Genomic DNA, 115343 nt, shown 5'->3' with positions numbered 1-115343 from the left:
TCGCAGCACAGAAGGCGGGAGCGGAGTGTGGTGCAGGCGCCACAGCCTCTCACCTGGTTAATGGTCACCTGGATATTCATCACCGCTTGCAGCAGTGCATCGCCGAGGTAACCGGGCGAGAAGCGGCGCTGATATTCTCGAGTGGCTACATGGCGAATATCGGCACTATTTGTGCCCTGCTGGGGCGAGCCGACAATATTGTTTCGGACAGGCTTAATCACGCCTCACTGATTGACGGTGCCCGTTTGAGTGGCGCCAACAGTCTGCGCTTTGCCCATAACGATCTCGCTGGCCTTGAACGCCAATTGCAGCGCGCTACTAGCCGGGGTGGCGCTACTTTAGTAGCGGTGGATGGCGTTTACAGCATGGATGGTGATTTGGCCCCTCTGGCTGAGATTGCCACTCTGTGTAAGCAATACAACGCCTGGTTAATGGTTGATGAGGCCCACGGCTTTGGCGTAATGGGTAGCGAAGCATACCCACTGGCGGGCAGCTGTGCCCTGGCGGGGCTGTCCCAGGAACAAGCCCCGGTTGTGATGGGTACCCTGGGGAAAGCGGTTGGCAATGCCGGTGCCTTTATTGCGGGCTCTCGGTCACTGATAGATTTCCTCACCCAGTTTGCGCGGCCCTATATCTATACCACCGGAATGACGCCAGCAGTGGCTGCCGGCGCCTTGGCTGCTATCGCATTGATTCGCGATGAGCCTCAGTTACAAGGGCGCTTGCGGGTAAATATCGCTTATTTCCGCCGGGGGGCACTACAGCTCGGTCTACCTCTTCAGGCGTCAGCCAGTGCGATACAGCCGCTGGTGTTGGGCTGTGAAAACACTGTGATGGCGGTTGCCAGAGAATTGCAGGAGCGCGGGTTCCTGGTGGGTGCCATTCGCCCGCCTACAGTGCCGCCGGGCACTGCGCGCTTGCGCATTACCCTGAGCGCGGCTCACCGGGCCGAGGATATTGATGAGCTACTAGGCGCGCTGCAGCAGATTTTGCAGGACGCAGGGGTACTGGATAAGTGACACGGGTTGAACACTTGGTTTTCCTGCATGGGTGGGGCGGGAGTGCAGACCTTTGGCGGCCGCTTATAGAATCCCTGGCGCGTCGTCCAGAAGTGCAACTCCACTGTATTGAGTTACCTGGATTTACTACACAAGGTGCTGAGGACTGGCCCCCACTAGAAGCTTTGCTGCAGAAGCTTTACCAGCAACTTCCCCCTCGCTGTATCCTGGTTGGCCACTCCCTCGGCGGTATGCTTGCTGTTCGCCTGGCTTCTATAGCGAAGCAGGACAAAGTTCTGGGGTTAATGACCATAGCTGCCAATGCCTGCTTTGTGGAGCGAGATGGCTGGCCGGGCATGGCCGAGAGCACTTTCAAGGCATTTTTCGATGCTTTTACATCATCTCCGGAGAGTACCTGGGAGCGATTTTGCTCACTACAGGCAAGGGGTGATAGCGCCATGCGCTCTTTGCTTAAAGACCTTAAGGCACAAAAACCTCAAATAAATAGTGATGCCTGGCGGGGAGCATTGTGCTGTCTGGCAGAGTTGGATAACCGCCAATACCTGGAACGTCTGTCCGTGCCCGCACGGCACCTGTTTGGTGACAGGGATGCCCTGGTTCCCATTGAGGCTGCTCGGTCCATTGAGGCGTGTGGGGGCACTATTAAAGTCATACCCGAGACGGGCCATTTACCCCATTGCACCAAGGCTGATATCGTCGCTGAATATCTATTCGAGTTTCTGGGGCCTATTGGCCCCCCCCCGGCTGAGCCGTTTGATAAGGCTGCGGTAGCTCGCTCTTTTACCCGGGCAGCACAGGGCTACGATGATTGCGCCCATCTGCAGCGGGCAGTCTGCCGGCAACTGTTGGCCCAAGCCGATGACAGCTGGGCACCCCGCACAATCCTCGATTTGGGCAGTGGCACCGGATTCGGTACTGAACTGTTGCGGCGGCATTTTCCTAAGGCGCAAATTATTGCCCTGGATCTGGCGGAGGGGATGCTGAAATTTGCCCGGACGCAAAGACCCGAAGCTGATGGTTACGTTGCGGCCGATGCCGAGCAGTTACCCCTGGCGGCGGGTAGTATTGATTTGGTGTTTTCAAGTATGGCGCTGCAATGGTGCTACCGCCTGCCGCAATTGTTTGCTGAGTTGCAGCGAATACTGGCCCCTGAAGGGCGGTGCCTGGTTGCCACCCTTGGCCCTAAAACCCTGGTGGAATTGAAACAGAGTTGGGCTCAAGTGGATGGGGGTGTACATGTCAATCAGTTCCTGCCCGCCGAGCAATGGCGTGAAGCGGCACTGCACAGTGACCTCAGCGGATTGGTTACGGATGAATTGCGCCTACTGCACTTTGATAGCCTGCGCCAGTTGATGCGGGAGCTTAAGGGAGTGGGTGCACACAATATTAACCGGGCGGCGGATAAAGGTATGACAGGTCGCCGCAAACTGCAGCACTTGTCCGTGGCCTATGAGAATAAGCGGGAAGAGCGTGGATTGCCGGTAACTTACGAGGTGATCTATATGAATCTCACCGCTTGCAGGGCAAAAAAATCCGGCTGACCTGCGCCTATCGCAACGCAGGGAGCCGGGTGCAAGATTGAAGAGATCAGGGGTAGATGTCGATAGGGATTGGCGTCTTCACCAGAGCCCAGATTTCGTCCATTTCGCGATTGGAGGCCACGGCGATACAGCCATCGGTCCAGTTGGTGCGGCGCAGGTGTTTTTCCATATAGGACCACTGGGGCTTGATACCGTGGATCATAATGTCACCGCCGGGACTGACCCCCATTTTGGCTGCCCGTGCACGGTCCTGCTTGTTGGGATAGGACACGTGGATTGAACGGTAAAAACGGCTGTTGGGATTCTTCCAGTCCAGTGTGTAGCGGCCTTCAGGGGTGCGCTCGTCCCCCTGGCGAACCTTGTGTCCCCTGGGGTTATCGCCAAAAGACACGGTATAGCTTTTCACGACACGGCCGTCCCGTATCAGCTGCATGAGTTTCTTGGACTTATAAACTACGACGTGGTCAACGGGATCAACTTTCGCTGAAGCAAAGATTGGCACCAGCAGGAGCAGGGCAAAGGTCAGGTATCGCATGGTCTTTAAGCAGTTCGGGTAGTTGTCGGTTATTTCGCAATGACACCGCATCCCTGCTGTCTGTCCCCTTTAAAAGGGGGTTATTGTGTGAGCGCAACCCCGTGCCTTCTTATCGATGTACGGCCTGATTTGTTCAAAATTTGCGCTACCGGGTTAATTTATCACCATCTGAGTGGCGTGAAAAGTCACGTTATGAAAAAAGTTAACTTTTATTGGAGGAGGGGGTTAGGCCTTGGCAAAAACCTATTTTATCGCCGGTACTGACACCGAGGTCGGCAAGACATATGTGAGCGCCGCACTGCTATCGGCAGCGGCGGAGGCAGGCTTGCAAACGGCGGCAGTGAAGCCTGTGGCATCTGGATGTGAGCACACGGATGATGGCCTGCGCAATGAAGATGCCCTTTTGCTCCAGGAAGCGATGACTCTGAAGCTGCCTTACCAGCAAGTAAACCCCTTTGCCCTGGAGCCCGCTATTGCTCCGCATATAGCGGCCGCAGAGGTGGGTAAGCAGTTAAATGTTGCGCGGATGGCTGGCGTCTGTCGGGGAGTGATGTCTGCAGGGGCCGACCTGGTTTTGATCGAAGGTGCTGGTGGCTGGCGCACCCCGTTGGGCCCAAGAAGCTTTCTGTCCCAGTTGCCCCGGGAACTAAACCTACCGGTCATACTCGTGGTGGGCATGCAACTTGGCTGTATCAACCATGCATTACTCACAGTAGAGGCAATCCGCCGTGATGGGCTTCCGTTAGTGGGTTGGGTAGCCAACTTTGTACGTGGTGAGGGTATGGCTCGCGCAGAGGAGAATCTGCATACCCTTAAGGCTCTACTGCCGGCTCCTCTTCTAGGCTCTCTTCCATTCGATAGCGCCGCGAACTATCGCAATGCTGCCCAGTACCTGGATATCGATGGGTTAATTGCCCAAGCCGATCACTGATGGGGCGGTAGGATAAGGAGAAGGCGCAAAATGCTGTCCTTACAAGGTGATATTACTAGGCCTGATTATATCTGATTTAAAAAGCTAGTTCGTAGGGCGATATCATTTTCCAGAAGTTGGGCGATATTTCGTGTGTCATCGATACCGGAATGCAGTCGCCCACTAAATGTAAGCCCCGATAGTTTAATAGCCTTGGCTAGGTTGACGCGGTGTCCTTTATTGTCAGCGAATATTTGCTTCACATTAATGTGAGGCAGGTACTGTAAGGGGTTTGCTATTTCCTTTCTGCCTGTTTCCATGCGCAATTGCCATGCATCAAAATTTCCCCAGCTGCCCCATGCGGCTAATTCATAGTTGGAAAGCCAATCTTTGAATTTATCCAGTACCCCGGGTAACAACGAGGCCTTATCAACCTGCTCCTGAGTAATACCCGTTAATTCGGTACAAAATAGTGTCAATTTCCTGTGAAGAAAGGGTTTTACGTATAGCTGCCTTTCATCTAATTGAACAAAAGCTTTTTGTGTCAAACTTCCCACTATCGCACCCAACTCTATGGTTTCGGCTTCTTCTGGAGGGAGGGGCGGCTCGTTATCACAAGTACATTCGAGATCAACCAAAAGGATACAGGTTTGATTCTTCATCGTTAATTGAGAAGCTTTTTGCAAGAATATTCATGACAATGTTTAATTTATAGTCTATGTAGTTATTCGGATAAAGCTGGCGTGATTTTCTCTAATTTTTCATTATTTCCTAACTCGGTTATTGCAGTTATTGGATTTGCGTTATTGATTTATTAAAGGGGGAAACAAAACGCGCACCAAAAATTTGTATCGTCCAGCAGTAAAAAGTAGATGGATATATTCTTATGGGGATATCTCTTTGATTGGGGTTGGGAAATTGACTACGAATGAGCATACAAATGGCTGGCAACCACCGATTCTTGAAGATCCCAGCAGATACTTGAAACTAGCAAATAATTCTTGGTTTAACTTGCTGGTAGATTTGCAAGACATACTTACTCGAGAGACAGCAATGTTCTGGCGAGGCCAGGGAATTGGAACCGTTCACTTACCTGTTACGACTGGTAGTATTTCGAGCCCAGTTGGGCTGGGCAGTGATTCAATTCCTGTGAGTATTCAATTAAATGGTCAGGAAACATATCTAGCCGACTCCATGCAGTTTCAGCTTGAGTTGTGTTGTCGAATGAAGCCTCGGGGCGCTTATTATCTAATGCCGTCATTTCGTGGGGAGGACTGGGACGCTACACATCTCTGTCAGTTTATGCACAGCGAGGTAGAAATTAGTGGCGACTTGGATGAGGCTATGTCTTTGGCTGAAGGATATATCCGTGTGCTTTGCGAAGCGATACTTAGGGAGCAAGCTGAGTCAATTACACGAGCAATCGGCAGCTTAAGTCACTTAGAGTCAGTGGCAAACGGAGATTTAACTTTTAATTCTGTTACTTTTGATGAAGCCGCCAAGCTTCTTCAGGACAAGCCGGAGTTTATCGATAAAACGGATTACGGGCGAAATCTTACTAGAGCGGGAGAGCGAGAGCTTATCAGAACTATTGGCCCCTTTGTTTGGGTTACCAAGTGGGACCATGGAATTGTTCCTTTTTATCAAGCCATGGATAAAAACGGCTATAGCGCATTAAATAGTGATCTCTTATTTGGATGTGGCGAAGTGGTTGGTTGTGGTGAGAGACATGTTGACGATCTGGCCGTTCTCACAGCTATGAAGGTACATGGGGTAAATCCAGAATCCTATAAGTGGTATACGAATATGAAGCGGGTTTACCCATTGAGAACGGCTGGATTTGGCATGGGTGTTGAGCGATTTTTGATGTGGGTGCTCCAACACGATGATATTCGGGATCTCCAGATATTACCTCGTAGAAATGGATTTGAATTGTCACCATGAGTTCTTTCGATAGGGACCCTTCAAGTTACAATATTTCTAATCAGGTAAGAATTAGCTCACTGGGATTAGCTGAAGATAGAGTACCTCAGCACTTACACCCCATACTTTCATTTATCAATTCATGGGCAAATCAACAAGATGCACCAGTGACTATAACTATAGGTGGAAGCATCGCATCTGGTGAAGCCGATGCTTTTAGTGATTTGGATATCACGGCAGTCTATGAGTCGACTAATCCACTCAATAGGGCCAGAGCTGAATTTGAGCAGATGTTCACCCGGTATTTTAATATTTGCGTGACATTCTCTGCTGTGCATGCGGGAATCCCAAATTTACTTGTTTTCTATACTCGACAAGATGACTGGATTGTAAAGTTAGATATAAGTTTTTTGTATTGTGCAGATCCTCCCTGCTGTATCCAAGAACCATTCATCGTCTTGCGTAAAGATATTCCTATCAACCAAAACACCATGCCTGATACGGAATCAATGTCAGTGCAGGATATTATTCCTCGTTATTGTGGATGGCTTTGGTATACATTTGCAAAAATTAAAAGAGGTGAGAGTCTGGCTGCTTGTGACTCTCTCGCCTTTACACGTAAACATGCCATTATCCCACTTATTCAACAGGCTACAGGTGTTAAATTACAGGGGGATCGGCGATTAGAGCAGCGATTGCCGACCGACTGGGTAGAACAACTTCATAACACTCACCCTCGTACTTTGAAGCCTGAGGATCTTTATTTGAGTCAAGCTAGCCTTCATCAAATTTTCCTGCGAGCGGTTAATGAAATAGGAAAGTCTGATTTGTTACTAGAGGAGCAAAAATATAATCAGCTTGTTGATGTGTTACGACGGCAGGGGCTAACCATTGACTGGCCTGAATAATGATGCAATGTCGGTAAACTTTGGGCGCTCTGGGCATAAGCCCAGAGAAACAATGTTCGAAATGAAAAGTTCACGCTATCAATATGAATAACAGGTTTTATCCTAAGTTAATACCGGGAAAGGCGATAGCAATATATTCACCCTCTTCAAATGTAGCAAGTGAATATCCTGACCGATTAATTCGGAGCGTCAAAGCCTTGGAGCGAACCTTGAATACAAAGGTTGTACTGCCGGAGCAGGTGTGCTTTTCAAGAGGATTTACGGCAGGGACTGCATTGGAGCGGGCTCAGGCGTTTGAGAGTTTATTACTCGATCACTCGATTGCGGGAATCATGTGTTCAATTGGAGGATTCAACTCAGCTGAAATATTAGAACACTTGAATCGAGATATTGTTTGCCGATACCCCAAAGTGTTAATTGGCAACAGCGATGCGACAGCCTTGATTTTAGGTATTTTTAGTTTGAGTGGATGGACTACTTATTTTGGCCCCACGCTGTTACCCCAGTTTGGCGAATACCCTCAGCCTTTTGCTTTTACGATCGAGAACCTTTTTTCTGCCATCGGTAATAATGAGACCTTGACAGAGCTAAGAGATCCTGCTGCATGGACTCGTGAATTTACTGACTGGGGTGAAAGTCCGCAACGGCGTCGTTTGATGGGAAAAGACAGTCACCGAATAGTTTATCGAGAAGGGCTGGGTGAGGGGATATTGTTTGGAGGGAATATAGAGACGCTAAATATGCTTGTGGGTACGCCATATCTTAATATCCCCTCAGATATTATTTTTTTCTGGGAGGCCCATGCTGAAGAAGCGCGACTAGAGAGGGTTCGTCGTGCCCTTACCCATCTGCGTCAATCAGGGATACTCTCTCACGTTAGAGGTATGCTTATTGGACGCTCTCCATATTGCACTGATATAGCCGGCGTCACGCTAAAAGATACGGTTCTTGAGGCTTGTGCGGATTTCGACTTTCCAATAGTGGCGAATCTAAGCTTTGGGCACACAGATCCCATGTTGACTTTGCCAATCGGTGTTTTGGCTAATGTTTGTGTAATGAAAGGTAGTGAGGCCCGTATCACAATTGTCTAACTTACTTTTATCAAAACAGGGATGCCCATGCGGTTATTGCTTGAGTACCCCGGGGGAGAGGTCGCAATTTATTGTCTGCCAAAATGATGTTGCGACCGCACTAATACCGATACGGCCGAGAATTAGGGGGAATGTGGTGGTGGTGCCTCACGTCTATCATACGGATTTTTCCACATTCAATCAGAGTGAGTTCCGCGATCTATTTAAGTGTGTCAGGGAGTCTACTTTTGCAGTAGAAAACCTCTATGATCCGGATGGCACCAATGTCTGGTGTGATTGGGGGGAAATTACGGGGCGATCCTATCTTCACTTAGTTTGGGAGATTGTCCCCAGGAGTGACAGGAAAGCGGGTAGAAAATATCGCTATACGGATATTTTTTCGTGTCCGCAATGGAGTTCGCCGGAGAGGGCGAAGGAAGCTGCACGTCTACGCGGTGCTCTCAATTGCTCGAAATAGCCCCTATTATAAAACGATCATAACTTGTATTGAGTTTGCTGTGCCTTATACGTTTCGAGTTCGAAGGCCGTGCCCGCTATGTACACTGATGCATTCGAATGTTCCGCTGGTAAAGGAGATGAAGCACGCTTGCCTGGCGGTAAATCCGAGGCAGCGCAGTAAAGGCGCATTGTTAGTAATCCCTTCTTTGCACACGAATCATTTTACCGCTTGTGACTCGGTAGTTTTATCAGATGTCAGCAATTTGATCCTAACGGGTGTTGATATTCTGCGAGAGGCATTTCAGCCAGATGGTATTCATACATTCTGCAATTCCGGAGTGTCCGCAGGCCAGTCTGAAGATCACATGCATGTGCAAATCATCCCGCGATATGCAGATGAGCCCTATTCATTTGTACCCAGTGATGAGATTCCACTATTAGCTGAGGATAAGTTAGCCGAACTCGTCAGCGTTCTACTGCGAAGGAGCGCCAATGTAGACTAGCAGCAGTTTTTTCAGCCGGCTCTAGTGAGCGGTACAGCACCCATTCAACAGATTGTTCCCACTCTTTAGAACTGAGTGCTTGTCAGGTTCCTCAAAGCCCGAGACTGTTGACATTAGGGCGCTTCGGCCCTAGATTCAAACGAGCGTTTGAAACACTTGAATGAGGACCGGGAGCATGGCCGACTATAAGGCGCCACTAAGGGAGATGAACTTCCTACTTCACGAGGTATTTGCTGCGGAAAAACTCTGGGCGGAATTGCCCGGGTTGGCTGGAGCGGTAGATCGTGAGACCGCAGATGCGATTCTCGAAGAGATGGCCAAGCTGGCTGCCAACACCCTGGATCCGATCAATCGCACTGGCGACGAAGAGGGTTGCCAGTGGAATGACGGTGTGGTGACCACGCCGAAAGGCTTTAAAGAAGCCTATGCCACCTTCTGTGAAGGTGGTTGGGGTGGACTGCTGGGCAACCCGGAATACGGCGGCATGGGTATGCCGAAAATGCTGGGCGCTCAGGTTGAGGAGATGATCAATGCTTCAAATATCTCTTTTGCACTCTACCCGGTTCTGACTAACGGCGCCTGCCTGGCAATTGATGCCCACGCCAGTGGTGCGCTGAAAGAAAAATACCTGCCCAAGATGTATGAGGGAACCTGGGCTGGTGCCATGGGCCTTACCGAGCCTCACGCCGGTACAGACCTGGGTATTATCCGCACCAAGGCCGAGCCCCGTGGCGATGGCAGCTTTAGCATTAGCGGCAGCAAGATCTTTATCACCGGCGGTGACCAGGATCTGTCCGAAAATATTATCCACCTGGTATTAGCAAAATTGCCGGACGCACCCAAGGGGCCGAGAGGCATTTCGCTGTTCTTGGTGCCCAAATACAAGGTGAACGAAGACAACAGCATCGGCGAACACAACGATGTGAACTGTGGCTCAATCGAGCACAAAATGGGTATCAAGGCCTCGGCTACCTGTGCGATGAACTTCGACGGCGCGCAGGGCTGGCTGGTCGGCGAGGAGAACAAAGGACTCGCGGCCATGTTTACCATGATGAACTACGAGCGTCTGGGTGTCGGTATCCAGGGCCTCGGCGCCTCAGATCGCTCCTATCAAAATGCTGTTGAATACGCTCGCGACCGTATCCAAAGCCGTTCTCCAGCGGGCGCCAAGCAGCCGGAGAAAGCCGCAGACCCCATCATTGTGCACCCGGATGTGCGCCGTATGCTGCTCACCCAAAAAGCCTTGGTGAACGGCGGCCGCGCTCTGTCCACTTACGTGGCCAAGTGGTTGGATATTTCCAAGTTCGGCGAGGGTGAAGAGAAAAAGAACGCGGAGAATATGGTTGCCTTGCTGACCCCGGTAGCCAAAGCCTTTACTACCGATATGGGATTGGATTGCACCATCCTCGGTCAGCAGGTCTTCGGTGGCCACGGTTATATCCGCGAATGGGGCCAGGAACAGTTGGTGCGCGATGTGCGTATTACCCAGATCTATGAAGGAACCAATGGTATCCAGGCTCTGGATCTGGTGGGCCGCAAGACTGTAGCCACTGGCGGTGCTCTATTCGAATTGTTTGCTGCAGATGTACAGGGCTTTATCGATGCCCAGATTGATCGAGAGGAAATGGCAGAGTTTATCCAGCCGCTTATCGCAGAGATGCAACGCCTGCGTGAAGCAACTGAGAATATGGTTGCCGCCACTCAGCAAGACCCCCACGCACCGGGTGCTGCCTCTGTAGAGTACCTGCACCTGTTCGGCTACGTCGCTTACGCCTTTATGTGGGCGAAAATTGTGTCTGCGGCGCTGCCGAAAGCGGAAGCGGATAGCTTCTACAGCGGCCAGATAAAGACAGCGCGCTTCTACTTTGCTCGCCTGTTGCCACGCACCCAGGCATTGGCCGGCAGTGTCAATGCAGGTAGCGCTAGCTTGATGGACTTGGAGGAAGAGCTGTTCTAACAGCTCCCTGCGAAAGTGTTAAAAAGCCCCGCTATGCGGGGCTTTTTTGTGGAGCTGTAGAAAGCTTTCTCCTAAACTCAGGGCACAAAAATAACGAGCGAAAGTGCCCATGTTAGATCCCTCCGAAAAGAAACTCTCCGATGAAGACCAAGCCAAGGTCGATAAATACCTGCAGTCCGGCATCAACAGTGTCGAACGCAAGCCTTTCCGCCCCTGGGTACTATTACTCGGCTTGTTAGCGTTATTGACCTTGCTATCGTTGCTGAGCCTGTATATCGCCCAGACAAAAGGTATCGTTTAGCGCGGCGTGGAGCTTCCCAAGTGCTGGAGTAGCTGCCATTCGTCACCGGAAACTGGCTGGATAGACAGGCGCCCCTGTTTTACCAGCACCATCTCAGCCAATTGGGGGATGCCCTTGATTTCTGCGAGGGGCACCGGCCGTTGGAACTCACTTCGCCAGCGAATATCCACGCAGTACCAGCGCGGTTTATCCTCGCTGGCCTTGGGGTCAAAGTACTTGCTTTCCGGGTCGAACTGGGCCGGATCGGGGTAGGCAGAGCGAACCACTACAGCGGTGCCCACAACTGCCGGCACCTTACAGGCACTGTGATAAAACAGCACGCCATCTCCTTCCTTCACCTTATCGCGCAAAAAATTGCGTGCCTGATAATTGCGGATACCATCCCAGCTACCGCAACCGCTGGATTCGGCAGCGAGGTCCTGGAGGCTGTATTCATCGGGCTCAGATTTAAATAACCAGTAGGTCATGCGGCAGTTTGTCTCTTTGCTGCGCCGGTTGGTGTTTCGCCGGCTTTCGACGCCATTTAGTATGAAGCTGCCGATTAGTGTCAAATCGGCGCATAGATTTTTACCCAATAAGCGGGAGATTATGGGAAGCAAAACACTTCAGTGGCTCTCACAGAAGCTGGCCAGTCGTCGCTCACAGTACTGGGCCCTGCAGCTCTCTGGTTGGGGGGGCTATACGCTGTTGACCTTTGTAGGCAGTTTTTTCTGGGTGAATGATCACTGGATTCACTCTGGCTACATCATAGTTGCCACTACAGCGGGGGTTGTTCTCAGCGAGAGCATGCGCTTGGGTTTTCACCGCTTGTGGAGTAAGCCTCCGGCACTGAGATTGCTAGGCTCTTTACTGCTGGTGGTAATGGCGGCAGTGATTTGGGCAGCAATTAAATTCGCCGGCTCCCTGTGGCTTTATGGTCACGACGGTGATGAGCACCCGGCACTCCTGGCTATCTACTGGTTCACCTATTCATTTCTGATCCTGATGACCTGGGCGGCGCTCTATTACGGCATCAAATATTACCGCTCCTCTCAGGCCCAGCAGGAGAAGGCGCTGCGGGCGGAATCAATGGCGCACCAGGCTCAATTGAAAATGCTGCGCTACCAGTTAAATCCGCACTTCCTGTTTAATACGCTCAACGCAATTTCTACTTTGATCCTCGATAATGACGGGCGTACGGCCAACAATATGGTGACGCGCCTGTCCCAATTCTTGCGCCACTCTCTGGATAATGACCCTATGCAGAAGGTCACCTTGGCGAAGGAAGTTGAGGCGCTGATGTTGTATCTGGACATTGAGAAGGTACGCTTCGCCGATCGTTTAGGGGTGAACCTGGATTTACAGGGGGAGTCGCCCCAGGCTCTGGTGCCGAGCCTGCTACTGCAACCGCTGGTTGAAAACGCGATCAAATACGGGATTTCACAGCTGGAGTGGGGCGGTGAGATTGGCATCAAGTCACGGGTTTTCGCCGGCGAATTGTTATTGGAGGTCAGCGATAACGGCCCCGGCATGTCGGAAGAGGAGCTGCGCCTGATTGGCAAAGGCTACGGAGTGGGTATTCGCAATACCTGTGAGCGCCTTAAGGCCCTTTATGGCGATGACCAGAGAGTGCGTTTCCGCAACCGCCCAGAAGGGGGCTTGTCGGTAAATATTCGTATTCCCTTTGAACAGGAATAAAGAGATGAGTGGAGTAGAGACCCTGAGGGCGATCGTTGTCGATGATGAACCCCTGGCTCGTCGCGGTTTGCGGCTGCGCCTGGAGCAGATGGCTAATATCGAGGTGGTTGCAGAGAGCGGCAATGGTCGCGATGCGTTAGACAAAATACTGGAGCTGAAGCCCGATGTAGCATTTGTGGATATCCAGATGCCTGGCGTAAACGGTTTGCAACTGGTTCAGTTGATTCCGGTGGACTCTCTACCTCATGTCGTTTTTGTCACGGCCTACGACCAGTATGCGGTAGAGGCTTTTGAAATCAATGCGGTGGACTACGTATTAAAACCCATCGAAGAAGAGCGCTTGGAGTTGGCTCTTACCCGAGTCAGGGAACAGAGAGCTAACGCTGATATCGCTAACCAACGAGAGCAATTACTTGAAGCTGTTGCCGATTTGACCAAGGAATCCCCTGAGGTGCTGGAGCAGAAGCTGGTTAGCGGGCAATTTGCCGGCAGTGCCTATCCGGACAAAATTGCAGTGAAAGATGCGGGCAAAATAACTTTGGTGCCCTCCAGTGAAATCGACTGGATCGATGCTGCCGGTGATTATATGTGCGTTCACGCTCGGGGTGAGACCCATGTGATGCGTATCACCATGAAAGAACTGGAGCAGCAGTTGGACCCGAAACTTTTCCAGCGCATACACCGTTCAACCATCGTCAATTTAAGTCGGGTAAGGGAAATACGTGCCCATATTAATGGCGAATACCATCTGGTGTTAGATAGCGGTGAATGTTTAAAAATGAGCCGCAGCTATAAAAATAAAGTCCAGCACTTCCTCTGATTCATAACTTTTATATGGCTCTCGGTTGAGGCAGCAAAGCAGCTGGGTTTTTCAGCTATAGCGCTGCCTCTAAATACATGGATTTCATTTTGTGAATTTGTATTTTATTTCCGGCGAATAAACGGGCTCTTCATGGCCTGATCGAATTTTCCTGGCAACTAGTCGCAATTGCCTTGTAAGGAATTCATATTCCGCTAGCCTTCAGTCCCAATAAAAAACTGGGGCTGAAGTAATGGCATTAACACGCGCCGCTTTAAAAAATCCCGCTGCTGCGGGGGTCGCAGTGGTTATGGCTGTTCTGCTTGGAGCTTTCCTCGCCAGCCAGCTGCCGGTTCAACTTTTCCCCGATATCGACAATCCTCGTATCGCTATCCAGGCAGGCTGGAGAGCGGCTGCACCGAAAGAGGTGGAGGCGGAAATTGTCGAGCCGATCGAATCCGTATTACAGGGCCTCACCGGTCTGGAAATGATGCAAGTCAACGCCGGTCGCGGTGGCGCCTGGGCAAATCTGGAATTTGCCATGGGCACCGATATGAACAAGGTGCTGATTGATGTTATCAGTCGTATGAGCAGCCTGCCGCCATTGCCCCGGGATGCGGAGCCACCGCGAGTAATGCTGGGTGGCTGGGGTGGCGATGCCACAGCACTGACCTATTTCTTTCTGCAAAAATTACCTGATAACCAGAATAACCTGGATGACTACGCTGGCCTGATCGAAGATGTACTGCGCCCGGAGTTGGAGTCGGTGCCCGGGGTTGCCAGTGTCCAGGCCCAGTCTGGGAGTGCGGCACAGGAAGAGTTACAGATTGTTTTTGATCCCTGGAAAGCAGCCGAACTGGGAGTAGAGTTGCCGGCGGTGAGTCGGCAGCTGGCGTCTGCCAGGGATGTCTCCGGCGGATTTACCGACGTGGGGCGGCGTCGCTATACCCTGCGCTTTGTCGGCGAGTATGAACCGAAAGACTTATCCGAATTAGTGTTGGAATGGCGCAATGGGCAGCCGGTGCGCCTGGGCGATATTGCCGAGGTCAAGGTGGGGCCTTCCGAGTCCCGCGGTGTCACCACGCAGAATGGCAACCCGGCAGTTTCTCTCCGTATTAACCGTACCAACAATGCTAATATGCTGGCTACTTTGGAGCGGGTTAAGCAAAAAGTTGCTGAGCTGAATGAAACTAAATTGAAAGCTGAGCAGCTTGTGCTGGTGCAATCATTCGATGCATCGGTGTTTGTTTACCGGGCTTTAAACTTGCTCGGCGGTAATATGATTTTAGGTATCGTATTAGCTGTCGGAGTGCTCTGGTGGTTTATGCGGCGCATGCGTGCGACCTTGATCGTTGCCGCAGCGATTCCAATTTCATTACTTTCGACCTTTGTGGTGCTGTCAGCTGCAGGCCGCAGCGTGAATGTAATTTCTCTGGCGGGACTGGCCTTTGCTACCGGTATGGTGCTCGATGCTGCGATAGTAGTGTTGGAAAATATTGTGCGCCTGAGAGAAAAAGGTCGGGGGGCAGAGGAGGCTGCGGAGCAGGGTGCGGGCCAGGTGTGGGGTGCACTGTTGGCCAGTACTGCGACAACCGTTGCGATATTCCTACCGGTATTTTTCCTTAACAGCGTCGAAGGGCAGGTCTTCGGTGACCTGGCCCTGACTATTGCTGTGGCTGTGGTGTTTTCCCTGTTGGTTGCGGTGGCCGTGGTTCCCCTGGCTGCGCGTCTGTGGCTACCCTCTATCTCTACTGAAGACCGCCTCTCCCGAGTGTGGGAAAAAATAACTGCGCGGGTAATGGCTTTGACGAGTACCAGGGCCCGCCGTTGGCAGGTGATCGGGGGGCTTTTATTAATGCCCATGGCTGCGACTTATTTATTCTTACCAAACCTGGATTATTTACCGCCGGTAAAAAGGGATGCAGTCGATGTGTGGATGAATTTCCCTGCATCCACTAATACCAAAACTTTAGAAACAGAAATCGTCAACGAGTTGGATAAGCGCATGGCACCCTACATGAGTGGTGAGCGCGAACCAGCCCTGAAGAACTACTACGTGATCACCTGGCCCAATGGCGGCACTATGGGAGTGCGGGTTAAGGATATGGATCAAGCCAAGGAGATGGAGAGAATCCTGCGGGAAGAAATCCTGGTGGATATTCCTGATTTCCAGGGATTCGCCGCGCGGGGTAATCTGTTTGGCCAATTCGGTGGTGACCGCAACATTGCTTTACATCTGCAATCCCGTGATGCCGAAGCATTGATGCGTGCGGCTGCCCTTGGGGTTGAGGTTGTTGAAGAGGTGATGCCGGGAACGCCGGTGCAGACCAACCCAGGCTTATCTTTATCAGAACCTGAATTGACAGTGCGCCCCAATGATCGCGCAATGCTGGAGCAGGGTTGGAATCGCCAGGATATGGGAGGACTGGTTCGAACGCTGGGCAATGGTCTCTATGTTGGCGAGTATTTTGACGGTGAAAAGCGCCTGGATATTATTTTTAAAGCGCAGCCCTGGAGTACTCCCGAACAACTGCAAAATACGCCGTTGGTAACGCCCCGTGGGGAAGTGGTGCCGCTCAGTCAGCTGGCCAGTGTGGAGCGGACTGTGGGGCCGGGCAGTTTGCGCCGGGTCGATGGTCGGCGCACTATTACACTGAATATAGTACCGCCGGAAGATGTGTCCCTCGAAGAGGTGCGCGCACAGCTGGAGGCGGATGTATTGCCGAAGATTCGCGAAGCTCTGCCCGCTGACGGGAGTATTTTGGTGGGAGGAAATGCCAGTGACCTGGATAAGGCGTTGGCCTCGCTTTCCAAGAATTTCCTGTTAGCGCTGCTAATTTTATTCCTGCTGATGAGCGCACTGTTCCGCTCCTTGCGGGATGCCTCTCTGGTACTGCTCACCGTGCCCCTGGCGACAGTGGGCGGCGTGTTGGCGCTACAAATTTTAAACTTGATCGATTTCCAGCCACTGGATCTGCTCACCATGATTGGCTTTGTGATATTGCTAGGCCTGGTGGTGAATAATGCTATTTTGCTGGTACACCAGACGCGAGCGGCAGAAATGGCGGGTAGCACTCGGGTGGACGCTGTAGAGCAGGCCCTGCGCCTGCGTTTGCGCCCTATTTTTATGAGTACCCTGACCAGTGTATTTGGCATGTTGCCACTATTGGTTGCTCCCGGTGAGGGCAGTGTTATTTACCGCGGCCTGGCCGCAGTGATTGTGGGCGGCATGGCAGTGAGCACGCTCTTTACCCTGGTTTTATTGCCGGCACTACTGCAAACCGGCAGCCTGCCACTACCCAAATTTACGGCTATGCGCGAAAGGTTTGCCCTGAGGAGTTCACAATGAAGAAATTGCTCGCAGGTATCGTTTTATCTCTGGGCGCCAGTGGCGTTTGGGCGCAGGGCGATCCTATTGCGGTATTGGTGGATCGGGCCCAAGTTCGGGAAATTGCTCCGAGCCAGTGGTCTGCAGGTGAGGTGGTGAGCCGACGAGATATCCTGGTTTCTTCTGAACTGGATGGTGTGTTGGAATTTGTCGCTGAACCCGGCAGCTTTATTAAAAAGGGTGAGCGCCTAGCCGAGTTGGACAGTACTCATTGGCGATTACAGCTGCGCAATAGTGACAGCCGTATTGCACAATTGCGTGCGCGGTTGACCTATATGGATGCTCAGTTAAATCGACTGAGTAAGTTGGCGGAAACCAATAGTACCTCCCGAGCCGCATTGGAAGAGCAACAGGCTGAGCGCGAGGCAATGGCTCAGGACCTGATTGCAGCTCAAATTGAGCGCGACCGACGGGCCTATGAATTATCTAAAACAGCCATTGATGCACCCTTTGATACTTTAGTGGTGAGCCGCGAATTACAGGCGGGAGAATATGTGCGCACCGGTTCGGAATTACTGCGAGCCCTGGATATGTCACAGATGGAAGTGGAGGCGGATATTCCCCTGACGGCCCTGCCGCTGATTCGCATCGGTGACACAGTGGCGCTGCGCAGTGATTCTGTCTCTCTGCCGGGAGAGGCTCGGGTGGATGATCAATTATTTAGCGGACGGGTACGCCAATTTGTGCCTGTGGCAAGCGATCGCTCCCGGCGAGTTAAGCTGATGGTAACTTTGCCACAGAGTGCGCCGGAGCAGTGGGACTGGATTGTCGGTATGCCGGTACAGGTCTCTGTGCCCATTGCGCAGGCGCAGGCCACCATGTCTGTGCCAAGGGATGCCTTGGTTTTAAGAAATGGCGATACCTTCGTATATCGAGTGGGCGAGGAGGATAAGGCTGAGCGATTATCTGTGCGTATCGGCAGTGGCGATGGTGAATGGGTGTCGGTAAGCGGTGATCTCACCAAGGGCGATCGTGTGATAGTGCGTGGTGCTGAGCGCTTGCAGCCTGGACAGGAAGTTAAAGTGCTGTCGGAAGTGGTGCGAGATAAAGAGCCATTACAGGCGGGCAGTGGCTAATTCCTGATTTTCCCTGAAGGCCTTCTGATCAAATACAGGGTGACTCGCTGCTTGTGATCGCCCTGGCCCTCCTGATCTTTCGCCAAGCAATGATGTTCCCTCCCCATCCAAACTATTTGTGGGTACATCAATTAAATAATAATCATTCTCATTGACTGACGTATATTTCTTCAAATATCATCCGCTCCGTTTATGGTGCCCCTGCACCGTTCACTGGTTTGGAATGAGGTTTTAGCCGATGAAAATTAACGGCTTAATGAAGAAAAAAGCGCTGTCAGCCTGGGTTGCTGCCGCCGTGCTCGCCCCGCTGGGAAGTTCTGCTTGGTCTGCTGAAACCATGGAAGAAGTCAGTGTCTACGGAGAGCAGGAGGAGACCAGTACTGCCTCTCGCCTAAGCCTATCTGTTTACGATACTCCGCAAACGGTAACAACTGTATCCCAGGCTCAAATCCAGGACTTTGCCCTACAGGATATTAATGAGCTGCTGAAATATACCCCTGGGGTAACCGTAGAGAACGTAGAGACGGATCGTACTTATTACACTGCTCGTGGCTTTGATATTGTGAACTTCCAATACGATGGTATCGGTGTTCCCTTTTCCTCTGGTTTATCCCATGGGCATCAAGACACAGCGATATTTGATCAGGTTGAAGTGGTGAAGGGCGCAGCAGCTCTGACCACAGGTCTGGCTAACCCCTCCGCGACGGTTAACTTTATCCGCAAGCGTCCGACAGAAGAGTTCAAGGCGGGTGTAGACCTGGTTGTCGGTGAAGAGGGACGTTTGCGCACCCAGGGAGATATCTCAGGTTCTATCAGCGATAACGTCCGAGGACGGTTGGTGGTTGCAGAGGATCAGGCTGACTCTTATCTTGACCGCTACGAAACTGACGGCAGTGTCTACTACGGTATTGTGGAAGTAGATTTGACTGATTTCACCATCCTGACCTTAGGCCACAGCCAAAATCGCAGTGAAGCCGATGGCAGCATGTCTGGTGCCCTGCCACTTTTCTATACCAATGGCAGCGCTACCGATTACGATGTTTCCACAAGTACGGCACCAGACTGGGCTTTCCGCAATGTAGACAGAATCCAGACTTTTGTTGAACTGAAGCAGGATCTTTCCGCAAACTGGTCCGTCACTGCATTACTGACCCAGAATGAAATCGATATGGATGTCAAGGAGATGTATGTCTACGGTACTCCAGACAGAGAGACCGAACTGGGTTTATATGGATATGCATTTGGCTACAAGTTGGATGAAAAGCAGAAGATTGCGGATGTATTCCTGTCAGGAACCTACAATTTGTTCGGCCGCGATCACGAATTGGTGGTGGGTGCCAACTATGCAGATATCGAACTAACCGGCCAGTCTTTCTACAGCTACTCCGACGGTTATCCGGTTCTTGGCAGTGACTGGGCTAATGGCACAACGGCGCGGCCAGACTTTGTCGATACCGATGCTTATTACACTGGCCACTACGACGATCAAGAGCACAAGTCTTTATACTTTGCTACTCGCCTGAACGTTACTGATAGCCTGTCCCTGTTGGCCGGTGCGCGCAAAATGGAAGTGGAACAATCCGGCTACAATTATGGTGTTGATGCTGACACTTCGGCGGATGAAACTGTTCCCTATGTAGGGGCCACTTTTGATTTGAACGATAGTTTCTCATTCTACGGTAGCTATACTGAAGTTTTTACCCCGCAGTCTTGGGTTAACCCTGAATTTAAACCACTGGGCGCCGCAGAGGGAGATAGTTCCGAGGTGGGGTTTAAGTACACCCTTGCGGGTGGACAAGCAACGGCTAGTGTTGGGCTATTTGAATCCAACCTGAATAATCTCGGTGAATACCTAGATAAGGTTGATGGAAAGAATGTTTACGAGAGTGGTGATTTCACTACAAAGGGCGTTGAGCTGGAGCTAATCGGTTCAATTACCGAGAATTTCAATGTTAGTTTTGGCCTTACTCACTTAAGTGAAGTAGTCAATAAAGACGGTGAGGAAGATCGCACTTATATTCCGCGCAACACCCTGAAGGTGGCCGTAGCTTACGATTTACCTCAAGTCCAAGGCTTGAAGTTCGGCGGCGGTATTAATTGGCAGGATGATATATACATTGAGCCTGTCGAGGGTGTTCGTGTAGAGCAGGATAGCTATGCGTTGCTCAGCGCCTTTGCCAAGTACGATATTTCTGATGCTTTAACGGTTGGCCTCAATATTGATAACCTGACCAACGAGAAATATATCAATAGCCTCTATTGGACCCAGGGCTATTACGGCGCTCCGCGTCAGGCACAGTTGAGTGTGAGCTGGCGCTACTAAGGCGCTTAGTTAACTCCGTTGCAGTTTAACCCGGTACTTGTGCCGGGTTTTCTGTTTTTTAGTTTTAGGTAAATGTTATGCGTCAAACCCTGGTTCTTTTACATCGTTACCTGGGGCTTGCTACTGCGGTCTTCCTGATAGTCACCGGGCTAACCGGCGCTATTATCTCCTGGGATCACGAACTGGATGAGTGGCTTAATCCCCACTTATATAAAACTACTTCCAGCGGCGAACCCTTAGCCTCTATCGAGTTGGCAGAACGGCTTGAAGAGTCCTTGCCACAAGTCCAAATATCCTATTTTGAATTGGTACAGGAGCCTGGGCACACCCAGTATTTCTGGGTAGAGCCTCGAATTGACCCGGCTACCGGTAAATTCTTTGCGGTGGATTACAACCAGGTATTTGTCGATCCGACCAATGGGGAAATTATTGGTAAGCGCGAGTGGGGACGTGTCTGGCCAATAACAACTGAAACCCTGATGTCGTTTTTGTACAAGCTGCATTACAGTTTTCATATACCCGAATTTTGGGGCACTGATCACTGGGGGATTTGGCTGCTGGGCGTTATTGCACTGGTATGGACAATCGATTGCTTTGTGGGGCTAGCGGTGACTTTACCTCGTCGCAAGAAATCCACCCGAAAGCCATCTCGGACTTGGTGGCAGCGATGGAAGCCCGCATGGATGATTAAGGCCGGCGCTGGGCGTGCCAGGCTCACATTTGATTTACATCGTGCGTTCAGTCTGTGGACCTGGACGCTGCTGCTGACAATTGCATTTACGGCCTTCTCACTGAATCTCTATCGAGAAGTGTTTTTTCCTCTGATGTCGCTGGTATCAGATGTGACTCCGTCGCCCTTGGAAGAGCGCACACCTAACGATCACAGCAATCCAATTACCCCGTCGTTGTCTTTTCGGGATATAGCCGCGATTGGAGAAAACCAAGCTGCGCAGATTGGCTGGCAACAACCGCTGAACTCCCTGTGGTATGCCCGGGAGTGGGGGATATATCGGGCTGAATTTTTTGATGTCAGCGCAGGGCATGGCGCCGGAGGTGTTGGTCACAAGGCTCTATTTTTTGATGGCCACAGCGGCGAATATCTCGGAGACTTTATTCCCTGGGAAGGGACGGCAGCAGACTTATTTGTACAGGCGCAATTCCCAGTGCATTCCGGTAGGATCCTCGGTCTCCCTGGTCGCATACTGATTTCAATTATGGGGGTGGTGATTGCGATGTTGAGTGTGACTGGAGTTTTAATCTGGTTACGTAAACGTCGTGTGGCAGTCAGTAGTCGGGTGGAGAGCAGGTCTCCCTTGCCGAGTACAGCTGTATAATTCTATTGGTTAGACCAGTGGTAACTGGAGCAATTTAATGGCGCTCTAGTTACCGCTTGGGATAGCCTTGGGGATGACTTGTTCGCACCATACCCTTAGCGGATTGCAATTTGCTGATGACATTAGCCATGCGATCCCTGCTTACCCTATTTCTTGTACTGTTCTGTTCTGTTTCGGAGTCTCAGGTTCGATCGGACCACCTGCCTCCCGGAGCTGAGCCTATCGAAGTGAATAACCAGACAGTTTTTTATAAAAATGGTTATTTCTACCGCAAAGGCCCCGACGCCTATACCCGGATTGAGCCGCCTCTGGGAGCTCGGGTCTCCCGAGTACCTTTTGGAACCCCCATTAACTTGGGTAACAAGCATTATATGCTTGCGGGTAATGGTACCTTTTTCTTATTAGACCCCAGGGACAATCAATATGTGGTGGTCACGCCCCCTCCCAATTGGCAGCATGTTAATCGTAATCCCCTGGCTCCGAAAAAGAAAATATACCCCCGAGCGTATCCGCCCCGCCATTTGCGGCACCGCTCAGAGGGTAAACGAGTCGATCGTAAGGATTGGGATATTTACTGTGAAGCCCGGGCGGCAAATTTGCTGCGCAGTACGGGTGAGCCTGGTAAAACAACCAGGCGGGCTATGCGTGAATATCGCAGGGTATACAGAAAATGTTTGCGTCAAAGTCGCCGCTTCAGGTAAATGCATGGGGCAGGGAAGTCCCTGGGCTACACTGAACAATATGGCCCAGTAGGCGCCTATTTTATTAGTGCCGGATTTTTTCACGGATAGAAGTATTTTATGCCGGGTGCCAGCCTTTTTATCCCTCGTTGTAGTGCCGGCAAAGAATTTTCTTTTCTTCACCTCGCCCTTTCATTTCTCCTTTTCTTTAGTGTCGCCTGTGTCTCTGTTTCCAGTGTCGCCCAGCTTCCCGGTAGTAAACCCAAGGAGTTTAAGCCGGAGGTTCCGGATTTTGCTGACCCCTCTGCAGATTGGTGGACTGGATGGACCAGTGCCTCTCCCGAAGAGCGACGAGAATGGCTTAGCTTGGTCACAAAGAGCTGGGAGGGGTGGAAAAAGGATTTGCCGGAGGATGAGGCCTTACAGGACGGTGCAGAAAAGATTAGCCAAAGTTTACAAGGGATCGCAATTACCTGGAAAAAACGAGAGGAGTACCTGAAAGTTCCTTTAATGCCGGATGTGGATTTTCCAGAAAACCCAACGGTATTGAACTGGGCCAAGGCTGATTCTGCCATCAGCCGTGGCCGACGTAGGTTGAAAGGCGTAGAACTGGAGGCTCGCCAACTTAAATCAACCCAGTCCCAGTCTCTATCTTTACTGCGTAAACAAGTGATTGTACTGCGGGATTCCAGTGGACGAGAGGAGGATGAGGCGGCGCAGGCCCTACTTTTAGCTCAAATAAATCACCTAAATATTATTGAGCAGCTGAGTACCGTTAATACTTTCTTGGGAACCTGGCGGGAAAAGATTAACAGCGCAGAAATTAAATTGCGGAGACTTCTGGATACCCTCGTCTACTCCAGTAAAGATGCAGAGGAAATAGATAAGGATATTGCCGCGAACGAAAAGAAAATCGAACGTATTTCTGCGACCCGTACCAGTATTCAAAGCACTACAGAACCCTCCACTGACCCCACCATCAATATGCAGAAAGACCTCACCCTGATGCAGCTTGAAGTGGACTTGTTGGAGGAGCAGCTGGAAAAACGCAAAAGTGAGTTGCTGCAATCCATCAATGAGGTCCTGAATGAAGAGGGCGAAGAGCGCCCCCTGATTATCAGTCGGGATTTATTGGAAAATGCCAACTCTGTGATTGAAAGTGCGTTGCGGGAGCTGGCAGTGCGCCAGCGTCAAGTGGTGGCCTGGCGCGAAGATGAAGAGAATGAAGACCTGAGTCGCTGGTGGTCTTACTTTGAGCGTATTGGCAGTGGCCTGGCCCGCGCCAATGACCTCGAGCAGGATATTCAGCGCTATGAAAAGGCCCAGCTGGAGGTTTACAAGGAGCGCCAGGGTTGGTGGGCAACAGTGCGCGAACGAGTGGCACTGGGCGCAAGACAAGCTTATAACCGCTGGCGTAAGTTGGCGGATTATCAGCTATTTACCGTTGCCCAGAATCCGATAACCCTGCGGTTGATCGCCAAGATGATCGTGGTCCTGGTGGGGGCCTGGCTATTGTCTGGACTCACCCAGGCCTTCCTGCGCCGGCTTGTACGCAGGGAGCATGCCAGTGAATCCTCCATGTACAATCTTGGGCGGGTGCTGCATTACATCTTTATTTCCGCGGCCCTGATTGTGGTGCTCAGCATGTTGGGCCTGGATACCTCCAAGTTGGCCCTGGTCGCTGGAGCCCTGTCGGTCGGTATTGGCTTTGGGCTTCAGGCGATCTTCTCGAATTTTATCTCCGGTTTGATTTTGCTGTTTGAGCGCCCTCTCAAAGTGGGTGATCTGGTGGAGCTGGAGTCGGGCGTATTTGGCCGCATCCGCGATATCAGCGTGCGCTCAACCCGTATTACCACGCGGGATAATGTGGATATCTTGGTGCCCAACACGGAGTTTGTTGCGGGCCGGGTTATTAACCACACACTGGATGATCCTGTGCGCCGTATTCACGTACCCTTTGGTGTGTCTTATGCCTCGGACCCAGACTTGGTGCGGGAAGCCGCTCTGGAAGCTGCCGCTCGAGTCAATATCACCCATACCGACTGGAAGCGAAAAACCGAGGTGTGGCTGATGGGGTTTGGGGATAATGCCCTCGACTTCAAGTTGGTGGTGTGGGTCAACAGCAATATGGTGACTTCCCTGGGAGACTCCTATGCCCTGTACAACTTGGAGTTGTTGCGGGAATTTCGCGATAAGGGTATTGAGGTACCTTTCCCTCAGAGAGATCTGCATCTGCGCAGTTGGGATGTTCCGGCGATCATTGGCCGTACCGCCAGGAAGTAAGTGAGGTCCGGCTGGCATGACACCTCCGGGATTTCATAGTATTTTCAGTCTACTGGCCTTTGTGTTGGTGCAAGTTCATTTACCGGTGTTACTGCGTTTTCTCTCAGGGCGCTGATGAAATCACAATAAGGGAAGCCCGTGCTGATCATCCCCATCCAAAACAAACCCGACTGGCGCCGGCCGCCATTAATGTGTTTTGCGTTGATTGCCCTTAACTTACTGATGTTTGTTTTCTATCAAGGGGGGGATGAAGCTCGCTGGCAGGAAGCTGAAGATTACTATTTTGAGAGCGACTTACCGGACCTCGAAGAGCAACGCTTTCTTGTGTATGTCAATGAAATGCACCCAGAGTGGAGAGCGCAGATGGGTGTGGAAGGGGAGGAGTTTTTTTACCGGGAATCCCTCGGTAACCCTGAATTCCACCACTGGTTGTTGCCGAAGCTCGAAGCAGAGGGTGAGACCGAATGGTTAAGACAGAGGCAGGAGTTTGCCCAACTGCGGGATAGGGTCAGTAGCAACGCACTGGGGCTGATACCGGCAGACCCGAGTATTGCTGGAGCCTTTGGCCATATGTTTCTACACGGAAGCTGGGATCACCTTATCGGCAATATGGTGTTTCTGCTGTTGTTTGGCTTGTCTGTTGAGTTGGCCCTGGGAGGGTTGTGGTTTATAGGGCTCTACCTGGTGGGAGGATTGGCGGCAGCAGGTCTGCATGTGCTGGTGGAATCCGGCAGCCATGTACCGATGGTGGGTGCCTCCGGTGCGGTCTCGGCAATTATGGGCATGTTCGTCGCGGTTTACGGTGTGCGCCGGCTACGTTTCTTTTACACCATTGGTTTTATGTTTGGCGAATTCAGTGCACCGGCGCTGCTGGTGTTACCGCTGTGGTTGGGTAAGGAGATTTTCGGTTATTTGTATGGAGATGCCAGCATTGCCTACTGGGCCCATACTGGTGGTTTACTTGCGGGTTTTGCCCTGACTTTGGCGGTGTTGTATTGGCGCCCGATGGTGGAACCTATGCCGGAGGAAGAGGAGGCCCCGTCCCCCCAAAGGGTAGCCTTGGCACGGATTGATCGTTTTTTAGAAGAGGGAAAAATCCTGGAAGCCACTGAAGCGGCAGCCTCAGCGGTGCGGCAATATCCACAGGCGTTGACACTGATTGAGCGCTATATAGAACTGACCTCAGCGGCGCCAGAGAGTGAAGGTTACCACCGGGCCAATCTCGCTTTATTTGCCCAGGCAGGAAATCTGGAGATCGATGGCCATACCCTGGCAAGTGGCTATCGCCGCTACTTGGCGGCAACAAAAAGTCCAAAGGCGCTCACCGGAAAGGCAAACTTACTGATGGCACGGCGTGCAGCGGAAGAAAAGGACTGGCCGTGGCTAGAGGAATTACTGCGCCACTTGAAACAGCAGCGAGTGAATCACCCCTTGATTCCCAAGCTGGGAATGGTCCTGGTCAATTACTATCGTCGCCTGGGTGAGGAAGGCCGCGCGCGCGAGGTGAAAGAGATGACCCAAGATATGGCTGCCTCAGGTTGAAGAACATAATTTGGTATGTCTTATAAATAATTAAGTAATGTATTGGGGGCAGAGTGAGTCGCTATATTTTGACCGGGACCGAAATTGCAGGGCTGGAGGGGGAGCGCAAGGTACATTTCCTCAATGCCAATGCGGTGCGTAAAAACAAGTCCCTGGGTGATCTTACCGGCATATCCGGCTTTGGTTTTCATATGATCGAAATCGAGCCAGGTTATGAATCCACAGAATTCCATTGTCACTATTTTGAAGACGAATGTGTTTATATCCTGGAGGGTAGGGCCGAGGTGCGTATTGGTGACGATCACCATCAGGTTTCTGCAGGGGATTTTATTGGCTACCCCGCTGGAGGCCCAGCTCATGTGATGCAGAATGTGGGGGAAATGACCTTGCGCTGCATAGTTGTAGGCCAGCGATTGCAACATGATGTTGCCGACTACCCAGAAAAAAATCAGCGGATCTACCGAAATAGTGGTTTACCTTGGGAGTTGGTGAACCGCGATGATATTGACCACCCGAAGTAGTTTTAGCCTGTAGAAAAAGAATGGATTTTTAGCATATGCCTGAAAAGATTCGGGTCTTTTATAATTCCGCTTGTCCAGTTTGTAACGCAGGAATTTCAGCACAAAAGAAAAAATCCGTCACCTGCCAAGTGGATTGGGAGGATGTTCATATTGATGAAGATAAAGCCAAGGAACTGAATACAGATTTAGAGTTCGTCCGTGAGCGGCTGCATGTATTGGATGCGGATGGAAATCTGAAAGTGGGCTACGAGGCTTTTATTACGATTTGGGAGAACTCTCCCAAGGAGCAATGGAAGGCTAGGGTGTCGAAGCTAGCCGGCCTTAGGTGGTTTTTGAATAAAGGTTACAACGTTTTTGCGCGAGGTTTGTATCTATGGAATCGGGCGCTAAAGCATTGGTAGCGAATGTCGGGCTAGGTTTAGGGAAGCCACCATAGATGGCTACCCATATTTTGCTATTTAGTGAATTTCGGCAGTACTGTTAAGTACTTTCCACAGGGTATCGATTTCAGAACGCAAAGCACTCTCTGGAAATTTCTGTCGGACAAAGTGCAGTAGTTTTTTTGCTAAGTCTTCTCTACCCAATCCATCCATATACACTTGTGCCAATAACAGATAGGCAGCATCGAGTTGTGGAAAGGCCTCTTTATGTAAATTATTGAGCAGCTGTGCTGCCAATTGGTACTTATGCTGTTGGTATAGCACCTTGGCTAGTGCATGGCGTATCTCGGGCTTAGCCACAAGCGGGCTGGGCTCTGTGGCCATATACAGTTCAGCTGCCTTATGTGGGCGATTTATCTGTACAAATTTTTCTAATAGATGTGGCCCCAGCTCCTGAAGGGCTTTTTTATCATCAGTAGCAAGTAAAAGGCGGTAGTAGCGCTCATTAAGAGTTTCGTCGTTAGGGAAGCGGCGCAACCCTTCAACCAAAGCCTGGCGAGCGCCCTTGAAGTCCCCTTCGCGTAAAAATATTTGCGCTTCAGCCCGAGCGCGCTTACACAGGAATTCATTTTCCTCTAAGTAATTTTCATCATCTTCTTGTATTGAGGCTATTCCCAGTTTTTGCTGTCGAGTTAAGCAGATATACCCCATCACAGCACTTGAGACGATGGAAAAGTAAGAGACAATGGCTGCTGTGGTCGGGAAAATTGCCCAAGCCGGCAGTTTATCGCTGACCACGGCCATTAGTATATTGGGTGCGAAAGAAATGATATTGGTAATAATTAACAGCAACCAATATGGCCAGCCAATGATTAGGGTAAATTCCAATAATTTGAGTGGGTTGATTGCGGACCTCAAACTATGGGTAAGCGCTAAGGCAATCATTGCAGCCGGCGCTAAAAATGACAGGGCGGCCGCATAAATCATTATGACATTGAGGCTTCCAGTAAATTGTACAAGCTTGTAGCCAACAAAACCGGCGATCAATGTCATTCCAATGACTTTCAGAAATAACATTGCACCATTGCCATCAAGTGCATCTGCCAGTGGGGGGGCTTCCAGTTGGCCTCCTGCGAGTCTTTCGATGACCAAGAGATTGTAGCGGGATACAACAGCTACAATGGCTACCAAAGCGACAAGAGCCAGAAGACCCATTGACGTTATTGCCATACTGCCCGCTGCTGCAACAGCCATGATTGTTAGAGGGCCAGGCTTAAAAGCATAGAGAAAGTAAAATAGCCCCATTTGCCAAAAAGGCTTGGCGTTGTTACTGGCTCCAATATATTCCAGGCTATCGCGGCAGAGCGGGCATTCGGGACCCTGCCCATGGTAATTGGTACTCGAACCCGGAATACACTCGCCACAGAACTGACGGTTGCAGGGCTGGCACTGCCAGGATGCAGTCTTGCTAGTGTGATAGTGGCAGGAATCAGCCATTTATTCTTCCCTAACGAATTTCTCTACTTAATAGTTATTTTGTCTTGGTTCACAGTTTATCTGTCGACTCGGTGGCGGTGCAATCATCAAGTATTTTTAATGTCCTGTTAGAATGCAGGAGAAATACCGATAAAATTGGTACACAAGTTTCAAAATAGGTGTTGTATGACAAAGGCTATGCATATTCATTTGGTTGAGGGCTTTGCGCCGGAACCCTGGGGAGAATCAGCACTGCTGAGCTTTGATGGTAGCGCTGCCAATATTCATATTAGCGCTGCGAAAGGCGCTGTGTTGGTTGCAGCGCAGCGAGCTGCCCGAAAGCTCGATGGTATGGGGGTCAACGATGTTGTCCTCAAAGGAGAAAGCTGGAGTATTGAAAGCCGCTGGGCATTTTGGGCAGGTTTTTTTAACCCGCGTAAATCCAACAAAATTGACTGGGGGACTGATGACAGCGCCGAGTTAAAAGAACTCGCCGCCCGTGAAAATGCCAGTCGCTGGGTTCGTGAAATTACTAATGGTACTCCTGATGATGTGTCTCCGCGTGTATTGGCGGAGAGCGCTGCAGAAATGCTGCAAAAGCTGGCTCCCAGTGCGGTAACTTACCGTATAGTTGCCGGGGATGACCTGCTGCGTGAAGGGTTTGTCGGTATCCATAACGTTGGGCGTGGTAGTGTACGTGAGCCCGTGATGTTACAAGTGGACTTCAACCCGACGGGTGATGACCAGGCGCCGGTTGATATGTGTTTGGTGGGTAAAGGAATTACTTTTGACTCCGGCGGCTACAGCATTAAGCCGTCCAACAACATGGCCACAATGAAATCCGATATGGGTGGCGCGGCCATGGTAACTGGAGGCTTGGCTCTTGCAATAGCCAGAGGTCTCAACAAGCGGGTTAAACTTTATCTCTGCTGCGCAGAAAATCTGATCTCCGGTCATGCCTTTAAATTGGGCGATATTATTAAATATAAAAACGGAGTGAGTGTAGAAATACTGAATACCGATGCTGAAGGGCGCCTGGTGCTGGCTGATGGTTTAATTGCAGCTTCGGAAGAAGAGCCTCGCTGGTTATTAGATGCCGCTACTCTGACCGGTGCAGCAAAGATGGCTGTAGGTCGGGATTTCAACTCTGTCTTTAGTTTTGAAGATGAAGCAGCCCAAAAGGTATTGTCTGCAGCTTCTGAGGAAAATGAAAAGGCGTGGAGACTGCCTTTAGAGCCTTTCCACCTTGAGCAAACCCCGTCCAACTTTGCCGATATCGCCAATGTTGGTATTGAGGGAAGTCCTGGTGCATCTACGGCAGCCTCCTTCCTGGCTCGCTTTGTACGGGATGAAGGTCGCAATTGGGTGCATATGGACCTTTCCGGCTCTTACCAGCCCAGTGGCAATGATCAGTGGGCGCCAGGTGCTAAAGGGCACGGCCTGCGTACAATTGCACGCTTCCTTTTGGATAATTAGCAACCGGCAATTTATGCCAAATTTCCTTCGAAACGCGCCTAATAGTCGGCGCGTTTCTTTTACCTCTCTCTTAATACCTATAAGTCATAAAAAAATTGTACTCCAGCTGATATTCGGGATATTAGTAGAGTTCTGCTAATTGAGGTATTTCGGTTCTGGTTCGTTAGCAGATACTTGGGCCTGGAAGCTTTTGCCAGGTGAATAAGATAATCAGTGATTCGGTGAGCGGTAATGAGCACTGCAACCTCTACAAATAATTCGGATTATAATCCAAACCATTGTGCCAATTGTCATGCAGAGCTATTGGGGCCCCATTGCTATGCCTGTGGTCAGCCGGTTAAAGGCATGGTTCGTCATTTCTCCTCAGTAATTGGAGACTTTTTTGATACCCTGCTTGCTTTTGATTCCCGCACATGGAAAACAATACCCTCTCTGTTTTTTAGACCTGGATTTTTAACCGCTGAGTATTTCTCTGGTAGACGGGTCCGTTATGTCAGCCCTGTACGCTTATTTATCTTTCTATGTATCACCAGCTTCTTTGTAACCCAGATAAATAGTGATTGGGCTATTAATTTTGGAAATGTAGACGTTGAGTCAGTCGATGTTGAAAAAGCGAGCCAAGGTTATAACGACGCCATCGAAGATATTCGAAAAGGCAAAGAAAAGCACGTTAACAATAGTTATGCTGTCGCTGTTTTGGAAGATGTTGAGAAAAATCTGATTAGCGGACAAGAGAAGCTTACCGGTGATTTGCATAAACTCAATGAAGATTTAAGTGAAATTGATGGAGGCCAGAATGGATCGGAAAACCTTTCTAAAGAGGAACTGGCCTCAGGATTGAATGAGACTATTAGTGAGTTAGATAGAGAGTTTCTTCAAGTTGATTGGCTTCCCAAACCATTAGAATATTGGGTTAACAGTAAAGTAGAGAGCGCCCATAAAAATGTAGAAAGGGTGACCGATGATCCAAATCGTTTCAAAAAAGCATTCTTGGGAGCTCTTCCGTCAACTCTTATAGTCATACTGCCAATATTTGCCATGATGCTGTGGGTGCTTTACGTCTTTAAACGCAGACTTTATATGGAGCACCTGATTGTAGCGTTACACAGCCAGGCTTTTATCTGCCTGAGTATTCTGATTGGCAACCTGTTTTATAGTATAAGTAGTCAACTGGAAGGGTACGCATTTATATCCTCATCTTTTAACAGCTTGATGGCACTATTAATTCTTTGGGTTCCTGTATATCTTTTTTGGATGCAAAAGCGTGTATATCAGCAGGGTTGGATCATGACCCTGTTTAAGTATTCTTTTTTGGGTTTAGCCTATCTAGTTTTATTATCTGTTGGTGCGGCTCTTACTGTATTTTGGAGTTTGGCAGAGTTATAAGGATATATCCTAATAGGATTCCAACCATTAAACGCATAAGCGTTTAATGGTTGGTGTTGGTGAAACTGTGCTGTTTAGATGTTAAGTTATTCAAGCTAAAGAGTTCGGTCGCAGCACCATCTATATTCAGAATATTGTATTGTAAATTTTTATATCCGTAATTCAGTTCAGAAATTGGACTTTCGGATTACTTGTGGTAAGTAGTTAAAGGGAATGTCGAAGGAAGTAGGTCTTGAGTAGTACGACATCAATAGCAAGTGTTTGTAATGAAGATAATAAGTGCGCAAACTGCTGTACACAGTTGTTAGGTCCCCATTGTTATGCTTGTGGTCAGCCCGTTAAAGGTATGGTGCGGCATTTTTCATCTGTAATCGGTGATTTCTTAGATACCTTGTTGGCGTTTGACTCCAGAACATGGAAAACCATACCTGCACTATTCTTCCGACCAGGGTTTTTAACAACAGAGTATTTTTCTGGTCGTCGTGTTCGATATGTAAGCCCTGTACGGCTATTTATTTTTCTCTGTATCACCAGTCTTTTTGTAACTCGTTTGAGTGGAGACTGGACAATCAATTTTATGGATGCTGATGCTTCAAATGAAGGACCTCAGTTAGAAGCGTCGGGTGTCGACCTCCTTTTGCAGGCGGATCGGCCAGTACATACTAAAATTCCTGAACAAAAAGGCCTGCTAGGAGAAATTAAGAAGGCTGAAATAAGTCTTATCGAAGCTAAAGAGGAGGTTGAAGAGGGTATTAAAAGAGGTATTAAAAATGAGGTTGTTAAAGGCAGTGATAAGGGGCGAATAATTTCTCAAGAGGACTCGGAGCCGGTTTGGCAGTCATCAGCCAATGATCCAGATAATAAATTGATAAGAATGGATATCAAAGGCCTGCCAAAGCCCATGCAAGACTGGATGGATGCCAAGACTGAAAATGCCAACCAGAATATTAAGCAAGTTACTGAAAATCCAAATCGGTTCAAGAAAGTATTTCTTAAGACGCTTCCTTATGCACTGTTAATCATGTTGCCAATGTTTGCCATGATGTTATGGGTGCTCTATATCTTTAAGCGTCGATTATATATGGAGCACTTAATTGTAGCTTTACATAGTCATGCTTTTATATTTCTAAGTATCCTGATTGGAAATATCTTATACGTGCTAAGTGTTAACATGGCTGGGTATACTCCTATAACATTAGCTTTAGAGACCCTGATAACCTTATTGATTTTTTGGGTTCTGGTTTATCTCCTTTGGATGCAAAAGCGTATATATAGGCAAGGCTGGTTTGTAACCTTTTGTAAATATTCAGTATTGGGGATGGCTTACTTGTGTCTATTATCAATTGGAGCGGTTTTTGCCATCGTTTGGAGCTTGGCTGGATTGTAATAACGGTTTTAGCGATATAAATTGATGGACATTTAAAGTTTACAGTTATATATAATCGGAAGATATAGTGGGTATTAAAAGTCGAAAGGAAGCCTCGGTAGAGAGGCAAGATTATTGCTCTAACTGTAATACAATTTTATTGGGGCATTTCTGTTATGGCTGTGGACAGTCAGCAGAAGGTATTGTGAGACGCTTATCAAGTGTGATTAGAGACTTTCTAAATACCCTTGTGGCATTTGATTCACGCTTGTGGAGAACACTGCCGGCTTTACTGTTATCCCCAGGATTTTTAACGATAGAATATTTATCTGGAAGGCGAGCACGATATGTAAGCCCGGTAAAGCTGTTTATCTTTCTTTGCGTAAGTGCCTTTTTTCTGATTCGTATTAGTAGTGATTGGAGTATTGCTCAAGAGCAGTCTATCCGTACTAGTGAGAATGTTGCCGCAAAAATGGTTCCGTCATCCACAGGTGATACAGAAAAACAATTTGACTGGGATCTGCCCGGTGGCAGGAAATTGAAAGTTCGTGGAGCAGAAAATAAGCAAGAAGTATGGTCGATATCTTTTAATCGAGTACTCTCAATTATTGAAGAAAAAGTCTATGCCGTAGAAATTATGCCGCAGTCATGGCGTCATTGGTTTGATATCGAATTCAAAAAGGCGAGAAGTAATATTGAGCGAGTGTCGGAAAACCCTACAATCTTTGCCAAGGCTTTCTTCGGATCTCTTCCTACAATGCTGTTACTTATGCTGCCAATATACTCAGGTATATTGTGGCTACTTTATGCATGTAGAGAAAAATTGTATATGGAACATGTTATTGTATCGCTCCATAGCCATGCATATGTGAGCCTAACGTTGTTGCTAGGAACTGCTATTTTTCTCTTGCAAGAATTTGTTGAGCCTTTGTTCTGGATGGAAATTTTATGTTATGGGGTTTTGCTGCTGCTTTTCCTTTGGATGCCAATAAATTTACTAGTGATGCAAAAGAATATCTATAAAGAGGGGTGGGTCTCGACCTGTATTAAATACTCGGCTTTAAATTTTGTTTATCTGCCACTAATTATACTATGTACGGTAATGGCCGCATTTTATAGTTTGGCTGAATTATAAATTTCTGGTTATTCCAATTTGTGATTCTTGATCCAGCTGCGTAATTTTGTTATTTATAATTGTATGATAGATGGATTTCTATTCTAATTGTTATTAGAAATACTCGGTTTTAAGGTGTTTGTTTTTTGTTTTCATTCAATAGAAAGCAAAATTAATGCCCGCCATAATTTTACTGTCTCCATAGATATTCATTAAGCACAGTTTACAATCGCTCTGCCCATAAATTCAGTCTAAGTTACATGAATCCGGATGGGTAAATTTATAGGTGTATTCACTTAAATGGAGGGCGTTATGTTTAAATCTATATTGCGTGTAGTTATCTTAGGGATTTTAGCTTCTAGCAGTTATGCAGATCCAATTCAAGATTTAAGTATGCAAAACTATGAAGCGGGTTGGTTTCCAAATTATTGGCAGGGGCAGGGTCCACTGACATGTCGTCGGACTTGTGCAATTTGGGTTGGAGGGGTGCCTGAGTCAGAGGCTGCTACTGACCTGATAGATGATTTTGAATCTACCAGTGTTTGTAAGGTAACTCGCGACCCTGAAATAATCGAGAAACCTGTCAATGACCCATCATCTCACTGGCTCTATGGCAATCAGTTTGACGATAAGTCGGTTTGCTATGTCGGAACTCCTTATGGTGTCAAAGAAGATGATCACTATATGTGTCTGTGTGTATGTAATAAACCTGACCTGATAGTGAGCCAAATCTATGATCCGATCTGGAATCCTGGAACCGGGCAATCCATTATCGTGGTCGATATCACTAATATAGGTGCTCTGGCAGCGCCAATCAGCCAGACTCGCCTTTTAGATATTGATACACTAGCCAACGATGTACAGGCGACGCCTGCAATTCCAGCAGGTGGCACTGTAAGTATTGTATTTACTTTGGGTTACTGGGTTTTTGATCCGGATGCGGTTTTAGAGGTAACTGCTGACTTTACCAATCTCGTCGATGAGTGTAACGAAAATAACAATACACTGACTTATGCCGAGCAAGGGTAGTAGTAGATAGGGGGAGAGCTCCCGGAACTAAGCCGTAGGGAGCTTTGAGATACTAAATAATATCAGCTCGAAAGAAACACATTAATAACCTGGCAGCTTTCTTTATCCACCGCAGCATTAGGCTGTTCATTACCGACTGTTTGCTCCCCTGGTATTTTAGGTAGCACGAGGTACATTCGTGGATAGTCTCGGACTATATAATCTTTTTTATCTGCACTCAGCCAAGGGTATTCAGCGGCGATGGCTGTTACTCCATGGAGTAAAGCGATACCATCTGTGCAACTATTAGGAGTAGTAGCTGTGGTGAGCATGGCAAAAGCTAATGAAGAGAAGTTCATAATCTCTGCTATCCCAATGGGTCTTCAGACTGACGTTATGTTTATTCTGGGGACAGTATAGCTGAGCTTGATTATGAGCAACAGATAGCTCTATAAAAGCGGCCAGCCGAAGCTGGCCATCTTCTGCACTATGCGTGCTCTACAGAGGTTTCTTCGACTTTCTCCCAGAGGCGTGTCTCTGTCGGACTAATTAATTTGGACAAAAGATTCGGGGCAACAGAGGTTAGCCCAATAAAACCAACTATCGCACGGAAAATAAATGAGTCAAGCCAGTAGATAAGGCCTATTAACAGTATTGCTATCACAAGTGACGGTAGAGTGGCTTGCAAACGAGACCGCTGAATATGCTGATAATCCATTGTCTCAGGTAGTTGTTTCTCGATACGTTCTAATGCGTGCGCTTTTACTGTTTGATTTAAGAACTCAACAGAATGGGTCTTATCCCCGTGCTTGATAGTTATTACATCTGAATTGTGGTCACTGCTAAGTGAACTTATTTCATTGAGAGGGATTCGTGCTGCGGTATCAGGTTTACACAAATGATATATTTCTTCAGGGGATTTCCCCGCTTGATAGGCGGATTGAGCAGTTAAAGCCTGTTTTTTCGGGATATCAAAATAGACGAGTTCATCTCCTTCTAAGGCGACGAGGTAGTTATCATCAATATCAAGCCAGGACGTCTCAGTATAAAAGCCCTCGGGTAGTGCTTTTTTTGATTCCCTTACAAACAAGAAGCTTAAAATCCAATATAAGACGAGGCAGATACCTATAGTGATAGGTGCTGCTTGAATCAGGTTTCCTACAGGTGTGTTACTTTCGACATCTCTTTGAGCATTCTGCGCCAATACATGACCGTAGATGTCGCCCTCTGGAAACCATACTTCGATAGGTTGACCTTGTTCATATTGACTATAAATTCCTTTTGAAACCTCTGAGGAGGATTCAAAGTCCTCATCTTCATAGTTAAACTGGTAGTCAATATAGTAATTTGTACGATAGCGCTTTTTACCTTTGCGGCCCCGGTACTCTTCTTCCTCCTCTCTTAACGCTACTACTTCAGCATCTAGAGCTTGATGATTTTCGACCCAACTTAATGATTCATTGTTGGCACGAGAATAATAGTTTGACAGAAAGTAAGTCAGAATAAGGAAAACTAAAATACATACTGTACGCACCATTGATTTTCTTTTTTGTCCGGGGGACTTCTGTAACGCCATTTAATACATCCTTACTGTATTTCTTGTGCTTTAGGTATTGGTACTTTTGGAGTAATAAGTTGTTTTTTTATAGATTGGGAACTTGGTGTGGGTGCAAAATATAACTGCAGTTTGTTTGGTGAATAAAACTGAAGGTTAACTCTAAATTAATTTTTATTACTTGACCGGCATCATGGTTGGTTCATTTGCATATTGAGTATTTTCTTAAAAATTATTTTTTATTAAGTAAAACTTCCTACTTAGGATAAGAGCTGACCAATTTGGTACAAATGATTTAGATAATACGAACCTTACAAATATTGAACAGCTGAATGGTAGAGTTTTAATTGCTGTGGGATTTGGACTGACTAGCTGATCTTCTGCAAGCCTTATGAGATTGGCTGGTTCAGTTTCATGGAGGTAGTTCTATGTTGAGCTAGTTCAGGTGAAGTACCAATGTCGTTTTGTGTCGTAAATGTGTCATAGCAGACGCGCCCACTGGAGTACAATTCCCTGTGTGGAGGAGATGCTATGACCAAGAAGATAGGTTTTTTTGTTGCAGATGGATTCCAGGCGTTAGACCTTTTTGGGCCCTTGGATGCCTTTATGGAGACTAATAGTTTCGTTAGTGAGGCCTATACAAGTCGTTTGATAGGTTTAACCAATGCATCAGTTAAAACCGCGTACGGCCAAGCCCTATCAGTGGATTTTGATATTTACCAGGATAGGGAAATTGATTACCTGGTCATTACTGGCGGTACTGGGATGCGGCAGCTGCGCTTAAGTCCTAAGCAGGTAAATGCGCTGCGTGCAATCGCAGACAAAGCAGAGCGTGTCTTGAGTATCTGTACAGGTGCATTCTTACTAGCAGATATATTTCCGGAACAAAAGCACCGTATTACTACTCACTGGCGGCATTGCCGGCAGCTTGCCGAGCAAGCAGTCAATTATCAGGTTGAGCAGGACCCTTTGTTTATTGAAAGCGGAAAACTGTGGTCTTCAGCGGGAATTCTATCTGGAGTCGACTTGGCCCTGGAAGTGATTCGCCAGGATTATGGCAATACTATTGCGGCCAGTGTGGCTAAAGACCTGGTGGTTTATCTGCAACGCAGGGGAGGGCAGTCCCAGTACTCTGATCTGCTTAAAGTGCAATACAGTGACAGTATGAGGCTCAATCCTCTATTGGAGTGGCTGTCGGAGAATTACCAGAAATCAATCAGCGTTTCCGATATGGCGGAGCGTATTTCTGTTAGCGATCGCCAGTTAACTCGCTTGTTCAAGCAACATCTTAATAGCACCCCCGGACATTATCTAAACCAACTCCGTTTAAACCGGGCGCGGGATTTAATCACCTGTGAATCAGCAAGTCTTGTTCAGGTGGCTCGGCAGGTAGGGTTTGCAAGCTATGATAGCTTTCGCCGGGCTTTTTATGGCCAATTTGGTGTGTCCCCCTCATATTTCAGTAGGAATCGTTAATCCGCGCTCTCACAAGTGTCTTAGCTTTAAGAGTGCGGCGAGATTGAGAGCTATTCCATTACCACTCGACGCAGATCTTGCCAAAGTGCGACCCGCTGGCCTGGTACTCAAATGCTGCAGCCAGTTCCTCCATAGGGTAAGTCTTATCAATCACTGGCTGTATCTGGTTGGCTTCCAATGCGGTGACATATTCCCGTTGATCCCTACGGCTTCCAACGATCAAGCCCTGTAACCGGGCCTGCTTGGCCATCAACAGTGCAGTGGGTACTTCTCCCGAGCGGCCCGTTAAAACACCAATTAATGAAATATGGCCGCCAACTCTGACTGAATGGATCGATTGCTCTAGTGTACCGGGGCCACCGAGCTCAATAATATGGTCCGCACCTTTGCCTTCCGTAAGCTCCATAACCTTTTTTGACCACTGTGTATGGGTGCGATAGTTGACGCCATGATCGGCGCCTAATTTTTTAGCGCGCTTAAGTTTCTCGTCGGAAGAAGAAGTTACAATAACTTTGGCCCCCAGTATTTTGGCAATCTGAATTACCGTAATAGATACTCCGCCAGTGCCTAGAGTCAATATTGTGTCGCCAGGTTTTACCTTGCCGTCTACTACCAATGCCCGCCAAGCAGTAAGGCCTGCGGTAGTAATGGTTGCCGCCTGAGCGTGGCTCCAGCCCTTTGGGGCAAGGGTAAAAGCGCTCTGATCGCGCACAACAAACTCAGCGGCCATCCCATCGATACCGTCACCAGGCGTATTGGAAAAGTTACCTACGGAAGCCATAGGCGTACCTGCTGGCCACTGTGGGAAAAAGCACGACACAACAGAATCGCCGACCTGAAAATCGGTAACATCCTCACCAACTGCATCCACGATACCGCCGCCATCAGACATCAGAATGCGGCCGTCTTCTGTGGGAATACCGCCGTTGGCAACCAAAAGATCGTGGAAGTTGAGGGAGGAGGCTTTAATTGCAACACGGATTTGGCCTGGGCCGGGTGCTCCCGGGTCAGCGATGTCGCTAACCGAAATATTTTCTAGTCCGCCTGGTGTTTTTAGCGCTATTACTTTCATTATTTCTTCCCTATGTGTTGAGTGATAGTTCCCTATACCCAAGTGTATGGAAGTTAATCATCGAGTTTAACAGACCTAAATTGATGTCTATGAATGAGGTCATTAAGCTGCGATGGCAATTATCTATGTCAATCACTTCCGCGATTCATAAGTCTTAGATAGACTGGGGTTAATTGTAGTGGCATATACGTAGGTAACCAGCTACCAGGCGTAATAAGCACATTTATATCTCTTAAGTATCCAAAACCGAGGTCTATCAATGTATCAAATTGACAGGAATACTAATCGACTCGAGCCACTTAAGTTGAAAAAGTTTTCTGATTTAGGCTTCCGTGAACGCGAACATCTGCAAGAGTGGTTAGTAGCCAATCCCGAAGTACTGGGTGAGGAATTGCTTATTATTCAAAAATAATTTGATGGTTTTAATGAGACTCGTGAACGCTTAGACCTGCTTGCCCTGGATAAACATGGTCATTTAGTAATTATTGAAAATAAACTCGATGATTCTGGACGTGATGTAGTATGGCAAGCACTAAAGTACGCATCCTACTGCGCCAGCCTAACAAAAAGTCAGATCATAGAAATCTATCAGCGTTTTCTTGATAAAAGAGATTGCGAGCAGAATCAAAGTGCGCGGGAACGATTAGTGGAATTCTTTGCTGATAGGGATTTCGATGAGCTGATTTTGAACCCTGATGCTGAGCAGCGCATCATTCTTGTTGCTGCGCATTTTCGTCGTGAAGTAACTTCTACCGCACACTGGTTGATGCGTCATAACCTGCGTCTTCAGTGTATTAAGGCTGTGCCTTACGCGAAAGGAGATCAATTATTCCTGAGTCTAGAGCAGATATTACCAATGAAAGAGGTCGAGGAATATGTGATCGGCCTGGCAGAAAAGAAGCAGGAAGAGCAGACCAATGCTCGTGAGCTAGCTCAGCGCCACCATACACGGCGAGAGTTCTGGAAGCAGTTCATTGAAATTATGCGTGAAAGTGACTGTAGTTTATTTGATAATGCAAATGCCGTGACTCAGAACAGTCTCCGAGGGCGATCTGGTTTGACTAAGGTGACTTATCAAGTTGTATTGAATCAAGACTCTATCCGGGCTGAATTTGTCATAGGACGTTCAGAGCGTGATGAAAATAAATATTTGTTTGATTCTTTGTTTTCTAAAAAGAATAAAATTGAGTCGCGCTTTGGTGATACTTTGGTGTGGGACCGCCTGGATAGTTATATCGGCTCCAGGGTATTTACAGAAATTTCAGCAAATGGCCACAATAAAGAAGAATGGCCGACGTTGAACAGTTGGTTATGCCAGAAAATTACAAGTTTGGAAGAAGCATTTTCTCCGGAGATTGGGCATTGCAGAGAGCTTCTGACTACAATGCAAAATAATCTGTCACAATTTAATGAAATATTAGAGTGAAACATGGCGGACTTATACTCCTTAAGACGTGCATAAATTTTTAAGCTTATTGCCTCCATTAAACTTGGTTTATGAGTTCAAAAGTCAGTTTCATCTGAGATAAATATATTAAGACCTCACTGTATGTAACTTTGGGATGCAAAAAGTGAGCACTCATTTCCAAGATTAGGAGTGGATGTTACTACACCAGAAAAGAAGCTGATCTTTCGCAGCTTATCGGCAAAACTTTAAATATATATATTTTTTAACGAGTAAAGTTGCTCGAGCAACGATAAATCACGTATTTTTGATGCGAAATGGGATTGGTGCCCAGTGGTTTGATTTTTTCACTAGGTCTTAAGCAAAAATCACAACGTATTGTGAATATAAGAAGGTGGTGGGCCCTCCGGGACTCGAACCCAGGACCTGCCGATTATGAGTCGGATGCTCTAACCAACTGAGCTAAGGGCCCACACATTGCTTGCGAGGATCGTTGCAAGCGGTTGGGAAAAGTACAAGATTTTCCCTTGCAAATCAATGCCTTTGTTAGCACTCAAAGCCGATATGGGCAAATTCTAGAAATCTTCTTTCCCTATTGCTCAAGCTTTCGCCAACAACTGATCTTTATGGAATAGATGCTCGCCTTGAGAGAGCTGCCAAACAGCTTAATTGGTTCGAGTGTCTTAACTAGAAGCTTCAATTGGTACGAGTGTCTTGTTTATACGAAATGGAGGCTAAAACTCCATACTAAAGTATTTAAATCGGCAGTTTGGGGATAAGAATACAGCACCAAACCAGGAATGCAGCGAAGAGGGCGACGGCCACGGCGGCGGAGCCTGTGTCTTTGGCAATCTTGGCCAGCGGGTGTTTCTCGGGGCCGATGCGGTCCACGGTCGCTTCAATAGCACTGTTGATAAGTTCGATTGGGAGGACAAACATCACGGCTGCAATCAATATGGCGCGCTCAGTAGGTGTCTCCCCGGCCCAGAGTGCGAGAGGCACCATTAGGCAGGCGGCAATCACTTCCTGGCGAAAAGCTTCCTCATTGCGCCACGCAGCGACGAGCCCCTGACTGGAGTAGCTAGTGGCAGCCAGGAGGCGAGCAACCCCCTTCTTGCCGGGCTTGTTGGCAAGCTCTTCAGATTTTTCCTGCTTATTCGCCATTTCTTTTTGCATGCTTATCTCCTGCTTTCACTAAGCCTGCGCGGGGAGGTCATCTTTATGTCACAAAAAAAAGCCCGGTTGAACCGGGCTTTAGTCTAGCGCTTACTCGTCGAGGAAGCTGCGTAAATGCTCCGACCTGGAGGGGTGTCGCAGTTTGCGCAATGCTTTCGCTTCGATCTGACGGATACGCTCGCGGGTTACGTCAAACTGTTTGCCCACCTCTTCCAGAGTGTGGTCGGTATTCATATCAATACCGAAACGCATACGCAGTACCTTGGCTTCACGGGCGGTGAGGCCGGAGAGTACGGAGCGGGTAGCGTCGTGCAGGCCAGTTTGAGTGGCGGTATCCACCGGCGAGGATTGATTTTGATCCTCGATAAAGTCACCCAGGTGGGAGTCTTCGTCGTCGCCGATAGGCGTCTCCATGGAGATCGGCTCTTTGGCGATCTTGAGGACTTTGCGCACCTTGTCTTCCGGCATTTCCATGCGCTCGCCCAGTTCTTCCGGAGTGGGCTCACGACCCATTTCCTGCAGCATCTGGCGGCTGATACGGTTGAGCTTATTAATAGTCTCAATCATATGTACCGGAATACGGATGGTACGGGCCTGGTCCGCAATAGAGCGGGTAATGGCCTGGCGAATCCACCAGGTGGCATAAGTGGAGAACTTGTAACCGCGGCGGTATTCGAACTTATCCACAGCCTTCATCAAGCCGATGTTGCCCTCCTGGATCAGGTCCAGGAATTGCAGGCCGCGGTTGGTGTACTTCTTGGCGATAGAGATAACCAGACGCAGGTTGGCTTCGACCATCTCTTTCTTGGCGCGGCGTGAACGGGCCTCACCAATGGACATGCGGCGGTTGATCTCTTTGATCTGGCCTACGTCCAGCTTAGCGCGCTCCTGGAACTGAGCCAGTTTGCGCTGGGCGCGAACAACTTCGTCTACGACGTGGCGCAGGGCATCGGAGTAATCGCGCTTTTTCTTGATGATTGCGGGAATCCAATCATCATTGGTCTCGTTGCCGGGGAATTCCTTGATAAAGGTCTTGCGCGGCATGCGGGCGCGTTTGATACACATGGCCATAACCACGCGCTCTTGCTCGCGCACGCTGTCGAGTACGTAGCGAACTTCGCCGTACAGCGGGTCGAACTGGCGGGGAGCCAGTTTAAAGAAGCGGAATACATCGCCAACGGCTTCGAGGGCTTGGCCAGCTTCTTTGGAATCGCGACCGTGGGCGGCGATGGCTTCGTCGGCAGCTTTTTGTGCGGCGACCAGCGCGTTCATGCGCTCGGCGAGCTCTTCGGGGTCGATACCGCCGGTAGCTTCCTCTTCCTCGTCGCTGCTGTCGTCATCGCTGTCGTCGTCTTCGGCGTCGTCATCGGAATCTGATGACTCCGGCGCGCTGGCAGCGGCGGCGGCTTGGCCGGCCTGGGCTCCGGGCGGTACCTCGTCGGCGGGGTCGAGCCAACCGGAGATAATATCGGGGATGCGGCGCTCTTCTTTTTCGATCAGAGCGTACTCATCGATGATCTGCTGCACTGCACCCGGCCAGTAGGCCAGGGCGGCCATCAGTTCGCGCAGGCCCTCTTCGATACGCTTGGCAATGGCGATCTCGCCTTCGCGCGTGAGCAGCTCTACGGTGCCCATTTCGCGCATATACATGCGTACTGGATCGGTGGTTCGGCCTACGTCGGACTCTACGGCTGCCAGGGCAGCGGCAGCTTCGGCTGCGGCGATTTCATCAGCGGAGCTGTCGCCTTCAGCCATCAACAACTCTTCGGCATCCGGTGCGGTTTCAAACACCTTGATGCCCATGTCGTTGATCATGCCAATAATGTCTTCCACCTGATCGGGATCGGAAATATCTTCCGGTAGGTGGTCATTTACCTCGGCATAGGTCAGATAGCCCTGCTCTTTACCGCGGGCGATCAGTTCCTTAATGCGGGACTGTTGCTGGGTTTTGTCGGTCATGCACAACCCTGAATTCTGGGAATGAAAATACGGGACAAAGACGCGGGATTATAGCGTATTTGCACTAGCAATAACCACTCTAGCTGTCAAGTAACGGCGTAGGTGCGATGTTTAGGGTGCTGGGGTTCCCGATCCCGCCCGGCGGGGGTGAGTGAATATAGTGCTGAGCCCGCAGTTTTCAAGGGGTTGGCGCTTATTAATTCTGCTTTTTTCGCCAATTGGCTAATAGGGCCAGTTGTTCTTCGGGGCTCAACTGGGCGCTGTTCTTGAGTTGATCGAGTAAATCGCGGTTGCGCTGTTTGTCCGCAGCTTGTTTCAGGCGCAGCAGACAGTCGTTAAATTCGGTGTGCGGATCGTATTCCAGGTTGCTGTCATCCTGGGCGAGTTGCCGCGCGACCGATACCAGTGGAGAAATAGCGAGCTTGGCCAGGGTATCGCAAGATTCTGCGCTGTGATGCGCACGCCAGTGGCCGATCAATTGATAGAAATTTAATTGGGGGCGACTTTTGTACAGTTCTACCAGCTGGATAAACAATGCCAGGTCTTCATTGCCCTCGATGGGGAATTGCTGTGGATTTTCGATTTGTTCTGCCAGCTCTGGGTGGTGCAACAGTAGGGCGATCAGCATGCGCTCCGGTGGCAGGAGATATTGGCTCTGGCGGCGCGGACTGTTGTAACTCGGTGCTGCACTTTCACTGAAGTTGTTGTCGCGCTGCCAGGGTTCCGGCGGTGTGCGGTGCTCCAGCTCCTCGTGAGGGGAGGGTGCTTGGCTTGGCTCTCCCGGTGCAGCTGTAGGTTGCGGGTGGGGCTGTTGCGGCGTGCGAGCTTTTTCTGTGCGGATAACCTCTTGCAGGGTTTCCTTGTCGAGCCCGGTGCGCGAGGCCAGTTGTTGGAACATCAGCTGGCGGTAGACGCCATCGGGCAGCAGGTCCAGCAGGGGGGCGGCGAGCTTGGACAGGCGCGCGCGGCCGTCCATGGTCTGCAGGTTGATATCTTCGCTCAGCAGGTCGAAGAGAAAATCTTCCAGCGGTAGGGATTGCTCCTTGATCAACTGCTGGAAACGTTCACCGCCCAGTTGGCGTACCAGGGTGTCCGGGTCCTCGCCTTCCGGCAGCAGCAGGAAGCGCAGGCTGCGTCCGTCCTGCATCTGCGGCAGGGCCGACTCCAGAGCGCGGCGGGCGGCGGCGCGGCCGGCGCGGTCGCCGTCGAAGCAAAACAGCAGTTCCGAGGTGTGGCGGAAGGCGAGTTGAATATGGTCTTCGCCACAAGCGGTGCCCAGGGTGGCGACGGCGCAGCGGATATCGAACTGGGCCAGGGCCACCACATCCATATAGCCTTCAACCACAATCAGGCGCTCTAAATTGCGGTTGGCCTGGCGCGCTTCCCACAGGCCGTAAAGTTCGCGGCTCTTGTGGAAAATCGGGGTTTCCGGGGAGTTCAGGTACTTGGGTTTGTCGTCGCCCAGTACCCGCCCGCCAAAGGCGATGGCGCGCCCGCGCTGGTCGCGGATCGGGAAAATAATACGGTTGCGGAAGCGGTCGTAGTGATGGCGCGCGTTGGGCTTGGTGTTGCCATCACTGTCCTGGCGACGAATGGCCAGGCCTGCCAATTCCAGTTGATCGGCTTTCTCGGGGGTATCGGCTAATGCATTGAGCAGGTTGTCCCAGCCCGGGGGCGCAAGGCCGATACCAAAGTCCCGGGCAATCTCACCGGAGAGGCCGCGATTGCGCAAGTAGGCCACGGCATTGCCTGCGGCGGGGTGGTTGCGCAGTTGTTCACGGTAGTAGTCGGCGGCTTTCTCTGTGAGCTGGTAGAGAGATTGACTCTCCCGCTGGCGCTTTTCTTGCCCCGGTGCCAGTTGTTCCCTGGGAACTTCCAGTCCACGGGTGGCCGCGAGTTTTTCCACCGCTTCTGGGAACGGCAGGCGGTCGTACTCCATAAGGAAGCCGATGGCATTGCCATTGGCGCCGCAGCCGAAGCAGTAATAAAACTGCTTGTCCGCACTCACGGTAAACGATGGGGTTTTCTCGTCGTGGAAGGGGCAGCAGGCAGAGTAGTTTTTGCCGGTTTTACGCAGCTTGACCCGGCTGTCCACCAGCTCGACGATATCTGCCCTTGCGAGCAGATCGTCGATAAAGTGCTGGGGTATCTTGCCGGCCATGGGGATTCGCTCAGCTTAGGCCAGTTGGGCCTTCACCAGTTTGCTCACCGCGCCCATATCTGCACGGCCCTGCACCTGGGGTTTAACCTGGGCGATGACTTTGCCCATATCCGCCATGCTGTTGGCACCGGTGTCTTTGACGGCGGAGGCAACGATATCGGTGATCTCAGCTTCGCTCAGCTGCTTCGGCAGGAATTCCTGGATAACTTCAATTTCAGTCTGCTCTACTGCTGCCAGTTCAGCCCGGCCAGCTTTCTCGTACTGGGTAATGGAGTCGCGGCGCTGCTTGGTCATTTTGTCCAGCAGGGCGAGGATGCGGGCGTCATCCAGGTCGATGCGCTCGTCGACTTCAACGCGTTTGATCTCGGCGTTGATCAGGCGCAGGGTGGCCAGGCGCTCTTTGTCTCGCGCTTTCATTGCGTCTTTAGTGGCTTGAGTCAGGGTTTCCTTGAGAGTGCTCATAGTGAGTGTTCCGAGATTGTTGGCAATGAATTTTGGATCAGGGGCTTAGGATAGCTTGTCTGCTGGGCGGGGGAAATGTGTTAGCCCAAACGAAAAACGGCGCGCGAGTATGGCTCGCACGCCGTTCTTTATAGTCCGCTACGGGCTAAGCCCGTCCGGCCGCCTCGCTGCGACAGGCTTATGCAGCCTGCGGCTCTTAGTAGAGACGCTGGAACTTGCGGTTTTCGCGCTGAAGCTTTTTAGCGTGACGCTTTACAGCGGCAGCAGCTTTGCGCTTACGAACAGCGGTGGGCTTCTCGTAGAACTCGCGACGACGTACTTCAGACAGTACGCCTGCTTTTTCACAGGAGCGCTTGAAACGGCGCAGGGCGATATCGAAAGGTTCGTTGTCTTTGATTCGTACAGAGGGCATTAGGATACCTGTTAAAATTCGTTTCTCTCGGCCATTCCGGCAATGCTCTCGCAGTTGCATCCGGTGGCCGGTTCACAGCGAGGGCGCAAATTCTAAACACTCCTATACGGGATCGCAACCCCATTTTCCAGTATGATAACCACCCCTCGAAGTAGTCACGAGAATGAGATCAAGTGCGCGTCCTTGGTATAGAAACTTCCTGCGATGAAACTGGCGTCGCTATTTACGATTCTGAGTCCGGTTTGCTCAGCCATGCCCTGTTCAGTCAAGTGGACCTGCATGCCGATTATGGCGGTGTAGTCCCCGAGCTGGCGAGCCGTGATCATGTGCGCAAACTCTTGCCGCTGATTCGCCAGGTAATGAAGAAGGCCGATACCAGCCCTTCAGACCTCAATGGCATCGCCTATACCGCGGGTCCCGGTCTGGTGGGAGCGCTGATGGTCGGGGCCTGCGCGGCCCGTGCACTGGCCTATGGCTGGGATATCCCGGCGGTGGCGGTGCACCATATGGAAGGCCACCTGCTGGCCCCAATGCTGGAGGATAATCCGCCTGCCTTTCCTTTTGTGGCCCTGCTGGTTTCCGGCGGACACACCCAGCTGGTAGAGGTGCGGGGGCTCGGCGATTACGAACTGATGGGTGAATCCCTGGATGATGCCGCCGGCGAGGCCTTTGATAAGGCCGCCAAAATGCTCGACCTGGATTATCCCGGTGGCCCGCGTTTGGCTGCCCTGGCGGAGAAAGGAGACCCCAAACGTTTTACTTTCCCGCGTCCTATGACGGATCGACCGGGGTTGGATTTCAGTTTTTCAGGCCTTAAAACCTTCACCCTGACGACGGTGCGCAAGCACGCCCTGGAGGATGGTTTGCCGGACGAGCAGACTTGCGCAGATATTGCTGCGGCTTTCCAGGAGGCGGTAGTGGACACCCTGGTGATTAAATGTCGTCGCGCCATTAAGGCTTCTGGCTATAAAACCCTGGTAATTGCCGGTGGAGTTTCCGCAAATAAATTATTGCGCGAGCGTTTGGAAACGAGCCTGAGAAAGGATAACGCCAGCGTCTACTATCCCCGTCATGAATTCTGTACTGATAACGGCGCCATGATCGCCTATGCCGGTAGTTTGCGTTTAAAGGCCGGAGAGCAGACGAGCCTTGCGGTGGATGTGCGCCCGCGCTGGCCTATGACAGAATTGCCCAAGACCGAACTTTAAAAATCCCAGGGCTAGCCTGGCAGTAAAAAGAAAAGAGCCGATAGATGGATATTGTTTATATACGGGATTTAAAGGTGAATACCATTATTGGTATTTACGATTGGGAGCGGGAAGTGCGCCAGACGGTGAGCCTCGATCTGGAGATGGCTTTCGACATCAGTGAGGCGGCGCGTACAGACAATATCGAGCACACACTTAACTATAAAGCGGTGGCCAAGCGCTTGATCGCTTTTATTGAAAGCAGTGAGTTCCTGCTGGTGGAAACCATGGCAGAGCAGGCTGCGGCAATTGTCAGGGAAGAGTTTTCTGTAAGCTGGCTGCGACTGCGTTTGTCCAAGCCGGGTGCGGTCAGGGGGTCCAGGGATGTGGGTGTCATTATTGAGCGCGGCGAGAGGCCGGCAAAAGGTGCAGCAGCGATGTCTGCGGGAGTGTAAACGTGGCTCAGGTGTATCTCAGCCTCGGCAGTAATATCAATCGTGCGCAATATATCCGCGCAGCGCTGGATGCCCTGACCGGACGGTTTGGCGAATTACAGGTGTCCCGGGTCTTCGAAAGTGAAGCGGTGGGTTTCCAGGGCGATAACTTTTACAACCTGGTGGTTGGGCTGCAAACTGACCTGCCGGTAGGACAACTGGCCCTGTGTCTGCGCGGTATTGAAGATGCCAATGGCCGCCTGCGCTCCGGGCCCAAGTTCAGTGCACGAACCCTGGATATTGATATTCTCACCTATGATCACCTGACCGGAACTGTCGACGGGGTAAAGTTGCCTCGAGGTGAGATTGTAAAAAATGCCTTTGTTTTACAGCCTCTGGCAGAGATTGCTCCAGAAGTATTGCATCCGGTCGAGCAGAAAACTTACCGTCAGCTGTGGAATGAGTACGACCAGGCTTCACAAAAATTGTGGCCGGTAGAATTTATTTGGCCGTGATTCCAAGAATTTTTTAAAAAATGCAGATAAAAAAGCAGCCCTTTGAGGCTGCTTTTTTTAGGAATAACTAACTCAGGCTCATCAGCGCTTCTTTGGTGAACGGAGTGATTTCCTCCGCGCGATCTTCACGCACCTTGGCGAACCAGTGTGGGTCTTGTAATAGCGCGCGGCCAACGGCAATCAGGTCGAACTCCTGGTTGTCCATACGGCGGGTCAGTTCGCCTAAATCGGTAGGATTGGCAGTGCCACCCATGCCCTGGTTATTGCCGCCGATAAAATCATCGTCAAGGCCGACACTGCCGACAGAAATTACCGGTTTTCCCGTCAATTCCTTGGTCCAGCCTGCCAGGTTGAGATCAGAACCCTCAAATTCTGGCACCCAGAAGCGTCTTGTAGAAGCGTGGAAAATATCAACGCCGGCTTCAACCAGCGGTGTCAGGAAGCGTTTCAGTTCTTCCGGGTTTTGCGCCAACTTGGCTTCGTAATCCTGCTGCTTCCATTGGGAGTAGCGCAGCACTATGGTAAAGTCTTCGCCTACGGCTTCACGTACCGCTTTGATAATTTCCACTGCAAAGCGGGTGCGATTTTCGATGGAGCCACCGTACTCGTCATCGCGTTGGTTGGTACCTTCCCAGAAAAACTGGTCGATCAGGTAGCCGTGGGCGCCGTGGATCTCTACGCCGTCAAACCCAACTTCCTTGGCTGCTTTGGCCGCGTCCGCAAAAGCTTGTACAACTTCCCGAATGTCCTCTTTGCTCATCGCCTGGCCATTGGGCTTGCCGGGTTTGAACAGGCCTGAGGGGGAGTAGCCGGGCACTGATTTATCCGGGCCTATGCCCTCTTTGCGCACGGAGCCTACGTGCCATAATTGCGGGATAATCTGGCCACCGGCAGCATGCACTTCATCGACCACTTTTTTCCAGCCAGCCAGGGCGTCATCGCCGTAGATTGCTGGTACATTCTCGTAGCCGTTGGCGCCTTTGTGATTAACGAAGGTGCCTTCGGTAATAATTAGTCCCACTTCGCCCTCGGCGCGGCGGCGGTAATAGCCGGCCACTTGATCATTGGGGGCGTAGCCCGGTGACATAGTGCGGGTCATGGGAGCCATCGCAACCCGGTTGCGCAGTTTTAGGGATTTATGCTCGAAAGGACGCAGCAGGCTGTCCAGGGAACCACTCATATTTCTCTCCTGAATGTCTCGATTCAACACTGGGACTCACTGGTCCCGCTCGGTCACAATTAAAACGGTTGCGTTATAAGACCTTATTTTAAAGTTGAGTTCAATATCTGGTTTCGTATTGCAACTCTTTTGCCGGTATACTGGCTAGGGAGCCTCTGAATAACTCCGTGATGCCTCTGCGGGCCATGAAGGCTGCAGATGTTAGGCGCAGCTCGCCGCGAATGGCTCAGTCCTTTGCAAGAGCTGCAACGCAGCAGCTGTGGCCTTCAAGGCCCGCCCTTCGGGGCTTGCAGAGCGATTCACACTCCGCGTTGCGACTTCTTGAAAGGTCTAGACATTCCTGCGAAGCCGCGCCTTGATTGTGAACCGCTCTGCATGCCAGAGGTATCACGGAGTTATTTAGAGGCTCCCTATATGTCACGTAAACGCTTTGATGATCTTGATTGCTCCCTGGCTTGCGCCCTGAATGAGGTGGGGGACTGGTGGTCCCTGCTGATAATTAAGCAGGCGATGCTGGGTACCCGCCGTTTTGTGGATTTCCAAAGAAACCTGGGAATTGCCAAAAATATCCTTGTGGATCGGTTATCACGTCTGGTGGATAACGAGGTGTTGGTACGCTTTGATGCGGGTGAACACGGTACTCGCTACGAGTACCGCTTAACCGAAAAAGGCCGGGACCTGTTTACGGTGGTAATCGCCCTGCGCCAGTGGAATCTGCGCTGGAATGGCAATAAAGATGGGATGCACCTGGTCGATAAAAACAGTGGTGAGCCTATCTCCGAAGTGGCTGTACAGAATGCCCAGGGACAAAAACTCAGTATTCGCGATGTATTATTTGTGGATGAAAATGGCCAGCCCCTAGAGCAGGCTGGCTAGTTGGCTTTTTGAGGGACTCTATCAATCCTGGCTCTTGGACAGCAGTCTGATTATGTCCAGAGCCCTGCCCGGCTCCCAACGCATAACAGAGACAACGCCGTGCATGGCCAGTAGGCGCTGGTCTATTTCCCCTTTCTCCTGAAGCTTGTGTAATTTCTCTGTGGCCTCGGTAAAGCCGCGCTGCTCATAAGTGAGTAGTAATTTGACGGTCTGCTCCGCCGGAGTGATTTGGCGTGGAACAGGGGTATACCCCATCGCGCTTACCATACTCTCAGCCGCCAGCCAGGTGGACCAGGGGTTTTGCCCGGTAATAAGCTGGCCATCCACACTGACTTGTTCCAGGTAAGTGGGCCCAGCCTGAAAAAACGCGCCTTGCTCACGTAAGCGATCCTCAAGCAGGAATGGAAATCGTTGCTCGGCGTCAGGAATAAGAAAAAGCTCCTCTTCGTTAGTAAAAGCACTAATCTGCCGATCAGCGATTAAGGGCTCGCCATTATCCAGGGTGACATTGGCAAGGGCTGCTGGCCCGTGGCATACCGCTCCGATAATTTTGCCGCTGCTATAGATTTCCCGCACCAGGGACTGGATATAGGGATTGTCGGGGAAATCGAACATGGTACCTTTACCTCCGACAAAAAATACTGCCTGATAATCCTCTGCTGATACCCGATCGATAGGAATACTGTTTTTGACCTTTTGTTGTGCCTCCGGGTCATTGAGAAAGGCATAGTCGAAAGGCCCCAGATCATCTTTATCGATTACCGCTGGCGGTTTGCCGCCTTTGGGACTGGCAATATCGACAATAAATCCGTTGGCTGAAAAGATGTAATAGGGGCGTGCCAGTTCAGTTAATTCATAACCCGTGGCCTTGCCACTATCTCCCATCGTTTCAGTACTGGTGACAACAGCTAAGATTTTTCCTCGACTTTCTCTGGGTAATTGTTGTAAATACGGCAGGTCACTTACTGTCGTAGTGGAAAAGTCCTGCTCTTGGGGTGGAATTAGGCCCTTAATCCAAATAATAAAACCAAAAAATACGGACAAAGTCAGTGCCAGGGAAATAACAATTTTCTTCAACATATTAATCTCCAAAATTGCAGTAGCAGACGGAAAGTCTTCTAGTGAGTTCGTAGGAGAATAAGGGATGGAAGGTGAAATTCAGGTGAGATTGCAATTGCTATTTAGGAAGAAAGAAAAAGCTGCGCTCAAGATCGTATAAGGTATGGATGCTGATTCACTGTGCATCTCGAGCGCATACGGTAAAAATTTGAATCTTAGAACGCTACTGTGTAAAAGATAGAGAGCACTGATAAATATTTTTTTTACATTGGATAGAGATGGTCCAATTTAAGGCTTCACAGATTCTCTTGGCCAGGAAAAGGCCTTGACCAATGCCGTCACTGCCTTCCCTCTTTTGGCCGGGTAAGAGGGAGGTTTCTAGATCTAATTGGTTGTCTGTGGCGTTCTCAAAAAAGAGTGTGTCCCCCTTATAGGTAATAACCAATTCAGGGCTGGTAGCATGCTGTAATGCATTGCTGATCAAGTTGTCGAAGAGCAGACTTACCAGATGTCGATTGGCCAGGACTCTGACTTTGTGCCCTAACTTTAAATCAACATTAAAATACTTTTGTACAATTAACTGGTGTTGAGCTAAAAGACGTTCCTCTAGTAAAGCGCACAATGGGATATCTTCCGACTGTAGAGACTCAGAGCGGGCGAGGGCTAATAGTGTCTTAACGGTTTTTTCCATACCGGTAACAGTTTCTAATAGCTCATTTTTCTCAGCTAAAGTCATTTCCCGATTTTGACTGAGAGCCAGTGTGCTTTTCAGAATGGTTAGCCCGGTGCGCAACTCATGGCTTGTATCCCGGGTAAACTCAGTTTCCCTGCGCAAAGTTAGCTTGAGCTGGTTAAGTGTGTCTTGCAATGTACTTGCGAGATAACCGATTTCATCTTGTTCATTGTTATAGGGCAGGGAAATTTGAGAATCGCAGTTTCTCTGCTGCTGAACTGCTTTAGCAAGGGTTACTACAGGCGCGATGGTTTTACGGGAAATACGATAAGCACAGTAGAGGGCTAAGAGTAGGGTCAAGATACAGGCGCTGGCAAAGAGCCAGAGAAGTTTTGAAGATTGTCGCGTAACAGTGAGCAATTCACTGACTTCAGCTACGAGAACGGCGGAATGGTTGTCCGGAAAATATACTCTGCGTAAATGGAAGTGATGTTCAGTGTCACTAAACCACTCAGCCTTTTCTGCATAGCTTGGTAGGGCTGTGCGCAGTTCGGCCGGAATTATTTTGCTTTCAGTGTATAGCGTTAAATAGGGTAGGCGTGGCTCTGGGGTCGTATTAGTCAGTCTTGCCTGCTGTTCGAGGTAGCGGACTTCTCCGGCCAATAAGTTATCGAGTAAATGGTCTTCAACTACATAGGCCACCATCATACAAATGGCAAAAAACACCAAGCATAGCAGCAGGGTAAAACTGCCAAAAATAGCGAAGACCTTCCTCTGTAAATTACTGGTTTCGCGCATTGGGAGTTTCCAACTGATAACCGAGATTGGTGATGGTTTTTAACATAGGGGCCTGGAAAGGCTTATCCAGTGTTTGGCGAAGACTATAAATGTGGGATTTTAAGGCGTCTGTTTCTGGAGGTTCATCACCCCAAATATGGTGGATTATTGCCGAGCGGCTTACTGGTGCTGGCGACGCCTGGGCGAGCATAGTGAGAATGCGAAAACCGATAGTTGTCAGGGGCAGAGGTTGTTTATCCCGGTAGGCCGTTTGCTGGCGCTGGTTTATCTGTAAATCACCGACCTTAATTTCTTCACTGGTATGCAGCTGGTGTCTACGTGCCAGGGCGCGGCATCTCAATATCAGTTCCCTTGGTTCGAAGGGCTTACATAAGTAGTCATCGGCACCGATACCAAATCCGCGTTCTTTATCTGCGAGAGCATCTCGGGCAGTTAACATCAGAATTGGCATATTAACTGGCGCTTGTGCCTTGATCTTTTCGCAGACCTCCAAGCCGTCCATATCCGGCAGGCCCAGGTCGAGAATAATCAGGTCGAAGATTTGTTCCAGGGCCAGCTGTAAGCCCTGGCGGCCCCGCTGGGCATAATCTATCTGCCAGCCCTCAGCGTGCAGGAATTCGGCAAGCTGGCGGGCGATAGTGGGGTTATCTTCAATCAACAATATCTTCAGTGAGCGCACCGGCAAATCTCTTGTGGCAGAGGAAGTTACAAAGCATTCTGACAGAGTGCCGGTGAAATTGAAGTGAAGCCCCGTTGTTGGACTGTTTTAGATATTGAGGTTGCGGCCGCCGTCAACAGCAATAACCTGGCCGTTGATATAGGGGGCGTCACAGACCAGGAAGCGCACGGTTTTGGCGATATCGCTGGGGTCACCGGTTCGGGCCAAAGGAATGCGATGGGTGATTTGTGCTTTCTTGGCTTCGTTAGTTGCCTCTTGCTCTGGCCAAAGAATGGCACCGGGGGCGACTGCATTGACCCGGACCTGGGGAGACAGCTCCAGAGCGAGGCTTTTTGACAGCATTACCAGCCCAGCCTTGGCGGCGCAGTAAATAGTGTGCTCGGGCATCGGGCGCTCGGCGTGAATATCCGCCATATTAACAACGCAACCCTGTTGTTGGCTGAGTGTTTCTTTCAGGGCCTGAGTGAGAAAGAAGGGGGCTTTGAGGTTACTGCCTACCAGCCGATCCCAGTCCTCCTCGGTCGCCTTCCCCACAGGCGTGGGGTGAAATGCTGAGGCATTGTTGATCAAAACATCAATACCGCCCCAGGCCTCTTGCGCGCGCTGGGCCAGATTGGAACAGGCTTCGGCGCTATTCAATTCACTGTGCAACGCTATGGCAGAGTTGGAGCGAAGTTGGTTCAGCTCGTTTGCCAGGGCCTTGGCAGTATCAGCCGAGTTGCGATAGTGAATAACAACTCTGTGATCTCTATGTAGCTCCTCAGCAATAGCACGACCCAGGCGTGCAGCGGCACCGGTAATCAACACATTACGCAATGTAGTCATCCTTTACTTTGGCGATTGCCTTGATGCGCTCCCGGTCCAGTGCTTGCCCCAGTTTCGCACCCTGGTAGCCCTGTTTAATCAACCCCTCGGCAGTTACTGCTGCTGCCCCATCTCGAGCGGCGCGTAAAAAGGCTACCTGTGGATAATCTCGATTCTCCAGCCCCTCACGACCTCGGGCATCTGCCTCACAGGCGCGAAGAAAGTTTTCAAATCGCTCGGGACGTCGCAAGGCATCCAGACTGCGGATCATTTTCATAATGGTCTGTGGGCGCAATTCGAAGGCTCTGTGGCAGTGCAGGTGATATTCGCAGACCCCGACAGCTAGTGCAGTCAGGTCTTTTGGGGTACGCCAGCGCTCACAGACGGCCTTTACAAGAGGTACGCCTGCTGCCTCGTGGCCGTGGTGGCTGGGAAGAATTTCCTCGGGAGTCAGTCCTTTGCCCAGGTCGTGTAGCAGTACTGCAAAACGCAAGGGGAGCTCTGCCGGTGCGGCGCGCAGGGCTAGTAGTACGTGTTCTCCAGTGTCCACTTCGGGGTGGTGTTTGGGCGGTTGGGGAACACCAAACAAATTCTCTAATTCTGGTAACAGTACCGAGAGGGCACCGCAGTCTCGCAGTACTCGAATAAATATATCGGGGTCTGGCTCGGTAAGTGCCCGGCTTACCTCTTTCCAGACCCTCTCGGCCACCAGATATTCCACTTCACCCGCTTCTACCATCTGGCGCATGAGTATCATGGTCTCAGGGGCAACGCTAAAGCCAAGGTGATGGTAGCGGGCGGCAAAGCGGGCCACTCGCAGTACTCTTAGGGGGTCTTCTGCAAAAGCAGGGGAAACATGGCGCAAAAGCCGAGCTCCAAGATCTTCCTGCCCACCGTAGGGGTCAATTAGATTGCCGTTGATGTCTTCTGCAATGGCATTAATAGTGAGATCTCGCCTCAGAAGATCCTCTTCCAGGGTGATATTGGCATCGGCATTAACGGTAAATCCGCCATAGCCGTGTCCGCTCTTTCTTTCGGTGCGAGCGAGCGCGTATTCTTCACCGGTCTCAGGGTGTAGGAATACTGGAAAATCTTTGCCGACAGGGCTGTATCCGAGGTCCTGCATTCTATCTGCATCTGCCCCAACCACTACCCAGTCACGCTCGGTGACTGGACGATTCAAAAGTTTGTCGCGCACTGCGCCGCCAACAAGGTAGATCTTCAAAGCATTTGCTCCAGAGCTGGAGGGACCTGTGATCTGATAGGTGATTGTACTGCCATAAGTCCATTTGTTCCGGCGTTGTTCCAGGTTTGTCTGCTGGACGGAGGGTGAGGGGTGGGGATGTAAGAAGCTTCGGCAAGATAAAAAAAAGGCCCCAAAAAAACAAGGGGGCCCAGGGTCTTAGGGTATTCGCTTAGCAAACATTTCTTCGCCAACTATGGGGGCTCTGACTTAACAACCACTCCACTGGAAGGGATCCCGTGACAAGTCCCAAGTCACGAATCTAGCGCCATTCTAAGGAACCTGTCTTACCTGTCAACTATATCTATTAGTATTTTTTGAGGGGGTTGTTCCGCTGTTCGTTAATAAATTACATGGACCGAATTTCGGGCTGGGTTTGCAGCATTAAACAGCATAATTTATAGGGGCGGTTCAGCTGGACAGGATAATTTCACGTGTAACTCTGTGGGGCAGAGGATACTTTCGGGAAGTTGACTGTTCTTCTTTTTAATCGCAGTTGTTGGGGAGAATAAAGATGAGCGAATTACATGTGCTAACCACCGGGGAAGCAGCCAGGTACTGCGGTGTTAACTTCCGAACGGTGATTCGCTGGATTGAGCGTGGCCAGCTCAAGGCATACAAACTTCCAGGGCGCGGTGACCACCGTATCTGTGTTGAGGATTTCGTGGGCTTCCTGCGGGATAACTCAATGCCAGTTCCAAACGACTTGGCAGTTCCCAGTCGAAAAGTGCTCTTGTTAACGACTGATCCTGAGCTGACTTCAAGTGGACGCCAGGCGCTTCAACAGATGGGGTGTGAGGTTGAAGTAGCCAGTGATAGTTTTTCCGCCGGTATCATGATGGCGAGTGCCAAGCCGGCGTTGTTAGTGGTTGACACTGGGTTGCTTGGGGAGAGTGGGTTTCAGGTGCTGGACTACCTCAGATCCCGCAGTGAGTATTCGAACTTGAGCATTCTAGTTGTACCTTCTGATGATGATGGAGAGAAAGCCCGTTGGCTGGATGCTGGAGCTGATGCCCTTTTAACTCACCGCTCTGAGCACGGTGAACTTTCTGCAAAGGCCAAGCTTTTGTTGGAAGCTGATGCCTAAGTAGCGTGATCCGCTAGAAGGCATTATTTCCCCATTCTGTGCGGGGCTGGTATTTCAACAGTTCCCGTGCTGAAACCTAAATGGGTTTTGGTATTAGCATGGACTCCTCTTCACCCTCCGGTCGGTCCCGACCTTGCTCCGGGCAGTGACAACTGGCCGTTATTTGATCCCCGTTCAAACTGTTCAGGTGAACATCGAAGCCCCATAGCCGGTGAAGATGCCTTAGCACCTCTGTTGTATCTTTACCGAGAGGTCGGCGGCGGTGCTGCGTATGGTGCAGGGTCAGTGAACGGTCACCACGGGTATCTACTGAATATACTTGGATATTCGGTTCCCGATTGCCCAGGTTGTACTGTCCCGCAAGGTTCTCCCTTAACTGGCGATAACCGCTCTCATCGTGAATTGCGCTGACAATGATATCGTTCTCTTTATCGTTGTCGCTGATACAAAATAGTTTCATGTCTCGCATAACCTTGGGAGACAGGAATTGTAAAATAAAACTTTCATCTTTGAAGTCGCGCATGGCGAACTGAAGGGTTTCACGCCAATTACTTCCAGCAATGTCTGGGAACCAGCGGCGATCCTCTTCAGTGGGGCTTTCACAGATACGCCGTAAGTCAGTAAAAATACTGAAGCCCAGGGTATAGGGATTGATACCGCTGTAGTGAGGGCTGTCAAAAGAGGGTTGGTAGATAACATTGGTGTGGCTTTGTAGAAACTCCATCATAAAGCCTTCAGTCACCCGCCCGCGCTTGTACAGCTCGGTTAAGAGAGTGTAGTGCCAGAAGGTAGCCCAGCCCTCATTCATTACTTGGGTTTGCCGCTGTGGATAAAAGTATTGGGCCAGCTTACGTACAATGCGCACCAGTTCCCGTTGCCAGTTTTCCAGTAGAGGGGCATTTTTCTCAACAAAGTACAGGATATTCTCCTGAGGCTCTTCGGGGAAGCGTTTCTCCTTTGTCTCCTCTATACCGTCACCGAGTTTTGGGATGGTCCTCCATAAATCATTGAGCTGTCTTTGGCGGTACTCTTCTCGCTCTTGCTGTTGGCGTTCTTCTTCAATAGCCGAGATTGGGTAAGGGCGTTTATAGCGATCTACACCGTAATTCATTAGGGCATGACAGGAGTCGAGAATGGCCTCGACTTCATCAAGCCCATAGCGCTCTTCACAGCGGGAAATATAATTTTTGGCAAAGATCAGATAGTCAATAATACTGCTGGCATCTGTCCAGGAGCGAAACAGGTAATTCCCTTTAAAGAAAGAGTTGTGCCCATAGGAGGCGTGAGCAATCACCAAAGCCTGCATTGTCATGGTATTTTCTTCCATGAGGTAAGCGATGCAGGGATTAGAATTAATCACTATTTCATAAGCCAGCCCCATCAATCCGCGCTGGTAATTATTTTCCACGCTGATAAATTGCTTGCCAAAAGACCAGTGGTGATAACCCACTGGCATTCCTACCGAGGAGTAGGCATCCATCATCTGCTCGGAGCAGATAACTTCAATCTGATTTGGGTAGGTATCTAACCCAAATTCTTCTGCCAGTGCGCCGATGGCGCGATCATATTCCTGAATTAATTCAAAAGTCCATTCTGAGCTTGTTGATATGGGCTGACGCGACTCAGATTCAGGTGCTTCAGCGCCACTGGCAAATTTGTCGAGCATCAGGCAGTCACCTTTTGGCGGAACAGTTGTCGGAACACCGGATAAATATCCTGTACATCGACAATCTGCTCCATAGCAAAGTGATCAGGGAATAAAGTGCGGACACTTTCATACTCTTCCCACAGGGCCTGGTGATCTCTGGGAGTGATTTCCACATAAGAGTAATACTGCACATGGGGCATAATATCGTCGATAAGGATTCGGTGGCAGGTACTGGAGTCATCGTTCCAGTTATCACCATCTGAGGCCTGGGCTCCATAGATATTCCATTCGCTGGCGGGGTAGCGATCTCTTATAATACGTCGCATTAATTTGAGCGCGCTTGAGACAATGGTGCCGCCAGTTTCCCGTGAATAGAAAAACTCCTCTTCATCAACTTCTTTGGCGCTAGTGTGGTGTCGAATAAAAACGACTTCTGTATATTCATAACTGCGCTGTAGGAACAAATATAAAAGTAAGAAGAAGCGTTTGGCCATATCCTTTGTGGCTTGGTTCATCGAGCCGGATACATCCATCAGGCAAAACATCACTGCCCTAGATCGAGGTTTTGGTTGTCGAATCAGCAGGTTATATTTCAGGTCGAAATCATCGAGGAAAGGGACTCGATTGATACGGCTGCGAAGTTCGGCGATTTGGTTTTTAAGAGCCTCAATTTTGCGCTGGTCTCGCAGAGCAGTATCTTTGTTTTCTTCTTGGGATAGGTCTTCCTCTAAATTGCGCAGGTTTCTTCGCTTATTACTGGTCAAGGCGATGCGTCTTGCATGGGCAGCCCTGAGTGAGCGGATCACATTGAGACGACCTGGAGTTCCTTCATTACTAATTCCGGCACGTACTATTTGAAAAGACTCGTTGCCGGCCAGGCGTTGCTTGATCATATTGGGCAGCTGGAGCCCCTCAAACATAAAGTCCAGAAACTCTTCTTGTGATATCTGGAAGACAAATTCATCAACCCCTTCCCCGCTATCACTGGCACCACCACCATTTCCATCACCGCCTCGCTGACCTTGACGAGGGATACGATCACCAGCAGTAAATTGCTTGTTTCCGGGTAGAATTCGCTCTACGTGCCCACCGCTACCGTGAGAAAATAAGGGTTCGCTGATATCCCGAGTAGGGATACTGATTTGCTCTCCCTTATCCATGTCCATAATAGAGCGGCTATTCATGGCGTCGCCGACAGCTTTCTTAATGTGAGCTTTGTAGCGCCTTAAGAATCGCTGCCGATTAACGGTACTCTTTTTCTTTCCATTCAAGCGGCGGTCGATGATATAGCTCATATTTCTGCCTTTGTTCTGAATAAAGCTCACAGGCATCCATCGCCATAAATCTATTCAGAATATTTCCTGCTGAATCCACCAAACACAATTGTTGGTATCTTCACTATAGCGAGCCATTGAGGGTCCCGATGAGATGCTGTGAAATCACTCAAGTGCTCACTAAAAGTTAATGATCTAATCAGTATCCGGATTTGGCTTCCTCGTATTTTTCCAGTGACCTTAATAGAGGAAAACCTTACTACTGAGATTTTCTCACTCGTAGATACCATTCGGATAACAGTCTAACCTGCTTCTCGGTATAGCCCCGTTCAACCATACGCGCAACGAAGTCTGCATGCTTGCGTTTATCATCTGCTGAGGCCTTGGTATTAAAGGATATAACTGGCAGAAGATCTTCCGTATTGGAGAACATTTTTTTCTCGATAACGGCACGTAGTTTCTCGTAAGATCTCCAGTCGGGATTTTTTCCTTGATTGTTAGCCCTGGCGCGGAGAACAAAATTGACTATTTCATTGCGGAAATCTTTTGGATTGGAAATTCCTGCAGGTTTTTCTGTCTTTTCAAGCTCTTCATTAAGGGCGCCGCGATCCAGTATTTCACCGGTTTCGGGATCGCGATATTCCTGGTCCTGTATCCAAAAATCAGCGTAAGTGACATAGCGATCAAACAAGTTTTGGCCGTATTCAGCGTAGGATTCCAGGTAAGCTGTTTGGATTTCCTTACCGATAAATTCTACGTATCTTGGAGCTAAATATTCCTTGATAAACCCGAGGTAAGTCTCTTGCACTTCTGGTGGAAATTGCTCCTGCTCTATTTGTTGTTCCAGAACATAGAGTAGGTGGACTGGATTTGCCGCCACCTCAGTAGCATCGAAATTAAAAACTTTTGAGAGGATCTTAAAGGAGAAACGGGTGGATAGTCCGTTCATGCCTTCGTCTACCCCTGCATTATCCCTGTACTCCTGAATGGTTTTTGCTTTGGGGTCGGTATCCTTTAGGTTTTCACCATCATAGATACGCATCTTTGAATAAAGGCTGGAGTTCTCAGGGTTTTTAACTCTCGATAATACAGAGAATTGCGCCAACATCCGCAGGGTGTCTGGTGCACAGGGCGCTTTTGACAAGGAGCTATTTTCTAGCAGTTTCTGATAGATTCGTATTTCTTCCTGCACTCTTACACAGTAGGGCACCTTGACGATATAAATACGATCCAGGAAAGCCTCATTGTTGCGATTATTGCGGAAGGATTGCCATTCTGATTCATTGGAATGAGCGAGGATTGTACCGTTGAACGGAATTGACCCCAATCCCTCTGTACTGTTGTAATTTCCTTCTTGTGTTGCAGTTAGTAGGGGGTGAAGCACCTTGATAGGCGCTTTGAACATCTCGACAAACTCCATCAGTCCCTGGTTGGCCCTGCATAAACTACCAGAAAAGCTATAGGCGTCAGGGTCATTCTGGGGGAAATCCTCAAGCTTACGAATGTCGATTTTGCCAACTAGTGATGAAATATCCTGGTTATTTTCATCACCGGGCTCTGTTTTTGAGATGGCAACTTGATCGAGAATAGAAGGACGAATTTTTACGACACGGAATTTACTGATGTCCCCTTTAAATTCATGCAATCGCTTAACAGACCAGGGAGACATAATAGTGTTAACGTATCGACGTGCAATTCCGTAGTCCTCTTCAAGGATGCGGCCATCCTCAGTAGGAGAGAAAAGGCTCAAGGGAGATTCAAATACTGGCGATCCCTTAATTGCATAGATGGGCACCTGCTCCATCAAGGCTTTTAGCCGCTCTGCAAGGGATGACTTTCCGCCACCAACAGGACCTAGCAAGTACAGGATTTGCTTCTTCTCTTCCAGACCCTGTGCGGCATGTCGGAAGAAAGAGACAATTTGCTCTATGGCTTCCTCCATACCATAGAATTCACTGAAGGCCTTGTATCGCTTAATAACCTTATTACAGAAAATACGTGACAGGCGCGGGTCCCGTGAGGTGTCTACCAGTTCGGCCTCGCCAATGGCCATCAGCATCCTCTCAGCTGGTGACGCATAGGCACTGCGGTCTGTCTTACACAGCTCCAGGTATTCCTGAATACTGAGTTCCTCGTCCTGGATAGATTCGTATCTTTCCAAGTAGTGATTGAAAATTGTCATGGTGTCTACCTCCCTGTAGCCTACTGGAATTAGCTCAGTTTCCTGCTTTGGTTAGGATGTCGTACGCCCTTGGCTTCTCTTGCCCAAATGGGACGAGCGATGCATGAGCTGTAAAGTCCAGATCGTGTTTGGGATACGCTTGGCGTGAAGCACTATCGTTATTGCCGCTGTGAACCTTGTTCTTTGCTGGAGTAAGTATTGAATGCCCCCCAGCTTTTCCAGCATAGCTTTCCCTTTGAATGAGACAGTGGAATGTCACTTATATAGGTTGAATTGGGCGGCTGTTTTACGCTTTACTACAGCCCATATTGGGTAGTAGAAAAATATTGAGGAATGGAAATGTCGATTTTGGTGACTGGAGGTGCTGGATATATTGGCAGTCATACCTGCATAGAGTTGCTTGCTGCCGACTTTGAGCCTGTAGTTGTGGATAACCTATCGAACAGCAGTGAGGAAGCCCTACGGAGGGTTGAATTAATTACTGGCAAAGATATTCCTTTTCACAATCTGGATATTAGTGATAAGGAAGGTTTACGCAAAGTATTCTCTGATCATAAGATTGACGCTGTAATTCACTTTGCGGGGTTAAAAGCAGTTGGTGAATCTGTTGCGCAGCCACTGCGCTATTACCAGAATAATGTAGCTGGGACCTTGACCTTATGCGAGGTGATGGAGGAGTTTGGGGTTCACCGCCTGATCTTCAGTTCGTCGGCAACGGTTTATGGTGATCCTGAAACAGTACCAATTAAAGAAGATTTCCCTACTGGCGCAACCAACCCCTATGGCTCAAGTAAGTTGATTGTGGAAAACATGTTGCGAGACCTTTGTGCTGCACCGAACAGCCAGTGGAAAGTGAGCTTGTTGCGTTACTTCAATCCGATTGGAGCCCATGAAAGTGGGACTATTGGTGAAGATCCCAGTGGTATCCCCAATAACTTACTACCCTATGTTTCCCAAGTGGCAGTAGGTAGATTGGAGCAGTTGCAGGTTTTTGGTGGTGATTATGATACCGTCGATGGTACTGGAGTTCGAGATTATATACATGTAGTTGATCTGGCTCGCGGACACTTGGCGGCGCTGAATTTAATTTGTAGAGAAGATATTTCTGAGGGTTGTTATACCCATAATTTGGGGACGGGACAGGGCAGTTCTGTTTTACAAGTCGTACGTGCTTTCGAGAGTGTCAGTGGGAAGGAAATCCCCTATAACATTGCTCCACGGAGACCCGGAGATATTGCAGAGTGCTATGCAGATCCAGACCTGGCTGAAACAGAGTTGGGGTGGAAAGCTGAGTATGATTTAGTGCGTATGGTGAAAGATACTTGGCGTTGGCAGTATAAAAATCCTAAAGGGTACAGTGCAGATTAGGCAAAATTAAGTCAAGGAGATTTGATCCTATTTTTGCCCACAGATGATTAGGTTTTTCTATCAATCTAATAATACTCATTGCTTGCGTAGCTCCTTGCAGATGTTGCAAGCGGTGAGTTCTTTTCATGTTCTAAATAAAATTATGTCAACAGTACTTGGTTTAAGGGGCCATTAAGCTACTGATAAATACAATCCTGTTGATTGACTGGAACGCTTCTGATTAGCGAAGAATAAGAATTATTTGTCTGTCTGGTTGTATGTATAACTCTGTATTGATAGTTATCAATATATGGAAGCATTTATTACTTCAATTTTTATTTATTTTTCTCAATCTAAAAGGAGTTAAGATTGAAATATATTCAGTTTTTACTGTTATTTTTAACTGGTTTTTCAGCTTTAGCTGAAGATATATCTGGGGTGGATATCGCGATTGAGAAGCAGGGCGATAAGCTCTGGAAGCTTACCTATCAAATGGATAGGCCGGCAAGCCGGATTAGCTTTGTACGTAACCCGGATGCCTCTCGTATAAAACACTGGAAGTCTGTGTCACCAGAATTTGAATTAGTTTCTATGGATGGTGAAGAGTTTCTGGTTAGAAAAGATAGAAGTTCATTCGAACACATTGAAATTTATTTGACGCCTAGCTATATATCTCTTCCCAAAGACTATGCACCTTTCTCCCCGTATTCAGATGGTGGAAGCCTGATATACACAGGCCGCTTTTTTGCTTGTATTGACAACTGTGATGATAAAGTAAAAGCCTGGCGAATAACTATGCAAGTTCCCCCAGGTGAGCATATGATCATTAACGGGAAGATAAATGTTGGGACCGCCAGCTGGATTGATCGTGATAATGGAATGAATATCTATGTTGGAACTCAAGAACCTATAAATACAGCTAGTGTTGTAGCTGTTATTGATAACGGTTTGCCGGAAAAATTGAGATTGTCTTTAGAGTCAGATATTCCCAGGTTAATGAGTTATTTTGAGCAAAGGCTTGGGGCACTAAGTGGAACAAAGCCGGCCTTGTATGCATCATATGCGAATGTCGACGATAACTCTTGGCAGGGGGGGACCTTGCCACATCAGGTTTTTATGCATTGGAATATGAATGAACTTGATGGGAAATTTTCCGACCCTAACTTTATTAATGAAACCATTTGGTTTTTTGCTCATGAGGTCGCACATTTATACCAGCAGGGTAGTGAAACAGGATTGTATGGTGATGCAAATGAAACGTGGTTACATGAAGGGAATGCGGATTGGTTAGCCGCGCTGGCTTTATTAGATTTGTATCCCGAGTCATCAAAATATGTCTCTAATAAAATTAAGGCTTTTAAGGAAAGTTGCACAAAAGGTGTAAAAGAGATTCCTTTGGTTGAGGCTGCTAACAGGGGCAGGTTTGATCTGTATTATAGCTGTGGTCTGCTCATACATCGAGCAATTGACCTGTTTCTGCAAGGTGAAAATACTGATCCTTCAAATATTTTTTCAATGTGGAGCAGTTTTCGTCTAGAGGTCGAGGGCGGCGGAGAAAAAGGCGCTGATACTTTCTTGGTGCTTCTCAGCCAGAGGGAAGGAGCAGCGGAACTTGTTAATTCTATTGAGCTTTTACTTGATGGGAAACCGTCGAGTGTAGGAGCTGCTTTGGATCAATTAACTTATGGCTTATAAGGTTATTCAAGCTAGGTAAACTGACAGTTACACTCCCAGGTGATAACTGTCAGTTTATTTTTTTAGATTCGGTCGGTTTAAATTCTTCTTTTAGGCTTCAGGGCGAAGTGATTTTTATAAGCTGCAGTCTGTACAAAAAAATTCTTCATCACTTAATCGCATTGCAGTCAGGTACCCTCCCCAAACGCAACCTGTGTCTAGGGCATAGATATTCTCAGTATCTGCGCGGCCTTCCAGGGCAGCCCAATGCCCAAAAATAACCTTGTCATTTCTGGTTTTTCGATTGGGAAAGCTAAACCATGGCTGGTATTCACCGTGAGAGGCCTGGACCCCCTTTTTATTGATTAGATCCAGAGTGCCATCAGCCTTACAAAATCGCATTCTTGTGAAGTAATTGGTAATGGACCGCAGGCGTTCGATGCCGATCAAATGATCATCCCAACAGTGTGGCTCATTACCGTACATGCCATAAAAATATGCCTTTGCCATAGCTTCGTCGGCGAGGGCCTTATGCACTTCAGTGGCGAGCTTTTGCGCTTTAGTAACGCTCCAAATGGGGGGGATACCCGCATGCACCATGGTGTACCCCTTCTTATGTACTAGAAGGGGTAGGCTTTGTAGCCACTCCAGTAACTTATCAGAATCTTTTGCTTTTAAAACCTTGGCAAGGTCGTGCTCTTTTTCAGACAGAGATTTAGCGCCATGGGCGATCGCCAGTAAATGGAGATCATGGTTGCCCAACACTGCTGTAACCTGCTGGCGGTGCTGATAGAGATAGCGAAGGGTGCTCAGGCTATCCTCACCCCGGTGAACCAAGTCTCCGGCAAGCCAGAGTTTGTCACGGTCAGCACTAAAATTGATTTTCTTAAGAAGGCTTTGAAAAGCTGCAAAGCATCCTTGAATATCTCCGATGGCGTAAGTTGCCAAGGTTCCCCCCAATAATGTGAAAAATAATTATTGTTGTTGCAAGTTTGTACAGTAGTCGGCCAGCTTAACAAAGTCCTCGACGCTTAAGGTTTCTGCTCGGCGGCCGGCATCAATGGGTAGCAGCTCGGGGTCGAGATCCGGGAATAGGGGTTTTAAAGCATTGCGCAGGGTCTTACGGCGCTGCTGGAAGGCTATATTGACGATTCTTTCCAATAATCCTTCATCTTTTGCGGTAAATGGCAGAGTGCTGTGGGGAACCAATCTCACGATGGCAGAATCCACCTTAGGGGCGGGCCGGAAAGACTGCGGGGGTACAGGGAACAGGCCCTGTACGCGACAGTAATATTGAACCATCACGCTAAGTCGCCCATAAGATTTAGTCGAAGGCGTAGCGCTGAGCCGATCTACCACCTCTTTCTGCAGCATAAAATGCATATCCTGGACTTGCCCGCGAAAACTGAGCAGATGGAACAGTAACGGTGTGGATATGTTATATGGAAGGTTACCGACAATGCGTAGCTGCTTATCTCCAGCAAAGGTGCCAAAGTCAAATTTTAATGCGTCCTTTTCAATGATGCTAAATTCCGGGTATTCCCTGAATTTAAATTCCAGCATCGGAATCAGGTCGCGATCCAGTTCGACAGCGGTTAGAGATGGGCAGCGTTTTAATAGTAATTCTGTAATTGCCCCTTGACCCGGGCCAATTTCCACTAGCGTATCTGATTCTTTAGGGCCTACCGCACGAACAATGCGCTCGATAATATTTTCATCGACGAGAAAGTTTTGTCCAAAGCGTTTGCGGGCTTTGTGTTGAAAGAAGTTATCCATTGATATATCTGTAACCTGGATGATTAATTTTGCGGTTAAGCCTTGGGGTGCTAGTGAGCATTTCAGTTGGATACCCTTTAGGGCCTTTCACTGCGCTCACGTGGTGAGGGCATGGTTCACTCTTTCTCCAAGCAAGTTTTAGGCACTGCGCAATTTAGCTATCGCCACAGCCTGAGACAGTGCGGTTTTGAGGCTGCCGCAGTCTGCAATGCCTGTGCCCGCGATATTGAGAGCTGTGCCGTGGTCTACTGAAGTGCGGATAAAGGGTAGCCCCAAAGTGATATTGACGGCGTGGCCAAAACCCTTGAATTTTAACACTGGAAGCCCCTGATCGTGATACATAGCTAAAACGGCGTCACATTCCGACAAATGCGGCGGGGTAAAAAGAGTGTCTGCGGGAAGTGGACCTTTCAGTGATATACCTTGGTGGCGCAAGTGTTCAAGTGTGGGTTCAATTATTTCTACTTCCTCATGGCCTAAGTGTCCCCCTTCTCCAGCATGGGGGTTGAGGCCGCAAACGCTAATACGAGGATTGGAGATGCAGAAATGTTCCCGCAAACTGGCGTCGAGGATGGTAATAATCTGCTCTAGAAGCGGGGGGGTGATAGCAGCGCTCACCTCTTTGAGGGGCAGGTGAGTTGTCACCAGAGCAACTCGAAGGTCCTCTGCTGCTAGCATCATAACGACACGCTCAACACCGGCTTTTTCAGCAAAGAACTCTGTATGGCCGCTAAATGGAGTGCCGGCATCATTGATAATGCCTTTGTGTACGGGCCCTGTAACCACGGCATCAAACTGGCCGGCCAGGCAACCCTCTGCCGCAACTGAAAGAGTTTCCAATACATAGGGTGCATTGACTGCATTCAGTAGGCCGGGTTTAGCAGGCTCGGCTATGGAGACCGGTAGTATGTAGAGAGCACCGGCAGGTGTTCCCTCTGTGCCTGCTTTGGACAGAGGAAGGAGCTGAAGAGGCAACCCCAATGCCGCAGCGGTATCTGTCAGTAGCTGGGGATCAGCAATTGCGACAATCTGTGCAGGAGAACTCTCTTGTGCAATCTTCACGGCGAGCTCAGGGCCAATACCTGCAGGTTCTCCGGGGGTGAAGGCAATTTTAGGAGCCATTGCTATATAACTTTCCTGTAGCTACAAAAAAAAACCGGGCACAGGGCCCGGTCTTTACCGCTGAAAAAGCGGCTTACTATTGGTTTCCTGAGTCCTCGGTGGTCTCAGAGTCCGGCAATTTGATCTCAACGTACGCCTGGTCGCGAATCTCACGACGCCAGTTTTGTAGTTCCTCTTCATAGCGGCGGTTGCGCAGCAAGTTGGCTGCCTGATTGCGGATATATTTGTCGGTCATATCCTGCTTGCGCCGATCTTCAACCTGCAGGATATGCCAGCCGAACTGGCTGCGGAAAGGCAGGCTAATGCTGCCAATCTCAGTTGCATCCATAGCCTGGGTAAACTCTGGCACAAACTGTCCGGGCATAGACCAGCCAAGATCGCCACCGGATAGCATAGAACCTATATCCTCTGAGTTCTCGCGCGCGAGCTCGCTAAAGTTATCGCTGGCCATGGCCTCTTCACGGAGCTCAATCAGCTTATTGTAAGCCTGGTCATCGGTAAGAATAGCGGATGGCTTAAGCAGGATATGGCGAACTTTTGTCTGTTCCACCAACTGCTCGCTGGCGCCTTTCTGCGCGTGAATCTTTAATAGGTGAAAGCCGGCATCACTGCGGAAAGGCTCGGTAACATCACCGGCTTTTAAGTCGGTGAGGGCATCGGCAAAAAGAGTGGGAAGCTCGACGGTCTTGCGCCAACCCAGGTCGCCACCGGAGAGGGCATTCTGGCCGGCAGAGTTTGCGATTGCCAGGCGGCGGAAGTCAGCGCCGTCTTTGGCCTGTTGGGCTAGGTCTTCAGCCTTCTCCCGTGCCTGGGTAACTTCGCTGGTGGGAGCGCTGGAACTCACGGGGATCAGGATATGGCCCAGTTCAAATTGAGGGGACTTCCAAAACTCCCCCTCCTTGGAGCGCAGGAAGTTATCGATATCCTGGTCAGTAATCTGGATCCGGCGGTTAACGCTGCCTTGCTCAACCCGGCGAATCATCAGTTCCTGGCGAATTTGCTGACGAAAGCTCTTCATGCTCATACCGTCAGCGAGCAGGCGTTGGCGGAACTCTTCGGGGCTGACTCCGGCATTTTGTTGGACACGGGCGATAGCTTGGTCCAGCTCCGATTCAGAAACGGTGACACCTGCGCGAGAGGCCATTTGCAGTTGCAAACGCTCGATAATGAGTTGTTCGAGAACCTGGCGGCGCAAAACATCCACTGGAGGAGCCTGCACCTGTTGTGCTTGGATTTGGCTTGCGATGGTATTCATGCGCTGGGCCAGTTCACTGGCCATCACAACATCGTCATCAACAACAGCAACTACCCGGTCAAGGTTTCTGACTTGTGCGGTGGCAGTGGCGGCGATCAGAGCGCCAGCTGCCAGTACGGGTGCCAGGCCCAGCTTCGGTATGAATTTCTTAATTATTCTCATCACTGTTTCAGCTCTTCTCTCTGATCAAAGTTGGCAATCCCCTGGGTCAGCATTTCTGTCACGGTTGAACCAAAGCCTGCTAGCCCTTTGAGTTCGACTTCAAGATAGATACCTTCGTCATACTCAAGGTCTTCAGCAGATACAACCCCTGCGAGATCATTGTCCAGCGTGCGTCGCCACACCAGTCGGGTACGGTAGCAGCAGTCGTCATATTCGATTCCTGCCAGGTATTCCAGTTCCCGATTCAAAGTAAGATCATAGCTGGCACCAGCCATGAGTGAGGTATGAGTACCAAGTGGGAGGACAGTTGAGGCGTTTAGTTGGCTCACGGTTTCATCTTCATCTTCGTCCTCATCATCGTCATCCGTTGCGTCCGGGCGCTCGTAGTAATAGCTTAAGTTAAAGATGCGGTAATCGTCGTCAAGATAGCGCAGGCTGAAATTACCGCGATTAATATTGTGCTCACTATCTTCATAGACCAGCTCAGTCCCCAAACGGAGGGATTCGAAAGGGCGACTTTCGATTCGTGCAGCCAGCTCTGACCGTTGGGTATCCTCAATGTAAGAGTCACGGCCAATTTGTCGGTCACTGGAGTAATAGACTTGCCCGACACTGGCTGAGAAGAGGTCCCGACCACTAACGGGATCGATATAGCGGGTTGTCAGGCCAAGGGCAATTCTGTCCGCATCGTCGATTCGGTCATTACCGGTAAACCGGCTATCGCGGAACAATTGGTCGTAACTGAAAGTGTAAAGTGATGTGTCGTATAACAAGTTGTTACTATTTGGGTCGATATCCTCGGCATCATCACTGATATTAAAGAAATCACTCTGATCGGCATTGCTACTAATCAGGGTAAACAACCGTGGCTCCAGCGTCTGGATAAAGTCGCGGTTAAATAGGTGGCTATCGCGCTCAAAGTAGAGCCCAGTATCCAGAATAAACTGGGCAGCAGCCGCATCGGGGGTGTCGTCGGCATCCTCAGGTAGAAACAGGTCACTCACACTGTAAGCGAGGTAGCGACCAGCAACTCCCGGCTTGAAATATCCCCAGAGCCACTCTTTATCCCAGTAGAATTCATAGTCGAGGCGCAGCCGATCTGCAGTGATAAAGTCTCGTGTTTGAGTCGTGACACTGTCGGGGTCATCGGTGTCTTCAATAAACCTTATGGTTTGTGTGTCACTGTGATCCCAGCTGGTGACTTCGTTCTGCATAGTCAACAGCCAGTCATCCCAGCGGTAATCGCCGTCTATATCAAAACGGGGGTATTGGGCAAATGTATCGAAGGCGTCATTTTCCAGTACCTGATAGTCTTGGGTACGTAGCGTTGCTTGCCAGTGCTCGCTGCGCAGTTGCCCCTGAACTTTCTGGCTAACTCGGGTTTCTGCATTGATATCGAGGTTGGCCGTGCTTAAATCACGGAAATAGTCTGGGTCGCTGACCTTGGTGTAGTCGATATCGGTACGCCAGACGCTACCGCTGTAGCCCCCTTGCTGCTCCAAACTGATCAGCCAGCGGTCATCACCTTTGTAGGGGAGAACCAGGTCCTCAGGGAAGCCCTCATCAATCAGGTCCTGGGCAAGGTCATTATTGCCGCCATCGTCGTCGGGGAGATCGGCAAGACGGATTTCTGTACTAAACATTTCTGCCAGGTGCCTGAACTCAACCTCTAGCCCGGCTCCGCGATATTGGATGTAACGCGGGGAAATGGTGGCGTCCATCTGCGGGGCAATATTCCAGTAGTAGGGAATGGAGAGGTCCCAGCCATTCTTATCGCTGTTGCTGAGTGTGGGAAACAGGAAGCCGGACATGCGCGCATCGCCTACAGGAAAGCGGAAATACGGCAGGTATAAGACAGGAACGTCCAGAATCTCCAGGCGCACATCCCGTGCAGTCCCCTGGCTTTCTACTTCATCAATATTGATCTCGCGGCCCGTAAGTTGCCAGAATTCACGCCCGGGCTCACAGCGGGTATATGTGCCCTCTGTCAGGGTTAGCTCACCACTGGTTTGACGTGCAGCTAGCTCGGCGTCCCCATGAATAAAAGCATCGTGTACCACATAGGTAGCATCCTCAATAGAGGCCGCTTCGCTTTCGGTATGGACTTCAGCGGAGGAGCCGCGGATCAGTAAACCTGGCTCCCGAAGCTCAACCGCACCATCTAAAGTAGCGATATTTTCCGGGCGATTCAGTTTGACCTGGTCGGCGAAGAGCTGTCGGTAACCTTGGGTAATATGTACATTCCCGCTCAGCTCGGCTGAACCATCTTCCAGCCACTGGGATTTCTCAGCAGTGGCTCTGAGCGGGGCCTCCCCAGGGGGCAGGTCAGAACCGGGATAGTTGCGCGGAGGGGCCACAAAGGCGCCAGAGCACACCGCCGGTAAATTGGCTAGCTCCTCCGGGGTTAGCTCAGAGCGGGGCAGCCAGTCCAAGTACAAATAGGGGTTGTAGTCGGGATCAGGATACGGTTCGCCCTGATTGGCTTGCGCCCACAAGGGCTGAGCAGCGATCAGGCCGAGAGCGATGGAGCGGGCTTGGGAGTTATTAGCAATCGCCAGAGCGAGGCGACGCCACCGGGAGACTTCAAGCATCAAACGATATGTTCCAGCTATCTTTTAGTGTTTCTTTATCGATGGATACGTGCGACAGCTTTCGAGCCGGGGCGCGCAAAATCATCGTCCGATTCTACTTGAATGTAGATGTGGTTAATAGCCGTACTGAGGTCGTAATGTTGCAGCTAGAGGCTCAGCTTCGAAACGCAAATTACCTGGAACTCGTGTTCTGTTTTTACCTGAGGCAAAGTAGGGACTCCAATAAATAGTGATGGCGTCTCTGGACGCAGAGAGGCTCGGGGTTAAAATGCAGCTAGAAACAGTTGGAATATAAGATGAGCCTAAGATCGAGCAGTGAAGTTGAGCAAGGGTGCGAGATCGATTCCGATCCCAGACGCAATGCCTTGAGTGAGTGGGTTGGCGTGGCCCTGGGTATGGAGGCTCCGGCTGATTTATCGAGCCTGGCGGGAGATGCTGGATTTCGCCGTTATTTTCGCACTCTAACCGAGCCGTCACTGATTGCGGTAGATACTCCTCCCCAATTGACTAACACCGCCCGCTTTGTGGCTCTGGCTGATTACTTGCGCCGCAACGGTATCCATACTCCGATGGTGATTGCTGCAGACACCGCGGAGGGGTACCTGCTGCTGGAAGATTTGGGGGATACCCAGTTATATAGCGTGCTCAACAGCGACAGTGTTGAGGGACTCTACGCAGAGGTAATGAGTGAACTTTTATGCCTGCAGCAAATCCCTTTTGAGGAACAATTATTCCCAGCTTATAGTCGGGAACTACTTCTTAAGGAAATGCAGGTTATGCCTGAGTGGCTGGCGCGAGAGCTACTTGGCTACAAGCTTTCACAGCGGGAAGAAAAGCTGCTGGAGCAAACCTTTGAATTGTTGCTCAATAGTGCAGAGGAACAGCCTCACACTATTGTTCACCGGGATTACCACAGTCGCAACCTGATGATCCGCGACGGGGAAAGGCCGGGGATTGTCGATTTTCAAGACGCAGTGTGGGGGCCCGCCACCTACGATCTGGTGTCTCTGCTCAAAGATTGCTATATCCGTTGGCCCCGCGAGCGGGTAGAGCGCTGGGTGCTGGCTTACGTCGCGACCGCTGAAGCGGCGGGTGTTATGCAGCCTGTGGACCCACAACTTTATCTTCGTTGGTTCGACTGGATGGGGTTACAGCGTCATATTAAAGTGCTGGGTCTGTTCCCACGCCTCAGTCTGCGTGATGGGAAACAGGGATACTTACAGCACCTGCCGTTGGTGATTCGCTATGTTTTGGAAACCGCTGAGCGCTACCCAGAGCTGAAGCCGTTTACCGATTGGTTCAGTGGCACCCTGCTGCCGCAGATAGAGCCTTTGCCCTGGTACACCGATTACCGCTGTGCCGGTGACCAGCCGCAGTAGGCCGTACGAAAACTGTACAGATTAATTTAATGAGCAAACCCAAAGAGAATTCCCCTTTGACTGCCATGGTATTGGCAGCAGGTTTTGGGCGCCGTATGCGCCCACTGACGGACCAAACTCCAAAGCCTCTGTTGCCGATTGCCGGTAAGCCTCTGATTGAATATGCAATTGAGCGCTTGGCAGCTATTGGTGTGCAAAAGGTCGTGATTAACCTGGGCTACTTGGGACCCAAAATTCGTCAACAGCTCGGTTCTGGTTCCCGCTGGGGGTTGGATATTCACTACTCCATTGAGCATGAGGAGGAGCCACTGGAAACTGCCGGTGGGATTCTCAAGGCGCTGCCACTGATCGGCGACTCATCATTTCTAGTGGTTAATGGTGATGTCTGGTGTGACTATGACCTGTCGCAATGGATCGAGAGGCCGCTGCCGGAGTCTTGCCCTGGACGCCTTTTGATGGTCCTTAATCCTCCCCATAACCCCGATGGAGATTTTGGCATAGAAGGTGGCTTGCTGTCGGGTACAGCCAAGCCCCGCTATACCTTTGCGGGTATTAGCTGGCTGCGAGCTGAAACCCTCACTGAATACCCTAAGCGTCGCGAATGCTTTGGGCTTGGGGAAGTGTTCACCTTTAATGAGGATAAGCTACAAGCTGAACTCTATGAGGGGGACTGGTGCGATGTGGGAACCCCCGAGCGCCTGGAAAATTTAGATCGCCGACTGACTGGCGAAAGTTGAGTTACCAAAGGATATTTTGATGTCAGATTACAAGATCGCCCCCTCTATTCTCTCCGCAGATTTCGCACGTTTGGGTGAGGAAGTGGACAATGTGTTGGCAGCCGGAGCGGACTGGGTGCATTTTGATGTGATGGACAATCACTATGTGCCAAATCTCACGATTGGCCCTATGGTATGTCAGGCCCTGCGCAAACACGGTGTTGAGGCTCCGATTGATGTGCACCTGATGGTGGAGCCGGTGGATGAAATGATTCGCATGTTCGCCGATGCCGGAGCTACCTATATTACGTTCCACCCAGAAGCCTCTCGTCACCCGGACCGCTCCCTACAATTGATCCGCAGTCTCGGCTGTAAAGCCGGGCTGGTGTTCAATCCAGCCAGTGGCCTCGATGCGGCCAAGTATGTAATGGATAAGCTGGATATGATCCTGCTGATGTCGGTGAACCCGGGCTTTGGTGGGCAGAAGTTTATCCCCAATACCCTGACCAAGTTAAAAGAAGCCCGCAAGTTGATTGATGAGTCTGGGTTTGATATTCGCCTTGAGATCGACGGTGGTGTGAATCGTGACAATATTGCCGAAATTGCTGCAGCTGGAGCAGATACCTTTGTCGCTGGGTCTGCCATATTCAATACCCCGGACTACGCTGAAGTGATTGCAGCCATGCGTAAGAGTTTGGCTTAATTTACAAAACTGGCGGGCAATCTCTTGCCCGCCATAGACGGGATTTGTTAACTTGTGCGCCTGCACTGAGGGAATTTCCGTGAACCACTCTTTCTCCCTGACAAACAGTTGGCGATGGCGCCACTGACCTGCTGAGGCCCAATCGAGTTTGGCGATTGAGGCACCTTTCCCGTGGGCGCTGCTTATACTCTGGCGCCAATCATAAAGAATGAAAAATTGATCGGAGTCTCCATGACCCCTACCGAATACGCTCAACTTGCGTCTGAGGGTTATAACCGTATCCCCCTGGTAAGACGCGTACTGGCGGATATTGAAACGCCACTGTCCACCTATTTGAAACTGGCCGGAGGCCGTTACAGCTATTTGCTGGAATCGGTTCAGGGTGGGGAGAAATGGGGACGCTATTCCATTATTGGTTTACCTGCGCGGACTCTGCTCAGGGTTAAGGGCACTGACATCACCGTGGAAACTGATGGTGAGGTTGTAGAGAGCCACAGCGCCGCTGACCCTCTGGAGTTTGTTGAACAGTTTCAGCAGCGCTATCAGGTGCCTGAATTAGCGGATCTGCCCCGTTTTAACGGCGGGTTGGTGGGCTATTTTGGCTATGACTGCGTGCGCTATATCGAACCGCGTCTGGCCGCCAGTACTCCGCCGGATACCCTGGGTAATCCGGATATCCTGTTGATGGTCAGCGATGAATTGGTGGTTTTTGACAATCTTGCCGGTGCGGTAATTCTGATTGTCCACGCAAATACCGCTGAAGAAGCAGACTATGAAAAAGCCCAGCAGCGCCTGGACCAATTGGTTGGCCAGTTAGCGCAACCGCTGCCGGATACTGTGCCCCTCGATTTGCATGGGCGCGGCATTGATGAGAGCGAATTCCAATCCCACTTTGGCGAGGACAACTTTAAGCGCGCAGTAGACCGGGTTAAAGAGTACGTGCTTGCCGGTGATGTGATGCAGGTGGTGCCCTCCCAGCGCCTGTCTGCGCCTTTCGATGCGCCGCCACTCAATTTTTACCGCGCTTTACGCAGTTTGAACCCTTCGCCGTATATGTATTTCCTCGATCTGGGTGACCACCATGTGGTGGGTTCCAGCCCAGAAATTTTGGTGCATTTAGAAGAGGGGGAGATGACTGTGCGACCTCTGGCGGGAACCCGCCATCGGGGAGCCACTGAGGAGGAGGATCTTGCCCTGGAGGAAGAGCTGTTGGCAGATCCCAAAGAACTCGCCGAACATCTGATGCTGATTGACCTGGGGCGCAATGATATCGGCAGGGTGGCTGATACTGGCAGTGTTAAAGTCACCGACCAAATGTTTGTCGAGCGCTATTCCCACGTGATGCATATCACCTCCAATGTTGTCGGCCGGTTAAAGCCGGGCCTCACCGCCATGGATGCTCTGCGCGCGGCACTGCCGGCTGGTACCCTGTCGGGCGCCCCCAAGATTCGCGCTATGGAAATTATCGATGAGCTGGAACCAGAAAAGCGTGGCATTTACGGTGGGGCGGTCGGCTACCTGGCTTGGAATGGCAATATGGATACCGCTATCGCCATTCGCACAGCAGTTATCAAGGATGGCCGACTATATGTGCAGGCGGGGGCTGGCCTGGTGGCCGACTCAGATCCACAGTCGGAGTGGAATGAAACAATGAATAAGGCCCGAGCGCTTTTCCGCGCTGCCGGTATGGCGCTGGCCAAGAGTAGTGACCCTTTAAAGATCGAGCAAGATGAGCGAAGTTAGTATTTCTCAAAAGTTGACCCTGGCTGAACGCTGCGAGCGAGTCGTCGCAGCGCCGTTATTTAACCAAATTATTATCGGAATGATTCTGCTCAATGCTGTCGCTGTTGGGTTGGAGACTTCCACTTGGGTGACGGAGCGCTTTGGTACGCTGCTGGGCGCTATTAATCAATTGATTCTCGCCTCATTTGTTATTGAGGCGCTGGTTAAAATTTTTGCCCATGGGGCCCGTCCCTGGCGTTACTTTGCCAGTGGTTGGAATTGCTTTGATTTTACTATTATTGCACTGAGTTTGATTCCTGCTACAGGGCCGCTAGCTACCCTGGCGCGTTTGGTGCGGGTATTAAGGGTTTTGCGGCTGGTGTCTGCATTCCCGGAACTCCGCACACTGGTGGACACGCTTTTGCGCAGTTTGCCAAGCATGATGCACATTGCTTTGTTGATGAGCATCATTTTCTATATCTATGGTGTAGCAGGTTATTTCCTATTTCACGATATTGATCCAACTCACTGGCGCACTTTACCCATCGCATTTTTGAGTTTATTCCGCATTGTCACCTTCGAGGACTGGACGGATATTATGTATACCGCGATGGATTCGATGCCTTGGGCCTGGCTTTACTTCGTCAGCTTTGTGGTTATGGGGGCGTTCGTAATGATTAACCTCTTTATCGGTGTAGTCTTGAATAACCTGGAAGAGGCCAAATTGCGACGTATGGATGAAATGTGTCTGCCTCCAAGCCAGACCGAAATCCTGCGCGAACTCCGCGCGACCCAGGCCTCTCTCGCACGCCTGCAAAAAAGAATGGAAGAATCCACTTATCAACCAGAGGCTAAGGGGGCCGCACAATGATTTTAATGATCGATAACTACGACTCCTTTACCTGGAATGTAGTGCAGTACCTGGAAGAGCTGGGTGCAAAAGTGGTGGTGAAACGCAACGACGAAATTACCCTGGATGAAGTCGAGGCAATGGCGCCAGAGAAAATCGTGATTTCGCCGGGTCCCTGTACCCCCAATGAGGCGGGTATTTCTCTCGATACCATTCGCCGTTTTGCCGGCAGTATCCCTATTTTGGGTATTTGTCTGGGGCACCAGAGTATTGGTCAGGTCTTCGGTGGCAGGGTGGTTCGTGCCCGGCAGGTTATGCACGGCAAAACATCTCCTATAGTGCACAACAATTTGGGGGTGTTTCACGGTTTGTCCAACCCATTTGAGGCGACTCGCTATCACTCACTGGTAGTGGAGAAAAGCAGTTTACCGGAATGCCTGGAGATCACCGCCTGGACTGAGACAGAGGATGGTGAAATTGACGAGATCATGGGCGTGAAGCACCGGGAATTAGCGGTAGAAGGGGTGCAATTTCATCCTGAGTCGATTCTCACCATGCACGGTCACGATATGTTGAGAAGCTTTATCGAGTCTTGAGGACCGGAAGAACAAGTGCGCGGCGGGCAGGCCCCGCCAGAATCAATAAGCAGAGCGGGGCAAAGGGGGAAAAATGAATATTCAACAGGCCATTGCCAAACTGGTGGATGGCGAACACCTTACTCGTGAAGAAATGCGCGAAACCGTGAGCCAGATTATGTGTGGCGAAGCGCTGGAGTCACAGATAGGCGCACTCCTTATCGCACTGCGCATTCGCGGGGAGACAGTCGATGAAATTGTCGGCGCTGTGGAAACCATGCGTGAGCTGGCGATAAAGGTTGAGCTCGATCTGGAAAACACGGTTGATATTGTCGGCACCGGCGGTGATGGCGCCAATCTGTTTAACGTGTCCAGTGCGAGCAGCTTTGTGGCAGCTGCTGCCGGAGCTAAGGTAGCCAAGCATGGCAATCGCTCGGTGTCGTCCAGTAGTGGTTCTGCGGACCTGCTTGAGCACGCCGGCGTATTTTTAGAATTGAGCCCTTCGCAGATGGCGCGTTGCGTAGAGACTATCGGTATTGGCTTTATGTTTGCGCCCAGCTTTCACAATGCAATGCGCCACGTTGGCCCATCACGAAAGGCATTGGGACTGCGTACCATCTTCAATCTACTCGGGCCGATGACAAATCCGGCGGGGGTAAAGCGCAAAGTAATCGGTGTGTATGACAAGCGCTACTGCCGCCTGTTGGCTGAGGTTTTGCAAAAGCTCGGTTCAGAGCATGTGCTGGTTTTACATAGTGATGATGGGCTCGATGAAGCCAGTATTGCTGCGGATACCTTTGCTGTGGAATTAAAGGATGGTGCCTTACAGGAATATACCCTCAAGCCTGAAGACTTTGGTTTGCAGCGCCGTGACCTCTCTGATCTTAGTGTTTCTGGTTCCGAGGACTCCCTGGCCCTGATTCGCGATGCGCTGGGTAAGCGCAATACTGAGGCGGGGCAAAAAGCCGCGGATATTATTGCGCTTAACGCAGGCCTGGCAATTTATGTCAGCGGCGTTGCGCACTCTGCAGAGCAAGGTGTCGCTATGGCACAAGATGCTATCGACAGCGGTCTCGCCGGAGAGAAAATTAACGATCTTGCCGCGTTTACCAGTGCGTTTCGCCCAGAGGAAATTCAATCGTGAGTACACCGACCATTTTAAAAACAATTGTCGAGCGCAAGTGGCAAGAGGTTGCCGAGCGCAAGGCTGAGTGCTCCACCGACGAAGTTCGCCTTCGCGCCAGGGATCAGGAACCGGCGAGAGGTTTTGTCGATGCAGTGGATCGCAAGATTTCCACTGGTGCGGCTGCAGTAATTGCCGAAATTAAAAAAGCCTCTCCCAGTAAAGGCGTGATTCGCGAGGATTTCCTTCCTGCAGAAATTGCTACCAGCTATGAAAAAGGTGGCGCGGCTTGTCTGTCAGTACTAACCGATGTCGACTTTTTTCAGGGCGCAGATAATTACTTGCAGCAGGCCCGCGATGCCGTACGCCTACCGGTGCTGCGCAAGGACTTTACCGTTGATCCCTACCAAATCTATGAAGCTCGCGCGATTGGGGCCGACTGTATTTTGTTGATTGCAGCCTGCCTGGAAGATCCACAGATGGCGGATCTCAACGGGCTCGCTTTGGAGTTGGGTTTGGATGTCTTGGTGGAAGTGCATAACCACAAGGAGTTGGAGAGGGCCCTGGCATTACCTAACCGCTTAATCGGCATCAATAATCGCAATCTGCACACTTTCGATGTGCAGCTGGAAAATACCTTTAAGTTACTGGACTTGATCCCCGAAGACCGTCTTGTGGTCACGGAAAGTGGTATTCATACCACAGATGATGTTGCGGCGATGCGCGGTCATAACGTCAATGCTTTCCTGGTGGGAGAGGCCTTTATGCGGGAGGAGGAGCCGGGCAGGAAACTGATGGAAATGTTTAACTGACCGCTTACTCCAGTAGTAGAAATAAAAAAGGGCGATGTAAAAATCGCCCTTTTTTTATGCGGTGTATTTATTCGGTTACTAGCGGGTACCGTACACCACCATGGTTTTACCTTTAACGGAAACCAGGCCCTGTTCTTCCAGGGTTTTTAATACGCGGCCCACCATTTCTCGGGAGCAGCCGACGATACGGCCAATTTCCTGGCGAGTGATTTTTATTTGCATGCCCTCGGGGTGAGTCATGGCATCCGGCTCATTGCAAAGATCGAGCAGGGTGCGAGCGACACGTCCGGTCACATCCAGGAAGGCGAGGTCGCCAACTTTGCGCGTGGTATTGCGCAGGCGGCCGGCCATTTGGGTGGCCAGGGCAAAAAGAAACTCTGGGTGCTGGCGAGTGAGTTCCTGGAACTTGGTGTAGGAGATTTCTGCCACCTCACACTCGGTTTTGGTGCGGACCCAGGCACTGCGGGTGTCCTGATCGAACAGGCCCATCTCACCGAAAAAGTCCCCGTCGTTGAGGTAGGCAACGATCATTTCGCGGCCTTCATCGTCCTCAATCAGAACAGTAACGGAACCGCGCATAATGAAATAAAGGGATTCACAGCGGTCGCCAGCATAAATAATCGTGCTCTTGGCCGGGTAGCGACGCCGGTGGCAGTGGGCCAGAAAGTCTTCAATATTGCCGATAGTCATGGGGTCTTCGATAGCAACCGTCACGGATTTATTCCTCATTTTTTGTCTTGTGCCCTATCCCGGCTTTAGCAGCTGAGCACTATTGAATTATCGCGCGAAAACAAAATCCCCAACAGGGGCTGACCGCGGCAAAGTTCCGCAGTGTGACCTGTGACACTATGGCACTGGGTCGCTTGGACTTCATAAACCACGATGCGTTCATAGAAAAAGCATTTGATCATGCATCATTCGGCTTTCGCGCGGAGGCGTACCAGACACTATACCGGAAACATACAGGTGCCGGGATAGACTTCGCCAATATGCTAAGCTTCGCCGCTGAAGTTTTAACGGGAGTGGAGTGATGCAGGGGAAAGTAACCTGGGTAAATGATTTAACCTTCGTCGGTGAAGCCGGCAGCGGTAATTCGGTAGTGATGGAAGGCGGCCGCACAAATAATGGTGTGCGCCCGATGGAAATGATTTTGCTGGGCGTCGGTGGCTGCGCGGCTTACGATGTGGTGAGTATTTTACAGAAGGCGAGACAAGACATTATTTCCTGTCATTGTGAGCTGGAAGGTGTGCGCCCGGATACAACCCCATCGCCGTTTGAGCGAATTGAAATGAAGTTTGTAGTGCGCGGTCGCGGATTGAAGGAATCCCATGTTGCCCGTGCAGTGGAACTCTCCGCAGAGAAATACTGCTCAGGCTCCATCATGTTGCGCAATGCGGGTGTCGAGATTGTGCACAGCTACAGCGTTGAAGACGCTTGAAGGAAAATTAGCTGGGAGGAAAGGGAGGATACTGGGCGTAACCTCCCTAAAATCCAAGTCGTTTTAGTGAGTGAAGAGTAACGGTCAGATTTTATAACTGGCCGAGGTCATCACTTTGGATACCAGAGACATCACTCCTTTTACCGGAGCGGGGAAGCGGGCACCACCGGCGGCCAGTGCAGCGTGGGCGTGCTCGTCTTCGTCAATTAACATCTGTTCCACTACCGCACGGCTTCTCTTGTCGTCGGCGGGAAGCTTTTCGAGGTGGCTCTCAAGATGTTTACACACCTGGTCTTCCGTAGCGGCCACAAAACCGAGGCTGATTCGGTCGCTGATTTTCCCGGCGGCGGCGCCGAGCCCAAAGGACATGCCGTACCACAGTGGGTTGAGTAGGCTGGGGCGGCTGTCCAATTCCTTCAAGCGCTGTTCACACCAGGCCAGATGGTCGATCTCCTCATCGGCAGCGCGCTCCATTTCCCCCCGCACCTCGGGCAGCTTAGCGGTCAGGGCCTGGCCCTGGTAAAGCGCCTGGGCGCAGACTTCACCGCTATGGTTGACCCGCATAAGGCCAGCGGCGTGTTTGCGTTCGCTGTCGGTGAGGTCTGTCTCGGCTTCACCCTTGGCCGGGGATGCCCGGCCGTGGCAGGGTTCGCCGGGACTCAGGGTGCGCAGAGCCCGATCCGCTTGAATTAACAGGCGGTCGAGCCCGCTGAGGCTGCGTTTACTCATAGTATTCTGCTCCCTGTCAGAGGCGACGGCTTATGAGCCGCCGCCGATGCCAGCTGTTAGTCCTGCTGCTCTGCAGAAACCTTTTCTCTTTCGACAGCGCGGTAGCCGATATCTTTCCGGAAGAACACGCCGTCCCAGTAGATAGCCCGAGCTGATTCATAGGCATTTTCCTGAGCTTCAGCGACGGTATCCCCCAATGCTGTAGCGCACAACACCCGGCCACCATTGGTGACTACGCGCTCACCATCCAGTGCGGTACCGGCGTGGAAGACCTTGGCGTTGTCACTGTCTGCTTTGTCCAGGCCGCTGATGGCGTCGCCTTTGCGGTAGCTGCCGGGATAGCCGTGGGCGGCAAGTACCACACCCAGGGCTGGGCGGGGATCCCACTCAGCAGTGACAGTGTCCAGCTTCTTGTCCAGAGCAGCCATGCACAGGTCGACCAGGTCCGATTTCAGGCGAATCATAATTGGCTGGGTTTCCGGATCGCCAAAGCGGCAGTTGTACTCGATAACCTTCGGAGTACCGTCGCTATCGATCATCAGGCCGGCGTAAAGGAAACCAGTGTAGGGCGTACCTTCAGATACGAGGCCTTTAACGGTGGGTTCGATTACCTCTTGCATAATGCGCTGGTAAATGGTGTCGGTCACCACCGGTGCCGGGGAGTAGGCACCCATACCGCCCGTATTGGGGCCGGTATCACCATCGCCAACGCGCTTGTGATCCTGGCTGGTGGCCATCGGCAGGATGTTTTCACCATCCACCATCACGATAAAGCTCGCTTCCTCACCCTGGAGGAACTCCTCGATAACCACGCGGCAGCCGGCTTCACCAAAGGCGTTTCCAGACAGCATATCGCGTACAGCGAGCTCAGCCTGCTCTTCGGTTTCGGCAACGATTACACCCTTGCCCGCAGCCAAGCCGTCGGCTTTAACCACGATGGGCGCGCCGCGCTCGCGAATGTAGGCAACCGCCGGCTCCACTTCGGTGAAATTGCGGTAGGCAGCGGTGGGGATTTTGTGGCGCTCGAGGAAGTCTTTGGTAAAGGCCTTGGAGCCTTCCAGTTGGGAGGCGCCTTTGCTGGGACCAAAAATGGCGAGGCCACGGGCATTAAAGAAATCGACAACACCCTCTACCAGCGGTGCTTCCGGGCCCACAATCGTTAGTTCTACGCCGTTTTCCTCAGCGAAATCTGCCAGGGCAGCGAAGTTATCCACACCGATCGCGATATTTTCCAGCTTGGGTTCGCGGGCAGTGCCGGCGTTGCCAGGGGCAACATAGACGGTGCCGACATTTGGGTTTTGCGCTGCTTTCCACGCCAGGGCGTGCTCGCGGCCACCTGATCCGATAACCAATACGTTCATTCTTAAATCCCCCTAAGTCGACCGATCCGGTCCGTTGCACAGGCTATAGGTGTGCTAGTTTAACGTGGAATTGATTCTGGGGCCTGAGTCTCGCCCCTGGATTCAAATGATTTGTGCGAGCTGGGAAGTATCGATACTTCCCAGCCCGTTGATCATAGCCCGCAGCAGTAAGTATTTGCGGGCGCACAATCTTAGTGGCGGAAGTGGCGCATACCGGTAAATACCATGGCCATATTGTGCTCGTCCGCTGCGGCGATCACTTCTTCATCGCGCATGGAACCGCCGGGCTGGATGACCGCCTGGATTCCCACAGCGGCAGCATTATCGATGCCGTCGCGGAAGGGGAAGAAGGCATCGGAAGCCATAACGGACCCTGCAACGGCGAGGCCGGCGTGCTCGGCCTTGATCGCGGCGATGCGTGCGGAGTTTACGCGGCTCATCTGGCCTGCACCTACGCCTACAGTGCGACCGTCTTTGCCGTATACGATGGCATTGGATTTTACGAACTTGGCCACTTTCCAGGTAAACAGCAGATCGCGGATTTCTTCTTCCGTGGGCTGGCGCTTGGAGACCACTTTCAGGTCGGCAGCAGTGATCAGGCCGTCGTCGCGGTCCTGAACCAGCAGGCCGCCATTAACGCGCTTGTAGTCCAGTGCCGGGGTGCGCTCGCTGCTCCACTGGCCGCATACCAGCAGGCGCAGGTTCTTCTTCTCGGCAACGGCCTGTTTGGCCTCTTCGGAGACTGACGGTGCGATGATGACTTCAACAAACTGTCGTTCGACGATAGCGCGGGCAGTGGCGCCATCGAGTTCCCGGTTGAAAGCGATGATACCGCCAAAGGCGGATTCGCTGTCGGTAGCGAAAGCCAGGTCGTAGGCCGTGCGAATATCTTCAGCGATCGCCACACCACAGGGGTTGGCGTGTTTAACGATCACGCAGGCGGGTTGCTTGAAGGACTTAACGCACTCCAGTGCGGCATCGGTATCGGCGATATTGTTGTAGGACAGCTCTTTGCCCTGTAGCTGGGTGGCAGTGGAAATACTGGCCTCAGCTGGGTTGGCTTCGGTATAGAAAGCGGATTTCTGGTGCGGGTTTTCACCGTAGCGCAGATCCAGTTTCTTGATGAATTGGCTGTTGTAGGTGCGCGGGAACAGCTGCTTTTCTTCGCCTTTAATGGCGCCCAGGTAATTAGCAATAGCGCCGTCATAGCCCGCCGTGTGTTCAAAGGCTTTAACCGCAAGGTCAAAGCGGCTGACGTGGCTCAAGGTGCCATCGTTAGCTTTCATTTCTTCGATGATGTTGCCGTAATCGCTGGCATTGACCACGATAGTGACATCTTTGTGGTTCTTGGCGGCCGCGCGAACCATGGTGGGGCCGCCGATATCGATGTTCTCGATAGCGTCTTCGAGGGAGCAGTCGGGCTTGGCAACGGTTTGAGCGAAGGGGTAGAGGTTAACCACCACCATATCGATTGGGGTGATACCGTGCTCGCCCATGATGGCATCATCGGTACCACGGCGCCCCAGAATGCCACCGTGTACTTTCGGGTGCAGAGTTTTGACACGGCCGTCCATCATTTCGGGGAAGCCGGTGTAGTCGGAAACTTCTACCACGGGAATACCCGCTTCCTTGAGCTGGCGGTGGGTTCCGCCGGTGGAAAGAATCTCAACCCCCATTGCGGAGAGCTGTTGAGCGAACTCTACAATGCCACTCTTGTCAGAGACACTAATTAGAGCGCGGCGGATGGAAACCTTGTCTGTCATTGCACTTGATCCAACTGGTTTTCGAAAAGGATGTTTAAAGGGTTTTAGCGGTTGTCCACTGTGGCAACAAAAACGCTGCCGGGAAAATAGCGAAGGGGGATGAGTTACCTCATCCCCCTTCAAAATCTCGCTCGGTGGGAAGCTTACAGCAGGCCGTAGCGCTTCAGCTTCTTGCGCAGGGTGCCACGGTTGAGACCCAGTAATTGCGCGGCGCGGGTCTGGTTGTGGCGGGTGTATTTCATCACCACTTCGAGCATGGGCGCTTCGATCTCCGACAGCACCATGTCGTAGACATCGGTTACCATCTGGCCATCCAGGTGGCGGAAGTAATTCTCCATTGCGTGCTCGACGGCATCGCGCAGGGACTGCTGCTGTGGCTGTGCCAGTTGAGTCTGTCCCCTGGAGGATACTTCTTCATTGCCAGTATCCGGAATTAATACTTCGTTGTTCATGCCGCTTGTGCCCCTCTCGTTATTCGGCGTTCAAACCACTCGTGAACGCTGGCATGTTGTACTTCTGCACTCTCTATTTGGAAAAAGGTCTTGCGGAAGGACTCGCTATCCGCGAGCGTCTTCAAGTACCAGCCCACATGTTTGCGAGCGATACGGACCCCCATCACTTCACCGTAGAATCGGTGTAGTTCGCCCAAATGGGCGAGCAAAATATTCCTGACTTCATCCAATGTCGGTTCGGGTAGCCGCTCGCCAGTGGCGAGATAGTGGGCTATTTCCCGAAAAATCCATGGTCGTCCCTGTGCTGCACGGCCAATCATGACCGCCGATGCGCCAGTGTAATCGAGCACCTCTCGGGCTCTCTCAGCACTGCAGATGTCGCCATTGGCAAAAACCGGGATTTTTACCCTGGATACAATTTCGGCAATGGTATCGAATTCAGCCTGTCCGTGGTAGCCACAGGCGCGAGTGCGACCGTGAACCGCCAGTGCAGCGATCCCGGAATCCTCGGCCATTTTGGCTACAGTGACGCCATTGCGGGAATCCGGGCACCAGCCGGTGCGGATCTTTAGCGTCACCGGGACGGAAACAGACTGGACCACGGCTTGAAGAATATCCGCTACCAGCTTTTCATCCCGCAGCAGGGCGGAGCCCGCTGCTTTCTTACACACCTTTTTTGCCGGGCAACCCATATTAATATCGATGATTTGCGCGCCGCGACGAGCATTCTCCCGAGCGGCTTCCGCCATCATCTCAGGATCACCGCCGGCGATCTGCACCGATATGGGCGCCGCTTCGCCACCGTGATCCAGGCGCAAGCGGGACTTGCGGCTGTTCCACAGGCGAGTGTCCGAGGTCACCATCTCCGAAACCACCAATCCGGCGCCGAGTTCTCGGCACAGCTGGCGGAAGGGGCGGTCGGTGACACCGGCCATGGGCGCCAGAATTACCGGGTTGTCGATAATATAGGGGCCAATGGCAGTAGACACGGTAGCTCCATTTGGGCTGTAGGAAGGGCAATCTGTGCCCCGGCAAAACAGCCGCCTATGATAGCGGCTGGCCCGTTAATGGCAAAGCGAAAAAGCGGGCAATTTGATCGATCACTGTTCATTTAGCCTGTCGAATGCGCAGGTTTGGTTGTTTATGGCGCCAAATCCCCTTTGCTAAAAACTTAGCCGGGGAGCTTGTGTGTGTTCAGTGAGTGATGTTCAGCTCGTAGTTTACCGCTTCTGCACCGGGGTCAACCACCTCAATAGCGATATGAATGGGGCTGTCCTGGGGCATTAGTTTGCGTCCGGCCAACTCCCCCTGTAGGTACTCGTTCGGGGTAAACCGACGACTGGCCACAGCCTTATCCTTCAGGTCGCTGAAGTTCAACAATAAGTTGGGGAAGGGTTGCGCGTAGGGGGCAGTATTTAGCAGCACTGCATCCACTACCAGGGCGCCCTGCAGCTGCGGGTGGGTGCGCACCATTAAGTTTGTGGCCTGGATCGCCCGGGTATCTTTTAGTTGGGGTAAGGTGCAGCCGAATAGTGGGCAGGCGGCAGCATAGAAGTCGCGCCAGGGCTGTTTGCGGCTGAGGCTATCGAACTGGAAGTATGCAACCTGAATCACTATGCCGAGGATCGATAGGGGAATCAATGCACGCCACAGCCAGGGAGAGGCTGTGCGTTTCTTTTTGGGTACTCCCCACGACATCTCCACAGGCGCGGGCTGGATAGCTGAGATTAATTGCTCCCGCTGGGGCTCTTCAGCAGTGGTAGATTCGCCACCGAAGTAAGGCTCCTGGCGGCTTTCCTCAGTGGGGGGAGGTGTATCTACAGACTCGGTTGATACTGCAGGCTCATTGTTGTCCCAAGACGATTCCTCAGCGAGGGAGCTAGAAGTTTCAAACTCCGGTACTTCAGGTTGGCCGTTGTACTCGGGCGAAGGGTCAGAATCAAAATCAGGAAGTTCTTCCCAGTCCGGCTTGAGGATTTTATCCAGGTCCTCTTCGGGTTCCGCTTCCTCTTCGGTGTGAGATGCTTCCAGCTCCTGCCACTCATGGTCGCCAAAGGCGTCACCAATTAATTCCTGCGCTGCTGCACTATATTCTTTTGGTTCAGATTTGGGCGCGCTGTCAGGTGCAATCTCATTGGTTGCACTCTCCTGATTGGTAGTTTGATCCACAGCTGGTGGAGATGGCGGGGTGGCGGGTTCGTCCTCGTCGAGCTCGATATCGTCGTGGATCAGGAAGTCATCGTCTTCCAGCAAAGCCTCCAAATCATTGCGGCTCTCGCTATCACTTTCTGAGAAAACGATATTTTCGTCTGCGCGAAACACCTGCAGGCAAGACCCACAGCGAACGGCGCCGCGGGCAGCGCGCAGTTGCTGGTCATTAATATGAAATGATGTGCTGCAATGAGGGCAGCGGGTTACCAGTTGAGACATTCGACTAGAGCGCAGTTTATTTAGCAGCCAAGTTTATCAGCCCAAAGGGGTCCCGCGTAGTGCTCGGGGGCGCATTTAGCGCACCCGCTTGCCTGTCAGTCTGACCCATCCCTCGTGTTCGCCGTCAGGATCGAACTCAATCCATTCGCTGTAAGCATTTTTCACCTGCTCTGCCTGGGAACTGAGGATGCCGGACAGACAGATTTTTCCGCCCAATTGAGTGAGCTGTATCAGTTTAGGGGCGAGTTCTACCAGGGGACCGGCGAGGATATTGGCCAACATAACATCGGCGGCTTCGCTCGGCATTTGTTCTGGCAGGTAGACCGGGAAGCGCTCGGGGTCTATGCCGTTGCGCTGGGCATTGTCGCGGCTGGCGAGCAATGCCTGGGGATCGATATCGGTGCCGAGAACTCGCTCTGCTCCCAGTAGTAGTGCGCTAATCCCCAGAATGCCCGAGCCGCAACCGAAGTCGATGGCACTCTTACCTGCGAGCTCCTGCTGCGCCAACCATTGCAGACATAGGAAAGTAGTTGGGTGCGTGCCAGTGCCGAAAGCTAGGCCCGGATCGAGCAGCAGGTTCACGGCGTCTGGCTGTGGTGGCTCACACCAGCTGGGGCAGATCCACAAATTGGGGCCGCACTGGATGGGTTTGTAGTGGGTCATCCACTCCCGCTCCCAATCCTTGTCCTCAAGTTGCTCCCAGCGGGCATTGGGCAGCATTTCGCATAGGAAGGAAGCTGCTTTTGCCTCGGTAACTGAGGTGTCGACTTCCGCATCGAACAACCCGGTGACCCGTGTTTGCTCCCATAGGGGCACCTCTCCGAGTCCGGGCTCAAGGATCGGTTGGTCAGCGTTGTCTTGCAGGGTGACAGATACGGCACCGGCAAAAAGCAGTGCATCTTCGATTTTTTCCGCGTGATCACGGTCTGTGTCCACGCGGAGTTGTAGCCAGGGCATAATTATTCCGGAATTGTTATAGCGATGTTTACGGCATTGTTGCGGCTGGGCCGCACTCAGATAACGACGGTTGCCACGCCATCCTTGGCAAGGTTCAGTGTCGTTATGTTTGCCGCAATTCTCGCTAACTTTGCCCCGGCTGGCGAGCGCTTAAAGACCTAACTTCTTCTCCAGGTAGTGGATATTGACCCCACCCTTGGCAAAGTTTTCATCTCGTACCAACTCTTCCTGTAGGGGAATGTTGGTTTTGATACCGTCCACCACCAGTTCCGACAGAGCTACACGCATACGCGCCAACGCGGTTTCACGATCTTCCGCATGGGTGATCAGCTTGGCGATCATGGAATCGTAGTTGGGGGGTACGGAGTATCCGGAGTAGAGATGGGAGTCGACCCGCACACCCAAGCCGCCAGGCATATGGAAGTTGTTTACCTTGCCGGGGCTGGGGAAGAAGGTCTGTGGGTCTTCGGCATTGATACGGCACTCAAAGGCGTGACCTTTGATTACGATATCTTCCTGCTTCAGGGATAGCTTCTCACCGGCACAAACCCGAATCTGCTCCTTGATCAGGTCGACGCCGGTTACCATTTCGGTAACGGGGTGCTCCACCTGGATACGGGTGTTCATTTCGATAAAGTAGAAGCGCTCATTTTCATACAGGAATTCAAAAGTACCCGCGCCGCGATAGCCGATATCGATACAGGCTTGTACACAGGACTCATGTACCTGCTCGCGCACCTCATCGGGAATACCCGGAGCTGGGGCTTCTTCCAAAACTTTTTGATGGCGGCGCTGCAGGGAGCAGTCGCGATCGCCCAGATGAACGGCGTTGCCCTGGCCATCGGCCATTACCTGGATCTCAACATGGCGGGGATTCTGCAGGAATTTTTCCATGTAGACGGTGCCGTCACCGAAGGCCGCTTGGGCTTCGGACTTGGTCACGGCAATCGCGTTCACCAGCTCCTCTTCCTTTTCCACCACGCGCATGCCGCGACCACCGCCACCGGCGGCAGCTTTAATGATGACCGGATAACCGATGCTGCGGCCGATCTCCATGCAGCGCTCGCTATTATCGGGCAGCGGGCCGTCAGAGCCTGGAACGGTGGGAACGCCAGCCTTTTTCATGGCGGCAATTGCAGACACCTTGTCACCCATCAGGCGGATCACATCCGGATCAGGGCCGATAAAGGTAAAGCCGCTCTTTTGCACCTGTTCGGCGAAGTCGGCGTTCTCTGCGAGAAAGCCATAGCCGGGGTGCACGGCTACTGCGTCGGTGATTTCCATGGCGGAGATCAGGGCCGGCACATTTAGGTAGCTCTGCGGGGATGGGTTGGGGCCGATACATACAGATTCGTCGGCCAGGCGGACATGCTTGAGATTGCGGTCTACCAAAGAGTGCACCGCCACAGTGGCGATGCCCATCTCTTTACAGGCGCGCAAAATCCGCAATGCGATTTCGCCGCGGTTGGCGATTAGGATTTTGTCGAACATTGTGACTTACCCCACTCAGACGATGGTCACGAGGGGCTGGTCAAACTCAACCGGTTGGCCGTCTTCCAGCAGGATCGACTCAATGGTGCCGGCCTTGTCGGCTTCGATCTGGTTCATCATTTTCATCGCTTCGACGATGCACACAACATCGCCAACTTTGACCTGCTGGCCCACCTTCACGAAGGCCTCGGCGCCAGGACTGGGGGCAGCGTAATAGGTGCCTACCATTGGGGACTTCACCGCGTGCCCGCTGATAGCCGGCTTGGACTCTTTTTCAGCTGGGGCAGCAGGAGCGCTGGGCGCCGGAGCAGCGGGGGCGGCAACCGGTGCGGGAGGCGCGCTGTAAATCGGTGCAACGGGTTGGGCTGCGCTGCTGACGCCGCGACTAATGCGCACGGACTCTTCGCCTTCTTTGATTTCCAGCTCGCCGATATCCGATTCTTCGAGCAGCTCAATCAATTTTTTAATTTTGCGGATATCCATAGTTATTTACTCGCAGTTTGATTCATTGTTGTGCAGGTGTGGCATCCAGTTGATGGATGGCTGCCTGTAGAGCCAGGGTGTAGCTGTTGGCGCCAAAGCCACAGATTACGCCGCAGGCCAGATCTGAAAGATAGGAATGGTGTCGGAAAGCTTCCCTGGCGTGGGGATTGGACAGGTGAAGCTCAATAAACGGGATGGCAACGGCTGCCAGGGCATCGCGCAAGGCGACACTGGTGTGGGTCAACGCAGCGGGATTGATCACGATAAAGTCGACCCCACTGGTCGCCGCCAAGTGGATTCGTTCGAGCAGGGCTGATTCACTATTGCTCTGCAGGACTTCCAGTTCGTGGCCGGCGGCGTCGCACTGGCGCTCGGCGGCTTCATTGATATCCGCCAGGGTGGTAGACCCGTAGATGTGCGGTTCGCGACTGCCTAAAAGATTTAGGTTGGGGCCGTGAAGGAGAAGAAGTTTAGCCATAATTCGCCCTGAAGAAAGTTGCCGAAAACCCATATAAAGAGGGTTAAAATTGGCTATCTTGCGGGCAAACTCGAAATTTCGGCCTAGCTGCCCGAACTCATTAACCGAGTCTGCCGCAAAAGTGACTCCCTGTCCATGCCAGACTCGGAGTTTATCGAAGTTAGCAGCAGTTCGGCGATATTGGGCAAAAAATTAGTTCAAAATATCCGGGCTGTGGCCTGTTTACCTTGGGTTATTGGCTACAAAGGCGCCAAAAACTTTACTGAGTCACCCCAGTGCTCAAAGGGGAGTCCACAGCGTTCTCCAATTCCTGTAGTAAATCATCTTGAGAAAGTATTTGCGGCAGTATTTTTGCGTCGCCCCCATCGGCGGGATAGAGGAGATACAGCGGCACACTGGTACGCCCGTATTTGGCCAATAATTCACTGATTCGCGGGTCCTGGTTGGTCCAATCGCCTTTTAGCGCGACCACGTTGAGGCGCTCCAAAGCATCACTGACCTCAGTGCTCGACAGCACAGCTTTCTCATTCATCAGGCAGGTGATGCACCAGGCCGCCGTCATATTGGCCAGAACTGCACGCCCCTCACTGCGCGCAGTCTCCAGTCTCTCTGCCGAATAGGGCTCCCAGTAATCGCTGCTGGACAATTGTTCAGACTGATTGATGGTTTTCAGTTGCGGAAGTAGAAAAACCGCTAAGGCCAGGGAGGCCAGGGCCAGGGAACCGCGCAGCCAGTGCCATTGCGGACGCGGCCAAAGCCACAGGGCAAATGCAATGGCTACAGCACCAGCCAGTACCAGGGCAACTCCATCCCCCCCGGCTTGTCGGCCCAGAACCCACAGTAGCCATACCGCAGTGAGATACATCGGGAATGCCAACAACTGCTTTAGGCGATCCATCCAGGGGCCGGGTTTGGGCAGCTTTTCCGCCAGAGCGGGGATATAGGTCAACAACAGGAAGGGGGCCGCCATACCGGCGCCAAGGGCGGCAAAAACACTTAGCGCAATTAGCGCGGGCTGCGTAACAGCAAACCCCAGTGCGGAGCCCATCAGCGGCGCAGTACAGGGGCTGGCCACCAGGGTTGCCAGCGCGCCGGATGCCACAGAGCCCGACAACCCCTGACGTTTATTCAGGTTGCCGCCAATACCCATCAGTTTACTGCCGAGTTCGGTCATTCCGGACAGACTCAACCCCATGATAAAAAACAGGTAGGCGAGTGCTGCCACCAACCAGGGGGATTGAAGCTGGAAGCCCCAGCCGACAGCCTCTCCGCCGGCGCGAAGGGCGAGCATCACAGCGGCGATAGCCACAAAGCTCAAAACTACGCCCAGTGTATAAGCCCAGCCGTGGTGGTGCCTTTGGCTTGCATTTTGTGCCGCCTGGCTCACTGCCAGTAACTTAATCGACAGTACTGGGAAGACACAGGGCATCAGGTTCAGGATCAGGCCACCGGCAAATGCGAGAAACAGCGCCAGTGATAAGGTGACATTGCTACTGCCTGCGGCACCGCCAGCACTCGCTGGCGGAGTGGGCGCGCCTGTAATTAAGGCGCTGTCCTGCGGTTCTATATCCTGACTGGCAAAATCCACACTGTAGTATCGGGTCTGAGGTGGATAGCAAAGGCCAGCATCTGCGCAGCCTTGATAGTGGAGCTCCAGTTGGGTGGAACCGCTGGTTTCAGGGATATCCAGGGCAAATTCGAGCTGGCCTCGGTAGACCTCAGTCTCTTTCTCGAAATAGTCGTCCCAAATGACTTCACCGGTTGGCAGGTTCAGGGGGATGGGAGTTTTTTCACCATTATCGACTCTGTACAGCGCCAGTTTTTCGCGATAGAGGTAGTACTCTGGGGCAATCTGGAAGAGTGCACTGAGGCCGTTGGCATCAAAGAGCAGATCTTGCTGATAAGCTTCATCGACCGGCAGGAAAGAGTTTTCCTGGGCGCTGCTCAGCGAGGCAAAAGGGTTATCGGAATTCTGCGCTGCAGCTCCAATGCTGGTTATGGCCAGCAGGATTGTCAGCAGAACGAGGAAATTTTTTCGGAAACTTTTGGTCATCACAGCCATAGATGAAAAAATTCATTATAGTCGGGCGCATAGTTCAGACTGCTGCACCAGACGGGGGTTCAGTCGCCGCAGCAGTATAGCGACGCCAGTGGTACAAAAAAACAACAATAGGGGATTGTTTTGCCGTCATTTGAACGCCTTCACAGCCTTGGGGTTTTACTGCTACTGGCATTTTGCCTGGGGGCCTGCTCATCCAATAAGCCCGCACCTAAAACGGTTGTCCCTCCTCCCGCTCCTAAAAAGACGCCATCCCAAGACCAGGTTCGGCGCAACAATATTTCCTTTTTTTTGAGTCGTGCGGAACAGGCGCTACGCAAAGGGCATCTAACCCAGCCTGCCGGCGCCAGTGCCTACGACTATTACCTGCGTGTATTGCAACTGCAACCGGATAACAGCAAGGCAGAAACCGGTATTCAAACCATTGTGGTCACCTATGTTGAGCGGGCGCGGGACGCCCTGCGTCGCAGGGATTTTGGGGAGGTGAATACCCTGTTGAAACGGGCCGAGATGTTGGCCCCGGCCAATCCGCTGGTGGCTGAAGTGCGTACACAGTTGGTCCGCGAGCGGGGGAGAGCGCAGCTCGATTTACCGCAAGGGGAGGTGATAGGTCTGCCAGCCGGTGAACTTGCAGCAAGGTCTGCCGGGCTGGTGGAACAGTTGCAGCGAGTAGCGGGCAGGATTCGCAGCGAGCAGCTGCGCGTCATTATCGTAGCGCGCACTGATGCTGAGGGCCGTTGGGTTTATCAGCAACTGCGCGAGGCTGTACCCGGGTATCGGGTGCGTGGAGATATCAAAGTCGGGAATCCGGCGAAACTGATTCTGATTAAGCCCAGCGGAGGGGCACCATGAAAAAAGTATTGGCATTTGCCTTTTTAATCACCGCACTCCTTGTGTCTAAAGGCGCCTATTCCATAGGAATTACGGCGGAGGGGTATGCCCGGGAAACACCTCCCGGGCCTTCGATGAGCGCTGCCTTTGTGTCGCTGCACAATACTAGTGATTCGAGTCAGGTACTTACAGGTGTGGAGCTGCCGGGTGTTGAACAGGCTTCGGCAGACCTGCATACCACAATATCGGAGAACGGAATAAACCGGATGCGCCCGCTGGATCAGCTGACGATTGCCGCCGGGGCAAGTGTAGATATGGCTCCCGGTGGAGTTCACTTAATGATTAAAGGTCTGCGCTTGCAGGCGGGGGAAGAGTTGCCGTTGCGACTGCTTTTTGCCGATGGCAGCAGTGTAGATATTCTTGTGCCAATAGTTCGGATGAGTGATGAGGGGGAGCACCACCACCATCACCATGGCTGAATTGGCAGTTTTTTTGAAGTGAGGGGGAATTAAACATGAAGAAGTTATTGGTTTTTGCCGGTGCGCTGCTACTCAGCGCTTGTGCTCACAGCCCGCTGCAAATTTGGCTGCAGCCTCAGGTTCAGGTCGCTCCTGAAGCGATAGGCGAAGGCTTTAGTATGAGTGTGATGGGAGTTAATGAACTGCCCTCTGGCGGCTTGGGATCATTGGGGGGTGTTTATGCGGATACTGCTCAGGTAAGTATTGGCAATGACGCTGGTGAGGCTATTGCGGCGGGATTGCGTGAGGGTTTTTCAAATTGGTCATTCCGAATTACCGATAGCGCGCCGGAAGTTCAGGTGATCGCAAAATTGGTAAAACTCACCTACAACAGTCCAAATACGGTTTATACCACCGAGATTGACACCTCTGCTGAAATTCACCTGGAAGTGAAAATTGGTCCTCGCACTTATTTCGGCACTTACAGCGCTTCCGGCAAAGATCGGAACCTGGTTAAGCCCAGCCGTGAAGAAGTCCAAAGCCGTGTGAATGGACTGCTCAGCACAACTCTACAACGAGTATTTGAAGACGAGAAATTAAAAAATTTCTTGCGCAGCAATCTGTGAATGTGCAATTTATACATTTGTAGAAAAAACTCGGCTGGGAGGCTGGATAATTGAATAAAATCGGCGATCGTGGGCGATGATGTCGGTAACCTTTTTCGGTTATGGCCTGTCGCAAGGCACCTCCCCGCTACTGGGAAAGGTTTGCGCTTTGCTCTGTTGTGTTTTGAGTGAGTTTTCCCGTGACGCTGTTTAATCCAGAGGCGGCAAGTTACCTCGGCCCCCTCGCCCAGTTGGAAGAGGGGCTGCGCCCCTGTGAGCAGATCAGTTTACAGGCGGCGGAGGCGGCTCTCGGTGAAGTTGCCGATGGTGTCATTGTCACCGATGCTGCCGGCACGGTGGTTTACACCAACCCCCTGGTCAACGAAATGACTGGGGACCTGGTTGGACTGCTGCCCGGCCAGCCACTCAGCGAAGGTTTGCGCCTGTGCAATAACCGGGGCGATGCGATAGAGCCGATACTGCCGGCATCCAGTGACCTGGGTGAAGTACCTAGAACCAGAGAGTTTAATGCCTGTATTGAGCGCCCAGGGGAAGAGCATGTCCCGCTTGAAGTGACCGTGCAGGTAATGGCTCTTTGGGATATGGGGGTGCTAAAAAATTATGTTTTGGTGCTGCGGGATACCTCTGCCGCGCGCCGGGTTTCCACCCGCCTTATGTGGCAGAGCAGCCACGACGCCTTAACCCGACTGCCCAACCGACAATTCTTTGAGAGTGAGCTGCAAAGCCAACTCAGCCTCTGTATCGATAAACGCCAGCACCATGTATTGCTCTACCTGGATGTTTATCAATTCAAAGTTATTAACGACACCCTGGGCTTTGTTGCCGGGGACCAGTTGTTGGTTCAGTTGGTGGAGTTAATCAAGCGCTGCCTCTCCAGCGATGATCTATTTGCCCGAGTGGGCAGTGATGAGTTTGCGATACTACTGCGCGACTGCACCCTGGAAGAGGGTGGTCGTGTGGTGGCTCGGCTGCGCGACTCTGTACAGAACTTCAGTTTTTTCTGGGAGGGGAATGACAACCGGGTCGCGGTGTCGATTGGTGTTGTTGGTGTCGATCACTTTACCCCCAGTGCCAGTCAGTTACTGGCGTCGGCCAATGATGCCTGTTGCAGTGCCCGGGAGCAGGGCAGAAATCGCGTTAAGCTATTTGGCGACTCCCGCAAGGTATTAGAGAAGCGTCGCGAGACCACCTGGGTTGCGGAAATTCACGCGGCTTTGCGGGAAGACCGCCTGATGTTGTACCGGCAGCCAGTGGTTTCACTAAAGGGGGACCGCAATGTCCACCACTATGAAATCCTGGTGCGGATGCGCGGCCGTGATGGTGGAGTGATTTCACCGGGGCTGTTTTTGCCAGCCGCAGAGCGCTACGGCTTGATCGAGGAAGTGGACCGTTGGGTAATTCGCCGGGTCTTTGACTATATGGCCCAGGAGCAGCGCCTGGGGATGGGCGGAATTAATTATGCGGTCAATATTTCCGGCATCAGCCTGGGGGATGAGACCTTTGCTGATTTTGTGTTGCAGTCTCTGTCCGATGCCGGTGTAACGCCCTCGCGGGTTCAATTTGAAATTACAGAAACCAGCGCCATCAATAATCTTGAACGAGCCCTGATATTTATCCACAAGCTGAGAGCCGCCGGTTGCAGCTTTGCCCTGGATGACTTTGGTCGCGGTGTTTCCTCCCTGGCTTATCTGCGTCAGCTGCCGGTAGATTTTCTTAAAATCGACGGAAGCTTTGTGCGGAATATGCTTGAGGATGAAATTGATAGCGCAATGGTGAGCACTATTGATCACTTGGCGAAGAGAATGGGTATCAGCACTATCGCCGAGTATGTAGAGAGCCCGGAGTTAATGGAAAAGTTGAGCCAGATGGGAGTGGACTATGCCCAGGGGTTCGGTATTTCCGCAGCGACGGGGCTGCCGGAGCTGGATAGCTACCCGGGGATGCTCCACCATTCCAGAGGGCCCAAGCCTTAGGGCCCCCTGGAAATCATGTGTCTATAGATAACTGCTATTAGGCAATTGCTATTAAACAACCGGTGCGAGTAATTCGGAGTGCTGCTCGGCCTCTAGTCGCGGGCCGTATTGGCTCACTACCTGGGCGGCAGCGCGGCAAGCGAGTTCGCCGGCTTCGGTAAAACTCATTTCGCGGTTGATACCGTAGAGGAAAGCACCGGCAAACATATCGCCTGCGCCGTTGGTATCGATGGCGCGGACTTCGGGACTCTCTATGCGGTGAACGTCGTTGCCGTCCCATAGCAATGCGCCATCGGCGCCCAGGGTAATCGCGAAACTGCGGCAGTAATCGCGCAGCGCTTCAACGGCGCCCTCCACAGAGTCGGTACCGGTAAAGCCCAGAGCCTCATCCCGGTTGCAGAACAGCATATCCACACCGCCGCCAATCATTTCCCGCAGCCCTTCGCCGAAGAACTGAACCATAGCCGGGTCAGACAGGCTGAGAGCGGTTTTAACTCCGTGGGCTTCGGCTTCTTCGCGAAGCTTGATCGCTGCGGCACGGCCCGTTTCAGAGGAAACTAGGTAGCCTTCGATATAGGCCCACTTGGAGGCGGACAGTGCATCGCTATCCAGCTCAGCGACTGAGAGCTGTTCACTCATTCCCAGATAGGTGTTCATACTGCGTTCGGCATCCGGGGTGATAAGCACCAGGCATTTGCCGGTAGTGCCCTCATCAGCTTGCTTCAGTGTTTCGGGGTAGTCGACCCCGGCGCTGTTCAGGTTGTTTCTGTAGAAATCACCATTCTCGTCAGCGGCAACTTTGCACGAATAGAAGGTGCGGAGACCGAAATAGCTGGCAGCAATGACTGTATTGGCACCGGAGCCACCGCAGGCCAATTTGGCAGTGACCATATGGTTTTGAAGGTCGTCTACCAGTTGTTGCTGACGGGCATCATCTACCAGGGTCATGATTCCCTTTTCCACGCCAAGGCTGCTCAAATCCTGGTCCGACACTTCGATTTCTGTATCGAGTAGGGCGGCACCTATGCCGTAGAGATCGTATTGCTGCATATCATTCCTATTCGGGCTTATTGTCTACATTTCCGCCGCATTATGGACGTGATTTTGCCAAGTGCAAGGCATTGGGGAGGGCTGGCGACAGCAAACCCTCACATAGGCGCTTGTTACATCTTGGTGAACTTATAGGCGGTTGCTGCGGTCAATCCTCGCACAGGTGTAAATAGCACCTTCACGTAAACCGCCAGGTGATAGATACTGCCAAGCCTGGATTTTAGCCCGCTAATTGAGTGGGCCCGCCAGTGCTGAAAGGCACTGGCAGCAAGATACCAGCGGAGCTGCCACCTGCTGGTACCCTGCCTTCGACTCTTCGATTGGGGCTGGTTAGGTCTCATGAGTCGCTTGATGTACTGAGTTGGCAGCGGGACTGAATCCTCATATGGCATCAACGAAACGCCGGCGCGTCAGAGCGTCAAAGCCCAAACGACGATATCGCTGGCTCAAGCTGCTAGTGCTTTTAGCCCTGGTGGGCTCCCTGGCGCTGGCAGCGTATATGGCTTACCTGGATGTGCAACTGCGCGAGCGACTGGATAGCCGTCAATACCAACTCCCCGCCCGAGTCTACGCTCGCCCGCTGGTGCTGCGCGAGGGTATGGCAATGCATCCGGATGAGTTGGAGTCCGAATTTGCTGCCTTGAATTACCGCAAGCAGGGCACTCTGAGTGAGCCTGGCTCCTGGGTTCAGGACGGAATGAATTACAAGGTCTGGCGCCGGGACTTTATCCATGCCAATGGCCGCCAGCCTGCTGCAGTGGTCTCCTTCCGTCTGCGCAATGATCAAATTAGCGGCCTGCGTGATGACAATGGCCGAAGCCTGGCAGAATTCCGCCTGGACGCAGCTAATATCGGCTCTCTACTAGGGGGAGGCGATGACCGCAATCCAGTGCGTTTCGATGATATTCCTCCCTTGGTAGCCAATACCCTGATTGCTGTTGAGGATCAGGACTTCCTCAATCACTTTGGTGTTTCCCCTCGCGGTATTGCCCGGGCCATGGTGGCCAACGCAAAAGCCGGACGATTGGTACAGGGTGGCTCCACAATTACCCAGCAGTTGGTCAAAAATATCTTTTTTGACCATAAGCCCAGCCTAAGGCGTAAATTCAACGAGGCCCTGATGGCCATCCTGATGGAGGTGCACTACGACAAGCGCTATATCCTGCAGGAATACATCAATGAAGTGTGGCTGGGTCAGCAGGGTGCCAGAGGTATTTATGGCTTTGGGTTGGCCTCCGAATTCTATTTCCAGCAGCCCCTGGATACCTTGGAACCCCATCAGGTAGCGCTGTTGGTGGGGCTGGCGAAAGGTGCGTCTTACTACAACCCCTGGCGCAATCCCGAGAGAGCACTGCAAAGGCGCAATACCGTGCTGGAATTGATGCTGGAGCAGGGGCTGATTACTCAGGAGGAGTTCCAGAAGTATTCCGCCAAGCCTCTGGGGGTGGTCAAGGGTGGTGTCGGTGCGCAGAATCCTTACCCGGCCTTTACTGAGCGGCTGTTGATTGAATTGCGTCCCTACTATTCCTACGAGGAATTGCGCACTTCGGGTTTACGGGTTTACACCACCTTGGCCCCTTCGGTGCAGAAGTTGGCGGAGGAGTCCATCAGTCAGGGCGTTAGCCAGCTGGAGAAAGACCGAGGGATCAAAGCCAATTCACTCCAGGCCGCGACAGTATTGTTGGATAATCGCAACGGTAATGTGCTGGCCATGGTGGGAGATCGGAACCCGGACTACCCAGGCTTCAACCGGGCGCTGGAAGCCCGCCGCCAGGTGGGCTCCCTGATTAAGCCGGCTGTGTTTCTCACTGCTCTAGAGCGACCGGAAGAGTACAACCTGGCCACCCTGATCGATGACGCCCCGGTGAGAATTGAAGAGGCGGATGGCGATGTATGGATGCCGCAGAACTTCGATAAGCGCGCTCACGGACAGATACCGCTTTATATCGCCCTGGCCAAGTCCTATAACCTGGCGACGGCTCATTTGGGATTGGATCTCGGCCTGCAGAATGTACGCCAGACGATTCGCCGCCTGGGTGTTGAATCCAGGCTCCCCCGAGTGCCGGCGATGTTGCTTGGTGCTGTGGAGATGAGCCCGTTCGAAGTTGCCGGTATGTATCAGACCATTGCGAACAATGGTGAGACGGTACAGCCGCGCACACTGCTGGCGGTATCCGATGCCCAGGGCGGCCGTGTACAGCACTTCCGCCGCAAGGCTAATCGCGGTGTCGACCCCGTTCCAGCTTACCTGTTGCGCTGGGGGCTGGAGCAGGCCATGCGTGAGGGTACCGGACGCCGCTCCGCCAAGCGCTTGCCAAGTAGCATCGCCTTTGCCGGGAAAACCGGAACCACTAACAATAACCGCGATAGTTGGTTTGCGGGCTTCTCCCCGGAAGTAACCGCCGTAGTCTGGCTCGGGCGCGACGACAATGAGCGCACGCGCCTAACTGGCTCTACCGGCGCACTGCCGATCTGGACGGAGATTATGCGCAAGCTGCCCCATCAACACGGACCGGCAGAGATGCCCCGAGGAGTGGAGCTTAAGTCAGTGAACTCCCGGGGGCAGTTTATGGACCCGGATTACTGTCGCGGTGGTTATGAGATTCCTTTCTCCTACGAAAGCCAGCTGCAACCGGCGCCGGAATGTCGGGGGCAGAATCGCTGGCGCTGGTTCCGCAATCTATTCGGCAATGGTCGCGACGAAGCGGCTCCCAGAAAGGAGATGAGTCCCGGTTGGGGGGTGGATACCAGTGAGCAGCAGATGCGCGATCAGCGCCGCCAACAATTGCAGGAGCAACTTCGAGGTGACGATGCGGAAGAGTTTGGTGTAGATCCCGAGTATGGCTCCGATTATGAAGAGGAGCCCCTGGAGCTGCCAAGAGATAATACTTTTGGCGGGAGGGCTCACAGCGTACCGGTAGAGGAAGCCCAGCCAGTGGGGCCTGACCTGGAAGATCAGTGGCCCTAGGGAAGGTAGCGCGCGATTGAATCGCGCGCTTTATCGCCGGCTATCAGTCTTGCAGCAACTGTGCGGCTTCTTCGGCGAAATAGGTGAGGATGCCGTCGGCACCGGCGCGCTTAAAGGCCAGTAAGGACTCCAGAATAACCGCCTCTCGCTTCAGCCAGCCATTTTCAAAGGCGGCGCAGTGCATCGCATACTCCCCACTTACCTGATAGGCGAAAGTGGGAACCCGCAATTCTTCTTTTACCCGACGCACTATATCCAGGTAGGGCATACCGGGTTTCACCATCACCATATCCGCGCCCTCTTGCAGATCCAGGGCGCACTCGTGCAATGCCTCATCGGTATTGGCGGGGTCCATTTGGTAGCTCGCTTTATTGCCACCTTTCAAGTTCCCGGCAGAGCCCACTGCATCGCGGAAAGGACCGTAGTAAGCGGAGGCATATTTAGCGGCGTAGGACATAATCAAGGTATTGCTGTGGCCCGCGCCTTCGAGAGCATCGCGAATGGCTCCGATACGGCCATCCATCATATCCGAGGGGGCTACCATATCGGCACCGGCCGCAGCGTGTGACAGGGCCTGCTGTACCAATACCTCAACGGTTTCGTCGTTGACGATATAACCGCTGTGGTCCATCAGCCCGTCCTGGCCGTGGCTGGTAAAGGGGTCCAGGGCTACATCGGTGATAACTCCCAATTCCGGTACCGCATTTTTCAGCTCGCGAACAGCCCTTTGTGCCAAGCCATCGGCATCGTGGGCGGCACTGGCGCAGTCGGACTTTGCCGACGGGTCGACTACCGGAAACAGGGCTATGGCGGGGATTCCCAACTCTCGAACTGTCTTCGCTTTCTTGGCCAGCAGGTCTACGCTCAGGCGTTCAACACCCGGCATTGAGGCTACTTTTTGGGTTTCGTTACGCCCCTCAATAACAAACAGTGGCAGGATCAAGTCGTCACTGCTCAACTGGGTTTCCCGCACCAGTCGACGGGAAAAATCCTTTGCACGCAGGCGACGCAGGCGAGTGTTGGGGTAGGCACCACGGCCGAAACTTTGGCTCATCGGGAAATTACTCCGGCTATCCATAGGGCCGCAGAAACCCCGCAGCCGCAATTGGCAGCCATCATATCAAATTGCCGCAGAGGGTGATTTTCGATTGCTGAGGGAAAGCGGTTTAAAAATGGGGCTGATGTAAGTGCCTTACCAATAGTTTGCCGGCGGCTTCTATATGTTTTGCCAGCAGTGCGGCGGCTTGGTCCCCGTTTCCCTCTTGGAGTGCATTGAGTATTGCAAAGTGCTCGTCCTGACTGGTGTCCTGGTAATTCAGACCGTGGGATTGGTAACCGATATAGCGCTCACATTGCCGGTGCAGTTGCTCGACGGTACTAAATAGCGTGGGTCTTGCAGCTGCCCGGTAAATACAGGCATGGAACTCCCAATTCATTTTTCCGATCTGTTCGGCGGAGAGTTCAGGTTTGGCTTGCATGGATTCCAGAATATCTCTGGCCCGCCCCAGGATCTCTCCATTAAGGCTTTCCAGTGCCAGGGATTGCAGCAGCGGTTCCAAGCGCATGCGCATCAGGTAGAGGTCTTCCACTTCAATAGGATCAAACTGCGGCACTGCGACGCCGCGCTTGCCGTGTCCGGTTAACCAGCCCTCATTTTTCAATCTTTGTAGAGCGTCCCTAACCGGAATACGGCTCACTGAGTAAAGTTCGGCCAGCTTGACTTGTTTTAGCACTTGGCCGGCGGCGAAGCGCCCATGCTGCAAGTCCGACTTAATTTTTTCGTAGAGGCCCATCGATGTTTATTAATTCCTGCGCTTGAAAAACCAGTAACACACCAGCCCTCCCAGCAGCCCCCAAAAGGCAGAGCTAATGCCAAAGAGGCTGATACCGGAAGCACTGATCAGAAAAGTGATAATTCCGGCTTCGCGACTGTCGGCCTCGGCTGTTGCGCCAGCCAGGCTGCTACCAATGACGCCAAGCAGTGCCAAGCCGGCGAGGCCGGCAATCAGTGCCTGGGGAAAGGCGCTGAATAATGCCACAACGCTAGCGCCGCAGAGGCCCACCAGCAGATAAAAAATACCGGCGGCAATGCCGGCGGTATAGCGTTTATCGGGGTTGGGATGGGCTTCCGGGCCGGTGCAAATAGCAGCGGTAATAGCTGCCAGATTAAATGCAAAGCCACCAAACGGTGTCAGCAATAAAGAGGTGAGGCCGGTGCCGCTAATAACAGGAGATATAGGCACTCTACTGTAGCCACTGGCGGCCAGGGTTGCCGCTCCGGGCAGGTTCTGAGAGGTCATAGTGACGATAAAAAGAGGAAGGCCAATGCCAATTAAAGTGGAGAGGCGGAATTCTGGCGTGACCCAAACAGGGTGTGCCGCTTGCCAGCCGATCTGGGCCGATGCAATGAGTTGCAACTTCCAGCAAGTCGCCACTCCAGCCGCTAGTACCAAGATAATGGCATAGCGAGGCGCCCAACGGCGCCCGACTAGATAGGTCAGTAACATGATGCCGACCAATAGCGGTTGCGCCTGCAGAGAAGTAAATACTGAGAGACCAAATTGCAGAAGTATGCCTGCGAGCATAGCGCTGGCAATCGGTGCCGGCACCATTCGCGCTACCCGCTCAAAGGCTCCGGACAAGCCCACGAGGAGTGTTAACAGGGCGCTAAACGCAAAAGCACCAATCGCCTCAGCAATGGGGATGCCACTTAAACTGGTGGCCAAAAGTGCAGCACCTGGAGTCGACCAGGCAGTGATTACCGGGGCGCGGTAATACCAAGAGAAGGCAATACAGGTAATGCCCATCCCCAGGCCCAGGGCGCCAATCCAGGAGGCGATCATTACTTCACTTGCGCCAGCTGCACGTGCGGCTTCAAAGACTATGGCGGCGGAACTGGCTACTCCCACCAGCACGGCGACAAAGCCCGCGCTGATGGCGGACAAGCTGGTATCTGAAAACGGTGAGTTTTTCAAAATGTATACCTTTTATATTTTGTATACATTTTTAGCTGTTAGTTTTTTTGAGCGCAATAACTTTGCGGTGAAGCGACTGAGGCTTTATAGGAGGGGGGGGGGTAAAGTTAAACGGGCATAGAAGCAGCACCCGCAGGCTGCGGGTGCTGGAGAGAGGTGGGCAATTAGCCGAGGCGGGCGAAGACGCGCTCAGCGGCAGTGATTGTGGCCTCAATATCCTCATCGGTATGAGCTGCGGACATAAACCCTGCCTCATAGGAGGCCGGTGCCAGGTAGACACCTTCTTCCAGCATGCCGTGGAAGAAACGGTTAAAGCGCTCGTTATCGCAGGCCATTACCTGTTGATAGTTAGTTACTTTAGGTTCTTCGGTGAAGAAGAAACCGAACATGGTTCCGGCCTTATTGGCGGTAATTGGGATACCTGCGGCCTTACCAGCCGCCAGGATGCCCTCTACCAAACGGTCGGTTTTGGCAATTAAAGGCTCGTAGAAGGCGGGTTCTTCCACCAAACGCAGGGTTTCCAAGCCCGCGACCATAGCCACAGGGTTACCGGACAGGGTGCCCGCCTGGTAAACCGAACCCAGGGGTGCGATTTGTTCCATGATCTCGCGTTTACCGCCAAAGGCGCCAACGGGCATACCGCCGCCGATGACTTTGCCGAGGGTGGTGATATCCGCCTCGATACCGTAGAAGCCCTGGGCCCCGGTCAAGCTCACCCGGAAGCCGGTCATCACCTCATCGAGAATCAACAGGGCACCGTGCTGGTCGCAAACTTCGCGCAGGGTTTCCAGGAAGCCGGGTACCGGCGGAATGCAGTTCATATTGCCGGCAACAGGCTCGACGATGATACAGGCGATTTGATCGCCCAGCTCTTCGAAGCAGCTGCGCACACTATCAGCATCGTTGTAGCTCAAGGTGATGGTGTGATCTGCCAGGGCGGCGGGAACGCCGGGAGAGGAGGGTACACCCATGGTCAGAGCCCCGGAGCCGGCCTTAACCAGCAGGGAGTCGGAGTGGCCGTGGTAGCAGCCCTCGAACTTCACAATCTTGTCGCGCCCGGTAAATCCACGGGCCAGGCGAATCGCGCTCATGGTGGCTTCGGTACCGGAATTGACGAAGCGCACCAGGTCCATATTCGGCCACAGGCGGCAGAGTTCTTCGGCCAGTTCGGTTTCCAGTTCGGTTGGCGCACCGAAGCTCAGTCCCGATTGGGCCTGTTCCACCACGGCTTCAATGACTTCCGGGTGTGCGTGGCCCAGCACCATGGGGCCCCAGGACTGTACGTAGTCGATGTAGCGTTTCTCGTCTGCGTCGTAGAGGTAAGCGCCTTCGGCACGGCGGATAAACACCGGGGTACCGCCGACTGCGCGAAAAGCCCGTACCGGAGAGTTAACGCCGCCGGGAATGTACTGCTGTGCTTCTGCGAAGAGCTGCTCGGATTTACTCATAAACTTATATTCAGGTTCTGCATAAAGGGCCTGGGGAGCATTATCGCGGGGGTGGCGCCTGAGGACAATGTGTAGATTGGCGACGACCGGTCACAGACTGTGTAGACAGAAGATCTCACCGTCATGGGGACGGTGAGACTGATCGGGGCAGGGGCGAAATTTGTGTCAGCAGCTCCAGGTTTAGCGTTCGCACCAGAACAGCCGGTTGGGAATCGGCCTTCCCATGCCCAGGCGCCGGCTGTCTTTGATCGCACTCCAAGCGTATTGCTGACTGCGGGTAACGGCTTCGATAATGGTCAGCCCGTGGGCGATATGGCAGGCAATGGCAGTAGCGAGGGTGCCGCAGACGCCATAGGCCGCTGGCTGCAAGCGCTCCCACTTGAACTCTCGCATGAGGCCGCGCTCATCGTAGAGCCGGTTCTGTAATTGTTGCTCGTGGGGCACGCCAGTCAGCAACAGGTAGCGACAGCCGGATTCGAGGATTTCCTGGGCCATGGCGTCGAGGACATCGGCCTCCACAGCCATGGCGCGAGCTTCCCTGCGGTTGGGGCACACCATGGTCGCCTTGGGCAACAACAGCGATACCATAGCCTCCCACAGAGGCGGGGCGAGTACGCTCTCTTTGTCGGCCAGTGTGGCATCGGGGTCGATAACGACGGGAATATCGGGGTAGTCGTGGAGTACGCTGTGAAGCGCGCGCACATTCTCCACGGAGCCCAGATAGCCGACCTTGATCGCGGCGATAGGCATGTCTTCCAAAACGGCCCGGGTTTGTTCAATTAGCAGGCTGTCGTCGACTGGGGCGACACCCAGCAATTCACCGGTGTTACACACGCTGATGGCGGTAACTGCCGAGGCCGCATGGCAGCCGAGACTGACCGCTGTCTCAGTATCTGCGGCAATTCCGGCGCTGCCGCTGGGGTCGTGGTGAGTAACGGTCAGAATAACGGGCTGAGGTGTATCCATAAGTGCTCTACATGACGGCCATTAGCTGTGCGCCTAATTCTAGTTGCTGAGCGCCTTTGACAAGGAATGAATACGCGCCAAATTAAAATGGCTTTACGACAACCAAAATGACGATGGCGACAAGTGCAACTGCTGGGAACTCATTAAATATTAGGAAGTAGCGGCGGCTGCGGGTAACGGTTCCCCGGGCAAACTTGCGAACATAGGCGCCACAGATATGGTGATAGCCCAGGAGGAGAACAACAAAAGTCAGTTTTGCGTGCATCCAGCCGGCGGAGGTGTAGTAGGCCGGGTTCAAACTGTAGAGCCAAATGCCCAAGGCAACGGTGGCCAGCATGGAAGGAATGGCAATACCGCGATAAAGGCGGCGTTCCATAATACAGAAGCGGTCGCGACTAACGGCATCAGTGGCATCGACATGGTAGACAAACAGTCGTGGCAGATAAAAAAGTGCGGCAAACCAGCACACCATCGCAATAATGTGAAAAGCCTTGATCCACAGCATTGAAAGTCCCCTTAAAAGAAACGGGAAGAAAAATTACTTCCGGTAAAAGTTGTTAATTTGTAGCGGCAGAATAATGCCCGCCGTGCGATTGTCCAGCGAACCGCTTTTATGACGGCAGACATATAGGCCATCCGCGCCACTTCTCTCCAGCTTTTGCGAGGCCTCCAGCATTGTCGCTCGCCAGCTTAGGGACGCCAGCTGTTTGCGTTCGCCGGGTAGTCTCAATAAATCGATCATTTCTCCCGGGTCTAGTAATTTATCTGATGCGGAGGAAACTTGTTTTTCGCTCTCGGCCGCCTCTTTCGCACCACCGCGAAGAAAAGTTGCCAAGTCTGCTGCACGCAGTAGTTGCGGTGCCGGCTCCTTGGGTAAATCGATAAGAATCCACTCGGGGTGTTGATTAATTAATTCTGTTGCTGCAGCGCGGGTAATTTCCCTAGGAGTCACAACAAAGCTCTGATTCATTTCGCTGGCAACTCCGACACTGCTCAGCATTTGCTGTCGCCAACTTGGCATTCCCGCTTTATTCAGGGCTCGCAGCGTTTCGTGATAGAGACCGATAGTGGAAAAGAGTTGGCGGCTTACTAATGTGGCCACCACGATCATCATCATTCCAGGGAATAAAATATGTGGGTTATAGGTAAGTTCCAAGATAGCGAGTAGCGCAGCTAGAGGCGCATTGAGCATGGCAGCCATCATTGCCGCCATACCCACCATGGCATAAAAGCCTGGACTCGCGGTGTGCTCACCCAGCCACAAGTTAGCCAGGCCACCGGCAATACCACCGATACAGGCACCGATAATCAGGCTGGGGCCTATTACCCCACCGGGAATTCCGAGCCCTGCCCCCAAAGCGGTTGCGACTAATTTCGCGGCGACAATAGCAATGAGTGTCGCGACCCCTAACTCCCCCAGCATTGCCATCTGCAAAGTGTCATATCCACCGCCCAGGATTTCCGGTACCCAGATACCCAAGGTGCCAGTAATAAGGCCAACCAAGAGAAATCGAAGAAGTGGGGAGTAACGCTGCTGGGGAATTAAAATACGCTGGGAGCGGATAAATAATCCGGCGAGAACCCCAATAACCAGTGCGCACACAAAAAGTAGCGGCAGCTCGGCAAGGGAATTGAGTTGAATCGCGGGTACATTAAAGTCCGGCTGGCTACCGAAAGTCAGCTGGGTGATGGCGCTACCGGCAACAGCCGCGAGAATTATCGGTAAAAAACCTGCCACAGTATATTCGAGCATCACGACTTCCATCGCGAATACCACGCCCGCCAGCGGGGTATTAAAGGAGGCCGCAATTGCTGCGGCTACACCACACCCCAGTAGGTTGCGACCGGAATTATTGGGGAGCTTCAGCGCCCTAGCTAACCAGCTGCCACTGGCTGCTCCCAAGTGTACAGCTGGGCCTTCCCGCCCCACCGAGTGGCCGCTAATTAAAATTATTGCGCCGGCAAAAAACTGTAGCAGGGCATTTTGCATTGGCATTTGCCCCTGGTGGTTGTAGAGCCGGTCCAGGACATGGACCACTCCGACCTGGCGGCGTCTGGGATTTAGAAATAAATAGATACATCCCACTACCAGAGAGCCGATGACAGGCAATGCGAAGCGCCAGAATGGGGGAAGGGATTCGTAATTTTGTGGGATTGATAAAAACAGCGTGGTCGGCCACTCCATCGCCAGCCGAAAAAGTACAGTTACCCCTCCGGCCAGGATGCCGGTGATCAGGGCCATCCCCAGCAAAGGCGCTAGCGCGTCTTTGGAGGAAAGCTGTAAGCGTATATTTTCGAGGCTGCCAGGCCTAACTAAATAACGCGAAAACGACTTTTTTAGCGAGTTCCTTGGGGGCTGTGACACCGCACATCCTTAAAATGCTGGGGCTTGTGGTAGAGTGCCTGTCTGGTTTTACGATTATCGTCTCAGTTGGCGGATATACCGGAGATTTTAGCAAGGTGATAAAAGTAGCGATTGTCGGGGGCACCGGCTATACAGGGGTGGAATTACTTCGGCTTCTCTCAACACATCCACAAGCGGAAGTTACCGCAATCACCTCCCGTTCGTTGAATGGTACCCCGGTTGCCGAGCTTTTCCCTAGCCTGAGAGGGCACTCGCAGCTGTCTTTCTGTAGCCCCGATCTCGAACAGCTGGCGGATTGTGACGTTGTATTCTTCGCTACACCTCATGGCGTTGCCCAGGCCCAAGTACCGGCACTTATTGAACGCGGAGTTCGAGTGATCGATTTGTCCGCCGATTTCCGTTTGAAAGATATACCTACCTGGGAGCAGTGGTACGGCCAAGCCCACGCCGCTCCGGAATTAGCTCAAAGCGCTGTTTATGGTTTGCCAGAAGTTAATCGGGAACAGATTGCCAATGCGCAGTTGATAGCCTGCCCGGGCTGTTATCCCACCGCGATTCAATTGGGATGGATACCGCTTTTGGAAAAGGGCCTGGTAGAACCTGGTGAGCTGATCGCCAGTGCGGCCAGTGGTATCAGTGGAGCGGGGCGACAGGGTAAGACCGACTTGATTATGGCTGAGAATAGCGACAACTTCCGCGCATATTCTGCCGCCGGGCACCGTCATTTACCCGAGATTGAACAGGGGCTTCGTCGAGTGCAGGCCACTGAATCCTCTCCCGCGCAGGTGACTTTTGTACCGCATTTACTTCCCATGATTCGCGGTATCCACGCTACTTTATTTGCTCGGTCAGTGGGGAAGGTTGATGCCGATGAGCTTCAACAGATCTTTGAAAACCGCTATAAAAATGAGCCTTTTGTAGATGTGATGCCGGCGGGCAGCCACCCTCAGACTCGTACGGTTAGAGGGACCAATATGTGCCGCATCTCGGTATTGCAACCCCAGGAGCGGGATACGGTACTGGTATTATCGGCCATTGATAACCTGGCCAAAGGCGCGTCCGCCCAGGCAATCCAGAATATGAATATTATGTTTGGCTTAACTGAGACGTTGGGCCTGGATAGCCCGGCACTGCTGCCTTAGAATCGGGTGTTTCCCGACAATCGATAAATCCCGGATAAGACTTAGCAGATTTCATGGTGCTCAAAGTTAAAGGCAGCAAGCAGTACCGCATGAAAGTGGTGCCTCATAAACCCTTCTCTGGTGTCATTGCCGTAGTGGGGGTCGTTTTTTTGGTATTAGTGACCTCGGCCGGGTCCTATTTTGCCGGACAGTATCAGCTGCGCCAGAGCCTCGATCGCAAGACACTGGAGCATACTCAAGTACTCGATCGTGTTACCGCGCTCCAGAGTGAGAATGAATCCCTGCGAATGAGGGTTGCCACTGCAGAGCAGTCGCTGACTATCGGTGAGCAGGCGAGTGAGTCGGTACGTGCGGAACTGGTGCAGAAAGAGAGCCAGATCGCAGAGCTAAAGCAGGAAATTTCTTTCTATCGCGGCGTCATGGCCCCTGAAGATGGGGGTGAGGGGGTGTCCATTGGACGCTTTATCCTCTCGCAGACCGGCGATCCAAAAAGTTACCAGTACAAGTTACAGATCAAACAGTCCGCAGCGCGTCGGGATGTTGTAAAAGGCACGGCCACATTTACCGTAGTGGGCCGTCAGGATGGGGAACCGAAGAGTTACCCTCTGAAGGAACTGTCGGAGCAGGTGAATAGTGAGTCGATTCAGCTGCGTTTTAAATATTTTCAGAATATCGAGGGAGAGCTGCGCTTGCCGGAGGGGTTTGTGCCCGAAGGTGTGGAGTTGTCACTTAAATCTTCTGGGCGCAAGGGCTTTAATATTGAGCAGCGCTACGGTTGGTTAGTACAGGAAAGTTAGCATAGGTGCCAAAGGCACGAGGTTTTGGGGATTATGTTAAGAAAAAAAGAGAAACAGATAACTATGGCCAATACCGGTAGTAACCACACGACTTTGATCGCTCGTCAGACTGAGATCAGCGGTGATATCCACTTCCGTGGCAACCTGGTCATCGAAGGTAAGGTGCGTGGCAATGTTACCGCTCACAGTGATAGTGATGCGCGCCTGCAAATTGTGGATGGCGGCATCATTGAGGGTGAAATTCGTGTGCCTCAGGTAGTGATCAATGGCAATGTCAAAGGGGATGTGTTTGCTGCGCGCCACCTGGAGCTCGCTTCCAAGGCAATGGTAGAAGGCAATGTACACTATAAGCTGATCGAGATGCTGAAAGGTGCCCAGGTAAACGGTGCCCTGGTATCCAGTGCCGACTTGAGTAGCGCGGGTGAGCCCCATATGCTCGGCTATTCCGAAGATGAAACTGTCATTGAAGCCTCTTAAGTCCGGGTAGTATTGGCTGGCGCTGGTACTTTGTTGTACCGGCCCACCTGCCGGTTAATACTTGACTGAATTGCTGGGTTTAAGCAAGATGACGCCCCCGGGGCTGCACTCGTTATAACTTTTATACGAGCGGTGAATGTCCCGATGAGTTGAGAGAGACTTATGTCAGAAGCTGTATCCTTTTCTCCCGCGCCACTCGTGGTCACAGACAAGGCTGTGGCCAAGGTAAAAAGCCTGTTGGAAGAGGAGGGCAACCCGGAGCTGAAACTCAGGGTGTTCGTGACCGGAGGCGGCTGTTCCGGTTTCCAATACGGTTTTACCTTTGATGAATTGGTTGCCGAAGATGATGCCATCATAGAAAAGGATGGCATTCAGGTCTTGGTGGATGCGATGAGCTACCCCTACCTGGTTGGCGCCAATGTTGATTACGAAGAAGGCCTTTCGGGGTCGCGCTTCGTAGTACAAAATCCCAATGCGTCCGCTACCTGTGGCTGCGGCTCCTCTTTCTCTATTTGAGAAATCCTAACCCGCCCTATTGATCAGGGCGGGTAAATAGCCCCTAGAACCGCCTCTTTCTGCGCGCCAGTCACTCCCGGGCAATTACCGGGCAGCCCTCTCAATGTCTGGCGGGCCAACCAAGCAAATCCAACGGCTTCGAGCCAGTCTGCGTCAATACCGTAACTGCCCGTGTCAGTAATAGACCAGGTGGGCAAGCGGCGCTGTAATCGTGTAACCAAGTCCTTGTTTTTTGCCCCGCCCCCGCAAGTGAGCAGCTCGCCGCCTTCGGCAAAATTATGCACGGCGTCGGCGATACTGGCTGCGGTCACTTCAGACAGGGTCGCCTGCACATCTACCGGCGCCACTTCCAAACCGGCGCAGGCCTGTTCGAGCCAGCTGGGGTTAAAAGTTTCACGGCCAGTGCTCTTGGGTGGCTCGGCGGAGAAATAGGGATCTGAAAGCAGGCGGTTGAGAAGTTCAGCATTGGCGCGACCGCTCGCGGCCCAGTCTCCATTTCTATCGTAGGGCTGGTTTTTGTGTAGGTTCACCCAGTAGTCGAGCAATGCATTACCTGGACCTGTGTCATAGCCGTAAACCTGGCCATCTGCCGTCAGCTCAGTGATATTGGCCATCCCCCCAATATTGACCACAGCACGGCTTCCATCAGTTTTGAAAGCGGCCTGGTGAAACGCCGGCATTAAAGGCGCTCCTTGACCACCGAGAGCGATATCCCGGCGACGGAAATCCGCAACGGTGCAGATGCCCGTCAGTGCTGAGATGGTGTTGGGGTCACCGAGTTGCAAAGTAAAGGGAGAAGTCACTGTGCCTGGGGGGCGGTGGCGTACGGTTTGGCCGTGACTGCCAATGGCGGTAACAGACTGACCCTCAACACCGGCTCGGGCTAGCAGGGTATTGGTGGCTTCGGCAAAAACCTGTCCCAGTTGCCGGTCTAACTGTCCGGCGCGATCCAACTCTGAAGGGCCGGGGGCACAGAGGCTGAGGATAGCCTCGCGCAGGCCGCTGTGAATCGGGTGGGCTAACGCAGCCAGGATACGGGTGTTTATTTTTTCTTCATCGCCAAAATCGACCAGCACCGCGTCAATGGAGTCAACGCTGGTGCCGGACATCAGGCCGATAAACAGATCGGGCATATTCGTTGGCGCTTGTTAGGGGCTTTCTTCATCCAGTTGAGCCAGAGCCGGCCCCTGGAAGTTTTCTAGTTTCGCCAGAAGTGGCTGGGTCTGGTTTTTAAAACGGATCATCTCAGAAGTCGGTACCGACTTTGCCTTGGGCAATTTGCGCACAATGGTGGCGGGGTTGCGATGTCTGCCATCCACCAGGAATTCGTAGTGCAAGTGCGGGCCGGTGGCATAACCGGTAGACCCCACAGTGCCAATAACCTGGCGCTGCTTAACGCGCTGGCCCTTTTTGACTTTGCGCTTGGTCAGGTGGAGATAGCGGGTTACATACCGTTCGCCGTGCTGGATAAATACGTAGTTGCCATTGGGCTTGCTATAGCCAGACGCGATAACCCGACCATCGCCAGTAGAGTAAACGGGGGTGCCTCTTGGAGCGGCATAGTCGGTGCCATTATGAGGTCGGCGTGACTTGAATACTGGGTGCAGGCGGCTCGGGTTGAAGTGAGAGCTGATGCGGACTATGTCCAGTGGTGTGCGGATAAATGCCTTGCGCATACTTTTGCCTTCAGGCGTGTAGTAATTGGCATCACCACTGTTATCCACATAGCGCACAGCGCTAAAAGTTCTTCCTTGGTTGGTAAAACTGACCGCAAGGATAGGACCGTTGCCAATTTTCTCCCCATCCAGGAACAACTCTTCGAACATCACACTAAAGTTGTCGCCCTTGCGAATATCGAGGGCAAAGTCGATATCGGAGCTGAATACATCCGCCATCTCCATTATCAGGCTGTCACTCAGCCCAGCATCGCTACCGGCCAGGAATAGGGAACTATCGATCTGGGCCTGTCGGTAAGCCGGATGGCTGTCGGGCTCACGAGTTATCAGTGCGTGTTCAAACTTATCTGCATTTGTGCGGGTAAACTCAATTTGATTGAGTCGATCTCGCTGCAATTTCAGGGACTGCAGCTGGCCATCATTATTTGTTTGAAAGGTCAGCTCTTCACCCGGAGTTAGACGTGCCAGCTGTTTTGCCTCTTTGCCGCTACCCAGAAGCTGGTACATCTCTTTGGCGCTGATTTTTGCACGTTGAAATAGGTCTGACAGGGTATCCCCGTTACGTACTTCAAGGCTCAACGACTTGACCGCCTCGACACTGACGTTAAGCAGTGGCGTTTCCGCCGGCGTATAAGTGAGAGCAGGTTTGGCTTCAGTGCTGTCGCCGCTTGTGACCTCTGAAAGTTTGACGGGTAGGGATGTGCGCTTAGAGGAAATCTCCGGTGAAGGAATCAGAACGGCCAGCATAAGGACAAAGGCTGCGATGCCAGCGGTCAGCGCATGAACGCGGGGAAAATGCTTGGGTAAGCCGCCAATACGGAGGCCTGTACTCGATTTACGATGGTTTTGCATGGCGTTAGCGGATGGTACTGGCGGTCGTTGTTATTTGCGCTTGAAAAACTGAGTGTCTAAAAAACAGGCATTGGAGGGGCTTTATAGCAAAAAAGCCGCCTTGGTTCACGAGATAATTGACACGTCTTTGCACGGTTTGGTTCCTCATGAATTTTGTTTTTAGTGCGGATGCTGGGCTGCTGCACGCTTGTATTTGCCGCAAACTTCGGTAATGTTGCAGCGCATTTTGCCGCCGCTTGGTGGCGCTAATTTCAAGCCTATATATGAGGGGAAAGCATGGCTGGGGTCGACATGACACTGCTAGAAGACTTGGACCGTCGCGGATTAATTAATCAAGCGACTGGTGACGGCGAACTGACGCAGCATTTGTCGGAGAGTCGAACCCTGTATTGCGGTTTTGATCCCACTGCAGACTCCCTTCATATAGGCAGTCTAGTACCGTTGCTGACCTTGAAGAGGTTTCAGGCGGCAGGGCATAAACCAATTGCACTGGTTGGCGGTGC

102 protein-coding genes and 1 tRNA gene (2 of these 103 cut by a window edge) are annotated in these 115343 nt (G+C 51.5%); 54 read left to right on the top strand and 49 right to left on the bottom strand.

The window, feature by feature from the left end; genetic code table 11:
- Window positions 1–1019 carry the 3' portion of an 8-amino-7-oxononanoate synthase gene (bioF, locus tag ACYX4J_RS19685; RefSeq protein WP_476177365.1) on the top strand. Its footprint begins 175 nt before the window's first position, so the window shows 1019 of its 1194 coding nt (coding positions 176–1194); its start codon lies off the left edge, out of view; its stop codon occupies window positions 1017–1019.
- Entirely contained in the window at window positions 1016–2560 is a 1545-nt protein-coding gene (gene bioC, locus ACYX4J_RS19680) for a malonyl-ACP O-methyltransferase BioC (protein WP_476177364.1), read from the top strand. The genes bioF and bioC overlap by 4 nt, the downstream gene beginning before the upstream one ends.
- Before the next feature lie 46 nt (window positions 2561–2606).
- Here the strand turns inward: bioC and ACYX4J_RS19675 are convergent, their stop codons facing one another.
- Entirely contained in the window at window positions 2607–3095 is a 489-nt protein-coding gene (locus ACYX4J_RS19675; RefSeq protein WP_445359356.1) for a L,D-transpeptidase family protein, read from the bottom strand.
- A gap of 232 nt (window positions 3096–3327) precedes the next feature.
- Here ACYX4J_RS19675 and bioD point away from each other — a divergent pair, with 232 nt between their 5' ends.
- A complete protein-coding gene (gene bioD / locus ACYX4J_RS19670; RefSeq protein WP_413664193.1) occupies window positions 3328–4026 on the top strand; it encodes a dethiobiotin synthase in 699 nt (232 codons plus the stop codon).
- A gap of 65 nt (window positions 4027–4091) precedes the next feature.
- Here the strand turns inward: bioD and ACYX4J_RS19665 are convergent, their stop codons facing one another.
- A complete protein-coding gene (locus ACYX4J_RS19665) occupies window positions 4092–4691 on the bottom strand; it encodes a 3'-5' exonuclease (protein WP_445359358.1) in 600 nt (199 codons plus the stop codon).
- Window positions 4692–4851: 160 nt separating this feature from the next.
- Here ACYX4J_RS19665 and ACYX4J_RS19660 point away from each other — a divergent pair, with 160 nt between their 5' ends.
- From ACYX4J_RS19660 to ACYX4J_RS19630, 7 genes are all read left to right on the top strand, one after another.
- Window positions 4852–5949 (top strand): amino acid--tRNA ligase-related protein, encoded by a 1098-nt coding sequence (locus tag ACYX4J_RS19660; protein ID WP_445355179.1) that lies wholly within the window; start codon window positions 4852–4854, stop codon window positions 5947–5949.
- On the top strand, window positions 5946–6836 hold the full coding sequence (locus ACYX4J_RS19655; protein WP_444934752.1) for a hypothetical protein: 891 nt from the start codon (window positions 5946–5948) through the stop codon (window positions 6834–6836). Before ACYX4J_RS19660 ends, ACYX4J_RS19655 begins: the two co-directional genes overlap by 4 nt.
- Before the next feature lie 83 nt (window positions 6837–6919).
- Entirely contained in the window at window positions 6920–7927 is a 1008-nt protein-coding gene (locus ACYX4J_RS19650) for a S66 family peptidase (RefSeq protein WP_444914897.1), read from the top strand.
- 142 nt (window positions 7928–8069) lie between these two features.
- Window positions 8070–8384, top strand: a complete 315-nt coding sequence (locus ACYX4J_RS19645) for an HIT family protein (protein WP_444959214.1) — start codon at window positions 8070–8072, stop codon at window positions 8382–8384.
- A gap of 118 nt (window positions 8385–8502) precedes the next feature.
- A complete protein-coding gene (locus tag ACYX4J_RS19640; protein ID WP_444934754.1) occupies window positions 8503–8868 on the top strand; it encodes an HIT family protein in 366 nt (121 codons plus the stop codon).
- 175 nt (window positions 8869–9043) lie between these two features.
- Entirely contained in the window at window positions 9044–10825 is a 1782-nt protein-coding gene (locus ACYX4J_RS19635; protein WP_476177363.1) for an acyl-CoA dehydrogenase C-terminal domain-containing protein, read from the top strand.
- A 109-nt stretch (window positions 10826–10934) separates the two neighbouring features.
- Window positions 10935–11126, top strand: a complete 192-nt coding sequence (locus ACYX4J_RS19630) for a DUF3094 family protein (protein WP_413664201.1) — start codon at window positions 10935–10937, stop codon at window positions 11124–11126.
- Here ACYX4J_RS19630 and ACYX4J_RS19625 read toward each other — a convergent pair.
- Window positions 11123–11593, bottom strand: coding sequence for an EVE domain-containing protein (locus tag ACYX4J_RS19625; RefSeq protein ID WP_444926538.1), 471 nt, complete (start codon window positions 11591–11593; stop codon window positions 11123–11125). The genes ACYX4J_RS19630 and ACYX4J_RS19625 overlap by 4 nt on opposite strands.
- A 121-nt stretch (window positions 11594–11714) precedes the next feature.
- Here ACYX4J_RS19625 and ACYX4J_RS19620 point away from each other — a divergent pair, with 121 nt between their 5' ends.
- From ACYX4J_RS19620 to ACYX4J_RS19570, 11 genes are all read left to right on the top strand, one after another.
- Window positions 11715–12803 (top strand): sensor histidine kinase, encoded by a 1089-nt coding sequence (locus ACYX4J_RS19620; RefSeq protein ID WP_444926539.1) that lies wholly within the window; start codon window positions 11715–11717, stop codon window positions 12801–12803.
- Between the two features lie 4 nt (window positions 12804–12807).
- Window positions 12808–13623, top strand: coding sequence for a LytR/AlgR family response regulator transcription factor (locus tag ACYX4J_RS19615; RefSeq protein ID WP_413664204.1), 816 nt, complete (start codon window positions 12808–12810; stop codon window positions 13621–13623).
- Window positions 13624–13855: 232 nt separating this feature from the next.
- Complete coding sequence (locus ACYX4J_RS19610; RefSeq protein WP_476177362.1) at window positions 13856–16951, top strand: efflux RND transporter permease subunit; 3096 nt, start codon at window positions 13856–13858, stop codon at window positions 16949–16951.
- Window positions 16948–18066 carry an efflux RND transporter periplasmic adaptor subunit gene (locus tag ACYX4J_RS19605; RefSeq protein WP_476177361.1) on the top strand — a complete coding sequence of 373 codons (1119 nt, stop codon included), beginning with the start codon at window positions 16948–16950 and terminating at the stop codon, window positions 18064–18066. Before ACYX4J_RS19610 ends, ACYX4J_RS19605 begins: the two co-directional genes overlap by 4 nt.
- A gap of 238 nt (window positions 18067–18304) precedes the next feature.
- Window positions 18305–20389: a TonB-dependent siderophore receptor gene (locus ACYX4J_RS19600; RefSeq protein WP_476177360.1), complete on the top strand. Its 2085-nt coding sequence runs from the start codon at window positions 18305–18307 to the stop codon at window positions 20387–20389.
- Between the two features lie 77 nt (window positions 20390–20466).
- Window positions 20467–21723, top strand: coding sequence for a PepSY-associated TM helix domain-containing protein (locus ACYX4J_RS19595; RefSeq protein ID WP_476177359.1), 1257 nt, complete (start codon window positions 20467–20469; stop codon window positions 21721–21723).
- A gap of 116 nt (window positions 21724–21839) precedes the next feature.
- Window positions 21840–22424, top strand: coding sequence for a DUF6515 family protein (locus ACYX4J_RS19590; protein ID WP_476177358.1), 585 nt, complete (start codon window positions 21840–21842; stop codon window positions 22422–22424).
- A 99-nt stretch (window positions 22425–22523) separates the two neighbouring features.
- Window positions 22524–24686 carry a mechanosensitive ion channel family protein gene (locus ACYX4J_RS19585; protein WP_476177357.1) on the top strand — a complete coding sequence of 721 codons (2163 nt, stop codon included), beginning with the start codon at window positions 22524–22526 and terminating at the stop codon, window positions 24684–24686.
- A gap of 138 nt (window positions 24687–24824) precedes the next feature.
- Window positions 24825–26228: a rhomboid family intramembrane serine protease gene (locus tag ACYX4J_RS19580; RefSeq protein WP_444906540.1), complete on the top strand. Its 1404-nt coding sequence runs from the start codon at window positions 24825–24827 to the stop codon at window positions 26226–26228.
- A 53-nt stretch (window positions 26229–26281) separates the two neighbouring features.
- Complete coding sequence (locus ACYX4J_RS19575) at window positions 26282–26749, top strand: cupin domain-containing protein (protein ID WP_476177356.1); 468 nt, start codon at window positions 26282–26284, stop codon at window positions 26747–26749.
- Window positions 26750–26784: 35 nt separating this feature from the next.
- A complete protein-coding gene (locus tag ACYX4J_RS19570; protein WP_444892668.1) occupies window positions 26785–27150 on the top strand; it encodes a thiol-disulfide oxidoreductase DCC family protein in 366 nt (121 codons plus the stop codon).
- Window positions 27151–27207: 57 nt separating this feature from the next.
- On the opposite strand, the gene ACYX4J_RS19565 is transcribed toward ACYX4J_RS19570, so the two are convergent.
- Window positions 27208–28626, bottom strand: a complete 1419-nt coding sequence (locus ACYX4J_RS19565) for a hypothetical protein (protein ID WP_476177355.1) — start codon at window positions 28624–28626, stop codon at window positions 27208–27210.
- A gap of 165 nt (window positions 28627–28791) precedes the next feature.
- Between ACYX4J_RS19565 and pepB the strand changes: the two genes are divergently transcribed.
- The 5 genes from pepB to ACYX4J_RS19540 all read left to right on the top strand — a co-directional run bounded on the left by pepB (window position 28792) and on the right by ACYX4J_RS19540 (window position 34976).
- Entirely contained in the window at window positions 28792–30081 is a 1290-nt protein-coding gene (gene pepB, locus ACYX4J_RS19560; protein ID WP_444934764.1) for an aminopeptidase PepB, read from the top strand.
- 231 nt (window positions 30082–30312) lie between these two features.
- A complete protein-coding gene (locus ACYX4J_RS19555; protein WP_476177354.1) occupies window positions 30313–31467 on the top strand; it encodes a DUF3667 domain-containing protein in 1155 nt (384 codons plus the stop codon).
- A 232-nt stretch (window positions 31468–31699) separates the two neighbouring features.
- A complete protein-coding gene (locus ACYX4J_RS19550) occupies window positions 31700–32854 on the top strand; it encodes a DUF3667 domain-containing protein (protein WP_476177353.1) in 1155 nt (384 codons plus the stop codon).
- Window positions 32855–32921: 67 nt separating this feature from the next.
- A complete protein-coding gene (locus tag ACYX4J_RS19545; RefSeq protein ID WP_444895342.1) occupies window positions 32922–33968 on the top strand; it encodes a DUF3667 domain-containing protein in 1047 nt (348 codons plus the stop codon).
- Between the two features lie 291 nt (window positions 33969–34259).
- Window positions 34260–34976, top strand: coding sequence for a CARDB domain-containing protein (locus ACYX4J_RS19540; protein WP_476177352.1), 717 nt, complete (start codon window positions 34260–34262; stop codon window positions 34974–34976).
- A gap of 62 nt (window positions 34977–35038) precedes the next feature.
- Here ACYX4J_RS19540 and ACYX4J_RS19535 read toward each other — a convergent pair whose 3' ends face one another.
- Both ACYX4J_RS19535 and ACYX4J_RS19530 read right to left on the bottom strand, forming a co-directional pair.
- Window positions 35039–35314 (bottom strand): hypothetical protein, encoded by a 276-nt coding sequence (locus ACYX4J_RS19535; protein WP_413664215.1) that lies wholly within the window; start codon window positions 35312–35314, stop codon window positions 35039–35041.
- 128 nt (window positions 35315–35442) lie between these two features.
- A complete protein-coding gene (locus ACYX4J_RS19530) occupies window positions 35443–36531 on the bottom strand; it encodes a hypothetical protein (RefSeq protein ID WP_476177351.1) in 1089 nt (362 codons plus the stop codon).
- Between the two features lie 510 nt (window positions 36532–37041).
- Between ACYX4J_RS19530 and ACYX4J_RS19525 the strand changes: the two genes are divergently transcribed.
- The gene (locus tag ACYX4J_RS19525; protein WP_476177350.1) at window positions 37042–37986 is read left to right on the top strand and encodes a GlxA family transcriptional regulator; all 945 of its coding nucleotides are present in this window, start codon (window positions 37042–37044) and stop codon (window positions 37984–37986) included.
- Window positions 37987–38044: 58 nt separating this feature from the next.
- Here ACYX4J_RS19525 and ACYX4J_RS19520 read toward each other — a convergent pair whose 3' ends face one another.
- The gene (locus ACYX4J_RS19520) at window positions 38045–39058 is read right to left on the bottom strand and encodes a zinc-dependent alcohol dehydrogenase family protein (protein ID WP_476177349.1); all 1014 of its coding nucleotides are present in this window, start codon (window positions 39056–39058) and stop codon (window positions 38045–38047) included.
- 646 nt (window positions 39059–39704) lie between these two features.
- On the opposite strand from ACYX4J_RS19520, the gene ACYX4J_RS19515 reads away from it, so the two are divergent.
- Window positions 39705–40484 (top strand): DUF4268 domain-containing protein, encoded by a 780-nt coding sequence (locus tag ACYX4J_RS19515; RefSeq protein WP_476177348.1) that lies wholly within the window; start codon window positions 39705–39707, stop codon window positions 40482–40484.
- A 374-nt stretch (window positions 40485–40858) separates the two neighbouring features.
- Here ACYX4J_RS19515 and ACYX4J_RS19510 read toward each other — a convergent pair.
- The 6 genes from ACYX4J_RS19510 to rpsU all read right to left on the bottom strand — a co-directional run bounded on the left by ACYX4J_RS19510 (window position 40859) and on the right by rpsU (window position 46633).
- Window positions 40859–40935, bottom strand: a tRNA-Ile gene (locus tag ACYX4J_RS19510).
- A gap of 284 nt (window positions 40936–41219) precedes the next feature.
- Window positions 41220–41639 carry a diacylglycerol kinase gene (locus tag ACYX4J_RS19505; RefSeq protein ID WP_476177347.1) on the bottom strand — a complete coding sequence of 140 codons (420 nt, stop codon included), beginning with the start codon at window positions 41637–41639 and terminating at the stop codon, window positions 41220–41222.
- Between the two features lie 90 nt (window positions 41640–41729).
- Window positions 41730–43598, bottom strand: a complete 1869-nt coding sequence (gene rpoD, locus ACYX4J_RS19500; RefSeq protein WP_476177346.1) for an RNA polymerase sigma factor RpoD — start codon at window positions 43596–43598, stop codon at window positions 41730–41732.
- Window positions 43599–43794: 196 nt separating this feature from the next.
- Window positions 43795–45759, bottom strand: coding sequence for a DNA primase (dnaG, locus tag ACYX4J_RS19495; protein ID WP_476177345.1), 1965 nt, complete (start codon window positions 45757–45759; stop codon window positions 43795–43797).
- A 15-nt stretch (window positions 45760–45774) separates the two neighbouring features.
- Window positions 45775–46221 carry a GatB/YqeY domain-containing protein gene (locus ACYX4J_RS19490; protein WP_476177344.1) on the bottom strand — a complete coding sequence of 149 codons (447 nt, stop codon included), beginning with the start codon at window positions 46219–46221 and terminating at the stop codon, window positions 45775–45777.
- A 196-nt stretch (window positions 46222–46417) separates the two neighbouring features.
- On the bottom strand, window positions 46418–46633 hold the full coding sequence (rpsU, locus tag ACYX4J_RS19485) for a 30S ribosomal protein S21 (protein ID WP_020411530.1): 216 nt from the start codon (window positions 46631–46633) through the stop codon (window positions 46418–46420).
- Between the two features lie 173 nt (window positions 46634–46806).
- On the opposite strand from rpsU, the gene tsaD reads away from it, so the two are divergent.
- From tsaD to folK, 3 genes are read left to right on the top strand one after another with little or no spacing between them, the layout of a single operon-like run.
- The gene (tsaD, locus tag ACYX4J_RS19480) at window positions 46807–47841 is read left to right on the top strand and encodes a tRNA (adenosine(37)-N6)-threonylcarbamoyltransferase complex transferase subunit TsaD (RefSeq protein ID WP_476177343.1); all 1035 of its coding nucleotides are present in this window, start codon (window positions 46807–46809) and stop codon (window positions 47839–47841) included.
- A gap of 44 nt (window positions 47842–47885) precedes the next feature.
- Window positions 47886–48275, top strand: coding sequence for a dihydroneopterin aldolase (gene folB, locus ACYX4J_RS19475; RefSeq protein ID WP_282934467.1), 390 nt, complete (start codon window positions 47886–47888; stop codon window positions 48273–48275).
- A 2-nt stretch (window positions 48276–48277) separates the two neighbouring features.
- On the top strand, window positions 48278–48769 hold the full coding sequence (gene folK, locus ACYX4J_RS19470; protein ID WP_444934778.1) for a 2-amino-4-hydroxy-6-hydroxymethyldihydropteridine diphosphokinase: 492 nt from the start codon (window positions 48278–48280) through the stop codon (window positions 48767–48769).
- Between the two features lie 67 nt (window positions 48770–48836).
- On the opposite strand, the gene ACYX4J_RS19465 is transcribed toward folK, so the two are convergent.
- Window positions 48837–49949 (bottom strand): NADH:flavin oxidoreductase, encoded by a 1113-nt coding sequence (locus ACYX4J_RS19465; protein ID WP_476177342.1) that lies wholly within the window; start codon window positions 49947–49949, stop codon window positions 48837–48839.
- 414 nt (window positions 49950–50363) lie between these two features.
- Here ACYX4J_RS19465 and ACYX4J_RS19460 point away from each other — a divergent pair, with 414 nt between their 5' ends.
- Window positions 50364–50825 carry a winged helix-turn-helix transcriptional regulator gene (locus ACYX4J_RS19460; RefSeq protein ID WP_282934464.1) on the top strand — a complete coding sequence of 154 codons (462 nt, stop codon included), beginning with the start codon at window positions 50364–50366 and terminating at the stop codon, window positions 50823–50825.
- A gap of 21 nt (window positions 50826–50846) precedes the next feature.
- Here the strand turns inward: ACYX4J_RS19460 and ACYX4J_RS19455 are convergent, their stop codons facing one another.
- The 5 genes from ACYX4J_RS19455 to ACYX4J_RS19435 form a co-directional block, all read right to left on the bottom strand.
- Entirely contained in the window at window positions 50847–51905 is a 1059-nt protein-coding gene (locus ACYX4J_RS19455; protein WP_476177341.1) for a type 1 glutamine amidotransferase domain-containing protein, read from the bottom strand.
- 202 nt (window positions 51906–52107) lie between these two features.
- On the bottom strand, window positions 52108–53355 hold the full coding sequence (locus ACYX4J_RS19450; RefSeq protein WP_476177340.1) for a sensor histidine kinase: 1248 nt from the start codon (window positions 53353–53355) through the stop codon (window positions 52108–52110).
- Window positions 53339–54034, bottom strand: a complete 696-nt coding sequence (locus tag ACYX4J_RS19445) for a response regulator transcription factor (RefSeq protein WP_413664232.1) — start codon at window positions 54032–54034, stop codon at window positions 53339–53341. Before ACYX4J_RS19445 ends, ACYX4J_RS19450 begins: the two co-directional genes overlap by 17 nt.
- Before the next feature lie 87 nt (window positions 54035–54121).
- Entirely contained in the window at window positions 54122–54859 is a 738-nt protein-coding gene (locus ACYX4J_RS19440; RefSeq protein ID WP_476177339.1) for a pteridine reductase, read from the bottom strand.
- Window positions 54843–56063 carry a multifunctional CCA addition/repair protein gene (locus tag ACYX4J_RS19435; protein ID WP_476177338.1) on the bottom strand — a complete coding sequence of 407 codons (1221 nt, stop codon included), beginning with the start codon at window positions 56061–56063 and terminating at the stop codon, window positions 54843–54845. Before ACYX4J_RS19435 ends, ACYX4J_RS19440 begins: the two co-directional genes overlap by 17 nt.
- A 532-nt stretch (window positions 56064–56595) precedes the next feature.
- On the opposite strand from ACYX4J_RS19435, the gene ACYX4J_RS19430 reads away from it, so the two are divergent.
- The gene (locus ACYX4J_RS19430; protein ID WP_475708869.1) at window positions 56596–57168 is read left to right on the top strand and encodes a helix-turn-helix domain-containing protein; all 573 of its coding nucleotides are present in this window, start codon (window positions 56596–56598) and stop codon (window positions 57166–57168) included.
- Window positions 57169–57244: 76 nt separating this feature from the next.
- Here the strand turns inward: ACYX4J_RS19430 and ACYX4J_RS19425 are convergent, their stop codons facing one another.
- The 3 genes from ACYX4J_RS19425 to ACYX4J_RS19415 form a co-directional block, all read right to left on the bottom strand.
- A complete protein-coding gene (locus tag ACYX4J_RS19425; RefSeq protein WP_476177337.1) occupies window positions 57245–58834 on the bottom strand; it encodes a SpoVR family protein in 1590 nt (529 codons plus the stop codon).
- The gene (locus tag ACYX4J_RS19420; RefSeq protein ID WP_476177336.1) at window positions 58834–60111 is read right to left on the bottom strand and encodes a YeaH/YhbH family protein; all 1278 of its coding nucleotides are present in this window, start codon (window positions 60109–60111) and stop codon (window positions 58834–58836) included. Before ACYX4J_RS19420 ends, ACYX4J_RS19425 begins: the two co-directional genes overlap by 1 nt.
- A gap of 238 nt (window positions 60112–60349) precedes the next feature.
- Window positions 60350–62272, bottom strand: a complete 1923-nt coding sequence (locus ACYX4J_RS19415; RefSeq protein ID WP_413664238.1) for a PrkA family serine protein kinase — start codon at window positions 62270–62272, stop codon at window positions 60350–60352.
- Window positions 62273–62611: 339 nt separating this feature from the next.
- Here ACYX4J_RS19415 and galE point away from each other — a divergent pair, with 339 nt between their 5' ends.
- Window positions 62612–63640, top strand: coding sequence for a UDP-glucose 4-epimerase GalE (gene galE, locus ACYX4J_RS19410; RefSeq protein ID WP_475708866.1), 1029 nt, complete (start codon window positions 62612–62614; stop codon window positions 63638–63640).
- Window positions 63641–63988: 348 nt separating this feature from the next.
- Window positions 63989–65314 (top strand): gluzincin family metallopeptidase, encoded by a 1326-nt coding sequence (locus ACYX4J_RS19405; RefSeq protein ID WP_476177335.1) that lies wholly within the window; start codon window positions 63989–63991, stop codon window positions 65312–65314.
- A gap of 114 nt (window positions 65315–65428) precedes the next feature.
- On the opposite strand, the gene ACYX4J_RS19400 is transcribed toward ACYX4J_RS19405, so the two are convergent.
- The 5 genes from ACYX4J_RS19400 to ACYX4J_RS19380 form a co-directional block, all read right to left on the bottom strand.
- A complete protein-coding gene (locus ACYX4J_RS19400) occupies window positions 65429–66241 on the bottom strand; it encodes a symmetrical bis(5'-nucleosyl)-tetraphosphatase (protein WP_475708864.1) in 813 nt (270 codons plus the stop codon).
- A gap of 27 nt (window positions 66242–66268) precedes the next feature.
- Window positions 66269–67069: a 16S rRNA (adenine(1518)-N(6)/adenine(1519)-N(6))-dimethyltransferase RsmA gene (gene rsmA, locus ACYX4J_RS19395; RefSeq protein ID WP_445355140.1), complete on the bottom strand. Its 801-nt coding sequence runs from the start codon at window positions 67067–67069 to the stop codon at window positions 66269–66271.
- A 138-nt stretch (window positions 67070–67207) separates the two neighbouring features.
- Entirely contained in the window at window positions 67208–68191 is a 984-nt protein-coding gene (pdxA, locus tag ACYX4J_RS19390; protein WP_475708863.1) for a 4-hydroxythreonine-4-phosphate dehydrogenase PdxA, read from the bottom strand.
- A gap of 76 nt (window positions 68192–68267) precedes the next feature.
- Complete coding sequence (locus ACYX4J_RS19385; protein ID WP_475708862.1) at window positions 68268–69608, bottom strand: peptidylprolyl isomerase; 1341 nt, start codon at window positions 69606–69608, stop codon at window positions 68268–68270.
- The gene (locus ACYX4J_RS19380; protein WP_476177334.1) at window positions 69608–72199 is read right to left on the bottom strand and encodes an LPS-assembly protein LptD; all 2592 of its coding nucleotides are present in this window, start codon (window positions 72197–72199) and stop codon (window positions 69608–69610) included. Before ACYX4J_RS19380 ends, ACYX4J_RS19385 begins: the two co-directional genes overlap by 1 nt.
- Before the next feature lie 296 nt (window positions 72200–72495).
- Here ACYX4J_RS19380 and ACYX4J_RS19375 point away from each other — a divergent pair, with 296 nt between their 5' ends.
- The 8 genes from ACYX4J_RS19375 (at window position 72496) to trpC (ending at window position 80079) form a co-directional block, all read left to right on the top strand.
- Complete coding sequence (locus ACYX4J_RS19375; RefSeq protein WP_476177333.1) at window positions 72496–73578, top strand: aminoglycoside phosphotransferase family protein; 1083 nt, start codon at window positions 72496–72498, stop codon at window positions 73576–73578.
- A gap of 29 nt (window positions 73579–73607) precedes the next feature.
- Window positions 73608–74315, top strand: a complete 708-nt coding sequence (locus ACYX4J_RS19370; RefSeq protein ID WP_445359380.1) for a nucleotidyltransferase family protein — start codon at window positions 73608–73610, stop codon at window positions 74313–74315.
- Window positions 74316–74334: 19 nt separating this feature from the next.
- Entirely contained in the window at window positions 74335–74997 is a 663-nt protein-coding gene (gene rpe / locus ACYX4J_RS19365; protein WP_444892691.1) for a ribulose-phosphate 3-epimerase, read from the top strand.
- 231 nt (window positions 74998–75228) lie between these two features.
- On the top strand, window positions 75229–76740 hold the full coding sequence (gene trpE / locus ACYX4J_RS19360; RefSeq protein WP_476177332.1) for an anthranilate synthase component I: 1512 nt from the start codon (window positions 75229–75231) through the stop codon (window positions 76738–76740).
- Window positions 76727–77590, top strand: a complete 864-nt coding sequence (locus ACYX4J_RS19355; protein ID WP_444895314.1) for an ion transporter — start codon at window positions 76727–76729, stop codon at window positions 77588–77590. Before trpE ends, ACYX4J_RS19355 begins: the two co-directional genes overlap by 14 nt.
- Window positions 77587–78165: an anthranilate synthase component II gene (locus ACYX4J_RS19350; RefSeq protein ID WP_476177331.1), complete on the top strand. Its 579-nt coding sequence runs from the start codon at window positions 77587–77589 to the stop codon at window positions 78163–78165. The genes ACYX4J_RS19355 and ACYX4J_RS19350 overlap by 4 nt, the downstream gene beginning before the upstream one ends.
- Before the next feature lie 73 nt (window positions 78166–78238).
- Window positions 78239–79288 (top strand): anthranilate phosphoribosyltransferase, encoded by a 1050-nt coding sequence (gene trpD, locus ACYX4J_RS19345; RefSeq protein WP_476177330.1) that lies wholly within the window; start codon window positions 78239–78241, stop codon window positions 79286–79288.
- Window positions 79282–80079 (top strand): indole-3-glycerol phosphate synthase TrpC, encoded by a 798-nt coding sequence (gene trpC / locus ACYX4J_RS19340; protein WP_476178671.1) that lies wholly within the window; start codon window positions 79282–79284, stop codon window positions 80077–80079. The genes trpD and trpC overlap by 7 nt, the downstream gene beginning before the upstream one ends.
- 78 nt (window positions 80080–80157) lie before the next feature.
- Here trpC and crp read toward each other — a convergent pair whose 3' ends face one another.
- Window positions 80158–80808, bottom strand: a complete 651-nt coding sequence (crp, locus tag ACYX4J_RS19335; protein WP_051089460.1) for a cAMP-activated global transcriptional regulator CRP — start codon at window positions 80806–80808, stop codon at window positions 80158–80160.
- Window positions 80809–81109: 301 nt separating this feature from the next.
- Here crp and ACYX4J_RS19330 point away from each other — a divergent pair, with 301 nt between their 5' ends.
- Window positions 81110–81517, top strand: coding sequence for an OsmC family protein (locus ACYX4J_RS19330; RefSeq protein WP_476177329.1), 408 nt, complete (start codon window positions 81110–81112; stop codon window positions 81515–81517).
- 84 nt (window positions 81518–81601) lie between these two features.
- Here ACYX4J_RS19330 and coq7 read toward each other — a convergent pair whose 3' ends face one another.
- The 11 genes from coq7 to ACYX4J_RS19275 all read right to left on the bottom strand — a co-directional run bounded on the left by coq7 (window position 81602) and on the right by ACYX4J_RS19275 (window position 93714).
- Window positions 81602–82246, bottom strand: coding sequence for a 2-polyprenyl-3-methyl-6-methoxy-1,4-benzoquinone monooxygenase (gene coq7 / locus ACYX4J_RS19325; protein ID WP_108731610.1), 645 nt, complete (start codon window positions 82244–82246; stop codon window positions 81602–81604).
- A gap of 56 nt (window positions 82247–82302) precedes the next feature.
- The gene (gene purD, locus ACYX4J_RS19320) at window positions 82303–83607 is read right to left on the bottom strand and encodes a phosphoribosylamine--glycine ligase (protein ID WP_476177328.1); all 1305 of its coding nucleotides are present in this window, start codon (window positions 83605–83607) and stop codon (window positions 82303–82305) included.
- Between the two features lie 191 nt (window positions 83608–83798).
- The gene (gene purH / locus ACYX4J_RS19315) at window positions 83799–85370 is read right to left on the bottom strand and encodes a bifunctional phosphoribosylaminoimidazolecarboxamide formyltransferase/IMP cyclohydrolase (protein WP_476177327.1); all 1572 of its coding nucleotides are present in this window, start codon (window positions 85368–85370) and stop codon (window positions 83799–83801) included.
- A gap of 143 nt (window positions 85371–85513) precedes the next feature.
- Window positions 85514–85822, bottom strand: a complete 309-nt coding sequence (gene fis / locus ACYX4J_RS19310) for a DNA-binding transcriptional regulator Fis (RefSeq protein ID WP_020411495.1) — start codon at window positions 85820–85822, stop codon at window positions 85514–85516.
- Window positions 85819–86811 (bottom strand): tRNA dihydrouridine synthase DusB, encoded by a 993-nt coding sequence (dusB, locus tag ACYX4J_RS19305; protein ID WP_444892695.1) that lies wholly within the window; start codon window positions 86809–86811, stop codon window positions 85819–85821. Before dusB ends, fis begins: the two co-directional genes overlap by 4 nt.
- 205 nt (window positions 86812–87016) lie before the next feature.
- Window positions 87017–88252, bottom strand: a complete 1236-nt coding sequence (locus tag ACYX4J_RS19300; protein ID WP_413664255.1) for a DUF3426 domain-containing protein — start codon at window positions 88250–88252, stop codon at window positions 87017–87019.
- Window positions 88253–88327: 75 nt separating this feature from the next.
- Window positions 88328–89209 (bottom strand): 50S ribosomal protein L11 methyltransferase, encoded by an 882-nt coding sequence (gene prmA, locus ACYX4J_RS19295; protein WP_413664256.1) that lies wholly within the window; start codon window positions 89207–89209, stop codon window positions 88328–88330.
- Window positions 89210–89359: 150 nt separating this feature from the next.
- Complete coding sequence (gene accC, locus ACYX4J_RS19290) at window positions 89360–90700, bottom strand: acetyl-CoA carboxylase biotin carboxylase subunit (RefSeq protein ID WP_444906502.1); 1341 nt, start codon at window positions 90698–90700, stop codon at window positions 89360–89362.
- A gap of 15 nt (window positions 90701–90715) precedes the next feature.
- Window positions 90716–91183 (bottom strand): acetyl-CoA carboxylase biotin carboxyl carrier protein, encoded by a 468-nt coding sequence (accB, locus tag ACYX4J_RS19285; RefSeq protein WP_282934436.1) that lies wholly within the window; start codon window positions 91181–91183, stop codon window positions 90716–90718.
- A 22-nt stretch (window positions 91184–91205) separates the two neighbouring features.
- Window positions 91206–91661, bottom strand: a complete 456-nt coding sequence (gene aroQ / locus ACYX4J_RS19280; protein WP_444934795.1) for a type II 3-dehydroquinate dehydratase — start codon at window positions 91659–91661, stop codon at window positions 91206–91208.
- A 259-nt stretch (window positions 91662–91920) separates the two neighbouring features.
- Window positions 91921–93714: a protein-disulfide reductase DsbD family protein gene (locus ACYX4J_RS19275; protein ID WP_476177326.1), complete on the bottom strand. Its 1794-nt coding sequence runs from the start codon at window positions 93712–93714 to the stop codon at window positions 91921–91923.
- A gap of 129 nt (window positions 93715–93843) precedes the next feature.
- Here ACYX4J_RS19275 and ACYX4J_RS19270 point away from each other — a divergent pair, with 129 nt between their 5' ends.
- The 4 genes from ACYX4J_RS19270 (at window position 93844) to ACYX4J_RS19255 (ending at window position 97608) form a co-directional block, all read left to right on the top strand.
- Window positions 93844–94572, top strand: a complete 729-nt coding sequence (locus tag ACYX4J_RS19270) for an N-acetylglucosaminyltransferase (protein WP_476177325.1) — start codon at window positions 93844–93846, stop codon at window positions 94570–94572.
- Window positions 94569–95030 (top strand): copper chaperone PCu(A)C, encoded by a 462-nt coding sequence (locus ACYX4J_RS19265; RefSeq protein ID WP_445363110.1) that lies wholly within the window; start codon window positions 94569–94571, stop codon window positions 95028–95030. Before ACYX4J_RS19270 ends, ACYX4J_RS19265 begins: the two co-directional genes overlap by 4 nt.
- 35 nt (window positions 95031–95065) lie before the next feature.
- Window positions 95066–95635, top strand: coding sequence for a YajG family lipoprotein (locus ACYX4J_RS19260; protein WP_444914843.1), 570 nt, complete (start codon window positions 95066–95068; stop codon window positions 95633–95635).
- 179 nt (window positions 95636–95814) lie between these two features.
- The gene (locus ACYX4J_RS19255; RefSeq protein ID WP_444959263.1) at window positions 95815–97608 is read left to right on the top strand and encodes a putative bifunctional diguanylate cyclase/phosphodiesterase; all 1794 of its coding nucleotides are present in this window, start codon (window positions 95815–95817) and stop codon (window positions 97606–97608) included.
- A 51-nt stretch (window positions 97609–97659) separates the two neighbouring features.
- On the opposite strand, the gene ACYX4J_RS19250 is transcribed toward ACYX4J_RS19255, so the two are convergent.
- Window positions 97660–98658 (bottom strand): adenosine kinase, encoded by a 999-nt coding sequence (locus tag ACYX4J_RS19250; protein WP_413664263.1) that lies wholly within the window; start codon window positions 98656–98658, stop codon window positions 97660–97662.
- A gap of 385 nt (window positions 98659–99043) precedes the next feature.
- Here ACYX4J_RS19250 and mrcB point away from each other — a divergent pair, with 385 nt between their 5' ends.
- The gene (mrcB, locus tag ACYX4J_RS19245; protein ID WP_476177324.1) at window positions 99044–101626 is read left to right on the top strand and encodes a penicillin-binding protein 1B; all 2583 of its coding nucleotides are present in this window, start codon (window positions 99044–99046) and stop codon (window positions 101624–101626) included.
- A gap of 43 nt (window positions 101627–101669) precedes the next feature.
- Here the strand turns inward: mrcB and hemB are convergent, their stop codons facing one another.
- From hemB to ACYX4J_RS19210, 7 genes are all read right to left on the bottom strand, one after another.
- Window positions 101670–102680, bottom strand: coding sequence for a porphobilinogen synthase (gene hemB, locus ACYX4J_RS19240; protein WP_444892703.1), 1011 nt, complete (start codon window positions 102678–102680; stop codon window positions 101670–101672).
- A gap of 112 nt (window positions 102681–102792) precedes the next feature.
- On the bottom strand, window positions 102793–103419 hold the full coding sequence (locus ACYX4J_RS19235) for a GntR family transcriptional regulator (protein WP_476177323.1): 627 nt from the start codon (window positions 103417–103419) through the stop codon (window positions 102793–102795).
- 9 nt (window positions 103420–103428) lie between these two features.
- On the bottom strand, window positions 103429–104601 hold the full coding sequence (locus ACYX4J_RS19230; protein WP_475708845.1) for a benzoate/H(+) symporter BenE family transporter: 1173 nt from the start codon (window positions 104599–104601) through the stop codon (window positions 103429–103431).
- 164 nt (window positions 104602–104765) lie between these two features.
- The gene (gene hemL / locus ACYX4J_RS19225) at window positions 104766–106049 is read right to left on the bottom strand and encodes a glutamate-1-semialdehyde 2,1-aminomutase (protein ID WP_476177322.1); all 1284 of its coding nucleotides are present in this window, start codon (window positions 106047–106049) and stop codon (window positions 104766–104768) included.
- A 180-nt stretch (window positions 106050–106229) separates the two neighbouring features.
- Window positions 106230–107015, bottom strand: a complete 786-nt coding sequence (gene thiD / locus ACYX4J_RS19220; RefSeq protein ID WP_282934421.1) for a bifunctional hydroxymethylpyrimidine kinase/phosphomethylpyrimidine kinase — start codon at window positions 107013–107015, stop codon at window positions 106230–106232.
- A gap of 82 nt (window positions 107016–107097) precedes the next feature.
- Window positions 107098–107520 (bottom strand): protoporphyrinogen oxidase HemJ, encoded by a 423-nt coding sequence (gene hemJ, locus ACYX4J_RS19215; RefSeq protein ID WP_282934420.1) that lies wholly within the window; start codon window positions 107518–107520, stop codon window positions 107098–107100.
- Between the two features lie 33 nt (window positions 107521–107553).
- Window positions 107554–109380 (bottom strand): chloride channel protein, encoded by a 1827-nt coding sequence (locus tag ACYX4J_RS19210; RefSeq protein WP_476177321.1) that lies wholly within the window; start codon window positions 109378–109380, stop codon window positions 107554–107556.
- A gap of 95 nt (window positions 109381–109475) precedes the next feature.
- On the opposite strand from ACYX4J_RS19210, the gene argC reads away from it, so the two are divergent.
- The 4 genes from argC to erpA all read left to right on the top strand — a co-directional run bounded on the left by argC (window position 109476) and on the right by erpA (window position 112312).
- Complete coding sequence (gene argC / locus ACYX4J_RS19205) at window positions 109476–110522, top strand: N-acetyl-gamma-glutamyl-phosphate reductase (RefSeq protein ID WP_282934591.1); 1047 nt, start codon at window positions 109476–109478, stop codon at window positions 110520–110522.
- A 53-nt stretch (window positions 110523–110575) separates the two neighbouring features.
- Window positions 110576–111319: a DUF6776 family protein gene (locus ACYX4J_RS19200; RefSeq protein ID WP_282934418.1), complete on the top strand. Its 744-nt coding sequence runs from the start codon at window positions 110576–110578 to the stop codon at window positions 111317–111319.
- A 33-nt stretch (window positions 111320–111352) separates the two neighbouring features.
- A complete protein-coding gene (locus ACYX4J_RS19195) occupies window positions 111353–111796 on the top strand; it encodes a bactofilin family protein (RefSeq protein ID WP_282934417.1) in 444 nt (147 codons plus the stop codon).
- 162 nt (window positions 111797–111958) lie between these two features.
- Entirely contained in the window at window positions 111959–112312 is a 354-nt protein-coding gene (erpA, locus tag ACYX4J_RS19190) for an iron-sulfur cluster insertion protein ErpA (RefSeq protein WP_108731633.1), read from the top strand.
- 23 nt (window positions 112313–112335) lie between these two features.
- Here erpA and ACYX4J_RS19185 read toward each other — a convergent pair whose 3' ends face one another.
- Together ACYX4J_RS19185 and ACYX4J_RS19180 are read right to left on the bottom strand one after the other, a co-directional pair.
- Window positions 112336–113445 carry an anhydro-N-acetylmuramic acid kinase gene (locus ACYX4J_RS19185; protein ID WP_444892707.1) on the bottom strand — a complete coding sequence of 370 codons (1110 nt, stop codon included), beginning with the start codon at window positions 113443–113445 and terminating at the stop codon, window positions 112336–112338.
- Window positions 113446–113460: 15 nt separating this feature from the next.
- Window positions 113461–114840, bottom strand: coding sequence for an OapA family protein (locus ACYX4J_RS19180; RefSeq protein WP_444892708.1), 1380 nt, complete (start codon window positions 114838–114840; stop codon window positions 113461–113463).
- 276 nt (window positions 114841–115116) lie between these two features.
- On the opposite strand from ACYX4J_RS19180, the gene tyrS reads away from it, so the two are divergent.
- Window positions 115117–115343, top strand: partial view of a tyrosine--tRNA ligase gene (gene tyrS / locus ACYX4J_RS19175; protein WP_476177320.1) — the beginning only. The gene runs 1078 nt beyond the window's last position; 227 of the gene's 1305 nt are visible here — the first part of the coding sequence; its start codon is at window positions 115117–115119; the stop codon falls past the right edge of the window.

Source organism: Microbulbifer sp. ABM4_008 (genome assembly GCF_056311705.1).
Note: the sequence above shows the minus strand (reverse complement) of the source record. Positions and strands in the feature narration are given on the sequence as shown.

Excerpts from the sequence above, each read along its gene's own strand:
- ACYX4J_RS19675 (WP_445359356.1), bottom strand. The coding sequence starts at position 3,095 with ATGCGATACCTGACCTTTGCCCTGCTCCTGCTGGTGCCAATCTTTGCT.
- ACYX4J_RS19655 (WP_444934752.1), top strand. The coding sequence starts at position 5,946 with ATGAGTTCTTTCGATAGGGACCCTTCAAGTTACAATATTTCTAATCAG.
- ACYX4J_RS19650 (WP_444914897.1), top strand. The coding sequence starts at position 6,920 with ATGAATAACAGGTTTTATCCTAAGTTAATACCGGGAAAGGCGATAGCA.
- ACYX4J_RS19640 (WP_444934754.1), top strand. The coding sequence starts at position 8,503 with ATGAAGCACGCTTGCCTGGCGGTAAATCCGAGGCAGCGCAGTAAAGGC.
- ACYX4J_RS19635 (WP_476177363.1), top strand. The coding sequence starts at position 9,044 with ATGGCCGACTATAAGGCGCCACTAAGGGAGATGAACTTCCTACTTCAC.
- ACYX4J_RS19630 (WP_413664201.1), top strand. The coding sequence starts at position 10,935 with ATGTTAGATCCCTCCGAAAAGAAACTCTCCGATGAAGACCAAGCCAAG.
- ACYX4J_RS19625 (WP_444926538.1), bottom strand. The coding sequence starts at position 11,593 with ATGACCTACTGGTTATTTAAATCTGAGCCCGATGAATACAGCCTCCAG.
- ACYX4J_RS19620 (WP_444926539.1), top strand. The coding sequence starts at position 11,715 with ATGGGAAGCAAAACACTTCAGTGGCTCTCACAGAAGCTGGCCAGTCGT.
- ACYX4J_RS19615 (WP_413664204.1), top strand. The coding sequence starts at position 12,808 with ATGAGTGGAGTAGAGACCCTGAGGGCGATCGTTGTCGATGATGAACCC.
- ACYX4J_RS19610 (WP_476177362.1), top strand. The coding sequence starts at position 13,856 with ATGGCATTAACACGCGCCGCTTTAAAAAATCCCGCTGCTGCGGGGGTC.
- ACYX4J_RS19605 (WP_476177361.1), top strand. The coding sequence starts at position 16,948 with ATGAAGAAATTGCTCGCAGGTATCGTTTTATCTCTGGGCGCCAGTGGC.
- ACYX4J_RS19600 (WP_476177360.1), top strand. The coding sequence starts at position 18,305 with ATGAAAATTAACGGCTTAATGAAGAAAAAAGCGCTGTCAGCCTGGGTT.
- ACYX4J_RS19595 (WP_476177359.1), top strand. The coding sequence starts at position 20,467 with ATGCGTCAAACCCTGGTTCTTTTACATCGTTACCTGGGGCTTGCTACT.
- ACYX4J_RS19590 (WP_476177358.1), top strand. The coding sequence starts at position 21,840 with ATGACATTAGCCATGCGATCCCTGCTTACCCTATTTCTTGTACTGTTC.
- ACYX4J_RS19585 (WP_476177357.1), top strand. The coding sequence starts at position 22,524 with ATGCCGGGTGCCAGCCTTTTTATCCCTCGTTGTAGTGCCGGCAAAGAA.
- ACYX4J_RS19570 (WP_444892668.1), top strand. The coding sequence starts at position 26,785 with ATGCCTGAAAAGATTCGGGTCTTTTATAATTCCGCTTGTCCAGTTTGT.
- ACYX4J_RS19565 (WP_476177355.1), bottom strand. The coding sequence starts at position 28,626 with ATGGCTGATTCCTGCCACTATCACACTAGCAAGACTGCATCCTGGCAG.
- pepB (WP_444934764.1), top strand. The coding sequence starts at position 28,792 with ATGACAAAGGCTATGCATATTCATTTGGTTGAGGGCTTTGCGCCGGAA.
- ACYX4J_RS19555 (WP_476177354.1), top strand. The coding sequence starts at position 30,313 with ATGAGCACTGCAACCTCTACAAATAATTCGGATTATAATCCAAACCAT.
- ACYX4J_RS19540 (WP_476177352.1), top strand. The coding sequence starts at position 34,260 with ATGTTTAAATCTATATTGCGTGTAGTTATCTTAGGGATTTTAGCTTCT.
- ACYX4J_RS19535 (WP_413664215.1), bottom strand. The coding sequence starts at position 35,314 with ATGAACTTCTCTTCATTAGCTTTTGCCATGCTCACCACAGCTACTACT.
- ACYX4J_RS19530 (WP_476177351.1), bottom strand. The coding sequence starts at position 36,531 with ATGGCGTTACAGAAGTCCCCCGGACAAAAAAGAAAATCAATGGTGCGT.
- ACYX4J_RS19525 (WP_476177350.1), top strand. The coding sequence starts at position 37,042 with ATGACCAAGAAGATAGGTTTTTTTGTTGCAGATGGATTCCAGGCGTTA.
- ACYX4J_RS19520 (WP_476177349.1), bottom strand. The coding sequence starts at position 39,058 with ATGAAAGTAATAGCGCTAAAAACACCAGGCGGACTAGAAAATATTTCG.
- ACYX4J_RS19505 (WP_476177347.1), bottom strand. The coding sequence starts at position 41,639 with ATGCAAAAAGAAATGGCGAATAAGCAGGAAAAATCTGAAGAGCTTGCC.
- rpoD (WP_476177346.1), bottom strand. The coding sequence starts at position 43,598 with ATGACCGACAAAACCCAGCAACAGTCCCGCATTAAGGAACTGATCGCC.
- dnaG (WP_476177345.1), bottom strand. The coding sequence starts at position 45,759 with ATGGCCGGCAAGATACCCCAGCACTTTATCGACGATCTGCTCGCAAGG.
- ACYX4J_RS19490 (WP_476177344.1), bottom strand. The coding sequence starts at position 46,221 with ATGAGCACTCTCAAGGAAACCCTGACTCAAGCCACTAAAGACGCAATG.
- rpsU (WP_020411530.1), bottom strand. The coding sequence starts at position 46,633 with ATGCCCTCTGTACGAATCAAAGACAACGAACCTTTCGATATCGCCCTG.
- folB (WP_282934467.1), top strand. The coding sequence starts at position 47,886 with ATGGATATTGTTTATATACGGGATTTAAAGGTGAATACCATTATTGGT.
- ACYX4J_RS19465 (WP_476177342.1), bottom strand. The coding sequence starts at position 49,949 with ATGAGTGGTTCCCTGGACAGCCTGCTGCGTCCTTTCGAGCATAAATCC.
- ACYX4J_RS19460 (WP_282934464.1), top strand. The coding sequence starts at position 50,364 with ATGTCACGTAAACGCTTTGATGATCTTGATTGCTCCCTGGCTTGCGCC.
- ACYX4J_RS19455 (WP_476177341.1), bottom strand. The coding sequence starts at position 51,905 with ATGTTGAAGAAAATTGTTATTTCCCTGGCACTGACTTTGTCCGTATTT.
- ACYX4J_RS19450 (WP_476177340.1), bottom strand. The coding sequence starts at position 53,355 with ATGCGCGAAACCAGTAATTTACAGAGGAAGGTCTTCGCTATTTTTGGC.
- ACYX4J_RS19440 (WP_476177339.1), bottom strand. The coding sequence starts at position 54,859 with ATGACTACATTGCGTAATGTGTTGATTACCGGTGCCGCTGCACGCCTG.
- ACYX4J_RS19430 (WP_475708869.1), top strand. The coding sequence starts at position 56,596 with ATGAGCGAATTACATGTGCTAACCACCGGGGAAGCAGCCAGGTACTGC.
- ACYX4J_RS19425 (WP_476177337.1), bottom strand. The coding sequence starts at position 58,834 with ATGCTCGACAAATTTGCCAGTGGCGCTGAAGCACCTGAATCTGAGTCG.
- ACYX4J_RS19420 (WP_476177336.1), bottom strand. The coding sequence starts at position 60,111 with ATGAGCTATATCATCGACCGCCGCTTGAATGGAAAGAAAAAGAGTACC.
- ACYX4J_RS19415 (WP_413664238.1), bottom strand. The coding sequence starts at position 62,272 with ATGACAATTTTCAATCACTACTTGGAAAGATACGAATCTATCCAGGAC.
- galE (WP_475708866.1), top strand. The coding sequence starts at position 62,612 with ATGTCGATTTTGGTGACTGGAGGTGCTGGATATATTGGCAGTCATACC.
- rsmA (WP_445355140.1), bottom strand. The coding sequence starts at position 67,069 with ATGGATAACTTCTTTCAACACAAAGCCCGCAAACGCTTTGGACAAAAC.
- pdxA (WP_475708863.1), bottom strand. The coding sequence starts at position 68,191 with ATGGCTCCTAAAATTGCCTTCACCCCCGGAGAACCTGCAGGTATTGGC.
- ACYX4J_RS19385 (WP_475708862.1), bottom strand. The coding sequence starts at position 69,608 with ATGAGAATAATTAAGAAATTCATACCGAAGCTGGGCCTGGCACCCGTA.
- ACYX4J_RS19380 (WP_476177334.1), bottom strand. The coding sequence starts at position 72,199 with ATGCTTGAAGTCTCCCGGTGGCGTCGCCTCGCTCTGGCGATTGCTAAT.
- ACYX4J_RS19375 (WP_476177333.1), top strand. The coding sequence starts at position 72,496 with ATGAGCCTAAGATCGAGCAGTGAAGTTGAGCAAGGGTGCGAGATCGAT.
- ACYX4J_RS19370 (WP_445359380.1), top strand. The coding sequence starts at position 73,608 with ATGAGCAAACCCAAAGAGAATTCCCCTTTGACTGCCATGGTATTGGCA.
- rpe (WP_444892691.1), top strand. The coding sequence starts at position 74,335 with ATGTCAGATTACAAGATCGCCCCCTCTATTCTCTCCGCAGATTTCGCA.
- trpE (WP_476177332.1), top strand. The coding sequence starts at position 75,229 with ATGACCCCTACCGAATACGCTCAACTTGCGTCTGAGGGTTATAACCGT.
- ACYX4J_RS19355 (WP_444895314.1), top strand. The coding sequence starts at position 76,727 with ATGAGCGAAGTTAGTATTTCTCAAAAGTTGACCCTGGCTGAACGCTGC.
- ACYX4J_RS19350 (WP_476177331.1), top strand. The coding sequence starts at position 77,587 with ATGATTTTAATGATCGATAACTACGACTCCTTTACCTGGAATGTAGTG.
- trpD (WP_476177330.1), top strand. The coding sequence starts at position 78,239 with ATGAATATTCAACAGGCCATTGCCAAACTGGTGGATGGCGAACACCTT.
- crp (WP_051089460.1), bottom strand. The coding sequence starts at position 80,808 with ATGAGGAATAAATCCGTGACGGTTGCTATCGAAGACCCCATGACTATC.
- ACYX4J_RS19330 (WP_476177329.1), top strand. The coding sequence starts at position 81,110 with ATGCAGGGGAAAGTAACCTGGGTAAATGATTTAACCTTCGTCGGTGAA.
- coq7 (WP_108731610.1), bottom strand. The coding sequence starts at position 82,246 with ATGAGTAAACGCAGCCTCAGCGGGCTCGACCGCCTGTTAATTCAAGCG.
- purD (WP_476177328.1), bottom strand. The coding sequence starts at position 83,607 with ATGAACGTATTGGTTATCGGATCAGGTGGCCGCGAGCACGCCCTGGCG.
- purH (WP_476177327.1), bottom strand. The coding sequence starts at position 85,370 with ATGACAGACAAGGTTTCCATCCGCCGCGCTCTAATTAGTGTCTCTGAC.
- fis (WP_020411495.1), bottom strand. The coding sequence starts at position 85,822 with ATGAACAACGAAGTATTAATTCCGGATACTGGCAATGAAGAAGTATCC.
- ACYX4J_RS19300 (WP_413664255.1), bottom strand. The coding sequence starts at position 88,252 with ATGTCTCAACTGGTAACCCGCTGCCCTCATTGCAGCACATCATTTCAT.
- prmA (WP_413664256.1), bottom strand. The coding sequence starts at position 89,209 with ATGCCCTGGCTACAACTCCGCGTGGACACAGACCGTGATCACGCGGAA.
- accC (WP_444906502.1), bottom strand. The coding sequence starts at position 90,700 with ATGTTCGACAAAATCCTAATCGCCAACCGCGGCGAAATCGCATTGCGG.
- accB (WP_282934436.1), bottom strand. The coding sequence starts at position 91,183 with ATGGATATCCGCAAAATTAAAAAATTGATTGAGCTGCTCGAAGAATCG.
- aroQ (WP_444934795.1), bottom strand. The coding sequence starts at position 91,661 with ATGGCTAAACTTCTTCTCCTTCACGGCCCCAACCTAAATCTTTTAGGC.
- ACYX4J_RS19275 (WP_476177326.1), bottom strand. The coding sequence starts at position 93,714 with ATGACCAAAAGTTTCCGAAAAAATTTCCTCGTTCTGCTGACAATCCTG.
- ACYX4J_RS19265 (WP_445363110.1), top strand. The coding sequence starts at position 94,569 with ATGAAAAAAGTATTGGCATTTGCCTTTTTAATCACCGCACTCCTTGTG.
- ACYX4J_RS19260 (WP_444914843.1), top strand. The coding sequence starts at position 95,066 with ATGAAGAAGTTATTGGTTTTTGCCGGTGCGCTGCTACTCAGCGCTTGT.
- ACYX4J_RS19250 (WP_413664263.1), bottom strand. The coding sequence starts at position 98,658 with ATGCAGCAATACGATCTCTACGGCATAGGTGCCGCCCTACTCGATACA.
- mrcB (WP_476177324.1), top strand. The coding sequence starts at position 99,044 with ATGGCATCAACGAAACGCCGGCGCGTCAGAGCGTCAAAGCCCAAACGA.
- hemB (WP_444892703.1), bottom strand. The coding sequence starts at position 102,680 with ATGAGCCAAAGTTTCGGCCGTGGTGCCTACCCCAACACTCGCCTGCGT.
- ACYX4J_RS19235 (WP_476177323.1), bottom strand. The coding sequence starts at position 103,419 with ATGGGCCTCTACGAAAAAATTAAGTCGGACTTGCAGCATGGGCGCTTC.
- hemL (WP_476177322.1), bottom strand. The coding sequence starts at position 106,049 with ATGAGTAAATCCGAGCAGCTCTTCGCAGAAGCACAGCAGTACATTCCC.
- thiD (WP_282934421.1), bottom strand. The coding sequence starts at position 107,015 with ATGGATACACCTCAGCCCGTTATTCTGACCGTTACTCACCACGACCCC.
- hemJ (WP_282934420.1), bottom strand. The coding sequence starts at position 107,520 with ATGCTGTGGATCAAGGCTTTTCACATTATTGCGATGGTGTGCTGGTTT.
- ACYX4J_RS19200 (WP_282934418.1), top strand. The coding sequence starts at position 110,576 with ATGGTGCTCAAAGTTAAAGGCAGCAAGCAGTACCGCATGAAAGTGGTG.
- ACYX4J_RS19195 (WP_282934417.1), top strand. The coding sequence starts at position 111,353 with ATGTTAAGAAAAAAAGAGAAACAGATAACTATGGCCAATACCGGTAGT.
- erpA (WP_108731633.1), top strand. The coding sequence starts at position 111,959 with ATGTCAGAAGCTGTATCCTTTTCTCCCGCGCCACTCGTGGTCACAGAC.
- ACYX4J_RS19185 (WP_444892707.1), bottom strand. The coding sequence starts at position 113,445 with ATGCCCGATCTGTTTATCGGCCTGATGTCCGGCACCAGCGTTGACTCC.
- ACYX4J_RS19180 (WP_444892708.1), bottom strand. The coding sequence starts at position 114,840 with ATGCAAAACCATCGTAAATCGAGTACAGGCCTCCGTATTGGCGGCTTA.